Below are 87,670 nucleotides of genomic sequence, written 5' to 3'. Positions count from 1 at the left end.
TGCTTCGCGCCTGCAGGAGCCCGCAAAGAACCTCAGCGCGACGCTGAAGAACAACCAGAACTTCTACCTGGTCGACGATCCCAGCCGCATCGGTGATGTGATGGCGGGTCGTTACGGCGACGAGGCAATGGTTCTGCACATCAGCCGCGACCCGCAGAAATTCCGTCAACTACTGGGAATCAACTGATGGCCACCGAATTCGGCACCGCCACGAACCACCAGAACCTTGTCGAGCGCCTGGTCCAGTTCCTCACCGCGAGCCCGGACCTGGTCGCAGCTGGGCAGGCTTACGAGAAGGTTTTCGACAACAGCATCCCCGCGTCCGGCACTGCGATAGCCGTGCGCCAGGTGACACTGCGCGCCCCAGGACTGGGCGGCACCGACGCCATCTACATGGGGATTCAGAGTTACGGTGATACGGCGCTGGACTACTACAACCTGCGCCTGATGGGCGGCACGGCGTTCAATCCTGGAGCGATTCCGCCTGGCGGTGACTTCTGGACCGCGTTTGCCAACTACAGCCCGCGAGTTCAGGCGCTGCTGTGGAACCAGCCCATGCCGTACTGGTTCTTCGCCAACGGCAGACGCTTCTGGATGGTAGCCAAGGTCAGCACGATCTACGAGTCGGCCGGTGCTGGCTTCATCCTGCCACCGTGTCCGCCGTCGCAGTTCCCGTATCCGCTGGCTGTCGTGGGCTCCTACCGTGGCGACGTTGCAACCCGATGGTCAGATGTCAGCGACCGGCACCGGGGCATCAGCAGCCCGGTGGAGCGAAGCTGCTATGTCCGCGACCCGGCGGGCCGTTGGCTGGGCTTCACCGTCGCATCGAACAGCAACAACGAGTCCGACTACAACAATCGGACCCTGCTGCCGCTGGGCTGCGCCCGCTATGCGGGTAGTAGCGACACTGTGATCAACCAGCTCCGCGATTCTTTCAGCAAGTTCCCGCTGAAAGCTTTGCAGTTCGTCACCCGCGAAACCGAGGGACGCCGCTACCTGGGCGATTTCGACGGCGCCTTCTACGTGCCGACGCTCAACTCCGGCGCCGAAGACGTGATCGTCGAGGACGGTGTGGACCACGTCGTTTTCCAAACCGCTTGGCGTAGCGGTAACCCTTGGCTCTACGCGATCAGGAAGGACTGACATGGCCTATTTCACAGGAACAGCGAACAACCCGGCCGACTTGCTCGCCAAGCTGCGCGTCCACGCGGAGTCGCTCGGCTGGGTCACCGACCGCGCCTCGGCATCGGAATGGCTTTGTCACAACGCCGACGGCTACTGGTCATTCAACGCCGGTTCCAATCAATGGCAGCTCGCCGGCAATACGGGGTTCGACAACGCTTTGGCGTGGAACGCGCAGCCAGGCAATTCCGTACAGAACAATCCTTATTCGTCAAAAGGGCCGACCATCGCGCAGCTCAGCGGCGGGCCGCTCACTCGTTACCACCTGTTTGCTACCGCTGCGTATCTGCACTTACACGTCGAAATCGCGGCAGGTCAGTTCCGGCCGGTGATGATTGGCTCGCTCAACAAACGGGGCGTCGGCTATACGGGCGGTCAGTATGTCTGCGGCTCGTTCATCTATACCCCCGGTCAGGCACTGACAAACAACTGGTCGTCGCATCCGTTCGATGGCTACCACATTCAATACAGCAACAGCAGCTGCATGCTGCGGCTGGACGGCCTCGACGGCGGCCCGTCGCCGGAGTGGTTGCCGTTCGACTACACAACGAACGTCCCCCGGCGCGTCGTCGGCCCCGGTCGCGGAAACTACAGCAGTCAGTACCATCCCGACGTGGGGCTGATCGACGCCAGCGCAAACGAGCTGAACAGCTCGACCACCCCTGTGCCCTGCGCAATCTATGCGTTCGGCGCTCAGCAGCGCTCGCGGTACGTGGGCGAGGTGCCGGACTTCGGGCTGTGCAACATGGCTTTCCTCGCGCCTGGTGATCCGCTGGTCGTCGGCAGCGACACCTGGCGCGTGTACCCGCTGCTCCAGCGCGGAACCGCCAGCGATTTCGGCAACACCAGCGCATGGGTCGGCTACTGCTTCCGGGTGCTTGAGTAATGGCGACGTTTCCGGGGTTCCAGGTGCCGAAGCCTGTGGAGGGGATCGTTGCCGGCATCACGCCAAACATCTCCACTCTGGACATGAACCAGGACATCACCCTGGGCTCGGCCAGCGCCTCGACCTTGGCTGGCAGCTATGGGGCACACCAGCCGGTTGACGTCATTCACTCGGCGTACTCGGCAGTTCACCAGTCCGACCTGGCCGAGAACTTCTACAACCGCATCTGGCTGATCCCTGGCCGATTGGATCTGGGGAACGTCGTGAGCGTCCAGGAGCGCCCAGTCTCGGTCTGGAACGCCCACTTCACGCCCCGCACCCTGTCGCGGATCGATCGCGACGCCGCCGATGGCATCAGCCTGGCCGGCCAGCCGTCTCCGCCGTTGCCGTTCGCGGCGCTGCAGGAGCGCATCTGGACTGTTGCGGTGTCGACGGATGGACCGCCGGTAGTGGACGCTCGCATCGTCTGGCAACTGCAGGACGAGCAGCCGTTGATCCTGGTCATTACCGGAAACCGAATCACCGCTTGGTCGTTCGCCCCGGATTGGGCTGACGGTGTCCAAGAGTCGCTGGAGTGGTTGACCGAGCTGCTGACCAGCACGTCGGGACTCGAGCAACGGCGATCGCTGCGCCTGTCACCCCGGCGTTCATTCGAAGCCGAGTTCTACGCGGAGGGGCGCGAGCGAGTGCTCCTCGACCTCAGCCTTGCAGGCTGGGGTGGGCGAATCTGGGCGCTGCCGGTGTGGCCGGACATACAGCTGCTGGCAAGCGTCACCGCGGCCGGAGCACAAACGGTCGAGTGCGACACCCGCTGGCGGGATTTTCGTGCTGGGGGCCTTGCGCTGCTCCGCGGGGAGTCAGCGTTCGAGTACGAGGTGGTGGAGATCCAGGATCTGACCGCGTCGGCGATTCAACTGGCCCGCCCGGTTCAGCGTCGCTGGCCGGCCGGCTCCCGCTTGTACCCCATTCGCACCGCACAGCTGACGGAGCAACCGGCGCTGACCCGGCTGACCGACACCCTCTACAGCGCACAAGCGCGGTTCCTGGTGATGGACAGCAGCGATTGGCCGGAGGTCATGCCGACGACAACGTACCGGGGCTGGCCTGTCATCGAGCAGCGGCCCGAGGAGTCCGAAGACTTGTCCCTGTCGTACCAGCGCCTGCTCGATGTCCTGGACAACGAAACCGGCCTGCCGCAATTCGCCGACCAGGCGGGGGTCGGTTTCCCGGTGCATGGATTCCGCTGGCAGACCGAGGGCCGAGAGGAGCACGCGGCGTTGCGCAGCCTGCTGTACGCCCTGCGCGGCCGACAGAAAGCGATCTGGATTCCGACCCATGCCGCCGACCTGGTGCTGGTCGACGCAGTGGCTGCGACCAGCTCCGTCCTCGATGTCGAGCTGTGCGGCTTGGCGCGGTTCTTCAGGGCTGATGCTCCCGGCCGGCGCGATATCCGCATTGAGCTGTTCGGCGGGCAGGTCTTCTACCGGCGCATCCTCGACGTCAGCGAGCTGAACGTCGACGTCGAGCGTATGGCGATCGACAGCGCGCTCGGCACAGTTGTCCGGCCGAGCGACGTTGCGCGCATCTCCTTCATGACCCTCTGCCGGCAAGACAGCGACAGCGTGCAGATCACCCACGAAACCGACACCGACGGCATCAGCACAGCCAGCACGGTGTTCCGAGGAGTACGCGATGAGCTTCAGTGATCGCGAGCGGTCGCTCGCCGATGGCCAGGCGATCAGCTTGTACGACTTCCGCCTCGGCCCGATCCGTTGGACCTACACAACAGCGAATCGAGACATCGAGTTCAACAACATGACCTTTCGGGCGCGGCCTGTGAGCGACGATGGACGGCGCATGACCGGCCAGGTCAGCGCCGACATCATGACGGTTACTGGCCCGAGCGACTTAGAAGTCGCGCAGCTGTACCGGGGCGCTCGGCCATCGAAGGCTCCAACACTGACCGTCTGGGACATCCACTGGAACGAACCGCAGGGGCTTGTGGTGTGGATGGGCAGGATCGACGAGGTGAACTGGCCGGCCGACAGCCGGGTGCAGATCAAGTGCCGGCTGCTCGGCACCGAACCGCGTACATCGATCAGCCTCGCATGGGGACGTGAGTGCCCTTACACGGTGTTCGATCACAACTGCCGGGCAGACCGCGAGCAATACCGCGTGCCGTTCACGGTCGAGTTGCGTGATGGCAACAGCGTGACGGGGGCCGGCAACGCGATCGGCGGCTACCCCGATGCTTGGTTCCGCGGAGGCTACGTCGAGTGGGACAGCGGCCAGGGAGTGATCGAGCAGCGTGGCATCCAGCAACACACCGGCAACCGCCTGGTCCTGGTCGGTGGCACCTCGCTGTTGGCTCCTGGTACTCGGGCTGTCGCGTTCCCCGGATGTGATCAGCTCATCCAAACCTGCAACGACAAGTTCAACAACACGGCGAACTGCGGTGCAGTGCCATTCCTTCCGGGCAAGTCGCCGTTCGACGGCGATCCCTGGTGGTAGGAGTCATCCATGTGGGTGCAAATCGCGATTCTGGTCGCGTCGTATCTGATCAGCAGCGCTACTTCTGCGAAAGCGCCGAAACCGAAACCTGAGGCGCTGACTTCCGAAGATCTTCCGCAGACCGAGGACGGCACTGGCCACTACGTGATCTTCGGCGATGTGTGGATCGAGGACTGGATCGTCCTCGGGACCGGTCACGAGCGGATGCAGGCAGTCAAATCGAAGGGGTCGAAGAAGTGACGGATCTGATCATCACAACAGCGCATCTGCGCAGTGTACCGGGGCTGACCAGCCGGCCGGGTTACTGCGTATCCGGTGCGCGCGCTTGGTTCAATGCCCATGGCTTGGACTGGCACCGGTTCGTTGCCCAGGGAGTCGCGGCATCGGTGCTTGAGGCTACCGGTGACGAGCTGGCCCTGCGCCTGGTCAACCACGCACGTGCGGAGGCGAGCAATGGGCGGCCGTAGCAAAGCGCAAACTGTCGGCTTTCGCTACCTCATGGGCATTCTCATGGGTTTTGCCAGGGGGCCGCTGGATGAGCTGGTCGAGATCAAGGCAGGTGATCGCACTGCATGGAAAGGATCGGTCAAGAGCAACCAGACGATCCAGATCAATGCCGGCGAATTGTTCGGTGGAGACAAGGCCGAGGGCGGCATCGTCGGGCCGCTGGACGTCATGTTCGGCGCCCCGGAACAATCGGTGAATCCTCGACTGGCGGCGATGGTGGGCGGTCTGGTACCTGCGTTTCGCGGGGTCACCACTGCTTTCTTCGACGGTCAGCTCTGCGCGATGAACAAGTACCCGAAAGCCTGGATGAGCCGGTGGCGACGAGCACTCAACGGATGGGACGGTGGAACCTGGTATCCCGAGAAAGCAGTGATCAGCCTGACCGGCGACCAGGTGAAGGCGATGAACCCCGCTCACATCTTGTTCGAGTGCCAGACAAACCGGGACTGGGGCCGTGGCAAGGATCGCGGCCTGCTGGACCAGGCGTCATATCGCAAGGCCGCAGATACGTTGTTCGCCGAGGGCTTTGGCCTGTGCCTCAAGTTTCGCGTTGCAGACGAGTTGGACAACTTCGAGCAGACCGTCCTCGATCATATTGGCGCCACTCAGTTCCTTTCCCGTTCGACCGGACTCTGGACGCTGCGGCTGATCCGTGACGACTACGACGTCGCGACGCTGCCCGTATTCGATGATGACAGCGGGCTGCTCGGGATCGACGAAGACAGCATCACATCGCTCGACGGCACCGCGAACCAGTTCGTCGTCGTCTGGCATGACCCCATCACAAACACCGACCGGCGTGCCCGTGCGAAGAATGCCGGCGCGATCCGCGCGGCCGGTGGCGTGATAACGACGACGAAGGAGTATCCGGGCCTACCGACCGGCGAGTTGGCCGGCAGGGTGGCGGCGCGCGACTGCAACGTGTCGACGTCGGCTATCCGCAAGCTCCAGGTGCGGCTCGATCGGCGCGCATATGCGCTGAACCCTGGCGACGTGTTCTGCGTTCGCAGCCGGAAGCGCGGGATCGAACTGATCGTCCTGCGGGCCGGCAAGATCGACTATGGCACCCTCACGAAGGGCACCATCGTCATCACCGCGCTGGAAGACGTGTTCGGACTGCCGGCAGCCGGGACGTCCGCAGTACAGCCGCCGAACTGGACCCCGCCCGACCGCACCCCGCGGGTCATTGCGACCCGCCGGCTCATCGAGGCGCCGTACCGCGACCTCGCGGCGGCACTGAGCGATGCCGATCTCGCCCAACTGCAGCCCGAGACGGGTGTCCTCGCAGTGATGGGCATGCGGCCGTCCGGCCTGCAGATGAACTACGCGCTGCTCAGCCGCGTGGGATCTGCACCGTTCGAAGAGCGGACGTCCGGCGACTTCTGCCCGGTCGCGACGATCTCAGCAGATATCGGCCGGGGCCTGACCAGCGTCAGCGTCACGCTTGTCCAAGGGGTTGACCTTGACCTCGTCGAGGTGGGCTCGGCCGCGATGATCGATGACGAGATCTTCCGCGTCGACGCGATCAACGCCGCGGCCGGCACCGCGGTGCTCGCGCGGGGATGCGTCGATACGGTGCCAGCGCCGCATGAGGCCGGCGCGCTGATCTGGTTCTACGAGGATTGGGCGACCGAGGACACGCGTGAGTACGTGACCGGCGAGACGGTGCAAGTAAAGCTGCTGAGCCGTACCAGCTCGGCGACGCTCGCAGAGAACCTGGCACCGGTCGACTCACTGCGAATGAACCAGCGCCAGGCGCGACCCTATGCGCCAGGCCGCGTGCTTGTGTGCGGTGTTGCGTATCCGACGAAGACCTACGGTGTGCTGACCGTGTCGTGGGCGCACCGCAACCGGCTGCTGCAGTCCGACCAATTGGTGGACTCTTCTGCCAGCAGCATTTCGCTGGAAGCTGGCACGACCTACACGCTGAGCATCTATAGCGGTACCAGCTTGAAGAAGTCGTACACCGGCCTGACCGGCACGACCTGGACCTACCCGCTCGAGGACGACATGGCGCATGGGCTGCTGCCGGTGCTGCGCATCGTGCTGTTCAGCGTTCGCGACGGTCTGCAGAGCTGGCAGCAACACGACATCACAATCGAACGACACGGCCTTGGCTTCCGCCTCGGCGAGGAACTTGGAGGCGTAGCACAATGACTCTTTATATGGGACCGAATACCGGCTTGCTGATCAATGGCTTGCCGGGAGAAGGGCATTACAGCGATCTGATTCGGATGTGGCGATGGGATGACTTTCTGAGGCAGCCGGTCGTCAAGGGGCGCGTCGCCACGCTGCCGACCAGCGGCCAGGCCGAGGGTGACACTTACATTTTCACCGGGGACGGGGCGAACCAGAACCGCCTGGCCCGCTGGTGGGCGACTGGCGCGACCACGCCTATTTGGGAGTACATGCCGCCCAGGTTGGGCTGGCGGGTGCAGGTTGCGAACGAGACGACGCCGAGCGGCCAGGTCAAGACGTATGAGTATTCCGGCAGCGCCTGGACTGAGCTGGTAGGCGGGATGGCCGACGCGCCGAGCGACGGAAAGCGCTATGCCCGGCAGAGCAACGCATGGGCAGGCTTGGGGGCCGCTGCCGTCGCCGATATTCTCGGGACGGTCTCTCAGGCTGGCGGTGTGCCAACTGGTGCGATCTACGAGGGAGGCAGTAACGCGAACGGAAGTTACGTCAGGCTCGCAGATGGAACGCAAATTTGCTCCAGCAGCCTTTTAACGTTTACTGCGGAAGCGAGTTCTGTTGGTGCCAGGTGGACGTTCCCGGCCAACTTTGTGTCGCCGTCAATGATGTTTGGCTCAGTTGTCGCATCGGGGGCCGGAGCGGATTACGACCCTGGCATCGCTGCCAGGAACCAGGGGACTGTCTATTTCAATTCCTCAACCAACTATGCAAACCTGGGGTTTCTCTGCATCTCGTCTGCATCGTTCACCCCTGGCGCCCAAACTCGAAATAACCGTGCTATCGCCATTGGGAGGTGGTTCTGATGATCGTTACGTTGTCGCCGTATGTCGCGCTGCCCGGCAGCGATGAACGCTTGATGCTGAGCAGAGTTGGCGATGTACTCACCGTGAACGGCCAGCCGTTCGATTTCACACCGCTCCCGGAGGGCGGCGAGTTGCCGGCCGAGGCTATCGGGTCGGAATGGTTCGCTGGCCCCGTCGTTCGCCGTGAGGGGCGTCTAGAGTTCAGTCTGCGGTTCCCGCTGGCCGACGGCGCCAGCGCTACCGCTCGCTTCCCTGAACCGCTGCTGGTCAAGGCCGATGGCCCGGTGGAGTTGCCACAATGATCGACTGGAGCATGTTGAAGTCACCCGAAGACCAGCAGGTTGAGCAGCGGGAGGCCATCAGAGCGCTGCGCCGCCAGGCCTATTGCACCGAGTCCGACCCGCTGCGCCTGGAGGCTGAGTTTGACGCCATAGCCGCTGGCACCGAGCCGGATCTGGCGGCATGGGTCGCAGCCGTCCAGGCGATCAAGGAGCGCTATCCACTCCCATGAGTGCATCTTGTGAAATTCTTTTGCCGTAGACGAAACAACTGGCCCGCCTAATTTATTGCGCAGACGGACGTCAAATTTCGCGCGGCGCTACATCATCGACCTTAGCCATGGGTCAGCTCCTATCGTTAAGCTGGTCTCTGGTTAGCGGGTCGTAGGTGTTCCTGCACCTGCGGCTCGCGTCTTTTCTGCCCCCAAGAAAACAGATGGACTTGGCGACCCCTCCATCTTCCTCCTACTGGTTTTTTATCCAATTCCTGGGCGTCTGAGAGAGGCTGCGGAAAAGTCTGGGGGAGATGTCCGGCGTTTCCAGGGCATGTCATCCGCCGCTGTCACGGGTATCCGGCGGATAACCGCCAGGCGGTTATTCGCCCTACGGGGTCGAGCCTCAAGCGGGCAGCGCGGGGTCGTTTGTCTGCGCGTAGCGCGGTGGGGGGCTGGGCAACCGGCACGACCCTGCTGACCCTTCCTGACCACCCCGTCAACCCGTAAACTACGCGGTTCCCCTGCCCAGACAAGGACTGCCGTGAACAGCCCCGCCCTGCCCCTTTCCCGTGGCTTGCGCATCCGCGCCGAACTCAAGGAACTGCTGACCCTCGCCGCGCCGATCATGATCGCGCAACTGGCGACCACCGCCATGGGCTTCGTCGATGCGGTGATGGCCGGGCGCGCCAGTCCGCACGACCTGGCAGCGGTGGCGCTGGGCAACTCGATCTGGATCCCGATGTTCCTGCTGATGACCGGCACCCTGCTCGCCACCACGGCCAAGGTCGCCCAGCGCCATGGCGCCGGCGACCAGCCCGGCACCGGGCCGCTGGTGCGCCAGGCGCTGTGGCTGGCGCTGCTGATCGGACCGCTGTCGGGGGCGGTGCTGTGGTGGTTGTCGGAGCCGATCCTCGGCTTGATGAAAGTGCGCCCGGAACTGATCGGGCCGAGCCTGCTGTACCTCAAGGGCATCGCCCTGGGCTTCCCGGCGGCGGCGCTGTACCACGTACTGCGCTGCTACACCAACGGCCTGGGACGGACCCGGCCGAGCATGGTGCTGGGGATCGGCGGGCTGCTGCTGAACATCCCGATCAACTACGCGCTGATCTACGGCCACTTCGGCATGCCGAAGATGGGTGGCCCCGGCTGCGGCTGGGCCACCGGCTCGGTGATGTGGTTCATGTTCCTCGGCATGCTGTTCTGGGTGAACAAGGCCTCGATCTACCGCGCCAGCCAGTTGTTCTCGCGCTGGGAGTGGCCGGATCGCGCGACCATCGGCCCGCTGGTGGCGGTCGGCCTGCCGATCGGCATCGCGGTGTTCGCCGAGTCGAGCATCTTCTCGGTGATCGCCCTGCTGATCGGCGGGCTCGACGAGAACGTGGTGGCCGGCCACCAGATCGCCCTGAACTTCAGCGCGCTGGTGTTCATGATTCCCTATTCGCTGGGGATGGCGGTGACCGTGCGGGTCGGCCACAACCTCGGCGCCGGCCTGCCGCGCGACGCGCGCTTCGCCGCCGGCGTGGGGATGGCCGCGGCGCTGGGCTACGCCTGCGTCTCGGCGAGCCTGATGCTGTTGCTGCGCGAGCAGATCGCCGCGATGTATTCGCCGGACCCGGCGGTGATCGCCATCGCCGCCTCGCTGATCGTGTTCTCCGCGCTGTTCCAGTTCTCCGACGCCCTGCAGGTCACCGCCGCCGGGGCCCTGCGCGGCTACCAGGACACCCGGGTGACGATGATCATGACCCTGTTCGCCTACTGGGGCATCGGCCTGCCGGTGGGCTACAGCCTCGGCCTCACCGACTGGTTCCAGGAACCCACCGGACCGCGCGGCCTGTGGCAAGGCCTGGTGGTGGGCCTGACCGGCGCGGCGATCATGCTCTGCATCCGCCTGGCGCGCAGCGCGCGGCGCTTCATCCGCCAGCACGAGCGCCTGCAGCGGGAGGACGCGGCGGCCGCCTCAGTCCTTGGCCGGTAGCGCCGGGGCGGCGCCACGCGACTTGACGCTGAGGGTAGTGCCGACCGAGGCGAGGATGATCGCGCCGATGGCCAGCCATTGGGTCGGGCTCAGCCGCTCGCCGAGGAACAGCAGCCCGGAGAGCGCGCCGAAGGCCGGCTCGATGCTCATCAGGGTGCCGAAGGTGCGCGCCGGCAGGCGGGTCAGCGCGACCATTTCCAGGGTGTAGGGCAAGGCCGTGGAGAGCACCGCGACGCCCAGCGCCAACGGGATCAGCGCCGGGTCGAGGAGGTCGGCGCCGGCGTGGGCGACGCCGATCGGCACAACCAGGATCGCCGCCACCAGCACCCCCAGCGCGGCGCCCTGGGCGCCATGGTCGGCGCCGGCGCGCTGGCCGAAGAGGATGTACAGCGCCCAGCACACGCCGGCACCGAGGGCATAGGCGGCGCCGACCAGGTCGAGCGGCTCGGCGCTGTTGCCCAGCGGCAGCAACAGCCAGATGCCGAACACCGCCAGGCCGATCCAGAGGAAGTCCAGCAGGCGCCGCGAGGAGAGGATCGCCACCAGCAGCGGCCCGGTGAACTCCAGGGCCACCGCGATGCCCAGCGGCACGGTGCGCACCGAGAGATAGAACAGCAGGTTCATGCCGCCCAGGGCGATGCCGTAGACCACCACCGAGCGCAGCGATTGCAGGCTCAGGCGCTTGCGCCAGGGACGCAGGAGCAGCAGCAGGATCAGCGCGGCGAAGAACAGCCTTAGGGCCGTGGTGCCCTGGGCGCCGACCAGGGGGAACATGCTTTTCGCCAGGGAGGCGCCGCTCTGGATCGAGGCCATGGCGATCAATAGCAGGCCGACCGGCAACAGCGTTCCGGCGAGGCCGCGGGAGGTGGAGGTCATGGAAGAGGTCCGGCAGTGGGAAGCAGCCCGATGGACTGCGGGAAACGGGATGTGCACTATAATGCGCAAAACCGCGACAGTGAGCAATATATTGCCCAACCCTACCGAACGCCCCAGCGTCCTCGAACATGTCTCCGGCAACGTCCGCCGCCTGCGCCTGCAAGCCGGCCTCAGCCAGGAAGCGCTGGCCCGCGCGGCCAGTGTCAGCCGGCGGATGCTGGTGGGCATCGAGAGCGGCGACGTCAATGTCAGTCTGTCGACCCTCGACCGTATCGCCGCCGCCCTCGGCGTGCTGTTCCCCGACCTGGTCCAGGCACCGGCCACCGACCGCTCGCGGATCAATGCGGTGGCCTGGGTCGGCCACCACCCCGAGAGCCGCGCCACCCTCCTCGCCAGCGCACCGGCGCGGCGCGAGGTGGAACTCTGGGCCTGGTCGCTGGGACCGGGCGAGCGCTACGTATCGGAACCCGACGCCGCCGGCTGGCGGGAGATGGTTCTGGTCATCGAAGGTCGCCTGCGCCTGGAACTGGCCGACGGCGAACGGCGCATCGAGACCGGCGACTTCCATGCCTTCGCCAGCGACCAGCCGTACGCCTACGTCAACGACGGCGACGGCGACGAGGTGGTGCGTTTCACCCGCAACGTGGTGAGCTAGGCTCTAGCCTCGAGCCAGCCTTCCAGAGGAGACCGCGATGAGCGCACGCGTACGACCCTTCCTGATGTTCCAGGGGGGCCAGGCCGAGGCGGCCATGAACTTCTACCTGTCGCTGTTCGACGACGCCGAGATCCTCCAGATCCAGCGCTACGGCGCCGAGGGGCCGGGCCCGGAGGGCTCGGTGCTGAAGGCGCTGTTCCGCCTCGGCGACCAGAGCGTGCATTGCATCGACAGCCATGTGCGGCACGCCTTCGATTTCACCCCGGCGTTCTCCTTCTTCGTCGACTGCGAGAGCAACGCGCAGATCGAGCGCCTGGCCGAGGCCCTGAGCGACGGCGGCAAGGCCCTGATGCCGCTCGGCGACTACGGCTTCAGCCAGCGTTTCGCCTGGCTGGCCGACCGCTTCGGGGTGTCCTGGCAGCTCAATCTGGCCTGAGCCCGGCAGTTGCCGTCAGGCTTCCTGGAGGACTTCCTGGCACACATCGACCCACTGCGCATCCACCAGCTCGGCCATCCGTTGCGGGGCGATGCGGACCGCGCTGTGCACCGCCCCGGCGGCCGGAAGCACTTCGTCGAAGGCTTGCAGCGAGACGTCGCAGTACACCGCCAGCGGCGTCGCCAGGCCGAACGGGCAGACTCCGCCGACCGGGTGCCCGGTCAGCTCGACCACGTCCTCGGCGCCGAGCATCTTCGCCTTGCCGCCGAAGGCGGCCTTGATCTTGCGGTTGTCCAGCCGCGCGTCGCCGCGCGCCACTACCAGTACGGTGCGCTCGCCGACCCGCAGCGACAGGGTCTTGGCGATCCGCCCCGGCTCCACGCCATGGGCCTCGGCGGCCAGGGCGACGGTGGCGGTGCTGGTTTCCAGCTCGATGATGCGCAGGTCCGGGGCTTTCTCGGCGAAGAACCGCCGGACGGATTCGAGGCTCATGGGGTGGGCTCCTTGGCGAAAACCCACGAACTTATGCAAGCGCGCCGAGGCTGTCCAGCACCGCGCGCTCAGGCGAAGCGCACGCAGTAGATCGGCGGCAGGTTGGCGGAGAGCTGCTGCCAGTCCTCCCCGCCGTTCTCGCTGAGCCACAGGCCGCCGGTGGTCGAGCCCATGGCCAGGCGCTCGCCGCTGGGGTCGATGTCCAGGCCGTGGCGGTAGACCAGGTCGTAGGCCGGGCCATCGGGCAGGCCGCGCTCGAGGGTCTCGAAGCTGTGGCCACCGTCGCGGGTGCGGGTGACCACGAAACGGGCGTCCCTGGGAATGCGGCATTCGTCCTTGGTCGCCGGGACGAACCAGGCCGTGTCCGGCTGCCGCGGATGCACGGCGACGGCGAAGCCGAAGCTGGACGGCTCGGCGACCACGCCCTGCCAATGCAGGCCGCCGTCGCGGGAACGGAAGATGCCGTTGTGGTGCTGCACCCAGAGGAACTCCGGGCGCGCCTGGCACTGCACCAGGCGGTGCGGGTCCTGGATCGCCGCCTCCTCGCTCTGCTCCGGCGGCATGTAGTCGGCGCGCATGCCTCTGGTGGTGCAGGTCCAGCTGCGGCCGTCGTCGTGGCTCTGCCAGACGCCGCCGCAAGACACCGCGACGGTGAGGTGGCGACTGTCGCGTGGGTCGACGCAGATGGAATGGATGCCGGGATGGTCGTAGCCGCCGCCGAACCACTGGGCGCGTTCGGGTCGTTCCCAGAGTTCGCGGTTGAGGCGCCAGCTGGCGCCACGGTCGTCAGAGCGGAACAGGCCGCCGGGGATGGTCCCGGCCCACAGCGTGCCGGGCCGGTCGGCGCCGCCTGGCTCGAGGATCCACAACTGCTGTAGCGACCAGGGTGGCTCCGCCGCCTGGCCTTCCAGCGGTTCGGCCGCTGGCGGCTGCGGCGGATAGACCGGCACCGCGCATTCCTTCCAGTCCGTCGCGCCGGCGTCGCGACGCCACAGCTTGACGCCGAAATGGCCGAGATTCAGCGCCGCGTAGAGCGCGCCGTCGCGCGGGTCGGCGAGGAGCATGCTCAGCGGCTCGCCGAGGAAGTGGCTGGCCATCGGCAGCCACTGGCCCGCCGCGTTGCGCCGCAGCTCGAACAGGCCCTTGCGGGTGCCGACATAGAGTCGCTCGCTCACCGGATGTCCTCCTCTGTTGGTCAACCGCCGCTCAGCGCCTGCACCACGTAGATCTCGCTATCGTCTTGGAGCGGATCGCCCAATCCCCGGCGATCGCGGACCTGCACGCCATCGACGAACAGCGCCACATGCCGGCGCAGACTGCCCTGGTCGTCGAGCAGGTAGCCGCGCAAGCGCGGCTCGCGGACGAAGGCCGCCTGCAAGGCGGAGGCGACGGTGGCGGCGCCGACGTCCAGCGCGGGCATGGCGACGTGCCGCTGGATGGCCGGGGCGAAGACGATACGGGGCATGCCGAGGCTCGCGGAAATGGCTCTGCCGGAACAGTGTAGAAGCCCTGCAGGCCACGGCTGGCGCGGCCCGCCCAGCGGTCGGCACACTCCGCAGCGACGCTCGTCGGCCATCCCGGCCGCTCGGCGCGGGCCTCCTATACTGCCCCGGCCAGCGAAAAAACCGCCGTCGCCTGTCGATCCGCCGGCCTGCCGTTCGACCAGTTCGGGAGGCGGGCCAGAACGGGCCGTCATTGCGCAGAACAACAAGGAGAACGCAGATGAGATTCATGGTGATCGTCAAGGCCACCCAGGCTTCCGAAGCCGGCGAGATGCCCAGCGAGGAACTGCTCGCGGCGATGGGCCGCTATAACGAGGAACTGGTCAAGGCCGGGGTGATGCTCGCCGGCGAAGGGCTACAGCCCAGCGCCAAGGGCGCCCGGGTGCGTTTCTCCGGCAACGCGCGGACGGTGATCGACGGCCCCTTCGCCGAGACCCGCGAGCTGATCGCCGGTTTCTGGATGTTCCAGGTGGCCTCCCTGGAAGAGGCCATCGAGTGGGTCAAGCGATGCCCGAACCCATTCGACGGCGAATCCGAGATCGAGATCCGCCAGGTCTTCGAGGCCGAGGACTTCGGCGAGGAGTTCACCCCGGAACTGCGCGAGCGCGAGGAGCGCCTGCGCGCCGAGCTGGAAAAACGCAACTGAACCGCCCCGCACTCCGCCAAGAACGAGGAAAGCGCCATGCAAATCGTCCCCTACCTGATCTTCAACGGTAATTGCCGGGAGGCCTTCAGCTGCTACCACCAGCACCTGGGCGGCACCCTGGAGGCCATGCTGCCGTTCGGCGACAGCCCCGAGTGCGGCGACATCCCGGCCGACTGGAAGGACAAGATCATGCACGCACGGCTGGTGGTCGGCAGCTTCGCCCTGATGGCCTCGGACAATCACCCGGCCTATCCCTACGAAGGCATCAAGGGCTGTTCCATCAGCCTTAACGTCGACAGCAAGGCCGAGGCCGAGCGCCTGTTCAACGCCCTCGCCGAGGGCGGCTCGGTCCAGATGCCGCTGGGCCCGACCTTCTGGGCGGCGAGCTTCGGCATGTTCACCGACCGCTTCGGCGTGGCCTGGATGGTCAACTGCGAGCAGGACCGGTAGCGTCCGCTACGCGGGCCCGCCGCCAGGTGAATCAGCGGCGGGCCCGCGTTCCACTGTGCGCGAGTCGCGATCGATAGACGCACTGCTGCGATAATATAGGTTGCATTTTAAAACCAAAATTCCTAGCCTCCGCTTTAGTTTCATATTGAAACCTTACGGAGCGCTTCGCATGCCATCCTCGCCATCCTCCCTCCCCTCCGCGCTGGTGCTGCTGTTCGCCGTCGCCTGCGGTCTCAGCGTGGCCAACGTCTATTACGCCCAGCCGCTGCTGGACGTCCTCGGTGCCGAGTTCGCCATCGGCCAGGCCGGGGTCGGCCTGCTGTTCGGCGCGACCCAGGCCGGTTGCGCCCTGGCGCTGCTGCTGGTGGTGCCGCTGGGCGACCTGCTGGAGCGGCGCCGGCTGATGTTCGTCCAGCTCCTGCTGCTGGTGCTGTCGCTGCTGCTGGTGGGCTTCGCCGGCGATACCCTCGGCCTGGCGCTGGGGCTGCTCGGACTGGGCCTGCTCGGCACCGCCATGACCCAGGGACTGCTGGCCTACGCCGCGGCGCTGGCGGCGCCTGGCGAGCGCGGGCGGGTGGTCGGCGCGGCGCAGGGCGGCGTGGTGATCGGCCTGCTGCTGGCACGCAGCCTGGCCGGGCTGCTCGCCGACCTCGGCGGCTGGCGCAGCGTCTACCTGGTCTCGGCAGCGAGCATGGGCGGGCTCGGCCTGCTGCTCTGGCGGGTACTGCCGGCGGCGCCGAGCAACGAACTGGGGCTGACCTACCGGCAACTGCTCGGCTCGATGTTCGGCCTGCTGGCGAGCCAGCGCGTGCTGCAGGTGCGCGGCCTGCTCGGGCTGTTGATGTTCGCCGCCTTCGGGGTGTTCTGGAGCAGCCTGGTATTGCTGCTCGGCGCGCCGCCGCATTCGCTGTCGCACAGCGCCATCGGCGCCTTCGGCCTGGTCGGCGCGCTCGGCGCGCTGGGCGCGGCGCGGGCCGGCAGCCTGGCCGATCGCGGCCACGCCCAGGCGCTCAGCGGCGGCGCCCTGCTGCTGTTGCTGCTGTCCTGGCTGCCGCTCGCCCTCGGCGCGCATTCGCTGGCGGCGCTGATTCTCGGCGTGCTGCTGCTCGATCTCGCCGGCCAGGCGATCCATGTGCTCAACCAGAGCCTGGTCTTCGCCATCGACCCGCGCGCCCACAGCCGCCTGGTGGGTTGCTACATGCTGTTCTACGCCGCCGGCAGCGGCCTCGGCGCCAGCGCCGGCACCGCCATGTACGCCTGGGCCGGCTGGGACGCGGTGAGCCTGCTCGGCGCGGCGATCAGCCTGGCGGCCCTGGCGTTCTGGTGGTTCACCCGTGGCGTTGGCGGCGAAGCGCGTACGGCCTGCGCCAACGGCGCCTGAGCCGGCTTCAATCGAGTTCGCGCAGGCGCTGCTCGATGAAGCGCCGCTCCGGCTCCTGGCGCGCCAGGGCCAGCGCCGCGCGGTAGGCCTCGCGGGCCTCGCGGCGGCGACCGAGACGGCGGCAGAAGTCGGCACGCGCCGAGTGCGCCAGGTGGTAATCGGCCAGTTCACCTCGCGCCAGCAACGCATCGACCACGGCCAGCCCGACCTCGACGCCATCGCGCATGGCCAAGGCCACGGCGCGGTTGAGTTCGACCACCGGCGACGGCGCCAGGTACAGCAGCGCGTCGTAGAGGGCGACGATCCGTGCCCAGTCGGTGTCCTCGGCGCGCGGCGCCTGGGCATGCACCGCAACGATCGCCGCCTGCAGGGTGTAGGGCCCGACGCGGCGGCTGGCCAGGGCCCGCTCGACCAGGCCGAGCCCCTCGACGATCAGTCCACGATCCCACAGAGCGCGGTCCTGCTCGTCGAGCCGCACCAGTTCGCCGCTGGCCGAGATCCGCGCCTGGCGCCGCGAGTCGTGCAGCAACATCAGGGCGAGCAGGCCGAGGGCCTCGGGGTCGGGCAGCAGCTCGACCAGCAGGCGGCCGACGCGGATCGCCTCGCCGCTGAGATCGGCGCGGGTCAGGCTGGCGCCGGTGGAGGCCGAGTAGCCCTCGTTGAACACCAGGTAGATCACTTGCAGGACGTTGCCCAGCCGCTCGGGGAGTTCCTCCAGGGTCGGTACCTGGTAGGGAATCCGGGCCTCGCGGATCTTGTTCTTGGCCCGCACGATGCGTTGGGCGATGGCGCTGGGCGCGGCGAGGAAGGCGCGGGCGATCTCCTCGGTGCGCAGGTCGCAGACCTCGCGCAGGGTCAGCGCCACCTGTGCCTCGGGGGTCAGCGCCGGGTGGCAGCAGGTGAAGATCAGGCGTAGCCGGTCGTCTTCCACCGCATCGCCCTCCTCCGCCGGCGCCTCGGCCTGCTCTTCCAGTTGCTCGGCGAGCAGTCGCTGCGAGGCGTCGAAACGCGCTCGCCGGCGCAGGTTGTCGATGGCCTTGAAGCGCCCAGCGGAAACCAGCCAGGCGCGCGGGTTGCGCGGGATACCGTCGCGCGGCCACTGCTCGACGGCGGCGATGAAGGCGTCGTGCAAGGCCTCCTCGGCCAGCTCGAAATCGCCGAGCAGGCGGATAAGGGTCGCCAGCACGCGCCGCGACTCCTCGCGGTACAGCGCCTCGATGCGGCTGCGCAACGGCTCGCCGTGCTCCCTCAATGGCTGGCCTGCGCATGGCAGCAGGCGCTTTTCGGCGCCTCGTCGTAGCGGTCGTGGTGACGCAGCCAGTCCATGATCGCGTCCTCGTTGCGCCCCCTGGGCGTCAGGTCGAGGAAGTTGTAGGTGGTGAGCAGGATGTCGAGGCCGCGCGCATAGGCCGAATAGGTGTGGAACACCTCGCCCGCCGGATTGCGCAGGAACACGCTGGCACCCGGCATTTCCTCGCCGGCGTCGGGGGTCGGCTGGTAGTTGTAGTCGACGCTGCCGGCGGCCAGTTGCGCCTTGTCGAAGGACACCCCGAAGTCACGGTTGAAATCGCTGCCGTACGAGGAGTACCAGTCGAAACGCCAGCCCATGCGCCGGCGGAACGCCTGGAACTCTTCCAGGGGCGCGCGCGATACCGCCACCAGGCTGACGTCGTGGTGCGCCAGGTGCCGGTTGGCGCCGTCGATGTGGTCGGCGAGGAACGAACAGCCGACGCAGCCTTCGCTCCAGCCCGGCGCGAACATGAAGTGGTAGACGATTAGCTGGCTATTGCCGCCGAACAACTCGGCCAGCGAACGCTCACCGCGCTCGCCCTGGAAGCGGTAGTCCTTGTCCACCCTGACCCAGGGCAGTTCGCGTCGTTCGGCGGCGACCTGGTCGCGCAGGCGGGTGAGTTGCTTTTCCCGCGCCAGCAGGCGGCGACGGGCGTCCAGCCATTGTTCCCGGTTGCTCACCGGGTGGTCCTGCAAAGAAGGATTCATTGCCGATTCTCCACGGAAATTCTCGGTTTTCCAGCCTGCCCGGGGTCGTTCCGCCAGCGGCGCCGGCGCCCGGTCGCCAGGGCGAAGCCGGCCAGCGAAGCGCCGCCGGCGCACACCAGGGACAGGGATGCGATGCACAGGGGGCACATGCTTCACCTCCGGCGCCGGGCGCCCTCACTCCCATTCCTTGACCGGTCGCACCTCGACGCAGCCGAGCCGTCCCGGCGGAATCTTCGCGGCGATCTGCAGGGCCTGGTTGAGGTCACGCGCCTCGATCAGGTAGAAGCCGCCGAGTTGCTCCTTGGTCTCGGCGAACGGCCCGTCGGTCATCGCCAGCCGCCCGCCCTGGTGGCGCAGGGTGGTGGCGGTCTGCACCGACTGCAGGGCGTGCGAGGCGATGTAGTGGCCGGCCTTGCCCAACTGGTCGGAGTAGGTCATGCACTCGTCGACGATGGCGGCAAGCTCCTCGGCCGGCACGGCGGCCAGCTTCGCTTCGTCGAAATAGATCAGGCAGAGGTATTTCATGGCGGTGGGCTCCTGGTGCGGATCGACGATCCGTTCGTTCGGTAGTCGCCCGGCGAGGGCGCCTTTCGACAGTGGCGGGGAAAAAAGCCCGCGGCGCGGACGAACGGTCGGCGCTCGCCGTGGAACGCCGCCGACCGCAGCACAAGCCTAGACCCGCCCGACCACCGGGCGCGGGCCGTCGGTCAGGGCTGACGCGGTGCGTAGGGATTCAGGCGGGGATCGCGCAGCGGGCTTTCCCGGGTCGGCCCGGGATCGTCCTGGCGCAGGCGGAGACTGCCGTTGCCGATCTTCAAGCCGTCCTTGGTCGTCGCCTCCCCGTCGGCGCTGGCCGCGTCGCTACCCGGCAGGTCCGGCTCGGCGGCCTCCGGTTGCGGCTGTGGCGCGCTGCCCATGGGCAACGGCGCGACCGGCGGCGCGGCGGGCAACGCTGCCGGCAGCTCGTCCGGCAGGGGCGCGGCGAGGGTCGGTTGGCCCAGGCCGGCGAGCACCATGGCCAGGAGCAGGAAAAGCACACGCGACATGACAAAGCCTCGATAGGCCTCGGGACTTCCACCATAGCCGCGCAACGGCCCCGGCGAGCGAAGTACGGACCGGTGGCATCGCGCATTGGAAAAAGGGAATTCCTGGAATTGTTCGATAGGACCCTGGCCACCTCCGTCAGCTGTCAATCGACTTTTCGAACAACGCGCCCGCCCCTATTAGAACAGCGCAAAAAAACTCGATCAAAAGTACAGCCTGGGCATGAGGTCGCGGATATAACCTGAAATCGAATTGCGCCCCGGCGTAGTTGCTCCGGTAACACTTCGCAGACGCAGGAGTCGAACGCCACCGAAAAGAAGATAGCACTTGCCAGAGAAACTTCCGCAGGTCCCAACGAACATCCCGGCACGCACTCGCCTCGCCATCTTTCTTCCATTCAAAGACCCGCCCACATGTAAATGAGTGGAGTAGCCAATGACGCTATTGGATATCGAAAAGCTGCTGGACATGACTCACCACATGTCGGTGCACATTCCCATCGAACTGATCATTTCCTGGGAGCAGAGCGAAGAGGCCTGGAGTGTGAAAGACAACTGTCTCAACTTCGTCTATGTCAATCGTCGCTATACCGAACTGATCACCCCGCGGTTCGGCCAGAAGAACTCCCTGCTGTCCCCCTTCAGTGCCAGCATCGAAGAGCACGACAAGCTGGTCATCCAGACCGGCAAGCGCATCGAGGCCCTGGCGCTGCTCAGGCCGGACGACCATCCGGCGCCCTGCTGCCTGTACTTCGAGCGCATGCCGCTGTATGACCGGCGCGGCAACCGCACCGGGGTGATCGCCCATGCCAAGACCCTGACCTCGGTCGCCCCGCGCGGCTTCATCGCCACCGACGGCATCGGTACCTTCACCTTCACGCCCCCCTCGGAGTTGTTCACCTCGCGCGAATGGGACGTGATCTACCTGCTGCTTTCCGGTCTCTCGGAAAAAGAAATAGCCGAACAGATCAGCCGCTCCCTGAGTACCGTCAAGTTTCACAAGAGCAACATCTTCCAGAAGGTCGGTTGCAGTTGCATCGGCGCCTTCAAGGCACTCGCCCGGCAAAAGAAGTGGAACTTCTATATCCCGCCGACCTTCGCCAGCGCCAAGTACATCATCAATCACTAGTCGCGCCTCGCGAGAGCCTTCGGCGTGCCGGGCGACGCTTTTGCCGGCGAAACCGAGCGGTTCGAATGGACAAGGACAACAGCATGTCTCGAAACAATCCTTCGCGTCATTCAATACTCGTCACTTCCAACATAAACGCGGCCAATGATGCGAATCGTCTTTCCGAGCTTTGTCGACAACTGGAAATACGCGGCTATCGGCTCTTCCAGGCGCCAAGCCGCAAGGTCGCCCTGGATTTTCTCGGCAACGCCGCGCACCCCACCGGCATCCTCCTGCTCGTCGCGGAGCCGACAGGCGAGAACGAAGCCGCACAATTGGCGGCGCTCGATGAACTCCGCCAGGTCGCGCCGTCCATCCCGCTGTTCCTGTTGTTTCGTCAACTGCGCATCGAGCAGTTGTCCAGCCAGCTACTGGACGAGGTCCAGGGATGCTTCAACCTGGCCGCCGGCCCCGCACGCTTCATCGCCGAGCGCATCGACAGCGACCTGCGCGAATGGCGCGCCCCGGCAGGCCCCAGGCGGCTGCGCGACTATGCCCCGCCGGTCCCGCGCACGCCGGTGAGCGCCCGCTACAACGGCCGCGCACGCCTCGACCTGGCGCCGGCCAAGCAGTGGCGGATCGGCTCGGGGAGCACCGCGGAGCGCCTGGCGACACCGCTGAACGACCTCTCCACGGCCTACCGCAAGACGTCCGCAGGAGCCCCGGCGGCGCACGCCGGCGACATCGCCGAGGCCTTTCGCCGGGCGCTCTGGGAGGCCGCCGCGCGGCTCGCCAGGGAGGATGGCGATACGTGGTTCTTCGAGATACTGCGGGGCAACCCGGGGCCTGGCATCGAGGCCGGCCGGGAGACGCCGGCGAAGCGCTGGCACGGGCTCGCCGAGACACTCGACAGCAGTCCTCGGCTGGACCCGCTGCGCGTCGCCCTGAGCGCCCCCGGCCTCGATTCGCGCGGTCGCCCGGCCAGCTTCGGAGTACCCGCCGCGGTGGTCTGCCGCTACCTGCGCCGGCACGGCATCGCCCCGTTGCGCACCGGCGACTATCGCTTCCTGCTGCTGTTTCCCCAGGGCGCCAGGGCGGAACACGCGCAGCCGCTGGTGGACAGGCTGTGCGAATTCAAACGCCGGCACGACGACGATGCGCCGCTGAAGCAGGTGTTGCCGGAGTTGCTCGACAGCTCGCCGCTGTACCGCTACATCGGCCTGCGCGAACTCTGCGCGATGATCCACGAAGCCAGCCTGCGGCTGCACCTGACCGCCCTCGCCGACGCCGCCGCCAGGGCTGCCGGCCACGCCGCGCTGGCGCCGGCCACGGTCTATGGGCACCTGGTCAGGGACGAAACCGAAGCGGTGGCGATCGACAGGCTCGGCGGCCGTGTGGTCGCCAGCCTGGTCGGCGTCCATCCGGCGGCCACGCCGCTGCTGTTGCCCGGCGAACGGGTGGCCGAGGAATCACCGGCGCTGATCGACTACCTGCTGGCCTTGCAGGCCTTCGGCGAGCACTTTCCCGGTTTCGCTCCCGAGTTGCAGGGCATCGAGATCGATGAGCGCGGCCGCTACCGGGTCCGTTGCGTCAGGCCGGCAGCCCTCGCCCGCGGCTCCGGCCTGCGCCTGGCCACGCGCCGGCCGGACTGAGGCGCGCCGTTCAGCGCAGCGCCTTGCTCAACTGGCCACGGTGCTTGAGTTCCAGGCGCTGGACGAAGGCCTGGAGGATGCGCCGGTAGAGTTCGTCGCCGAGCTGGCCGTCCTCGACGCCGGCATCGATATTCGGGTTGTCGTTGACCTCGATGACCAGCACCTTGTCGCCGGCCTGCTTCAGGTCCACCCCGTAGAGGCCGTCGCCGATCCGCCCGGCGGCCTCCAGGGCCAGCTCCAGCACCGCCGGCGGCACCTGCTCCAGCGGCACGGCGCGGCACTCGCCGTTGACGTCCTGGCCGTCGGCCTTGTGGTTGTAGATCTGCCAGTGGCCGCGCGACATGAAGTACTGGCAGGCGTACAGCGGTTGGCGGTCGAGCACGCCGATGCGCCAGTCGTACTCGGTGTAGAAGAACTCCTGGGCCAGCAACAGGACCGAGCGCTCGAACAGCTCGCTCGCCGCCGCCAGCAGTTCGCTGTCGTCGTTGACCTTGACCACGCCACGGGAGAAGCAGCCATCGGGAATCTTCAGCACCAGCGGGAAGCCCAGGCGCCGGGCCACCCGCTGCCAGTCCTGCGGGCGTTCCTTGTAGAGGATCTCGGTGAGCGGCATGCCCAGTTGCCGGCAACCAAGCAGGTCGGCCAGGTAGACCTTGTTGGTGCAGCGCAGGATCGATGCCGGGTCGTCCATCACCACCAGGCCTTCGCGCTCGGCCTTCTCGGCGAAGCGATAGGTATGGTGGTCGACCCGGGTGGTCTCGCGGATCAGCAGGGCGTCGAACTCGGCCAGGCGCGCGTAGTCCTTGCGTCCGATCAGTTCGACGTCGATGCCGAGGCTGGCGCCGACCCGTACGAAGTTGGCCAGCGCCTGCGGGTTGGACGGCGGCAGCGCTTCGTCGGGATCGTGGAGGATCGCCATGTCGTAGCGCGCCACCCGCCGCGAACGCGGCATGCGCCAGGCGCGCCGGCTGAAACCGTCGAGAGCATCGGCGAAAACGTCCTCCTGGTCGCTGCGCAGGCGGTTCAGCACGCCAGGGCGCACGCCCTCGATATGCCAGCCCTGCTGGCGACGGAACTCCACCAGCAGGATCGGACAGGGAAAGGCTTCGAACAACTGGCGGGCGAGGTCGGCCAGTGGCTCGAACTCGGTATGGCCGAAATACAGGGTCAGGGTGAAGCCGTCGGTGGCGCCATAGGGCGTACGGCACAGCGCCTTGTCCAGGGCCTTGTCGAGGCCACCCAGGGCCAGCCCGTACACCGACTTGCGAGCCAGTTCGCTGATGCAGCGCAGCGACGGGATCACCCGGTGGCCACGGGCCTCGGCCAGCAGCGAACAGTAGTAGCCGAGGCCGAGGTACTTGTAGCCGCGGCACAGGTTGATCACCTGCACGCGGCGGCCGCCGTGGTCGCGCGCCGATTGCTCGAGGTATTCCTGGGCGGTGAGTACTTCCTCGCTGGGCAGGTAGGAGGCCCAGTCCTCGCGTCGCTCGACGACGATCATCAGGCGGCTGCCGAGGTCGGCGAGAGCCGGCGGTCGGGGTTGCTCGACGGGGGTCATGCGGAGCGACCCGTCGAGGGTGGCTAACGAGGCTGCTGACATGAGTGGCGGTATCCTCTGAATGACGGTACCTGCCGTTCTAGACCTGCCGGCGCCTCCTGTCGCGCCTCGTTACGCAAGCTTTACGAGCGCCGCCGCCAGACGCCGGCGCGGCAACCGGCCAGGGCCGCCGGGCACCGCGCCGCGAGTGCCGAGGAGCATTTTTACGCTGGCGTTGCGCGCTCGTCAGGCCAGGCTGTCGAGCACCCCGCCGTCGACCCGCAGGGCCGCGCCGGTGGTCGCCGAGGCCTGGGTCGAGCAGGTGTAGACCACCAGGTTGGCGACTTCCTCGGGCGTCGCCAGGCGCTGGATGATCGAACTGGAACGGTGCTGCCGGACAAAGGCGGTGCCGGCCTCTTCTATGCTCTGCCCGGCCTTCTGCGCATCCTCGCGGAGCATCTCGGCGACGCCTTCGGTGAGGGTCGGTCCGGGCAGCACCGCATTCACCGTCACCCCGGTGCCGGCCAGGCGCTTGGCCAGGCCGCGCGACACCGAGAGGTTGGCGGTCTTGCTGAAGCCGTAGTGGATCATGTCCGCCGGGATGTTCAACGCCGATTCCGAAGACAGGAACACCACTCGCCCCCAACCGCGCTCGACCATTCCCGGGACGTAGGCGCGGGCCAGGCGCACCCCGGACATCACGTTGACCTCGAAGAAGCGGCTCCACTCGGCGTCCTCGATGTCGAAGAAGTCCTTCAGCTCGAAGATGCCCAGGTTGTTGACCAGGATGTCCGCCTTCGGCTCGGCCGCAACGAAAGCCGCGCAGCCTTCCGCCGTGCCCAGGTCGCCGGCGACGCCGCGCACCCTGGCATCCGGCTGGCCGTTCCGGATCGCCGCGATCGCACGGTCCACCGCCGCCTGGCTGCGTCCGTTGACCACCACGGTGGCGCCGGCGGCGGCGAGGCCGCTGGCGATGGCGAAGCCGATGCCGGCGGTGGAACCGCTGACGATTGCCAGTTTGTCGCTCAGATCGATCTGCATGGGAGTCTCCTGTCGAGTGACGAACCGCTCAGGAACGCGGCTCGGGGAACAGACGACAGCCTAGACCAGCCAGCGTTCCGTGCCCGTTCCTGGCCTCAGAGACGCAGGCCGAGGTTGATCATCGCCGCCGAATTGCCGAGCAGCACCAGCTCGCTGCCCAGCGGGCCGAAGCGAACGCCCACCGAGGGGATGATCGCCGGCGCGACGCCGAAGCGGTTCAGCGGGATCTTGTCGCGGTATTCGCCGCGATAGCCCTGCAACAGGCCGCCGGTGAGCTTCAGGTAGACCGGGTAGCTGTCACTGTCGAAACGCTTGCCCAGGTAGGCGTAGTTGGAGCGCTGGCTGAACGAGTTGCGGAAGGTCGCACCGCCGGCCAGCACGCCATCGGCGCGGTTGTATTCGAGGCCGAGCAGGTCCTGGTGATTGTTGTGTTCAGGGTCCGGGTTGAAATGCCGGGTGTAGACGCTGGTCTGCAGGTACCAGAAGTCGCCGTCGTCGGCAGCCCAGGCAGGTGCGGCGAGCACGGCCAGCAGGCTGAGGATGAGATAGCGCATGTGGACTCCAGGCGGCCGTCGCCAGGGAAGGAAGGCAAGACGTGACGGCTTGCGCCTCGCAGCGTGAATTCTGCTGAACCCGGCCTGAATCGGGCCTGAACGAAGCCTGAACAATTTCTGAACGAACCGTCAGAAAACCCCGGAATGGCTCAAGAACGGACCTCGGCGAAACGTTCGGAAAACCGAACGCCATGCCCCGAAAATATTCGGAAGAGCGGACGAAAGGCCATTTCGGGGCATTTTCATCCAAATTTAATTTCTTTTACTTTCAAACGGTTAGGCTAAAAAAAACCGGATTTCATAAGCTGGCATGCATCCTGCCACTACACTGTTCGGCAAGCACGATACTCTCGTGGCTTCCCCCGCCGGGGAAAACCGCGAAACACCCTGTCCCGGAGAGGCCAGGCGCTCGCGGCTCAATAAAAATCAAAACAAGTCGAGGAAGAAATTCATGCGTATCGCTCCCAGTCTGCTGAGCACCGCCATCGTGGCCGCTCTGTTGTCCGCTCCGGTCGTCGCTGACGAGCTCACCGGCACGCTGAAGAAGATCAAGGAAACCGGCACCATCACCCTCGGTCACCGTGACGCTTCGATTCCCTTCTCCTACCTCGGCACCGAGCCGGGCAAGCCGATCGGCTACTCCCACGACCTGCAACTGAAAGTGGTCGAGGCGGTGAAGAAGGAACTCAACCTCCCCGAGCTGAAGGTCCGCTATAACCTGGTCACCTCGCAGACCCGCATCCCGCTGGTGCAGAACGGCACCGTGGACATCGAGTGCGGCTCCACCACCAACAACGAAGAGCGCCAGAAGCAGGTCGACTTCTCCGTCGGCATCTTCGAGGTCGGCACCCGCCTGCTGTCGAAGAAGACCGCCAACATCAAGGACTTCGACGACCTCAAGGGCAAGAACGTGGTGACCACCGCCGGCACCACCTCCGAGCGCCTGCTCAAGGCCATGAACGCGGACAAGAAGATGGGCATGAACATCATCTCCGCCAAGGACCACGGCGAGTCCTTCATGATGCTCGAATCCGGCCGCGCGGTGGCCTTCATGATGGACGACGCGCTGCTCTACGGCGAAATGGCCAAGGCCAAGAAGCCGGACGACTGGGTCGTCGGCGGCACCCCGCAGTCCTTCGAGATCTACGGCTGCATGGTGCGCAAGGGCGACGCGGCGTTCAAGAAAGTGGTCGACAAGGCCATCACCGATACCTACGCCTCCGGCGAGGTCAACAAGATCTACGACAAGTGGTTCACCCAGCCGATCCCGCCGAAGGGCCTGAACCTCAACTTCCCCATGAGCGAAGAGCTGAAGAAGCTGATCGCCAGCCCGACCGACAAGGCCGCCGAGCAGATGTAACGAGCGCCTGGCGTTCCTCCCGGAGCGCCAGCGCTTCGCGCGTCGCCCCCGCCTCGCAGCGGGGCCTCGGGGACGCGGGAGGGGCCTGCCCCTCCCCAGCCGTCTCCCCCGGAAGAGCAGCGCCGCCGGCCCGCACGGCCGCGCCGGCGCCTGCCTTCCCCGACAGTGTCTGCAACCGATTGAACCGAGGGGAAACCCCAACATGAATTACAACTGGGACTGGGGCGTGTTCTTCAAGTCCACCGGGATCGGCAGCGAAACCTACCTCGACTGGTACATCGCCGGTCTGGGCTGGACCATCGCCATCGCCCTGGTCGGCTGGATCATCGCCCTGGCGCTGGGCTCGCTGCTCGGCGTCATGCGCACCGTGCCGAACCGCCTGGTATCGGGGATCGCCACCGCCTACGTGGAAATCTTCCGCAACGTGCCGCTGCTGGTGCAGCTGTTCATCTGGTACTTCCTGGTACCCGACCTGCTGCCCGAGGGCCTGCAGACCTGGTTCAAGCAGGACCTCAACCCGACTACCTCGGCCTACCTCAGCGTGGTCGTCTGCCTCGGCCTGTTCACCGCCGCGCGGGTCTGCGAGCAGGTGCGCACCGGCATCCAGGCGCTGCCCTACGGGCAGACCTCGGCGGCCCGCGCGATGGGCTTCCGCCTGCCGCAGATCTACCGCCACGTGCTGCTGCCGCAGGCCTTCCGGATCATCATCCCGCCGCTGACCTCGGAGTTCCTCAACATCTTCAAGAACTCCTCGGTGGCGTCGCTGATCGGCCTGATGGAGCTGCTGGCGCAGACCAAGCAGACTGCCGAGTTCTCCGCCAACCTGTTCGAGGCCTTCACCCTGGCCACGCTGATCTACTTCACGCTGAACATGAGCCTGATGCTGATCATGCGCCTGGTGGAGAGAAAGGTCGCCGTACCGGGCCTGATCTCCGTAGGAGGTAAATGATGGACTTCAGTGGAATCGTTCCCGCCCTGCCGAGCCTCTGGGAAGGCATGCTGATGACCCTCAAGCTGATGGTCCTCGGCGTCCTCGGCGGCGTCGCGCTGGGTACCGTGCTGGCGCTGATGCGGCTGTCGCACAGCAAGTTGCTGTCGAACATCGCCGGCTTCTACGTCAACTACTTCCGCTCGATCCCGCTGCTGCTGGTGATCACCTGGTTCTACTTCGCGGTGCCCTTCATCCTGCGCTGGATCACCGGCGAGGACACCCCGGTGGGGGCGTTCACCTCCTGCCTGGTGGCCTTCATGATGTTCGAGGCGGCCTACTACTGCGAGATCGTCCGCGCCGGCATCCAGGCCATCCCGAAAGGCCAGATGGGCGCCGCCCAGGCACTGGGCATGACCTACGGGCAGACCATGCGCCTGGTGATCCTGCCGCAGGCGTTCCGCAAGATGACCCCGCTGCTGCTGCAACAGAGCATCATCCTGTTCCAGGACACCTCGCTGGTCTATACCGTCGGCCTGATGGACTTCCTCAATTCGGCCCGTTCGCGCGGCGACATCATCGGCCAGGCCAACGAGTTCCTGATTTTCGCCGGCCTGGTCTACTTCGTCGTAAGCTTCACCGCCTCGTTCGCCGTCAAACGTCTGCAGAAAAGGTTAACCGTATGATTTCCATCAAGAATGTCAGCAAGTGGTATGGCGACTTCCAGGTCCTGACCGACTGCTCCACCGAGGTTGCGAAAGGCGAAGTGGTGGTGGTCTGCGGGCCGTCGGGCTCGGGCAAGTCGACCCTGATCAAGTGCGTCAACGCACTGGAACCCTTCCAGAAGGGCGACATCGTCGTCGACGGCACCTCCATCGCCGATCCGAAGACCAACCTGCCCAAGCTGCGCTCGCGGGTCGGCATGGTGTTCCAGCATTTCGAGCTGTTTCCCCACCTGAGCATCACCGAGAACCTGACCATCGCGCAGATCAAGGTACTCGGCCGCAGCAAGGAAGAAGCCACCAAGAAGGGCCTGGCCCTGCTCGAGCGCGTCGGTCTCAAGGAGCACGCGCACAAGCACCCCGGCCAGCTCTCCGGCGGCCAGCAGCAGCGCGTGGCGATCGCCCGCGCGCTGGCGATGGACCCGGTGGTGATGCTGTTCGACGAGCCGACCTCGGCGCTCGACCCGGAAATGGTCAACGAAGTGCTCGACGTGATGGTCCAGCTGGCCCACGAAGGCATGACCATGATGTGCGTGACCCACGAGATGGGCTTCGCGCGCAAGGTCGCCAACCGGGTGATCTTCATGGACCGCGGGCAGATCGTGGAAGACTGCGAGAAGGAGGAGTTCTTCGGCGACGTCAGCGCCCGCTCCGAACGTGCCCAGCAGTTCCTCGCCAAGATCCTCCCGCACTGATGTACCCGCCCTCGCCGGCCCGCCCGGCGGGGGCCTGCTCCACCCTCGCCTGCGATAACAATAAATAGGGAAAGCCCATGCAACCTGTGCTCTTCAGAACCCTGTCCCTCGGCGTCGCCATTGCCGCCGCATCCTCCTCGGCCTTCGCCGCCACGCTCGACGGCGGCGCCGTCGCCGCGCCCGACGAGTACGGCGCCAAGGTCGCCGCGCAGATCCTCAAGGCCGGCGGCAACGCGGTGGACGCCGCGGTGGCCACCGCCTTCACCCTGGCGGTCACCTACCCCGAGGCCGGCAACATCGGCGGCGGCGGCTTCATGACCCTGTACATGGACGGCAAGCCGTACTTCCTCGACTACCGCGAGGTGGCGCCGAAGGCCGCGAGCAAGACCATGTACCTGGACGACAAGGGCGAGGTGATCGAGAACCTCAGCCTGGTCGGCGCCAAGGCCGCCGGCGTGCCGGGCACCGTGATGGGCCTCTGGGAAGCCCACAAGCGGTTCGGCAAGCTGCCCTGGAGCGAGCTGCTGACCCCGGCCATCGGCTACGCGCAAAAGGGCTTCAAGGTCGCCGACAAGCAGTTCCAGTACCGCCAGGACGCCGTCGCCCTGTTCAACGGCAAGACCAACTTCGGCGACTACTTCGGCCACATGAAGGCCGGCGAGGCGTTCCTCCAGCCGGACCTGGCGAAGACCCTGGAGCGTATCGCCGACAAGGGCCCGGACGAGTTCTACAAAGGCCATACCGCCGACCTGCTGGTGGCACAGATGCAGCAGGACAAGGGACTGATCACCCACCAGGACCTCGCCGACTACAAGGTCAGGTGGCGCGAACCGATGCGCGTCGACTGGCAGGGCAACACGCTCTATACCGCGCCGCTGCCAAGCTCCGGCGGGATCGCCCTGGCCCAGTTGCTGGGCATCAAGGAAAACCGTGCCGCCGACTTCAAGGGCGTCGAGCTGAACTCCGCGCGCTACATCCACCTGCTGGCGGAGATCGAGAAACGCGTGTTCGCCGACCGCGCCGACTACCTCGGCGACCCGGACTTCTCCAAGGTCCCGGTGGCGCGCCTGACCGATCCGGCATACCTGAAGCAGCGTGCCGCCGAGGTCAATCCGACGGCGATCTCGCCGACCGAGAAGGTCCGTCCCGGCCTGGAGCCGCACCAGACCACGCACTTCTCCATCGTCGACGCCGACGGCAACGCGGTGAGCAACACCTACACCCTCAACTGGGACTTCGGCAGCGGCGTGGTGGTCAAGGGCGCTGGCTTCCTGCTCAACGACGAGATGGACGACTTCAGCGCCAAACCGGGCGTGGCCAACGCCTTCGGCGTGGTCGGCAGCGACGCCAATGCCATCGAGCCGGGCAAGCGCATGCTCTCCTCGATGAGCCCGAGCATCGTCACCCGCGACGGCAAGGTCAGCCTGGTGGTCGGCACTCCCGGCGGCTCGCGGATCTTCACCTCGATCTTCCAGGTGCTGAACAATATCTACGACTTCCACCTGCCGCTGGAGAAGGCCGTGGCCGCGCAGCGCGTGCACCACCAGTTGCTGCCCAAGGACACGATCTACTACGACGCCTACGCGCCGCTCGCCGGCAAGGTCGCCGAGGAGCTGAAGGCGATGGGCTACACCCTGGAGGACCAGGGCTGGAACATGGGCGATATCCAGGCCATCCGCGTCGACGGCAAGGCCCTGGAGACCGCCTCCGATCCCCGTGGCCGCGGCGTCGGCCTGGTGGTGAAACCCTGACAGGACGGCGGGCGGCCGACGCCGCCCGCGCCTGATTGCGTGCAACGACGATAACCCTACCAACCTACCGACACGAGATATCGCCATGAAGCCATTGCTCCACGCGTTCGCCCCCGGTGTTATGGCCCTGATGCTCCTGCTGCCGCAGGCCGCCCAGGCCAAGGAAGTCGCACCGCAACAGAAACTGTCCAACGTGGTCATCCTGGCCACCGGCGGCACCATCGCCGGCGCCGGCGCCAGCGCCGCCAACAGCGCCACCTACACCGCCGCCAAGGTGCCGGTCGACCAGTTGCTGGCCAGCGTGCCGCAGCTCAAGGACATCGCCAACGTCCGCGGCGAACAGGTGTTCCAGATCGCCTCGGAAAGCTTCACCAACGAGAACCTGCTGGAACTGGGCAAGACCGTCGCCAAGCTGGCCGATAGCGACGACGTCGACGGCATCGTGATCACCCACGGTACCGACACCCTGGAAGAGACCGCCTACTTCCTGACCCTGGTCGAGCACACCGAGAAGCCTATCGTGGTGGTCGGCTCGATGCGCCCGGGCACCGCGATGTCCGCCGACGGCATGCTCAACCTGTACAACGCCGTGGCGGTGGCCGGCGACAAGTCGGCACGCGGCAAGGGCGTGCTGATCACCATGAACGACGAGATCCTCTCCGGCCGCGACGCGAGCAAGATGGTCAACATCAAGACCGAAGCGTTCAAGAGCCCGTGGGGCCCGCTGGGCATGGTGGTCGAGGGCAAGAGCTACTGGTTCCGCGCACCGGTGAAGCGGCACACGGTGAACTCCGAGTTCGACATCAAGCAGATCTCCGCGCTGGCTCCGGTGGAAATCGCCTACAGCTACGGCAACGTCAGCGACACCGCCTACAAGGCCCTGGCCCAGGCGGGCGCCAAGGCGATCATCCATGCCGGCACCGGCAACGGCTCGGTGCCCGCGCGCGTGGTGCCGACCCTGCAGGAACTGCGCAAGCAGGGCGTGCAGATCATCCGCTCCTCGCACGTCAATGCCGGCGGCTTCGTCCTGCGCAACGCCGAGCAGCCGGACGACAAGAACGACTGGATCGTCGCCCACGACCTGAACCCGCAGAAGGCGCGCATCCTGGCCGCGGTCGCGATGACCAAGACCCAGGACAGCAAGGAGCTGCAACGGATCTTCTGGGAATACTGAGTGAACCCTTCCGGCGCCGCCTGCCGGCCGTGCCGGAAAACCGCCCGCTCCGCCGCCCATCGTGGCGGCGGGCTGGCCTAGCCGCGACGACTGTGATGGAATCCCCCGACCCGCCCTGCAGCGTACCTCCGTCACTGACCGTGAAGCCCCGCCTCGTCCGCCAGTTGCTGCTCCCCATTCCCCTGCTCCTGCTGATGCTCGGCTTCGGCTACGGCGGCTACCGGATCAGCGAGAGCGCCGGCATCCGTGCCCTCGCCGAGAATGGCGAACGCCAGCTGGAGCTGCATGCACGGACGGTCGAGAGCGAGATCAGCAAGTACACCTACCTGCCCAGCCTGCTGGAGCTGGAGCGCAGCGTCAGTCACCTGCTCACCGACCCGACGCCATACCGGCGCAACCAGGTCAACGCCTACCTCGAAGGCCTCAACCGCCGCGCCGGCAGCCGCGCGGTGTACCTGCTGGACACCAACGGCCGGGTCCTGGCCACCAGCAACTGGAGCGACCCGGACAGCTACCTCGGCGAGGACCTGTCGTTCCGCGCCTACTGGCAGGACGCGATGAAGGGCAAGCCGGGCCGCTTCTACGGCATCGGCAGCACCCGCGGCGAGCCGGGCTACTACCTGGCCCACGGCCTGGTCCACGGCGGCCGGATCATCGGCGTGGCGGTGGTCAAGGTGAAGATGGACGCCCTCGAGGAACGCTGGGAGAAGGCGCGCCTGGAAGCCTTCGTCAGCGACGAGAACGGCATCATCATCCTCTCCAGCAACCCCGCCCTGCGCCTGAAGGCGGTGCGCTCCCTGAGCGCCGACGACAAGGAGCGCCTGGCGCGCAGCATGCAGTACTACTGGTGGGCGCTGAACGAGTGGCAACCGCTGCAGCGCGAGCCGCTGGCCGCCGGTGTGGAGAAGCTCAGCTTCCCCGCCGATGAGCAGCATCCGCGCGGCGAAGCGGTCACCTACCTGGCGCAGACCCGCGCGCTGAACGACACACCGTGGAACCTGACCCTGCTCAGCCCGCTGGAAGACCTGCGCCGCGACGCGGTGCGCAACGGCATGCTGGCCGCCATCGGTTTCGCCCTCCTGGCATTCCTGCTGATCGCCTGGAACGAGCGGCGCAAGGTACTCGCCACCCGCCTCGCCGCGCGCGAGGCGCTGCAACGGGCCAACGGCGAGCTGGAAGTGAAGATCGCCGAACGTACCGCCGACCTGCAGGCCAGCAACGCACGCCTGACCGCCGAGATCCACGAGCGCCAGCAGGCCGAGGACACCCTGCGCAAGGCCCAGGACGAACTGGTCCAGGCCGGCAAGCTGGCGGTGATCGGGCAGATGTCCACCAGCATCGCCCACGAACTCAACCAACCGCTGGCGGCGCTGCGTACGCTGTCCGGCAACACCGTGCGCTTCCTCCAGCGCGGCAAGCTGGAGACCGCCAGCACCAACCTCGCCACCATCAACGAACTGGTCGACCGCATGGGCCGCATCACCGCCAGCCTGCGTGCCTTCGCCCGGCGCAGCGACGACGCCGGCCAGGCCAGCCTGGCCAAGGCGGTGGACGCGGCGCTGCTGATCCTGCACGGGCGCCTGGAGCAGGACCCGCCGACCCTGCACCGGCATTTCGACGACGTGCGCCTGGGCATCGACCAGACCCGCCTGGAACAGATCCTGGTCAACCTGCTGGCCAACGCCCTCGACGCCATGAGCGGGCAGGCCGACCGCCAGCTCTGGCTGGAAGGCCGGCGCGAGGAGGAGCGCTACGTCCTGCGCGTGCGCGACAACGGCCCCGGTATCCCGCCGGCGGCGCGCGTCCACCTGTTCGAACCCTTCTTCACCACCAAGCCCGGCGAACATGGCCTGGGCCTCGGCCTGACCCTCTCGGCCAGCCTGGCCACCGCCGCCGGCGGCAGCCTCAGCGTGCAGCACCCCGAAAGCGGCGGAACCGCCTTCGAGCTGAGCCTGTCCCTGGTTCCCGATTCCCCGACTGCGAGTCCCGCCCGATGAACGAGCCGCTTTCCGTCCTGATCGTCGAAGACGATCCGCATGTCTTGCTCGGCTGCCAGCAGGCGCTGGAGCTGGAGGACATCCCCTGCATCGGCGTCGGCAGCGCCGAGGAGGCGCTGCAACGGGTCGACCGCGACTTCGCCGGCATCGTCGTCAGCGACATCCGCCTGCCCGGCATCGACGGCCTGACCCTGCTGGAGCGTCTCAAGGCCCTCGACCCGAGCCTGCCGGTGGTGCTGATCACCGGTCACGGCGACATCTCCATGGCGGTACAGGCGATGCACGCCGGCGCCTACGACTTCATGGAGAAGCCCTTCTCTCCGGAACGCCTGGTCGAGGTCGCCCGCCGCGCCCTGGAGCAGCGCGGGCTGGCCCGCGAGGTCAGCGCGCTGCGTCGCCAGTTGGCCGGCCGCCAGGACCTGGCGCAACGGATCATCGGCCGCTCGCCGGCGATCCAGGCGTTGCGCGAGCTGATCGCCAACGTCGGCGACACCTCGGCCAACGTGCTGATCCTCGGCGAGACCGGCACCGGCAAGGAGCTGGTGGCGCGTTGCCTCCACGACTATAGCCGGCGCCACCAGCATGCCTTCGTCGCGCTGAACTGCGGCGGCCTGCCGGAGAACCTGTTCGACAGCGAGATATTCGGCCACGAGGCGCACGCCTTCACCGGTGCCAACAAGCGGCGGATCGGCAAGATCGAGCATGCCAACGGCGGCACGCTGTTCCTCGACGAGATCGAGAGCATGCCGGTCAACCTGCAGATCAAGCTGCTGCGGGTGTTGCAGGAACACACCCTGGAACGCCTCGGCTCGAACCAGTCGATCCCGGTGGACTGCCGGGTGATCGCGGCGACCAAGGCAGACCTCGCCGCCATGGGCAAGAGCGGCCAGTTCCGCAGCGACCTCTACTACCGGCTCAACGTGGTGAGCCTGGAACTGCCGGCGCTGCGCGACCGCCGCGAGGACATCCTGCTGCTCTTCGAACACTTCCTCCAGCAGTCCTCGCTGCGCTTCGACCGCCCCGCGCCGGAACTCGACCGTGCCACCGTGGCCAGCCTGATGGCCCACGACTGGCCGGGCAATGTACGCGAACTGCGCAACGTCGCCGAACGCTTCGCCCTCGGCCTGCCGGTGTTCAACAAGGGCGGCCAGGCCGTACAGACCGGCGGCCCGCGCTTCGCCGAAGCGGTGGAGGCATTCGAGAAGGCCCTGCTCGGCGACGCCCTGGCCCGCCACCACGGCAACCTGACCCAGGCCAGCCAGGACCTGGGCATGGCCAAGACCACACTGTTCGACAAGGTGAAGAAGTACGGCCTGCAATAGGCCGGGGGCCCTCTTCGCCCTGCCCGCCTGGCGCAGGGCGCGATGCTTCATCCGACATTTCTCACCCGCCTGCGATTCCGCTCGGCGGATAACGCCGGGGGCGTTATCCGCCCTACCCGCCTGACGCAGCGCGTCATAGGCCATTCCTCCTCCCTCGGTGCGCCCGCGCTATCCGGGCATTCATGAATTGAACTCAAGTGTCATTTTCCCCGGCAGCGGTTTTTCGCACGAATCGTTCCGCCAATAATGCGCCCACCTTCTTCCAGTACGCCGCGCCGCGGCCGGCCTCACGAGCGAGATCGCCATCATGCTGTTCAGCCCCTATGCCCTTGGCCACCTGACCCTCCCCAATCGCATCGTCATGCCGCCGATGACCCGTTCCCGCGCCGCCAGTGGCGAAGTCGCCACCGCGCTGATGGCCGAGTACTACAGCCAGCGCGCCGGCGCCGGCCTGATCGTTTCCGAAGGCACCCAGATCAGCCGGCAGGGCCAGGGCTACGCCTGGACGCCGGGCATCCACAGCGCCGAGCAGGTCGCCGGCTGGCGCCAGGTCACCGACGCGGTGCACGCCGCCGGCGGGCGCATCTTCGCCCAGCTCTGGCACGTCGGCAGGGTCTCGCACACCTCGCTGCAACCGGGCAACGCCGCCCCGGTGTCCTCCTCGGCGCTGGTGGCCGAAGGCGTGAAGGTCTTCGTCGATCCCCAGGGCCGCGGAGCGCAGGCCGGCGGCGGCGAGATGGTCCAGCACTCGGCGCCGCGCGCACTGGCCGTGGAGGAAATCCGGGAGATCGTCGCCGACTATGCCCAGGCCGCACGCAACGCCCTCGACGCCGGCTTCGACGGGGTCGAACTGCACGGCGCCAACGGCTACCTGATCAACCAGTTCATTGACTCCCAGGCCAATGCGCGCAACGACCAATACGGCGGCTCGCTGGAGAACCGCCTGCGCTTCCTCCGCGAGGTCGCCGAGGCGGTCACCGCGGTGGTCGGCAGGGAGCGCATCGGCGTGCGCCTGGCGCCGCTAACCACCCTGCAGGGCGCGGTCGACGACACCCCGCAAGCCACCTACCTGGCCGCGGCGCGGCTACTGGACGAGATCGGCGTGGCCTACATCCACATCGCCGAGGCCGACTGGGAAGACGCCCCGGCCATGCCGGCGGCGTTCAAGGAAGCGTTGCGCATCGTCTACCGTGGCAGCCTGATCTACTCCGGCATGTACACCAAGGCGCGCGCCGAGGAAGCCCTGGCCAGGGGCTGGGCCGACCTGGTCGGCTTCGGCCGGCCGTTCATCGCCAACCCTGACCTGCCCTACCGCCTGGAGCACGACCTGGCGCTGGCCGACGGCGACCGCTCGACCTACTTCGGTGGCGGCGCCGCCGGCTACACCGACTACCCGAGCCTGCCGCAGGCGGCCGGTTGAACCCCCTAGCCGACCGGACCGCGAGCGCGCGGCCGGTTGGCGAAACATGCCGCCACAACCTCGCCTTTGGTCGACTAGAACCCACGGCTGGCGGGACCTAGACTCAATTCGCCAGATATTCATTATTAATAGGCCTGATTTCCTGGACAGGGGGGACCACCGATAGCATCGAGGAACATTTCGAGGAATCCGCCATGAGCAAGTCCCTGATCGTCTCCCTGGCCGCCAGCCTGGTCGTCCTGACCGGTTGCGCCAACCCGCCGCGCAGCGTCGAACGCCCCTACAGCGACGCCGAAATCAAGTCCTACGCCCTCGACAGCCTGGAACGCAGCGACCTCTCGCCGAAGCGCCTCGACCAGTACCGCAGCGTGCTCGGCACGCCGCACCGGCAGACCCTCTAGCGCCTTCAGACGGGGCGCCGCCAGACGCTCGCCAGCCAGGGCTGCTGCTCGCGCGGCAGGCCCGGCGGCCGGTAGTAGTGCTCCAGCTCGACGAAACCGGCTTCCTCCAGCAGGCGTTTCCAGGCCGGGTAATCGTGGTAGGCACCGTAGCGTTGGCCATTCCAGCCCTCGCGGTTGTCGCCGCGCGGGTTGGAGCTGAACAGCACGCCGCCCGGCCGCAGCGCTTCGAAGAGTTCGCCGAGCACCCGCGGCAAGGCGCTGCCGGGCACATGGAACAGGCTGGCGTTGGCGAAGATGCCGTCGAAGTGCCCGGCCGGCAGTCGCAGCGCCAGGAAATTCTGTTGCCATACCTCGCAACCGCTGTCGGCCCTGGCCATCTCGACGAAGCGCGGCGTGCCTTCGAGTCCCACCGGCTGGTGGCCGAGGCGGCGGAAGGTGGCCAGGTCGCGCCCGGGACCGCAGCCGAAATCGAGGATCCGGTACGGCGGCGACCCGTCGATATGGCGCAGCAGCGCCTCGACGTTCTGGCTCACGTCATGGCCGCGGGTGCCCTCGCGGAAGCCTTCGGCGTTGCGCTGGTAGTCGGCCAGGGTGGTGGCGGTGATCGCGTCGAAATCCTCGGTGCTCATGTCTGCTCGCAGTGGCGGGGTTCCGCCCAGTCTAGCGCCGGCACGGGTTTCGCCTAAGGTTTTGTAATAGTTTCCCGCTGTGGCGAGGGCCCGCGACACAGTAGGATCGACTTCCCTTTGACTCTCAATGGCCATCATGACCACCCTTTCGGAGCCCCCCAGTCGTCCTTCCGGACAACCCTCCCCGCTTCGCCTTCGCCACCTGCGTCCGCCCCTCGACGCCGAATCCCTCGCCTCGTCCCCCTCCGTCACCGCCGGCTGCCGCAGCCGCGCCGTGCAGCGTCGCGCCAGCGCGACGGCCAGCCGGACCGGGAGGTAAGCGCACATGGAATGGATAGCTGACCCGACTGCCTGGCTCGGCCTGGCGACCCTGATCGTGCTGGAGATCGTCCTCGGCATCGACAACCTGGTGTTCATCGCGATCCTCGCCGACAAGCTGCCGCCGCACCTGCGCGACCGCGCCCGGGTCCTCGGCCTGTCGCTGGCGCTGCTGATGCGCCTGGGCCTGCTGGCGAGCATCTCGTGGATGGTGACCCTCACCGAGCCGCTGTTCGAGGTATTCGGCAAGAGCTTCTCCGGCCGCGACCTGATCATGCTGTTCGGTGGCGTGTTCCTGCTGTTCAAGGCCACCATGGAGCTGCACGAACGCCTCGAAGGCCATGTCGCCCAGCACGCCGGCAACAAGACCTACGCGCTGTTCTGGCCGATCGTCGCGCAGATCGTGGTGCTCGACGCGGTGTTCTCGCTCGACGCGGTGATCACCGCGGTGGGCATGGTCGAGCACCTGGAAGTGATGATGATCGCGGTGATCGTCTCCATCGGCCTGATGATCGTCGCCAGCAAGCCGCTGACCCACTTCGTCAATCGTCACCCGACGGTGATCATGCTGTGCCTGGGCTTCCTGATGATGATCGGCTTCAGCCTGACCGCCGAGGGCCTGGGCTTCCATATCCCGAAAGGCTACCTGTACGCGGCCATCGGCTTCTCGATCCTCATCGAGGTGTTCAACCAGGTCGCCCGCAAGCGCCGCAAGAAGAGCCTGCAGGGCCACCGCCCGCTGCGCGCGCGTACCGCCCATGCGGTGCTGCGCCTGCTCGGCGGCCAGCGCCTGGAGGCCGACGAGGTCGGCGAGGAAGTCGCCGACCTGTTCGAGGAGGGCGACGACCAGGTGGTCTTCGACCGCCGCGAGCGGGTGATGATCAGCGGCGTGCTGCAATTGGCCGAGAAGCCCATCCGCAGCCTGATGACGGTACGCGCCGAGGTCGACTGCATCGACCTCGACAGCGGCCGCGAGGCGATCCGCGCGGCGCTGCTCGAATCGTCCTACTCGCGCCTGCCGCTGGTGCGCGACGGGCGCGTCGAGGAGCCGCTGGGCTACGTGCACAAGAAGGAACTGCTCAAGGAGCTGCTCGCCGGCGCCCAGCCGGACCTGGAAAGCCTGGCCCGCCAGCCGCTCAACCTGTTGCAGGACTGCTCGATCCTCAACGCCCTGGAGCAGATGCGCGAGGCCTCGACCCACGTGGCCTTCGTGGTCAACGAGTTCGGCGAGTTCATCGGCCTGCTGACCCTGACCGACATTCTCGAATCCATCGCCGGCGAGCTGCCCGACGCCAGTGAGATCGACGGTCCGGACGTGGTCGAGGAGAACGACGGCTATCTGGTCAGCGGTGCCATGAACCTCAGCCAGGTGCGTCGACGCGTGGGGTTCGACGCGCGCGCCACGGAGGACTACCAGACCCTCGCCGGGCTAGTGATGAGCCTGCTCGACCGCCTGCCGGTGATCGGCGACCGCCTGCAGTGGCAGGACTGGGAACTGCGGGTGGTGGAAGTGGAAGAACGCCGGGTGACCCGGGTCCTGCTGCGCAGGGGCTGAGCGAAGCGGCGGCCGCCGATCCGGCCGCCGTCCTCCCCGGCGCAGCGGCAGACCGCTACAGGCGGCGCTGCCAGACCTGCGCCTGCTCGTCCTTCACCACCTCGACGAAAGCTTCCGGCAACAGGGTGCGGAACGGGCCTTCGTCAGCCTCGGCCAGCTCGACCATCCGCGCGATCATTTCCTCCGGATCGTACTGCTCGAAGGGAAAGCGCACGCCGCTGTGGTCGGTGAAGTGGCGCTGCGGGTCGTACCAGCGTTTCCAGGTTTCCATCATGCGATCGTTGAAGCCGGTCTGGTACGGGCCGGGATTGATGGTGCCAACCTGGATGCCGAACGGCTTCAGTTCGGCATGCAGGGCCTCGGCGAAGGACTCCAGGGCATGCTTGGAGGCGCAGTAGGGGCCGGTATAGGGTCCGGTGATCAGGCCGGCGATGGACGACACGAAGAGCACCTTGCCGCCACGCTTCTGCTCGACCATGCGCCGGACGAAACCCTGGGTCAGTTCCAGGTTGGCGAACACGTTGGTCTCGAACAGCGCGCGCACCAGTTCCAGCGGGATCTCCGCGCTGGCCCCGGCCTCGGCGCTGCCGGCGTTGTTCAGCAGCACGTCGATATCCCATTCCCAGGCGCGTTCGCGATCGGCGGCGACGGTGATGTCGAGGGTTTCCACCCGCAGCGGAACGCCACGCCGCCCGGCCTCTTCGCGCAGGTCGGCGGCCTGCCCGGCGCCGCGCACGCCGGCGATCGTCCGATGGCCGCGGGCGGCCAGGCGCAACGCCACTTCCCGACCGAAGCCGCTGCCGGCCCCGGTCACCAGGATTCGCTTCTGTTTCATCTCGATTACCTCTGGATTGTTGCCATGGCCACGGCGGCCTCGGCGATGGATTGGTCCTGGGCCGCGCTGGCGCCGGAGACGCCGACGCCACCCAGGCAGGAACCGCCGGCATCGCCCAGCGGCATGCCGCCGGCGAAGCAGGCCAGCCCGCCGTTGCTCTGCTCGATGCTCCACAACGGCTGGCCCGGCCCGGCGAGTCGGCCCAGCTCGCCGCTGGGCAGGCGGAACAGCGCGGCGCTGCGCGCCTTGCGCTGGGCCAGGTCGATGGCACCGGGAACGCTGTCGTCCATCCGTACGAACGCCAGCAGGTTGGCATGGGCGTCGACCACCGCGACGCAGACCGCCAGGCGCTGCCGCTGCGCTTCGGCAATGGCCGCCGCGATGCAGCGTTGGGCATGTTGCAGAGACAGGTGGGTAGACATGGCCGGCGTCCTCATCGAGTGCTTGCGGGCCAGTCTAGAAAGGTCGAAGCTTTAACAGAACCGGCCTTCTCCTACGTAGACTTTCAAGTTTTTCTAACAATGAATCGACGCGATCCCCTCGCCGGCCTGCATGTCTTCAGGCAGGTCGCCGACACCGGCAGCTTCACCCGCGCCGCCGCCCTGCTCGGGGTGACGCCGGCAGCGGTGAGCCAGGCGATCAACCAACTGGAAGCCGAGCTGCGTCTCAAGCTGTTCCACCGCACCACCCGCGGGGTCAGCCTGAGCGAGGCCGGGCAGCGCTACCACGAACAGACCGAACAGCCCTACCGCGACCTGGTGCGCGCCCGCGAAGCGCTCGGCGAAAGCCTCGCGGAACCCTCCGGGCAGCTGCGCATCAGCGCCCTGCACCTGGCGAAGAACCTGGTGATCGCACCGATGCTCAACGAGTTCGTGCGACGCTACCCGAAGGTACAACTGGAGATCCGCTACGAGGACCAGTTGGTGGATATCGTCAGGGAACGACTGGATGCCGGCATCCGCCTGGCCGACGCCCTGCAGCCGGGCATGGTCGGGGTGCAACTGACAGCGCCGCTGGCGTGCCTGCTGGTGGCCACTCCGGCCTACCTCGCCGAGTACGGTACGCCGGCCAGCGTCGCCGACCTCGATGGGCATGCCGCCGTGCGCTTCCGTTTCCCGCGCAGCGGCCGCCTGCACAAGTGGCGCTTGCAGGAAGACGGGCGGGAACTGGAAGTGGACCTGCCGGCACGCTTCGTCAGCACCGACACCGAGGCGATCATCGAGGCGGCCCGCGCCGGCGCAGGGATCGCCCAGGCATTCATCCGCGAGCGGGTCGCCGCGGACCTCGCCGCCGGGCGCCTGGTGGAAGTGCTGCCTGGCAGTTGCCTGCCGCTGCCGCCGATGTGGCTGTATTACCTGAACCGCCGCCACGTACCGGCCAAGCTGCGCGCCTTCATCGAACTGCTACGCGAGTGGCGGCAGCCGGCCTGAACCTCAGCGGCCCTTGCCGGCCGGCCCCGGCCGGCTCAGCAGGAGGTCGTCCGGTCCGTCGATCTCGATGAAGCGACCGCTTTCCAGCGCCTCCTCCAGCGGCGTGCCGGCGAGCACGTCGGCCTTGCGCAGGGCGCTGGAGAAACGCAGGTCGGCGCTGGCCTCGACCTTCGCCAACGGCACTTGGTAGGTCTTGAACGCACCGTAGCGGAAGCCTTCGCTGGGCATCATCCCTTCCTGCCCCAGCAGGTAGGCGGACACTCCCAGTTCGCCGCTGTCGGCGTCGATCATCGCCACCACCTTCCAGAACTCCAGCGGCACCTGCACGCCCTGGTAGAGCGGATCGTCGTCGCGGAACACCGGGCCGGTGAACACCGAGATGCGGAAGCCCTCGCTCCTGGCGTTCTGCAGCACGTAGTCCTCCAGCGACAGCCAGCTGCGCTGGTTGAGCTGCGCCACCTGGGGCACCGCGTTGGTGTAGACGAAGGTGTCGTCCTCAGCCTGCCGGGCGACGGCATCGCTGTCGCCCCAGCCGGGATCCTCGCGACGCACCATGTGGCCCTTGTCGAACGAAGCCGGGCCGTAGAAGTCCTTGTGTCCGACCTGCGCGGCCGCCTCGATGCGCGGGTCGAAGCCCCAGGAATCCTTGCGCTTGAGCGAACGCTTGAGCGCGCCGTCGATATTCACCGCGGTGAGGATCGGCAAGCGCCGGCTGGCGCTCATCACCACCGAGAAATGCAGATAGTCCAGGCGCGTGCCCTTGCCCACCGGCAGCACCTGGTGGCTCTTGCCCGGCTTGGGCAAGGCCGCCTTCGGCCCGAGGAAGGCCTCGTCGAAACCCTTGCGCTCGGCCAGGTCGGTGACGCTGCGCTGCTTTTCCTGGAAGCGCGGCACGCCGCGCTTCAGCTCCGCCCCGGCCACCGGCACCCAGGCGCGACGCGCCAGCAGGCTGCGGATCACGCTGGCCTTCACCGCATAGTTGGTCTTGCGGAACTGGCCGCCGAAGTGCAGGCCGACCACCTCGCCGCCGTCGATCGAAAGCACCGCCGAGCCGGAATTGCCGCCCAGGGTCGAGCAGTCGTGGGTCAGGTACCAGGCGTCATGGGGCAATCCCACGACTTCGCCGGGAGCGAAGCGCTTGACGTCGTAGATGTTGCCGAAGATATCTTCCATCGCCCCGGCGTCGTTGCGGCTGTCGCGCGCCGGATAGCCGACCACCGCCACCGCCTGGCGCGGCTCGGCATCCTGGCGCGCGAGGACCAGCGGCGGCGGCAGCAGGTCGCCCTTCACTACCTGGAGGATCGCCATGTCCGGCGCCTCGGAGACGTCCGGGGCGATCCACAGGACCCGCGCGATCACATGCTCGTCGCTTTCCGGCTGGCGGTATTCCTCGCGGAAGTCCACGCGGGTGCGCACCTGCTTGCCGGCCTGGTTGAGACGGAAGCGGAACAGGCTGCCCTGGCGCTCGGCGAACAGGCTGGCGACATGCCGGTTGGTGACGATCAGGTCGTCCTCGATGCGCCAGCCGGTACCGCACCAGTCCATGCTGTCGTGGTCGATCAGTTCCAGCCGACCGACCGAGCGGATCGGCGTGGCCAGCGCGGCGCGATGCTTCTTCAGGCGCTGCTCCAGGCCGGCCAGCGGCGCTTCGTCGAAGATACCGTTCTTCACCAGCAGCACCGGCCGGCTCTTGAGCAGGACGATCGCCTCGCTGAAGCGCCGCGAGTCGAAGAACGAGGCGTCGGATTCCGGCGACACGCTCTTGCCCAGGTGGTCGGCGATCTGCTCGCGGCTGGCGTTGTACGCCGGCACGTTGCTCCACTCACCGCGGGCGGCGAGGTGGGCGAGTTCCTCGCGGGTGCCCTTTTCCTTCAGTACCGAGCAGACCCGCAGTTCTTCCGGCGTGGCCCGCCGGGGGTTGCGCTTGCGCATGGCCATGTCCCTCGCTGGGCGGATATCCCAGGCAGGAGTCTAGCCGAGGGACATGACAGGGCCATGTCCCGCTGGCGCACCGCCGCGCAGCTCAACCGGCGAACAGCCGGTAGGCCGGGTTGTGGGTTTCCTCCCAGTACGGATAGCCGATGGCTTGCAACGCCGCCTCCAGCTCGCCGCGCTCCTCGTCCGGCACCTGCAATCCGGCCAGCACCCGACCGTCGGCGGCGCCGTGGTTGCGGTAGTGGAACAGGCTGATGTTCCAGCGCGAGCCGAGCTTGTCGAGGAAGTTCAGCAAGGCCCCGGGGCGTTCGGGAAACTCGAAGCGGAACAGCCGCTCGCGGCGCACCTCGGTACCGTGGCCGCCGACCATGTGGCGGATGTGCAGCTTGGCCATCTCGTTGTCGGTCAGGTCGAGTACCGGGAAGCCCTGCTCGCGCAGGCCGGCGAGCAGGTCGGCGCGGCTGTCGATGAGCGGATGGGTCTGCACGCCGACGAACAGGTGGGCCTGGCGGTCGCTGTGGTAGCGGTAGTTGAACTCGGTGATCTGGCGCCGGCCCAGCGCCGCGCAGAAGGCCTTGAAGCTGCCCGGCCGCTCGGCCACGGTGACGGCGATGATCGCTTCGCGCTGTTCGCCCAGTTCGGCGCGCTCGGCAACGTGGCGCAGGCGGTCGAAGTTGATGTTGGCACCGGAGTCGATGGCCACCAGGGTCTGCCCCTCGGTGCGTTCGCGGGCCACGTACTTCTTGATCCCCGCTACGGCCAGGGCGCCGGCCGGCTCGGTGATCGAACGGGTGTCGTCGTAGATGTCCTTGATCGCCGCGCAGATTTCGTCGCTGCCGACGGTGATCACCTCGTCGACGTGGTCCTTGCAGACCTCGAAGTTGCAAGCGCCGATCTGCGCCACCGCCACCCCGTCGGCAAACAGCCCGACCTGGCCCAGCACCACCCGCTCGCCGGCGGCCAGCGCTGCCTGCAGGCAGTTGGAATCCTCCGGCTCGACGCCGATCACGCGGATATCCGGACGCAGGTGCTTGACGTAGGCGGCGATCCCGGCGATCAGGCTGCCGCCGCCGACCGGCACGAAGATCGCGTCGAGGCGGCCGCTGTGCTGGCGGAGGATCTCCATCGCCACCGTGCCCTGTCCGGCGATCACGTCCGGATCGTCGTAGGGCGGGACGAAGGTCATGCCTTCGCGCTCGGCCAGTTGCAGGGCATGGGCCAGCGCATCGGGGAAAGCGTCGCCGTGCAGCAACGCCTCGCCGCCGCGCGCCAGCACGCCCTTGACCTTGAGCTCGGGAGTGGTGCGCGGCATCACGATCACCGCCCGCACGCCCAGGCGCTGCGCCGCCAGGGCCAGGCCCTGGGCATGGTTGCCGGCGGAGGCGGTGATCACCCCGCGGGCCTTCTGCTCGTCGCTCAGGCGCGCGACACGAGTGTAGGCGCCGCGGATCTTGAAGGAGAACACCGGCTGCAGGTCCTCGCGCTTGAGCAGCACCCGGTTGCCCAGGCGCTGGGACAACTGCGGCGCGACCTGCAAGGGGGTTTCCACGGCGACGTCGTACACCGGCGCGGCCAGGATGCTTTCCACGTAGCCGGCCAGCAGGGGTTTGCTTGCGCTGAGGGTCGAGGTGCTCATCGGCTGGCCTCCGCGCTCGCCGCCACCGAGGCCAGCAGGTCGGTGCCGTAGGAGTTGTCCACCGCGCAGCGCCACTGGCCATCGGCCTCCTGGCGGAACACGTAGGTGGCCCGACGTTGCAGGCGTCCGGCCTTCGACTCGATCACCGCCTCGGCCATGACCAGCGCCGTATCTCCCGCCTCGATCACCCGCAGGTCGTGCTGGCGCACTCGCAGGCTGTGCTCGAAGTGCCGGGCGATGGCGTCGAACGCCTGGCGGATCTGCGCCTTGCCGCAGGCGTTGAGGCCCGGCTTGACCACCAGGGTGGCGTCGTCGCAGTAGAAATCCATCAGGGCATCGAACTGCCCGGCATTGATCAGGGCGTCGGCCCGGCCAACGAGGTTCTGGAGGGTCTGGTGCTGCATGCTGTTCTCCCGGTTCGGTGGTTTTGGCCCAGGAGACAGAACGAAGAACCCGCCTCGAGGGCGGGTTCGGAGTGGACGCTGGCTAACCCGCCATAGCTGGAATGGCGGTAATAATGCTGCGGCGGGTAAGCAGGGTCGCGAAGGTCATGGGTATCGAAACTACGGCGCAGGCCCGTTGGCTGTCAAGCGGTCCGGCCGCGCCGGCAGGAAAAAGCCCCTGCCGCGATGGCAGGGGCTTGCCGTTTTGGCCGAACACCGCCGGAGGTCAGCGGGTCAGCAGCACCTTCTGCGGCTGCGAGCCGCTCACGGTGACCAGCTTGGTGACGGTGCCGCCCTCGGTGATGGTCTTGCCATCGCTCTGGGCGCTCCAAGTCAGCTCGCTGGAAATGTAGTAGGTGCCGTTGGGGATGTGGTCGAAGTCGAAGCGACCGTTCTGGTCGGTGGTCGCCTCGCGCACGTAGGTGGCGCGTCGCGGGTCGAGCACCGGCGGTTGCACGTCGGGATCGCGCTTGGCGGCATCGAGGTTGCCGAACTTCGCGTAGTAGGCCTTCATGTAGCTGGTCGCAGGCTCCAGGGTGACCTTGGTGTTGGTCCCCTTCTGGATCGCACCCGACGCACTGGTCAGGTACAGGTCGCCGTTGATCACGCCCTCGCCCACCTGCTGGGTCGCCGCGTATTCATGCTCCGGGAAATCCGGCAGGTCGTTGGGGTTGGAGGCGCAGGCCGCCAGGGCCGCGGTCATGGCCAGGAGGCCGAGGTTCTTCTTGATCGAAAGCATGGGCAATTCCTTTTTTCAAGCGAAGGTAACGAGTCCGTTGTGCGGCACCGACCGCGTGCTCAGGAGCGACGCCCGAGCAGGAAGCCGGCGAGCAGGCCCACCGCGGTGGTGATGGCCACGGTCTGCCAGGGATTGGCGCCGATATAGCTTTCCGTCGCATCCACCGCGTGGCGGCTGCGTTCGGCCACGGCGCTACCGCCCTTGCCGAGGGCATCGTTGGCCTTCTCCAGCAGCGCGCCGATCCGCGCACGGGCGCTATCGGCCTTGTCGCCGGCGAAGGCGGCGCTGTCGGCGAGCATGCTGTTGGCTTCGGAGAGCAGTTCCTGCAGCTCGCTGTAGCTCTGGTGCTGGATCTGCTCGAGGTTGTCTTTCACTGCGTTCTTGCGTGCCATCGAAGAGGCTCCCTGAAAAATGACTTGCAAAGGAGTTGATAGGCGCCGCAGTGAAAAAGTTCAGAGGAAATCGCCGGGAAGAACCGACGCCCAGGCAGTGGGCGCCGGCTTCCGTGGCCTGCCTGCCGTCAGAACGCGTAGATCGCCGAAAGAATCGCCGTGCGACCGTCGCCGTACTCGATGGCCGAGGAGCGCGACTGGTTGCCGTACACCTGGCGCACCCGCTCGACGTAGGCCTTGTCGAACAGGTTGTCGAGGTTGAGTTGCAGTTTCAGGTCGCGCGTCGCCTGGTAGCCGAGCATCATGTTGTGCACCCAGTAGGCATCCAGCTTGCCGTTGTCCACCGAGGTGACGTTGCGCTGGCTGACGTAGCGTGCGCCATAGCCCAGGGTCACGCCCTCGGGCAGTTCGTAGGTGCTCCAGAGGCTCAACGAGCGCGGCGGGGTATTGCCCAGGGCCTGTCCCTCACGCTGCGGGTTGCTGGATTTCAGGGTTTCGCTGTCGAGGTAGGTGTAGGTGGCGAAGAGGTCCCAGTGCTCGTTCAGCTTGCCGCTGGCGCTCAGCTCCAGGCCACGCACGCGCTGTTCGCCGGCAAGCACGTAGCTGCCGTCGGCCAGGCGTTCGCGAGCGTCCTCCTTCTTCACCTGGAACAGCGCCGCGTCCAGCTCCAGGCGCCGTCCGAGGAACTCCCACTTGGTGCCCAGCTCGTAGGTGCTGTTCTTCTCCGGCGCCAGGCCTCCGGTCGCCTCGGTCACGCCCGAGCCGGTGGTGACCAGGTGTTCCGCCGAGGGGTTGAAGGAGGTGCCGTAGGAGAAGTACACCCGCCCGTTCTCCAGCGGCTTGAATACCAGCCCCGCCCGTGTGCTCAGCTTGCCGTCGGAACTGTCGGCGCGCACCGTCGGCTTGCCTGAGGGCGTGCTCCGCGAGGTGCCGTCGATCCAGTCGTAGCGCAGGCCCAGGCTGAGGTCCCAGCGCTCGTCCAGGGCGATGGTGTCGAAGGCGTACAGCGCCTTGACCTCCAGTTCGGTCCGGTTGCGCGCGCTGTCGCGCTTGTCGGTGGGGCCGTTCCAGTAGCCCGGCGGGTTGTGCAGGTCGAAGCCGTTGGCCGGGTAGAACTTGCCCAGGTTGTAGGAGTAGGTGGTGCGGTCGTAGGTCTCGCGGGACAGCTCGAAGCCGCCGATCAGCGTATGCGCCAGGCCGAAGGTGTCGAAGCGGCCGGTGAGGTTGGTCTGGTTGATCCACATCCGCGTCTTCGAATCGCGCCCATAGGCTTGCGGTCCCGCCGGCAGGTAGCGACCCGGCGGCAGGCCCTTCTGGTTGACGTGGGAGGCGGAGATCACCGTGTCCCGATGCAGGTGGGAATAGCGGATGAGGTTCTGCAACTGGAAGTCGTCGCTGAAATCGTGTTCGAGCTTGAGGGTGGCGACGTCGTTGTCGATCCGTTCCTCGTCCAGGTTGCGCCAGCCAAAATAATCGTGGCGGCTGACGCCGTCCAGCTTGCGCCCGTTCAGCGCCGGCACGCCATAGTCGGGAAGGTTGTCGTCGCGCTGGTGGAAGTAGCTCAGGGTCAGGCGGGTCGGGGTGTCCAGGCCGAAGGTCAGGGATGGCGCGATGCCCCAGCGCTGCTTGTCGATCTGTTCGCGCCCGGCGACGTCGTTGTGGTGGGCCATGAGGTTGAGGCGGAAGGCGGTCGATTCGCCAAGCCCTTCCAGCGGCTGGTTGGTGTCCAGGGTCAGGCGCCGGTAGCGGTCCGTGCCCAGTCCGGCGCCCAGGTGGGTGAAGGCTTCGGCCTTGGGCTGCTTGCTGACCATGTTGATGCTGCCGCCGCTGGTGCCGGCGCCGCCGAACACCGAGTTCGGTCCCTTGATCACTTCCACCGCCTCCAGGTTGAACAGGTCGCTGCGGCTGGTCTGGGCGCTGTCGCGCAGCCCGTCCACCTGCATGTTGGCGTTGGCGCTGAAGCCGCGGATGTTGATGCTGTCGCCGGAACCGCCGCCGCCCTCGCCGGCGTTGAAGGTGATGCCGGAGACGTTGGACAGCACCTGGCGCAGGCTCAGGGCGTTCTGCTCCTGGATCACCTTTTGCGGCACCACCGTGACGGTCTGCGGGGTATCCAGCAGCGGCACGGCGTACTTGGCCGAGGCCGAGCGTTCGACCCTGGACGACGCCTGCTCGCCGGTGACCGTGTCGGCTCCCAGTTCCAGGGGATCGTCCTTGCGCGCCGCGTCCTCGGCCAGGGCCGGCGAGGAGCAGGCGGCCATCAACAGCATCAGCGGCGCCAGCGGGCGTTTGGTGGGCAAGGGGGACGGCTCGTTGCGACGATCCATGAAGTACTCCATCTTGGTTATTGAGAATCATTGGCATTTGATTGATGGAGGGTTTTTTTCACAAGCCGGACAGCTCCGAAAAAGCTCCCGGAAAAATCTGATAACCAACGGCAGAGTCCCGGAACAGAGGGCTCGCCGCGCGGCCCTTCTGCCAGGCGGCGACCGCATCCCTGCCATCGCGCAGACAAAAAAAAGCCCCGCCAATCGACCGGCGGGGCTTTCCCTAAAGCGTGTCGCCTCAGAACAGCGAGGCGACCAGATGGGTGGCGGGCGCCACCTGGAAGTCGATGGACATCATCACGCTCAGCGCGGTGATGGCGACGATGGAGAAGGCGAACAGCTTGCGCGCCCAGACCCGGTCGTCGGCGGTCCAGTAGCCGGTCAGGGCGATGGCCAGCCACCACAGGCTCACCGCCACCGCCACCAGCAGATAGCCGTAGCCGGCGTAGCCGCCCAGGCACAAGGCGAGGGTCGCCGCCATGAAGGCGAGGATGTAGAGCACGATGTGGATCTTGGTCACCGCGATGCCGCGCGCCACCGGCAGCACCGGGATGCCAGCCGCCTCGTAGTCCTTCAGGCGGAAGATGGCGATGGCATAGGAGTGCGGCATCTGCCACAGGCAGAAGATCGCCAGCAGCGAGGCGGCGCCGGCGTCGAACTGGCCGCTCACCGCGCAGTAGCCGACCACCGGCGGCATCGCCCCGGAGAGGCTGCCGACCAGCGTGCCGTACTGCGAACGACGCTTGAACCACAGGCTGTACAGGCCGACGTAGACGAAGTAGCCGAAGCCGGCCAGCGCGGTGGTCAGCGGGTTGGTCCGCCACCACAGCAGGCCGAAGCCGGCGACCCCGAGGACCAGGCCGTGGGCCAGGGCAGCCTTCAGCGAGATCTGCCCGGTCACGGTGACTCGCCCGCGGGTCCGCTCCATGTGCCGGTCGATGTCGCGGTCGATGCAGTTGTTCAGCACGCACCCACTGGCGACCACCAGCGACAGGCCGATGACCGTGGCCAGCAACAGCATCGGCTCGACGCTGCCGCGGGCGGCGAGGAAGTATCCCCCCGCCACCGCGATCAGGTTGCCGAAGATGATTCCCGGCTTGGCCACCAGGAGATAGCGTTTCAGCTTCACGTCATGGCCCTCAGGGCATCGGCATCATCAGCATGTCGGCGCTGAAGATGATCCACAGCGAGAGACCGACCACCAGCAGGATGACGATCACCGTGAAGATGAACGCCATCACGTTCCAGCGCCCTTCCGACGACATGTTCATGTGCAGGAAGCAGATCAGGTGCACCACCACCTGCACCAGGCCGAGGACGACCATGGTGAGGATGGTCGCGTGGCGCGAGAAGCCGCCGTCCATGACCATGTAGAACGGGATCGCGGTGAGGATCACCGAGAGCACGAAGCCGATCGCGTAGGAACCCAGGCTGCCGTGGCCGGCGCCGTGGTTGTCGTGTGCAGCGCTGCTCATTACAGGGCCCCCATCAGGTAGACGACGGTGAAGACGCAGATCCAGACGATGTCGAGGAAGTGCCAGAACAGGCTCAGGCACATCATCCGGGTGTTGTTCTGCGCGGTGAGGCCGCGGGTCCAGATCTGCGCCATCAGCACCAGCATCCACAGCAGACCGGCGCTGACGTGCAGGCCGTGCATGCCGACCAGGGTGAAGAAGGACGACAGGAAGGCGCTTCGGCTCGGGCCGAAACCTTCGGCGATCAGGTGGTGGAACTCGTTGATCTCCATCCCGATGAACGCGGCGCCGAGCAGGAAGGTGACCCCGAGCCAGGCGATCGCCTGGCCCTTGGCGCCCTTGTGCGCAGAGAGCATGGCCAGGCCGTAGGTGCAGCTGGAAACCAGCAGGATGGCGGTTTCCACCAGCACGTAGGGCAGCTCGAAGATGTCCTTGCCGCTGGGGCCGCCGGCGGTGTGGTGAACCAGCACCGCGTAGGTGGCGAAGACGCTGGCGAACAGCACGCAGTCGGTCATCAGGTAGAGCCAGAAACCGAATACGGTGTTGCCGCCGCTATCGTGTGCATGATCGTGGTCGTGGCCCACTTCGTGGGCGTCGGCCAGATGCTTGTTCAATACTGCCGTCGACATGGTTCAGACCTGCTTGGCGAGTTGCTGGAAACGGGCGCTTTCGATCTTCTCGATCTCTTCGGGCTGGACGTAGTAGTCGACGTCCTGGTTGTAGCTGCGCACGATGAAGGAGCCGATCATGCCGACGAAGCCGACCGCCATGAGCCACCAGATATGCCAGATGGCGGCGAAGCCGAAGACGAAGGCGAACACGGCGATGGAGAAGCCCGCGGCGGTGTTCTTCGGCATGTGGATCGGCTGGTAGGCCGGCAGCTTGCGGTAGGCGGTACCGGCCTTCTTCATGTCGTGGAAGGCATCCACGTCCTGTACCTTCGGCAGCTCGGCGAAGTTGTAGAACGGCGGCGGCGAGGAAGTGGCCCATTCCAGGGTGCGGCCTTCCCACGGGTCGCCATTGACGTCGGCCAGTTGCTTGCGGTTGCGGACCGAGACGAACAGCTGGATCAGTTGGCAGGCGATGCCGCAGAAGATCAGCACGGCGCCGAAGAACGCGACCACCAGGTAGGGCTTCCACAGCGGGTTGTCGTAGTGGTTCAGGCGACGGGTCATGCCCATGAAGCCGAGGATGTAGAGCGGCATGAAGGCCATGTAGAAGCCCACCAGCCAGCACCAGAAGGAACGCTTGCCCCACTTCTCGTCGAGGGTGAAGCCGAACGCTTTCGGGAACCAGAAGGCGAAGCCGGCCAGGTAGCCGAATACCGCGCCGCCGATGATGGTGTTGTGGAAGTGGGCGATCAGGAACAGGCTGTTGTGCAGCAGGAAGTCCGCGCCCGGGATGGCCAGCAGGACGCCGGTCATGCCGCCGATGGTGAAGGTCACCATGAAGCCCAGGGTCCACAGGATCGGCGTGCTGAAGCGCAGGCGGCCCTTGTAGATGGTGAACAGCCAGTTGAACAGCTTCACCCCGGTGGGGATCGAGATCAGCATGGTGGCCACGCCGAAGAAGCCGTTGACGTCACCGCCCGAACCCATGGTGAAGAAGTGGTGCAGCCACACGGTGAAGCCGAGGAAGGTGATCGCGGCGCTGGCCCAGACCATCGACTTGTAGCCGAACATGCGCTTGCCGGCGAAGGTCGCGGTGACCTCGGAGAAGATACCGAAGGCCGGCAGGATCAGGATGTACACCTCGGGATGGCCCCAGGCCCAGAAGAGGTTGATGTACATCATGGCGTTGCCGCCGAGCTCGTTGGTGAAGAAGTGCATGTCCAGGTAGCGGTCGAGCGACAGCAGGCCCAGCGCAGCAGTGAGGATCGGGAACGAGGCGACGATCAGGATGTTGGCGAAGGTGCAGGTCCAGGTGAAGATCGGCATCTGCATCAGCTTCATGCCCGGGGCACGCATCTTGAACACGGTGACCAGGAAGTTGATTCCCGTGAGCAACGTGCCCATCCCGGATATCTGTAGCGCCCAGATGTAGTAGTCCACCCCTACCCCGGGGCTATAGGCCAGCTCCGACAGCGGCGGATAGGCCACCCAGCCGGTACGGGCGAATTCGCCCAGGCCCAGCGACACGTTGACCAGCATGGCGCTGACCACGAGCAGCCAGAAGCTCAGCGAGTTGAGGAAGGGGAACGCCACGTCGCGCGCGCCGATCTGCAGCGGCACGGCCAGGTTCATCAGGCCGGTCATGAACGGCATGGCCATGAAGATGATCATGATCACGCCATGCGCGGTGAAGATCTGGTCGTAGTGCTCCGGCGGCAGGTAGCCGTGGTTGGCGCCTTCGGCCAGGGCCAACTGGCCGCGCATCATGATCGCGTCGGCGAAGCCGCGGACCAGCATGACCAGGGCGACGACGATGTACATCACGCCGATCTTCTTGTGGTCGACCGAGGTCAGCCACTCGGTCCACAGGTAGGTCCACTTGCGGTAGTAGGTGATCGCACCGACCACGCCGAGGCCCAGCAGGGCGACGACGGCCAGTGTGACCATGACGATGGGCTCGTGGTAAGGCACGGCCGAGAGTGTCAGTTTCCCGAACATCTGCGCTTACTCCTGGGTACTCGGTTGCATGTGCATGTCCTTCATGTCTTTCATGCCCTGCATGGCTTGCATGTCCATGTCCTGCATGTCGTGACCGGTCATGGCGGCTTCGTGCTCAGCCCCGGCGTGCTCGCCGTGCGCGGCACCCTTGGCGTCGCCGTGGTGCTCGTACTTGGTGAGGATGTGGCCAAACAGTTCCGGGCTGACCGAAGAGAAGTAGGTCGGCGGAACGTTCTCGCTCGGCTTGACCAGTTCCGGATAGGTGCCGATCGACAGGCTGGCCGGTGCCGCCTTGACCTTGGCGACCCAGTCCTGGAAGCCCTGCTCGGAGGTGGCGATGGCCTTGAAGCGCATGCCGGAGAAACCGCCGCCGCTGTAGTTCGCGGAGATACCGTCGAATACGCCTTCTTCGTTGGCGATCAGGTGCAGCTTGGTCATCATCCCGGCCATCGAGTAGATCTGGCTGCCCAGCTGCGGGATGAAGAACGAGTTCATCACCGAATCCGAGGTGATCTGGAAATTCACCGGGGTGTCTTTCGGGAAGGCGATCTCGTTGACCGTGGCGATACCCTGCTCCGGGTAGATGAACAACCACTTCCAGTCCAGCGAAACGGCCTGGATGGTGACCGGCTTGACCTCGGAGTCCAGCGGACGGTACGGGTCGAGCTTGTGGGTGCTTTCCCAGGTGATCCAGCCGAGGATCGCGATGATCACGCAGGGCACCAGCCAGACCACCGCCTCGATGCGGTTGGAGTGGTGCCAGTCCGGCTTGTACTCGGCCTGGGTATTCGAGGCGCGGTACTTCCAGGCGAACGCCAGGGTCATCACGATCACCGGGATGACCACGATCAGCATCAGCAGGGTCGCGGTAATGATCAGGGTGCGCTCGTCCATGCCCACCTGCCCTTTCGGGTTGAACAGGGTCATGTCGCAGCCGCCGAGCAGCAGCGCGGGCGCCAGGGAAAGCCATTTCAATGCGGCAAACGGGTTTGCTTTGGTCATCTTCCGGCCTTAATCGATGGAAGGAGCGAGTGGTCGCTCATGGATGTCTCCTTGCAAGGCTTGTGGCGGAGACCGCTGGCTTCAGCCAGTTCCAGACATGCAGTCGCCGCCGGGGTACGGAACGGCCATTGCCCGGCCACGGGAGAAGGCAAGCGGATACCTTTCCCGATTCCGGTGGCGGACTCGTTCCACGCGCTGAGTCGTTCCTTGATGAACAGCGTTTTCGAAGCTGTGCCGGAAGAGGCCAAGGGCGGCCAAGGCACGTGCATGCCTGGGCGAGAAGGATTGCCCTTCCCGCCGGGTGATCAGGTCGCAGTTATCGGTCGGCTATTTGTTGTGCAACAGGCAAGGCAGGAACCCATTTATCGCGATGCGGAGCAGAGACTCGCGCGACGCTCGTTGGACCGAAACTGAGCGTCAGTTATTACAATTCATTTCAGCTGAGGAGCCTATGACACATCTTGCAATAGACTTTCTCAAACATAGATAAAGTAGGGCTTTTACCTGCCTGCGACAGGTTGTCGCAGGCCATACCCTAGCACAACAGTTGGAATACGCGAATATTCTTCGCTTCGAGCAGCATAACGCAAGGAAATCGCCCCCGCGCCAGCATCGTGACCCGAGAGTCAGCGTCTATCGGCCTGCAACTGTACCCCTGCCGTTCGTCCAGATGCGCCAACTGTATCCGCCGCCGGGCCGGCGCTAACGCGCAGGCGCCAGAGCAGCGCGGCGGCCAGCAGGGCGCTGGCTCCGGCCACCAGCATAGCCAGACGGAAGCCCTCGGCCAGCGCGGCCGGCAGCTCGGCGTCGAGCCCCGCCAGGGAACCAGGCAAGCGATGGGCCGTGATCGCCTGGGTGGCGAGCCGTTGCGCATCGGCAATCCCCAGCTCCTCCAGCCGATCGCCCAGGACGACGATCGCCCGCCCGCTCAGCAGCGCTCCCAGCAACGCGATGCCGACGGCCATGCCGGCCTGGCGCAGGGTATTCATGGTCGCCGAGGCCATCCCGGAACGCTCGCGGGCCACGCTCGCCATGACCGCCAGACCGGTGCCGGGAACGGCCAGGCCCATGCCCAGGCCGAGCGCCACCAGCAACAGGCCGACCCAGGGATACGCGGTTCCCGTACCGCAAGCGGCCAGCGCCAGCATGGCCAGGCCGATCACCAGGTAGCCCAGCACCAGCAGGCGTCGCAGCGGTACGTGCCGCTGCAACCGGCCGAACAGCATGGACAGTGCGCCCATGGCGAGGAACTGCGGCGCCAGGTAGAAGCCGGCCTGCTGCGCCGAGGCACCCTGCACCTGCTGGAAGAACAGGGAGAGGAAGAACAGGCTGGCGTAGCCGGAAAAACCGAGGACGAACGAGGCCAGGTTGCAGACGGCGAACCCGGCCTGGCGGAACAACCCCAGGGGCAGCAGCGGTCGGGCGGTCCGCCGCTCGACGAAGAGGAAGCCAAGCAGGCCGACCCCGGCCAGGAGCAGCGCCGGCCAGGCCGTGGGAGACAACCAGCCGCCCTCTCCCGCGGCGATCAGGGCGTAGGTCAACGCTCCCAGCCAGACCACGCTGAGCAACTGCCCCAGGGGATCGAAGGCGGCGTGCTCGGGGTGCGCGGTTTCCTCGATGCCCCACAGGCCCAGGGCGAGCGCCAGCAGGCCGAGCGGCAGGTTGATCAGGAAGATGCTCTGCCAGCCGGCGTGCTCCACCAGCAGGCCGCCGAGCAGCGGGCCGAGGATCAGCGACAGCGCGCTGAAGGAGGTCCAGCCGCCGATCACCTGGGCGCGCTGGCCGGGATCGTGGAAAGCCTGGGTAAGGATCGACAGCGCGCCGGGTATCAACAGCGCCCCGGCGATGCCCTGGACCGCGCGTCCGAACAGCAGCAGCGGCAGCGAGGTGGCCAGCGCGCAGAGCAGCGAACCGAAGCTGAACAGGCCGACCCCGAGCAGCCAGGTCAGCTTGCGACCGTAGCGGTCGCTCAGCGGTCCGGAAGACAGCATGAAGGCGCTCAGGCACAGCGCATAGGCGTCGACCACCCACTGCAGGCCGGCCAGGTCGGTATCCAGGGCGTACTGCAGCGTCGGCAGGGCGAGGTTGACGATGCTGATGTCGAGCGAGGCGATGAAGGTTCCCAGGTAAATGGCGGCGACCAGGGCGACACGACGCGAAGGGTTCATGGAGTACTCCGATGAGAGGGCGCTGGCCCAGGAATAATCCATTGACCGACGGTCAGTCAATAAATATCGCGAAACATTCTCATCTTCCTGTCATGCCTCGTCTTCCCCTCCACGCTCTTTTACACTGCGGCCAACCCAACCACCGGATCCGCGCTCCATGCCCGATCGCCACGCCGAACAGCCTGCCCGCCAACCGCGCACCAAGCCTGCGGAGGTTCGTCTCGAGGAACTGATGGCGGCGGCGCAGCAACTGTTCCTAGACAAGGGTGTGGACGCCACCACCATCAGCGACATCGTCGCTGCCGCGGGGGTCGCCAAGGGTACCTTCTATCACTACTTCCAAGCCAAGACCGACATCCTCCTGGCCCTGCGCGAGCGCTTCACCCAGGCTTTCCAGCAGCGCATCGCGAATGCCGTCGAGGCCTGTCCGGCGAACGACCATCCCGGCCGTCTGCGCGCCTGGACCGAGAGCGGCCTGGCGGGCTACCTGGAGGGCTACCGGCTGCACGATGTGGTCTACAGCGAGCACCATCACCACCAGCGCGGCAACCAGGAGCGCGACCGCGTGCTGGAGCAATTGGCGGAGCTACTGGAGAACGGCGCGGCGGCCGGCGCCTGGCCGCTGCGCAACCCACGGCTGAACGCCCTGCTGCTCTACTCCGGGCTGCATGGCGCCGCCGACGACGCCATCGCCGGCGGCCGCCTGGATACCCAGCCGCTGGCCGGCGAACTCGCCGATGCCTTCCTGCGCCTGCTCGGTGCCAGCGACTGAGGCAGGCTCAGCCGCAGAAGGTTTCCTGCAGGTGGCGCCAGTACAGCCGCCCTTCGTCGTCACGGTGCAGGACTACGGTGGACAGGCGCTCGCTGCGACCCGCCGCGTCGGACTGGATTTCCCGATAGGCCAGGGTCGCGCCATCCACGCCTGAAGCCAGCAGACTCTCGCCGTCGATCTCGATGCGCAGCCCAGGACGGGTGCCGCCCTTGCTGCGGAACAGCTCGCCCAGAGCAGTCTTGTCCAGGACCACGCCATGCGGCGTGACCATCGAGAAGTCCTCGGCGAAACGCGCCATCAACGCATCCAGCGCGTCAGCCCGTGAGTCGCCGGCCAGCCAGTCGCGGATCGCCACGTGGGCATGGTGGATTTCCCGGCGGTAGGCACAAGTCATGGTGTAGCTCCTTTCAGGTCTGGACCAGGGCGCGAACCCCGGCGGAATCGATACGCCTCACCCACGGCAGAGGCAATAGCGTGAAAGCGGCGGCGAACAGGAAGCAGTGGACGAAGGCCGCGGGGTCGGCCCGCGCCTGCAACAGGTTGAGCAACCCACCGAGCACGGCCATGCCCAGGCAGAACGCCAGTTGCCGATTGATGTTCCACAAGGCGCTGGCATGGCCCATGCGCGCCGCCGGGACGTCGAGCAAGGCCATGCCCTGTGCCGCGCTGCTACACAGGCTGCCGCCGAATCCCATGGTCGCGTAGGCCCCCGCCAGTTGCCAGAAGCCGCTCCCCTCCCCGCTTCGAGCCAGCCACAGCAGGCCGCCGGCCTGTATCGCCATGCCCGCCAGCAGCAAGGATTTCGGCCCCCAGCGATTGAAGCGTCGCCGGGTCAGGCCGATGGCCAGGCCGGCCGCCAGCGCCCAGGGCAGCATCAGCGCACCGGCACGGCTCGCGCTGAGGCCGAGGGGGCCTTGCAGATAGAGCATGGCGACCAGGTTGGCGCCCATGAAGGCTCCCGGCACGCAGAGATAGACCAGCATCGCCGTACGCAGCAATGGCGCCTCCAGCAAGCCAAGGTCGAGCAGCGCGTCGGTACGAGCGCGCCCGTCACGCCAGTAGCAGCAGCCCAGCACGCAGGCCAGCAGCGCCAGGAGCAGGCCACGCCCGCCGCCGCCGGGCGATCCCAGCCAGGCGAGCGCCACCAGCAGCGTGGCCAGCGCCGCCGAGCCGAGCAGCAGGCCGCGCAGGTCCAGGCGCTGCGCCGCATGCTTGTGCCTGGGCAGCCAGCGCATCGCCAGGGCCAGCACCAGCAGCGCCGGCGCCACGCTGGCGAAGAAGATCCCACGCCAGGACAGGCTGTCCACCAGCCAGCCGCCGAGGGCAGGCGCCACGGCGGGAACGATCAGCGCCACCAGCATCACCCGTGCGGTCAGGCCGGCCCGTGCCGACGCCGGGACATTCCGATAGGCCATGGCCTGGCCGAGGGGGATCAGCAACCCGCCGGCCAACCCCTGGCACAGGCGCCAGACGATCAACGTCGCCGCCGATCCAGCCAGGCCGCAACCCAGCGAAGCGCTGGCGAAACCGGCCAGTGCCAGCAGCATCAGTCGCCGTTCTCCCAGGCGCGAAGCGAGCCAGACGCTCAACGGAATCACCAGGGTCAAGCCGAGCAGGTAGGTGTTGCCGATCCACGCCAGGGTCGCCACCGAAGCGCCAAGGGAACGCCCGATGTCCGGGTAGGCGACGCTGGCGATGAAGATGTTCACCAGGTCCAGGGCGAACCCCAGAAGGTACAAAGTGGCCAGGCGGGACGGTTGATTCATGGGCGCTCCGGAGGTTTGCCGGGGAGCATAGCGAGGCGCTCGCGCTATCTGGAGAGGCTAATCGCGCATAGACTGTCAAATCGAATTTGACAATAGGGTCGCCTTCCATGGTCAGCCTCGACCGCTTCGAAACCTTTCGCGCCGTGGTCGACTGCGGTTCCCTCAGCGCCGCCGCCGACACCCTCGGCCAGACGCGTGCGGTAGTCAGCTTCAACCTCAAGCGGCTGGAGGCCGAGCTGGGCGTTTCTCTGCTCAGCCGCAGCACCCGGCGGATGGCCCTGACCGATGCTGGCGAACGCTTCTACCAGCGCTGCGTGAAGGTGCTCGACGAGGCGCGCCTGGCCATCGACGACGCCCGCGCCGAGCATGGCGAACTGCGTGGCAGCCTGCGCGTCACCACCACCCAGGAATACGGCCTGCGCCAACTGGTGCCGGCCCTGCAGGCATTCGCCCGGCTGCACCCGGCGTTGCAGGTACAATTGTCGACCTCATCGCTGCATGCCGACCTGATTGGCGAACGCTTCGACGTCGCCATCCGCCTGGGGCGCCTGGAGGACTCCACCCACCATGCGGTGCAACTGGCCAGCTTCGAGGTCCTGGCGGTGGCCAGCCCGGCCTGCCTGGCGGCGCTCGGCGAACCGCCGCCGACCGACCTGGAGAGTCTGGAGCGCCTGCAGAATCTCGGTCACAGCCGGCTGGCGGACTCCCTGCCCTGGCAAGTACGCGCCCCCGACGGCGCCCTGCGCAGCTACCGCGGACCGCGCCATCCCATGCTGCTGGCCGACAACGCCGCGGCCCTGCGCGCCTTTGCCCTCGACGGCCTGGGTATCGCCGTGCTGCCGGACTGGCTGGTGCAGGCCGACTTGCGCTGCGGCGCACTGCAACGCCTGCTGGCGGACCACGGGTTTCCGCTCCAGGGCGTGCATGCCGTTTATCCGCCGACCCGCCACCTGCCGTCGAAGGTCCGCGCGTTCATCGACTTCCTCAAGACTCGCCTGGGGCACCCGGACGCCGGTTAGAAAACCGAGGCCGCCGCGGTTGCCCGCGGCGGCCTCGGCACAGACGTGGCTCAGTTACCCTGCGGCATCTCGCCGCGCGCCAGGCGCGCATTGATGTCGCGGACCACCGCCGGCAGCTCGGCGATGGTCTCGATCAGGTAGTGCGGACGCGAACCTTCGAACATCTGTTCGATACGCGTCCGCTCGCGCTCCAGTTCGGCCGCCGGCAGCGCCTTGTACTGCTCGTAGGTGAGGCCCAGGGCATTGCCCGAGCAGGTCAGCGCCACCGTCCACATCCCGGCGCGGCGCCCTTCGAGGATACCCGGCCAGGTGTCGTCGACCTTCACGCAGGCCGCCACATCGTCGATCCCCAGGGCGATCACGTTGGCCAGCGCCTGGGCCGGCCATGGCCGGCCGTTGGGCACTTCGTCGGTGGCCACCACGTGGTCGGCGACGTAACCGTTGGTCTCGGCCAGGGCTACCACCTTCTCCATCACCACCGCCGGATAACCGGAACAGGAACCGATCTTCAGGCCCATCCCGCGGAGTTCGGCGATCGCCTGCAGGGCGCCGGGGATCAGCGCCGAATGTTCGGCGATCTTTTCGATCTGCAGCGGCATGAAGCGCTCGTAGATGGCGGTGACATCGTCGTCGCTGGGCAGGCGGCCGAAGACGGCGCGGTAGCGCTCGGCGATCGCCGGGATGTCGCAGAGGGTGCGGATGTGGTCCCACTTGCCCATTCCCATCGGACCGCGCGCTTCCTCCAGGCTGACCTGGACGCCGAATTCGGCGAAAGCCTCGACGAAGATCTGGGTCGGCGCGAAGGAGCCGAAATCGACCACGGTTCCCGCCCAGTCGAGGATGGCGGCCTGGAGGGTGGCTGGCTGGTTGTAATTCATTGTCGTGAACCCTTTTCTGCTCGTTGTCGTTCAGTTCAGATCTCGAGGACTTCCAGTTCGCGCAGCGCCTCGCCGATGGCGGCGACCGCCTGCCGCATCTCCGCGGCGTCGACGTGGCCGATGCAGCCGACGCGGAAGGTTTCCACCTGGGTCAACTTGCCCGGATAGAGGATGAAGCCCTTCTCCCGCACGCGTTGGTAGAAGTCGGCGAAGCGGTAGCGCGGATCGCGCGGCGCGTGGAAGGTAACGATGATCGGCGCCTGGATTTCCGCCGGCAGGAAGCTGCGGAAACCGAGCCGGGCCATCTCGCCGAGCAGCGTTTCGCAATTGCTCGCGTAGCGCCGCTGGCGCGCCGGCAGGCCGCCCTCCTCTTCGTACTGGCTGAGCGCTTCGTGCAGGGCGGCGACCACATGGGTCGGCGGGGTGAAGCGCCACTGCCCGGTCTTGCGCATATAGGCGTGCTGGTCCTGCAGGTCCATGGCCAGGGAGTGGCAGTTGCCGGCGCTGGCTTCCAGAGCGGCGCTGCGGGCGAAGACGAAGCCCATCCCGGGGACGCCCTCCAGGCACTTGCCGGAGGCGGCGATCAAGGCATCGAACGGAACTTTCCGGGCATCGATCCCGATCGCCCCGAAGGAGCTCATGGCATCGACGATCAGGCGCTTGCCGTGACGCTCGACGACCTTGGCGATGGCCTCGAGCGGATTGAGGATGCCGGTGCTGGTCTCGCAGTGGATCAGCGCCACATGGCTGATCGCCGGATCGGCGGCCAGCAGACGCTCGACGTCAGCGGCGGTGGTCGGCACGTTCTCTTCGGTCTCGAAGGTGCTGAAGGGCCGTTGCAGAACCTCGCAGATCTTCGCCAGGCGCTTGCCGTAGGCACCGTTGATCAACACCAGGACCTTGCCGTCGCGCGGCACCAGGGTGCCGATCGCCGCTTCCACGGCGAAGGTGCCGCTGCCCTGCAACGGTACGCAGGTGTGGCTGCCTTCGCCGCCTACGATCTTCAGCAGGCGCTGGCAGACGCTGGCGGTGAGTTCGTTGAAATCGCTGTCCCAGGAGCCCCAGTCGACCATCATCGCCCCACGGGTACGGTAGGAGGTGGTCAGCGGACCGGGGGTCAGCAGGATGGGTGCGCGTTCGGCAGTGCTCATGCTCATTTCCTCTGCGGGAATCGGCCAAAGAAACCGGATCGGGCTTCGCGGTCCGGGCGGTCGTTCCGCGCCGGCGTTCCAGGGAAGCCTGGAGACATAAGGTGAGCGCCGCGCTACTATCGTTCAAATTGTTTGTTCCGATGCCAGCCATAAGCCAGGCCGATACCATGAATCTCTTCCAGCTCCGCGCCTTCGACGCCGTCGCCCGCGAAGGCAGTTTCACCCGCGCCGCCGAGCGCCTGTGCATCAGCCAGCCGGCGGTGACCGGACACGTCAAGGCACTCGAGGAGCACTACCAGGTCACCCTTTTCCGGCGCACCGCCCGGCGCATCGAACTGACCGAGGAGGGCTCGCGCCTGGTGGCGATCACGCGCACCCTGTTCGCCCTGGAGGAAGAAGCCGAGGCCCTGCTCGACGCCAATCGACAATTGGTCTCCGGCCGCCTCGAAGTCGCCGCCGACGGCCCGCACCTGGTGATGCCGATGCTCGCCCGGCTGCGCGCGAGCTATCCGGGAATCACCGTCAACCTGCGTCTGGGCAACGCCCAGGAGACCCTCGCGGCGCTGCTCAGCGAACACGTCGACGTCGCCGTGCTGACCGAGGTCGAGGCGCGTCCCGGGCTGTTCCTGGAGGAGTTGGTGAATTCGCGCATCTGCGCCCTGTTGCCTCGCCAGCATCCCTGGTGCGAACGCAACGAAGGCGTACCGCTGGAAGAGCTCGACCAGCAGATCATGGTGCTGCGCGAACCCGGTTCGATCACCCGCCGCACCTTCGACCGCGCCTGTGCCGAGCAGGGCGTGCAGCCGCGGGTGCTGCTGGAGCTGGACAGCCGGGAAGCGGTGACCGAAGCGGTGGCCGCCGAACTGGGCGTCGGCGTGGTGTCTTCCCTGGAGGTCGGCAACGATCCGCGGGTTCGCGCGGTGCCGCTGGTCGGTCCCGAGCTGACCAACCGCCACCTGATCGGCTGCCTGGAGAAGCGCCGCGGCCTGCGGGTGATCAGGGCATTCCTGGAACTGGCGGCGGCCTGAGTCGCGCCTCAGCTCCAGTGACGCTCGCGGGTGCGGCGGTCTTCGCCGAAGCCGAACAGCGAGGCCAGCGAATACACGATCAGCTCGGCGATCCAGGCGACCAGCAAGGCGCAGCCCAGGCCCCAGGCGATCACCTCGGGCTTGAGCAGGACTTGGTAGCTGTAGCTGGCATAGGTTTCCATCAGCAACTCATGGTTCGGTGCGCGCAGCATGTGCCAGGCGCGGGCGTACCAGGGACCCTGCATGGCCTGCCACTCAGCGTCGAGCATGCGCGCGCGACGCATCAGGCGGTCGAGGTTCTCGCCGTCGCGCTGGAACACCGGATCGCTGTTGCTGCGGTAATGCCTGACCAGTTCCTCCAGGCTACCGTTGAAGAACTGCCCGGCGGTCTGCTGGAAGCCCTGGATGTTCTGCGCGGCCTCCAGGCGATGGGCGTCGACGCGCTTGGCGTAGTCGTCGATGAAACCGGGCACCTGCACCCCGAGCAGCAGGCCCAGGGTGAACAGCAGCAGTCTCAGGTAACTGCGGAACATGCGCTCTCCTCGTTCACGGCGGCGATTCAGACCCGCCCCTTGGCCAACACCTCGCCGCCCCACCAGAGGACCCACTCGCCGCTCTGCTGCAAGGTCCAGTTCTCGTTGTCGGTGAGCGGCTCGGTGGCGATCACCGTGACCACATCGTCCGGCGTGGTTTCCGCATGGAAGTCCACGGTCAGGTCGGCATCCTTCAACCGCGCCGGGCCGAATGGCGCACGGCGGGTAATGTAGGCGAGTTTGCTGGAGCAGAAGGTGAACAGCCAGTCGCCGTCGCTGATCAGGGCATTGAACACACCTTTCTTGCGATATTCGTCACAGGCCGAGATCAGCACCGGCAACAGCACCTCCACCGGCACCGGCTCGGGGAAAGCCCGGCGCACGCGGTTCAGCAGGTCGCAGAAGGCCGCCTCGCTGTCGGTCTCGCCGACCGGGCGGTAGAAACCGGGCTTGGGCTGGAAGTCGGCCAGTTGGCCATTGTGCGCGAAGGTCCAGTAGCGCCCACCGAGTTCGCGGATGAAGGGGTGGGTGTTGCTCAGCCCGACCTTGCCGACGTTGGCCTGGCGGATGTGCCCGATGACCGTCTCGCTCTTGATCGGGAAGCGCTGCACCAGCCGCGCCACCTCCGAATCGACGCTCGCCAGCGGGTCCTGGAACAGCCGCACGCCGCGTCCTTCGTAGAAGGCGATGCCCCAACCGTCGCGGTGCGGGCCGGTACCGCCGCCGCGCTGCATCAGTCCGGTGAAGCTGAAGACGATGTCCGTCGGGACGTTGGCGCTCATGCCCAATAGTTCACACATGGCTCAAACCTCCCTGAGCAAGGCTGTACGTAGTAGTTCTCGTTCCCGCTGCAGACGCGCCTGCAGGCTCGCGCGACCGACCGGCAGGAAACGGGTCAGGGCGCGCCAGAGCAGTCGCGGCAGGTCGCCGCGACGCCGGGGAATCAGGTGCAGATGCAGGTGCGCCACGTGCTGGTTGGCCGCCACGCCATCGTTGAGCAACAGGTTGATGCCTTCCACGCCGAAACCGGCCCGGCGCAATGCGCGACCGATACGCTCGGCGAGCGCCAGGAGGGCGTCGCGGGCGGCGGCGGAAAGATCGCTCAGGTGCGGGGCGTGCTCGCGGGCTACGATCAGCACGTGCGCCGGTCGCAGCGGAAAGATGTCCAGCAGGACGATGAAATGCTCGTCCTCGAAGAGTCTGTGCGCCGGCTCGCGGCCACCCGCTATGGCGCAGAACACGCAATCCATGGGAAATCCCGACATAGGCCTCGCCTCATGCTGAACGCCTGCCGGGCGTAGCGCAAGAATGGATTTCGTCGCGAAAGGCTACAGGCGCGGCTCGATGCGCATGCGCCGGTCGCCGTGCTCGTCGGTGCGGGTGTCGACGTCCGGCATCAACTCGGGCTGCAACATCTGCCGCAGGGTCGGCTCGTCCTCGGCGTCCTGCGACGGATGCCGACGATTCTTCCAGGCCCGCTCCAGCGGCCAGCGGATGGCGGCGATCAGCAGGTACAGGCCGAAACCGAGCAGCGCCACCAGGGCCAGGTCAGAGACCGCGCGCCAGGCGTTGTTGCCGACCTTGAACACGACATCCAGCGCGGTGATGGCGATGGCCGGGGCGTAGAGGTCGTTCTGCGGGTCCACCGGAGTCGGCGTGAACAGCAGGATGAAGACGATCAGCCGCAGGGGTTCGCGCAGCCAGCGCCACATCCAGCCGGTCATCAGCCAGAACACCAGCATCAGACCAAGTCCGGCGATGGCGTAGGCGCCCCAGGCGATCAGATAGTCTTGTTCATTCATGCGGCGTGCGTGGCGATAGCGGTGATGGGGGGCTTATGATAGCCGCTTTTGCATGCCGACGCGCCTACCCACCGATGGCGGGCGCCGCGCCGCCAGTTTTATTCAGATTTCCCGGCCTCGCGCATGGCCGGATCGACGAGGATTCCCGATGCCCCATCCGCAGCCCCCCATCGCCCGCCGCGACGCCGGAAGCGACCCCTACGCCTGGCTGGAGGAGCGCGACGCCCCGGAGGTGCTCGACTACCTGAAGGCCGAGAACGCCTACCTGGATAGCGAACTGGCCGACCAGGCCGGGTTGCGCGAGACCCTGTTCGAGGAGATCAGGGGACGCATCCGCGAGACCGACCTGTCGTTGCCCAGTCCGTGGGGTCCGTGGCTGTACTACCAGCGCACCACCGCCGGCGACGAATACCCGCGCCACTACCGCTGCCCACGTCCGGAGGACGGCAGCCTGGCGGTCGACGAAGGCGCCGAGCAACTGTTGCTCGATCCCAACCAGTTGGCCGACGGCGGCTTCCTCTCCCTCGGCGCCTTCAGCATCAGCCCCGACCAGAGCCTGCTGGCCTACAGCCTGGACACCAGCGGCGACGAGATCTACCGCCTGTTCGTCAAGGATCTCGCCAGCGGCGCGGTGCAGGCCCTGCCCTTCGAGGACTGCGACGGCAGCCTGACCTGGGCCAACGACAACCGCACGCTGTTCTTCGGTGAACTGGATGACACCCACCGCCCGCACAAGCTCTATCGCCACCGCCTGGGCGAGGCCGGCGCCGAGCTGGTGTTCGAGGAAGGCGACGGGCGCTTCTTCCTGCACTGCTACCGCTCCAGCTCGGAACGCCAGCTGATCCTCCTGCTCAACAGCAAGACCACCAGCGAGGCCTGGGTGCTCGACGCCGACCAGCCGCAGGGAACGTTCCGTTGCCTGGCGCCGCGCGAGGAAGGCCACGAGTACTACCCCGACCACGGTCGCCTCGACGGCCGGGGCCTGTGGCTGATCCGCAGCAACCAGGCGGGGATCAACTTCGCCCTCTACCAGGCCGAGGAGTCGCGGCCGACTCGCGAGCACTGGCAACTGCGCGTGGCCCACGACCCGCAGCGGACCCTGGAAGATGTCAGCCTGAACGCCGAGGCGGTGATCCTCGGCCTGCGCGACGGCGGCCTGCCGGTTATCGAGGTGCAACCGCAGGGCCTGCCGGCCTACCGCGTGCAGTTGCCGGACGCCGCCTACAGCCTCTACGTGCAGGACAGCCTGGAATTCGACAGCCCCTGCGTGCGACTGCGCTACGAGGCCCTGAACCGTCCGGCGCAGGTACGCCAGCTGAACCTCGCCGATGGCACGCAGACCGTCCTCAAGCAGACCCCGGTGGAAGGCCCATTCGACGCCGACGCCTACGCCAGCCGGCGCATCTGGGCCAGCAGCGGCGACGGCACGCAGGTGCCGGTCAGCCTGGTGGCGCGCAAGGAAGTCCTCGACGGCATCGCCGCCGGGCGCCCCGCGCCGCTCTATCTCTATGGCTACGGCGCCTACGGGCATAGCCTCGATCCCTGGTTCTCCCACGCCCGCCTGAGCCTGCTCGAACGCGGCTTCGTCTTCGCCATCGCCCATGTCCGTGGCGGCGGCGAACTGGGCGAAGCCTGGTACCGGGCCGGCAAGCTGGAACACAAGCAGAACAGCTTCGACGACTTCATCGCCTGCGCCGAGCACCTGCTCGCCGAGGGCTACTGCCGTCCCGAGGGTCTCGCCATCAGCGGCGGCAGCGCCGGCGGGCTGTTGATCGGAGCGGTGCTCAACCAGCGCCCGCAACTGTTCGGCGCGGCCATCGCCGAGGTGCCGTTCGTCGACGTGCTGAACAGCATGCTCAATCCGGACCTGCCGCTGACCGTCACCGAATACGATGAGTGGGGCAACCCGCAGGAGCCCGAGGTGCATGCGCGGATCGCCGCCTACGCGCCCTACGAGAACGTCAGGGCCCAGGACTACCCGCACCTGCTGGTGGTCGCCGGCTACAACGACAGCCGCGTGCAGTACTGGGAAGCCGCCAAGTGGGTGGCGAAACTGCGGGCGACCAGGACCGACGCCAACCTGCTGCTGCTCAAGACCGACCTCGGCGCCGGCCACGGCGGCATGAGCGGCCGCTACCAGGGGCTGAAGGACGTGGCGCTGGAATACGCCTTCCTGCTCAAGGTCCTCGGCCTGGTATGACCACCGCGGGGGCCGGCGACGCCGGCCTTCCGCCACGAAAAAGGAAACTTCGTGAAACGACGCTTCTGGCCCGCCATGGGCCTGCTCGCCGCGATCATGCTGGCCGTCTACCTGGCGAATCCGTTCGGCACCGCCAGTCTCGACCCGCGCGCGCGGCTCCTCGGCGTGGCGCTGTACAAGATCCCTTCGCGCTCGATGGAACCGACCTTGCAACAGGGCGACTTCATCCTCGCCAACGCCGCGCGCTACGCCTTCGCCGACCCGCAGGTCGGCGACCTGGTGGTGTTCCGCTTCCCGCCGCAGCGCAGCATCGCCTATGTGAAGCGCATCGCCGGAATACCCGGCGATCGCGTGCGGATCGATGGCGGCCGGCTCTACGTCAATGAGCGCCCGGTGACGGAGCCCTACCTGGCGCAACAGGCGCTGCGCCAGCCGGACTCCCTGCGCATGGCCGAGCGGACCGTCCCCGCCGGCCAATACTTCATGCTCGGCGACAACCGCGATAACTCCAACGACAGCCGCTACTGGGGCTACGTACCGCGCGCCGACCTGGTCGGCCGGGTGTTCGCCGTCTGGTATGCCGAGGACACCCGGCGCATCGGTTCGGTGCGCTGACGCCCCTCAGAAGAACTGGGTGACGCTGATCTTGGCGTTGCGTCCCTGGCTGTAGACCAGGTCGCCGCCCAGCGGCTGGCGATAGGAGCGGTTGAACAGGTTGTCCACGGTGAAGTCGATGCGGGTGTCCTTCAGGCCCAGCTTGGCCGGGACCCACTCGGCGAACAGCCGATGAGTGTCGTAGCTGTCGTTGGCCGCGTGATCCCAGTAGATATCGCCGGAACCGGTACCCATCCCGCCGCTGTAGCGATCGCTGGGCAGGCGGTCGGTCTTGCGCACGAACTCGCCCTGCCAGCCGAGCTTGGCATCCCATTCCGGAACCTTCAGGCCGAGCATGGCCACCCACTTCGGCGGCGGGATGTCGCGCGCCCACACGTTCGGTCCCCAGGGATTGCTGTAGGCCCCATCGTGCTTGCCGGTCATCCACGAGTAGGACAGGCTGCCGAACAGCCGCTGGCTGTCGTAGAAGCTCTCGATCTCGAAGCCCTTGATGGTCAGGCCCGGCAGGTTGCGGTAGTTGCTCAGCGGCAGCATGTCGCCGCAGCTACCGCCGATACTGCCGTTGTCGATCGACTGCTGGCGGCAGCCGACGCTGCGGGTGCGGAATATCTCGTCCTTGATGCGGTTCTGGAACAACGTGGTGCGGATCTGCAGGCTGTCGCCGGCGACCAGCAGGTCCGGCAGGTTGATCACGCTGCCGCCACGGATCGCATGGATGCGCTCGGCGTCCAGGTCGCGGCTGCTGCCACCGATGGTCGAACTGTTCTGCACTTCGTACTGCTCGTCGATCACCGGCGCTCGCCAGGTCTCGGTGTAGTCGGCGAAGAACGCCAGGTTCGGCGTCGCGGTCCAGAACACCGACAGCCGCGGCGACCAGCCGGAGTAGGTCTGGGCGCGATAGTCATGGCCGAGCTTGGGATTGTCGTAGATCGGCGCCAGGTTGGCCTGGCCGTCGTTGCGCACGCTGTCGAAGCGCATCGATGGGGTGACGGTCAGGCTGCCGTAGGTGATCGCGTCCTGGATGTAGAAGCTCTGCGTGTCCTGCTTGCCGGCCGGCATGAATGCCGGTTGCAGCCAGCCGTAGTTGTAGCGCGGGGTCTCGTAGGTCTTGCCCGGCATGTGCATGAGGATGTCGCGCTTGTGCTTGTGCAGCGCCGCGCCCAGGGTCAGCTCGTGCTGTAGCGCTCCGGTATCGAAACGGCTGGTGTTGCGCAGCTCCAGGACCTTGTCCTGGTACTCGGTACGCATCCGTTTGCCACCGGTGGCGAGCTGGTAGAAGGCCGTGTCCTCGCGACGGTCGAGTTGCTCGGTGCGGGCGTCGGAATAGCTCAGTTGCAGGTCGATCCAGGGGTTGTCCAGCGGATGGTAGTTGTACTTGCCGGTCCAGGTGGTGTCGGTGGTATCGCGGTGGGCCAGCAGGCGGGTCAGGCCCAGCTCGTAGCCGTAGCGGTCGATGGTCCACTGGCCCGGCGGGGTCGGGTAGCTGCTGGCGGAGAACGGCGTCCAGCGCGAGCTTTTCGAGCGCAGGTAGGTGAAACCCAGGTCGTGCTCCTCGGTGGGGTGCAGGTTGAGCTTGAACAGGCCGGTCTTCTCGTCCTGGGCGCTGTTGGGCAGGCGCTTGGGGTTGATCGGGTAGTCGGTGGGCGACAGCGGCAGGTTGTCGGCCAGCTTCATGTCGCGGCCGTCGCGACCGTTGAGATAGAGCAGGGCATCGACGCGGCGGTCTTCGCTGCGCCCGAACACAGCGCCGGAGTAGATCTTCTGCTGGTCGTTGGAGTGATAGCCGTACTTGAGCATGGCGCCGACGTCGCGGCCTTCGCGCAGCAGGTCCGGCGCGTCCTTGGTCTCCATGTGCACGGTGCCGCCGAAGCCGCCATTGCCGGTGAACACCGAGTGCGGTCCCTTCTCCACCTCGATGCGCTTGATCATTTCCGGTTCGATGAACACGGTGCCCTGCTGGTAGCGCTCGAAGCCGCTCTTCTGCGCGCCGTCCAGGGTATAGGGCACGTCCTCGGCGTCGCCCAGGCCCCAGATGTTGGTGGTCTGTCCGCCCGGCTTGGGCGAGCCGCCCATGGTCACTCCGGGCAGGGTCTGCAGCAGGCTGGGGATGTTGTCCGCCTGCTGGCGTTCGATATCCCGCCGGGTCAGGGTCGAACGGCCGACGTTGCTGGCGTCCACTTCGCGACCGTTGCCGACGATGGTCTGCGCGTCCAGTTGCAGCGCGTTGTCGCTGTAGGCGTCGACCTGGCGCCGGCGCACCACGTAGCCGCCGCCCGCCTCCACCAGCTCCAGCTCGGAACCGACCAGCAACCGCTCCAGCGCCTCGCGCACCCCGTAGCTGCCGCTCAGCGCCGGAGCGCGCAGGCCCCGCAGGAGCGACTCGTCGAACAGCACCTGGACCTGCGCCTGCTGCGCCAGGCGCGACAGCGAGGCGGCCAGCGGCTGCGCCGGCAGGTCGAAGCGTCGTTCGGCAGCGCTGGCGCCGGCGGCCCACAACGCGGCGCCGAGCACGGCGGCGGAACACAGCGGGCGCCAGGCGGCGCGGGTGAAAGGCAAGGTCATGCTGGAACTCTCCCCAAGTGACTGCTGGATGTCGCCGGCAGCGGCGACGGACAGCAGAGAAGACGCAGCAGGGAGAAAAACCCACATATGCGAATGAAAAATATTTTCATTAATGCTGACGACGCGCCTCAGCGCGCCAGGATCAGCACCTCGCCACCAGCCTGCGGCTGCACCCGCACCGGCAATAGCGCCGGCAGGGCGAGGAGAAAATCGTCGGGGCGGGCGATCCGCACCGTACCGGAGACCCGCTTGCCGGCAAGCCGGGGATCTCCCAGGCGGATCGGCGCGGCGCGATAGCGCGACAGTTCCTCCACCAGTTCGCCCAGCGGCTTGTCGCGGAACACCAGTTGCCCATCGCGCCAACTGGCGACCTGCTCCGGCGCCACATGGCCGAGTTCCAGGCGCTGCTCGGCGAGGTCCAGGCGCGCGCTGTCGCCAGCCAGCAGCACATGTTCGGCATCCTTCTCCAGGGACGGCTGCAACGCCACGCGCCCCTGTTTCACCGCCACGGCGAGGGCCTGCGCGTTGCGCCGGACGCTGAACTGGGTACCGAGTACGGTGACCCGGCTGTCGCCGCTGCCGACCCGGAAAGGCCGGGCCGGATCGTGGCTGACCACGAAGAACACCTCGCCTTTCTTCAACAGCACGTCGCGGGTGCGCTCGGCGTAACGCACCTGCACCTGGGTATCGACGTCGAGGAACAGCTTCGATCCGTCCGCCAGGACCACCTCGCGCTGCTCGCCAGGTGCCGTGCCGTAGGCGAGGTTCGGTCCGAGCGACTGGTCGCGCCAGAACAGGGTGGCGACGAGCAGCGCGCAGAACACGAAGAACGCCGCCGCCAGCGCCCGGGGCAGGCGCCAGGCCGGCACCGGCTCGGGAATATCGTCCAGCGCCGGGCGCGGCAGGCCGTCGAACTCGCGCCAGAGCCGCTCCATGCCCTCGAGCGCTTCGCGATGGCGCGGATCGGCGCGTAGCCAATCCTCCAGCTCGGCCCGGCAGGCAGCGCTGAAATGCCCGGAACGACGCCGGCTGAACCAGTAGGCGGCGCGGTGATCGATGTCCTCTTCGGTTTCGTCTGCGAACAGCGGTTCCAGTCGTTCCAGCGGCTTCATCCTTCGCCTCCCTGGCCAAGCCGCCGCTTGCAGTGCAGCAAGGCGCTGGCGATGTGCTTTTCCACCATGCTCAGGGAGATTCCCATGCGCTCGGCCACTTCGACCTGGGACAGGCCGTCGAACTTGTGCAGGACGAACGCTTCGCGCCGCCGCGGCGGCAGCTCGGCCAGCGCGGCCGCCAGGTGGCTGAGGCGCTGCTGCTGTTCGAAACGCTCCCCCGGCCCGGCCGCCTCGCCTTCCAGCGCGGCGGGTTCGTCGTTCGCCGCCGGCCGGTCGAGATCCTGGCCGCGGCTCTGCTGCCGGCGCCAATGGTCGCGCAACAGGTTGCGGGCGATCTGGAAAAGAAATGCGCGCGGCTGCTCGACCGATTGCCGGCCCGGCCATTTCAGCCACTGGGCGAAAGTATCCTGGGCGAGGTCGGCGGCGTCCGCCGAACTGCCCAGGTGCTTGCGCAGGAAGCGCAGCAACTCGCCATGGAACGCCTGATAGGCATGCGAGACGGAACCACGGAAGCGCTCATCCATCCGTGCATCCTCCGGCGGCGCCCCCCGCGCCGTTGACCCGCTGCAACACCTCGCCTCCCCGCTTCCGTCGGATACGGAAGTCCCTTGCAAACATGCGAATGATAATACATATCATTTCACAAGGTAAGGAAGTGCGACGGACGCGAGCTCAGCCGGCGCGGAAGATCAGGTAGTCCTCCCAGTCGTCCTCGGCCACCTGGGTCTCGCTGAGCATGCGCCCGGACTGGGAAATGCGTTCCTTGTGGACCCGCTCCGGGTCGCCGCAGACCAGGTGGTGCCAGAGCGGCAGGTCCTTGCCTTCGGCAACCAGGCGATAGCCGCAGGTCGGCGGCAACCACTGGAACTCGTCGGCCTGCGCCGGGGTGAGCTGGATACAGTCGGGGACGAAACGGATGCGCTCGGCGTAGTTGGTGCAGCGGCAGCTTTGCAGGTCGAGCAGCTTGCAGGCGATACGCGTGTAGTAGACGCTGCCGTCGTCCTCGTCCTCGAGCTTCTGCAGGCAGCACAGGCCGCAACCGTCGCACAGCGACTCCCACTCGTCCTGGTCGAGTTGGGCGAGGGTCTTGCGTTTCCAGAAGGGTTCGACTTTGGCGGCCATGGCATCGGGGGCTGGTGAAAAGGCGCGATAGTCTAGTCCCCCGCCCCCTCCAGGCCAAGCACCGGCCGGCACATGGCTACTTCAGGTAGGAACGCAGCGCGGTCACCACCAGTTCCAGGTCTTCGCGACGCTGCTCCGCGCTCGCCTGCTCGGCGCCGAGGTGTTCGCGGATGTGCCCCTCCAGCACTTCGTTCATCAGGCCGTTCACCGCACCGCGGATCGCCGCGATCTGTTGCAGCACCGCCGCGCATTCGCTGCCCTCTTCCAGCGCCTGCTCCAGCGCCCGGGTCTGCCCGGCGATGCGGCGCACCCGCGCCAGGAGCTTCTTCTTCCCATGGATGGTATGGGCCACCGCTCTCTCCTCAAGGTAATATACTGGGGTATAGTATATTTTCGACGTCTCGACAGGACAGTAGCAAATGCCCGGCACCCCGACTACCCAGCCCCTGCGCCATTCCCATCGGTTCGACCAGGGCAACCCGCTGGCCGAGCGCAACACGCGCTGGGCGGTATTGCTCACCGCCTGCATGATGGTCGCGGAAATCGCCGGCGGCTGGCTGTTCAACTCCATGGCCCTGCTCGCCGACGGCTGGCACATGAGCTCCCATGCCCTGGCCCTGGGTCTTGCGGTACTCGCCTACGGCGCCGCGCGGCGCTATGCCAACGACCCGCGCTTCAGCTTCGGTACCTGGAAGATCGAGGTGCTCGGCAGCTACACCAGCGCCCTGCTGCTTCTGCTGGTGGCCGGGCTGATGCTCTACCAATCGGTCGAACGCCTGCTCGACCCCAGCCCGATCCACTACCAGCAGGCGATGCTGGTCGCCGCGCTCGGCCTGCTGGTCAATCTCGCCTGCGCCTGGCTGCTGCGCGACGGCCATGCCCACCACGGGCACGGCCACTCGCACCACCACCACCACCACCACCACCACCACCACCACCACCACCACGACCATCATGCCCACCGGCACGATCTGAATCTGCGCGCCGCCTACCTGCACGTGCTGGCGGATGCCGCCACCTCGCTGCTGGCGATCGTCGCGCTGGCCGGCGGCCTGCTGTGGAACGCGGCCTGGCTGGACCCGCTGATGGGTATCGTCGGCGCGGTACTGGTCAGTGTCTGGGCATGCGGCCTGATCCGGCAGAGCAGCCGGGTATTGCTGGATGCGCAGATGGACGCGCCGGTGGCTGCGGAAATCCGCGCGGCGATCGCCAGCAGCCCGCTGCCGGCGGAACTGCTCGACCTGCACCTGTGGCAGGTCGGCCAGGGCAAGTACGCCTGCCTGCTGAGTCTGCTGACCACCGAGGAAGGCAGCGCCGACTATTTCAAGCGCCGCCTGGCCGAGCATGAGGAACTGGTGCACATCACCGTCGAGGTGAACCCGCTGCTCCCGCTCGCCGCCTGAGGGAACGCGGCTCAGTAGCCGCGAGCGAAGTCCACCTCGCCGCGCATGGCGGTACCCGCCCAGAAGCGCGCGAGGTTGTCGCGGAACAGTTCGACCATCGCCCCCGGCAGGGTCGGCGCGGCGGTGTGCCCGGTCAGCAAGAGGCGCGGGGTATGCCAGAACAGGTGGTTGGCCGGCAGCGGCTCTTCGCGGCAGACGTCGATCACCGCGCCGGCCAGTTGGTTGTTCTCCAGTGCCGCCACCAGGTCGGCGTCCACCACCGCGACACCACGCCCGGCATTGATAAACAGCGCCGAGGGCTTGAGCCGGGCGAACAGCGCACGGTCGTAGATGTCGTGGGTATCGGGGGTGTCGGGCAGCAGGTTGATCAGGTAGTCGGCCGTCTCCACCAGGCGACCGAGGTCGTCGAGCGACCCCATGCGGTTGAACGGCACCAGCGAACGCGGATTCTTCGCCACCCCGGTCAGGTCCATGCCGAAGCCGGACAGGGTATGCGCCACCGCCTGGCCGATCTCCCCGGTGCCCACGATCACCACCTGCCGGCCACGCAACCCGCCAGGCGTGCGGCTATCCCATTGCGAACCGACCTGGCTGGCCAGGCGACCGAGGAACTGGCGCTCGTGGGCGAGCATGTAGGTCAGCAGGTATTCGCTCATCACCTGGCCGAAGATGCCTACCGCGCGTGTCAGGCTGTAGTCCTTCGGCAGGTCGGCGGCCAGCAGCGGCGTGATGCCCGCCCAGGTCGACTGCACCCAGACCGGATGCACGCCCTGGCGCAGCATCTGCGCCACCAGGTCGGGCTGGCCGAGCCAGATCGAGCACTCGCTGGCGGCGTCGATGAGCTGCAGGGGATCGTCCCCCGCCACCACCTTCAGGCTGGGGTCGGCCGCCATCAGCAGCGCGGCATAGAGAGCGTGGTCACGTTCGAGAATCAGCAAGCGCATGGGTCACACTGCCAAGCCGGACAAGGGCTGGCGATCAGGCCGGAGAATATTGTTCTTTCATGCATCACGGCTCCTGGAGGGAAGCCCTCGAGAGCAGCAGGTTTGGCGCTGGTAGACCACGGTCGCTGCCAGGGGTTCCGCTATCGTGCGACATCTTGCGGACATCATGCACCGAAGGCGCAGCCTTGCACAGAGCGGGTTTCACGTCGTGAAAGTGGCGCCGGGAAGCCGGCGCCAGCGGGGTACGGCTCGCGTCAGAGCGGGTCGTTCATGCGCAGCAACTCTTCCGGGAGATGCTCGATGTACTCTTCTTCGCCCGGCGGCATCTGCAAGTGGAAGCCCTGCTTCTCGATGTTCTCCAGGACCTTGGCGACATCCTCGCGGGCCAGTTGGCGCTCGGGGGTGAGCAGCAGGTCGAAGACATGTTGCGGCGCGCCGAACGGCACCAGCAGGGCCTCGGGTACGCGGCTCAACGCCTCGCGCTTGTCGACGTAGAGGTACATCTCGTTCTTGCGCGGGCTCTTGTAGACGGAACAGATTCGTTTCATGCGCTCTCCAGGGCGTCCAGCAGGGCCTGGCCCATGCGTTCGCGGCGCCAGCCGCGGAGGGAATCGGGCAGTTCGTAGGGACCGTCGGGATAGCCGCTCTTGAGCAGTGCCTCGAGGATCTTCTTGCGCAGCATCAGCTCAGGCGCCATGCCCAGGGTCTCCGCTTCGCGCTGGCCGATGGCGCGCAGGCTCTTGAGCAGCGGGGTGACCTCCGGCGGCAGCGGCTCGGGCAGCGCCTCGGGCCATTCGCTCTGCGGCAGGCGCGAAGCCTGGGCGATCAGTTCGATGAGGAAGTCGCCGTCCTGGCGCACGGTGCGCGGATGCATGTCTTCGATCGCCGCCAGGTCGGTCTTGTTCTTCGGCAGCAGGCGCGCCAGCGGCCACAGGGTACGTTCGCGCAGCACGTGGTTGCGCGGCCGGTTGCGCAGGCGTGCCTGCTCCTCGCGCCAGGCGCAGAGTTCGCGGAGCACCGCCAGTTGCTGCGGACGCAGCCGCCAACCCAGCTTGACCTCGCGGTAGGCCTCGCGCGGATCACTCTCGCGGCAGAGGTTGGCGACCAGTTCGGCGCCGTCCTCCAGCAGCCAGGCGCGTTTCTCCTCGCTCAGCCGCGCATCCAGGGCCAGGTAGACCTGGGCGAGGTGCTGGACGTCGTCGGCGGCGTAGCGCATCTGCATCTCAGTGAGCGGCCGTTGCAACCAGTCGGAACGGGTCTCGTCCTTGGGCAGGTCGATATCCAGCACCTCCTTCACCAGCTTCGAGTAGCCCATCGAATGGGCCATGCCGAGATAGGCGGCGGCCAACTGCGTATCGAACAGCGGCACCGGCAGGCTGCCGGTGAGGCGCAGGAACACCTCGAGGTCTTCGCTGCAGGCATGCAGCACCTTCACCACCCGCTCGTCTTCGAGCAGCTCGGCGAAGGGGCTCCAGTCCTGGATCAGCAGCGGATCGATCAACCACTCCTGCCGGCCATCGCCCACCTGCACCAGACCGGCCGCGGGATAGAAGGTATCGACGCGCATGAACTCGGTATCGAGCGCGAGGTACGGCTGTGTGCGCCATTCCCGGCATTGCTGCGCCAGGCTGGCATCATCGCGGATCCACTGGATTTCGGGCGCGGTCACGAACATCTCCTTGGTCAAGTGCGGCGCATTATATAGAGCCTGGCGCCCTGCGAGCATTCCGCTCGGCACCGCGCTTGCCGATGAGCGTAGCGAATGTCCATACTCCGCCCTTTGTCCGACAATCCGAACAAGGGAACTGCATGAAGAAGCTCAGCGGAATAATCGTCCTCCTGCTGGCTGGCGCGGCTCTTTACCTGGCCCTGAAGACCAGCCCGATCGACCCGCTCGCCTGGGATGCTCCGGCCGCTCCGCAGATGACCGGGGTCCTCGAACCCAACGACACCCTGATGAAGGCCGAGCTGCTTGGCCAGGGCCAGTTGCACGGCCCCGAGGACACCGCCGTGGACAGCCAGGGCCGCGTCTATGCCGGTCTCGCCGACGGCCGCGTGGTACGCCTGGACGCCAGCGGCAAGGTCGAGACCTTCGTCGACACCGGCGGCCGCCCGCTGGGCATGGACTTCGATGCCGCCGGCAACCTGATCCTCGCCGACGCCTGGAAAGGCCTGCTGCGCATCGATCCGCAGGGCAAGGTGGAAACCCTCGCCACCGAGGCCGACGGTGTCCCCTTCGCCTTCACCGACGACCTCGACATCGCCAGCGACGGCCGCATCTACTTCAGCGACGCTTCCAGCAAGTTCCACCAGCCCGACTACATCCTCGACCTGCTCGAGGCCCGACCGCACGGCCGCCTGCTGCGCTACGACCCGTCCACCGGCAAGACCGAGGTGCTGCTCAAGGACCTGTACTTCGCCAATGGCGTGGCACTCTCGGCAAACGAGGACTTCGTACTGGTCAACGAGACCTACCGCTATCGCATCACCCGCTACTGGCTGAAAGGCGAGAAGGCTGGCCAGCACGAGGTGTTCATCGACAACCTGCCGGGCTTGCCGGACAACCTCCAGGGCGACCGCAAGGGTACCTTCTGGGTGGCCCTGCCGACCCCGCGCAAGGCCGACGCCGACTTCCTCCACCGGCATCCCTGGCTGAAGGCGCAGCTGGCCAAGCTGCCGCGCATGTTCCTGCCCAAGCCGACCGCCTACGGGCTGGTCATCGCCATCGACGAACAGGGCAGGATCGTCCGCAGCCTGCACGACACCAGCGGCCACCACCTGCGCATGATCACCTCGGCGAAGCCGGTGGGCGACCAGCTCTACTTCGGCAGCCTGGAAAACGACCGGATCGGCCGCCTGGCGATCCCCTGAAAAAGCCGAGCGTCTAGTCCTGAAGTAGGTTTACACCTTGCTCCATCTAGTTCTCCGGAAAATCGGCATGGGAGGTGTAAACCTTATTCAGGACGGGACAGCGGAAACGAAAAAGCCCCGCATCGCGGGGCTTTTCAATGCTTCGGATCAGGCCGCCGAATCGCTGTCGGCCTTGGCCCGGCGTGGCTTCTTCTTGCCGCCGAGGAGGTGCGAGAACACCGCGTGCAAGTCGCCGGAAGCGTTGTCGCTCTCCAGGTTGAGCTTGCTGTCGATGTGCTCCATGTGGTGCATCATCAGGGTCACCGCGCGCTCCTTGTCGCCCTTCTCGATGGCGTCGAGGATCTCGTTGTGCTCGTCGAACGAGCAGTGCGAGCGACCGCCGCTTTCGTACTGGGCGATGATCAGCGAGGTCTGCGACACCAGGCTGCGCTGGAAACTCACCAGAGGAGCGTTGCGCGCCATCTCGGCAAGCTTCAGGTGGAACTCGCCGGACAGGCGGATGCCGGCGCCCCGGTCGCCACGGGCGAAGCTGGATTGTTCCTGCACCACCATCTCGCGCAACTCGGCCAGGCGCTCGGCGGTGGCGTTGTCGGTGGCCAGTTCGGTGATGGCGCGCTCGACTGTGCGGCGGGCGAAAAGGATCTGCCGGGCCTCGTCGATGCTCGGGCTGGCGACCACCGCGCCCCGGTTCGGCCGTAACAGCACCACCTGCTCGTGGGCCAGGCGCGAGAGGGCGCGGCGAATGATGGTGCGGCTGACACCGAATATCTCGCCGAGCGCCTCCTCGCTCAGCTTGGTGCCGGGGGCCAGGCGTTGTTCGAGGATGGCGTCGAAGATGTGGGCGTAGACGATCTCGTCCTGGGTACCGCTGCGGGCAGCCTTGCCGGTGCGCGGCGGCTTCCTGATGTGTTGCAACTGATCGGTCATCGGTCTCGAACCTTGTGCGTCCGGCTTGTGGCCTGGGCTGATCCTCGCTCACGGGCGTGGGTGAGGCACGCCGGCGGCTGATAGCGAAATAGTGTACACAAGCAGCGGCATCCGACGCACCACCCCTTTCCGCCCCTCGTTCCGAGCGCGCGGCACCGCCCGGAAGGGGGCGTGACGGAAAGCTGATAAAAATGTGGCGAAACACCCTCAAACATTCTTTGACCTTTTTGTATACAAAGGCATAATCGCTCGCACGAGTTCTTGACCCAGAGGTCAGAAAATCGTGCCCTCACATCACCTTCGAGCCGCGTCAGGGACCTGGTAACCAACCGGCCCGCAGGACCTAACAACAAGAGCGATGAGGAGTACCTGCTGTGGAAAGCACCAAACAAGAAGAACAAGGGATCTACGCTGCGACACCGCCCGCCTCCGGCCTGCTCGAACGCCTGTTCAAGCTCCGCCAGCATGGTACGACGGTCAGGACCGAGCTGGCGGCCGGGCTGACCACCTTCATCACCATGGCCTACATCATCTTCGTCAATCCCAACATCATGGCCGACGCCGGCATCGACCACGGCGCGGCGTTCGTCGCCACGTGCCTGGCGGCCGCCCTCGGCTGCTTCCTGATGGGCCTGTACGCCAACTGGCCGGTGGGCCTGGCGCCGGGAATGGGACTGAACGCCTTCTTCACCTACACCGTGGTCGGCACCATGGGCTACAGCTGGCAGATCGCCCTGGGCGCGGTGTTCATCTCCGGGGTGATGTTCATGCTGCTGACCTTCTCCCGGGTCCGCGAATGGCTGCTCAACAGCATCCCCCGCAGCCTCAGGTTCGCCATGGGTGCGGGAGTCGGCCTGTTCCTCGGCCTGATCGGCCTGAAGACCGCCGGCATCGTGGTGGCCAGCCCGGCGACCCTGATCAAGCTCGGCCACCTCACCTCGCCCGGCCCGCTGCTGGCGGCACTGTGCTTCCTGATGATCGCCGTGCTCGAGTACCGCCGGGTGTTCGGCGGCATCCTCATCAGCATCCTCAGCGTCACCCTGGTCGGCTGGGCCCTCGGCCTGGTGCAGTACGGCGGGGTGTTCTCGGCGCCGCCGAGCCTGGCGCCGACCTTCCTGGCGATGGACATCGCCGGCGCGTTCAACGTCACCATGATCAGCGTGATCCTGGCCTTCCTCTTCGTGCACATGTTCGATACCGCCGGCACTCTCATGGGCGTCGCCCAGCGCGCGCACCTGGTGAAGGAGGACGGGCGCATCGAGAACCTGTCGAAAGCGATGAAGGCCGACAGCGCCTCCAGCGTGTTCGGCGGCATGCTCGGTGTCCCGCCGGTGACCAGTTACGTGGAGAGCGCCGCGGGCGTGGCCGCCGGCGGACGTACCGGGCTCACCGCGGTGGTGGTCGGCGTGCTGTTCGTCGCCGCGATGTTCTTCGCCCCGCTGGCCGGGATGATCCCCGCCTTCGCCACCGCCGGCGCGCTGATCTACGTGGCCATGCTGATGATGGGCGGAATGGCGCACATCGACTGGGACGAGCACACCGAGACCATCCCGGCGATCGTCACGGTGATCATGATGCCGCTGACCTTCTCGGTGGCCGACGGTATCGCCCTGGGCTTCATCACCTACGTCGCGATGAAGGTCCTCACCGGCAAGCACCGCGAAGTCTCGGCCAGCCTCTATGCCTTGTTCGTGATATTCGTCGCCAAGTTCATCTTCCTCTGACCCGCCCGGATGGCGGATGGCCGCACGCGGCTATCCGCCTCGAACCTGTCGTTGCCCCGCAGGGCTCGCGACGCGCAGCTTCATCCCCCGCCCATTCGTACCCTGCGCCGCATTTCCCTTCCTGCCCACGAGTGGCGGATAACCGGCAACCCTCGGCGCACTCCCCGCGAACGAAAAAAAGCCCGCTCGATGGCGGGCCAGGGAAAAGGACTCGGAGAGTCAGTGTTTCGTGGCACGCACCTAGCTGCCGCGATAGGTCGAATAGCTGTAGGGCGAGATCAGCAGCGGCACGTGGTAGTGATCGTCGGCGGAGGCGATGCCGAAACGCAGCACCACCTGGTCGAGGAAGGCCGGCTCCGGCAATTGCACGCCGCGGGCGCGATAGTAGTCGCCGGCGTTGAACACCAGTTGATAGACCCCGGGACGGAAGTCCTCGCCTTGCAGCACCGGCTGGTCGCAGCGGCCGTCGTGGTTGGTCAGGGTGGTGGCGATCAGTTCCAGTTGCTGGCCTTCTACCCGGTACAGCTCGATCTTGATGCCATGGCCGGGGCAGCCGTGTGCGGAATCCAGTACATGCGTGGTCAAACGTCCCATGGGTTGCGGGCGCCCGCTGGCGGACACCACTCCTCCTCTTGCCTTCGTTCGATGGGGATCGCTCCGGGACCTGCCCGGCGCCGCTCGCTTGCAGCCCGCCAGGGAGCCGCTTGCGAAGCAATATAAGTTATCTTTCGATGAATTGTATACAAAAAACACCGCCACAACCGAAAATGCGGCAGCCGCCCCGAAATCGGGCATTCCTTCCACAAGCCCCACCCCGCAGGGCCTCATTCTTCGCTAACTGACCAGTCGGGCAGGTTTTTTGCTGGATGAATGGCAGGGATCGGCAAACAGGATTGTATTTACAGACCGCAGGCAAACTTGTATACAATAAATCCATCACGGCATCCCCGGCCCGTCCGGCCCGCCGCCCCATCCACAATAAGGAACACTGCTGTGAGCGCTGACTACCCACGCGACCTGATCGGATACGGCAACAACCCTCCCCACCCTCACTGGCCCGGCGATGCGCGCATCGCCCTGTCCTTCGTGCTCAATTACGAAGAAGGTGGCGAGCGCTGCGTCCTGCATGGCGACAAGGAGTCCGAGGCGTTCCTTTCCGAAATGGTGGCTGCCCAGCCCTTGCAGGGCGTGCGCCACATGAGCATGGAATCGCTCTACGAATACGGCAGCCGCGCCGGGGTCTGGCGCCTGCTCAAGCTGTTCAAGCGACGCAACGTGCCGCTCACCGTGTTCGCCGTGGCCATGGCGGCGCAGCGCAACCCTGAGGTGATCAGGGCGATGGTCGCCGACGGCCACGAAATCTGCAGCCACGGCTACCGCTGGATCGACTACCAGTACATGGACGAGGCCCAGGAGCGCGAGCACATGCTCGAAGCCATCCGCATCCTCACCGAACTCACCGGCCAGCGCCCGGTGGGCTGGTACACCGGACGCACCGGCCCGAACACCCGGCGCCTGGTGATGGAGGAAGGCGGCTTCCTCTATGACTCCGACACCTACGACGACGACCTGCCCTACTGGGACCCGGCCAGCACCGCGGAGAAACCGCACCTGGTGATTCCCTATACCCTGGACACCAACGACATGCGCTTCACCCAGGTGCAGGGCTTCAACAATGGCGAGCAGTTCTTCCAGTACCTGAAGGACGCCTTCGACGTGCTCTACGAAGAAGGCGCGACGGCGCCGAAGATGCTCTCCATCGGCCTGCATTGTCGGTTGATCGGTCGCCCGGCGCGGATGGCCGCCCTGGAGCGCTTCATCCAGTACGCGCAGAGCCACGACAAGGTCTGGTTCGCCCGCCGCGAAGACATCGCCCGCCATTGGCACCGTGAGCATCCTTTCCAGGAGACCGAGGCATGAGCCGTTTCCAGACCCTGACCCCCGCCTCGCTGTCCCGCGAGGCCTTCGTCGAAGCCTTCGCCGACATCTACGAACACTCCCCCTGGGTCGCCGAGAAGGCCTATGACCTGGGTATCGACGACAGCCTCAACGATATCGAGGGCCTGCACCAGCGCATGGCCGACATTCTCCTGTCGGCAAGCCGCGAGGCCCAGCTGGCGCTGATCAACGCCCACCCGGACCTCGCCGGCAAGGCGGCGATCCGTGGCGAACTGACCGCCTCCAGCACCTCCGAGCAGGCCGGCGCCGGGATTCACGAATGCAGCGCCGAGGAGTTCGCCCGCTTCACCGAACTCAACGACGCCTACAAGGCCAGGTTCGGCTTCCCCTTCATCAAGGCGGTGAAGGGCAGCAACCGCCATCAGATCCTGGCGGCCTTCGAGGAACGCATCCAGCACTCCGCCGACGAGGAGTTCGCTACCGCGCTGGCCGAGATCAACAAGATCGCCCTGTTCCGCCTGCAGCAGCTCTGAGGCCTGCGGATACGAGCATGAACGCCGAACACTCGCCCTTCCGCCACTACCTCGACCTCGCCGACGCACGCCTGGGCAGCCAGGTGGTCGCCGTCAGCGACGAATGGTTCGCCCCGGCCAGCCGCATGCTGCAGGCCGGCGAACCGGTGTGGAAGGAAGGCGTATTCGACGACAGCGGCAAGTGGATGGACGGCTGGGAAACCCGCCGCAAGCGCTTCGAGGGCCATGACCAGGCGGTGATCCGCCTGGGTGTGCCGGGCGTGCTGAAGGGCGTCGACATCGACACCCGCTTCTTCACCGGCAACCATCCGCCGGCGGCTTCCCTGGATGGCTGCTTCTGCGCCGAAGGCGACCCGGACGACAGCACGTCCTGGAGCGAAGTGCTGGCGGCGGTGGGGCTGCAGGGCGATAGCCATCACTACCACCCGATAGACGACGAACGTCCCTGGACCCACCTGCGCCTGAACATCTACCCGGACGGCGGTATCGCCCGCCTGCGCCTCTATGGCGTGCCCTACCGCGACTGGAGCAACCAGCCGCCGGGAACGGCGCTCGACCTGGCCGCAGCGGTCAACGGCGGCCGGGCGCTGGCCTGCTCCGACCAGCATTTCGGACGCATGGGCAACCTGCTCAACCCCGGACGTGCCATCAACATGGGCGACGGCTGGGAAACCGGCCGCCGCCGCACGCCGGGCCACGACTGGGTGATCGTCGCCCTCGGCCATCCCGGCAGCATCGAGGCGGCGGTCGTCGATACCTTGCACTTCAAGGGCAACTATCCGGAAAGCTGCAGCATCCAGGCCGCCTTCGTGGAAGGCGGAAACGAGGCCCGGATCGAGGCGCAGAGCCTCTTCTGGCGCGAGCTGCTGCCAGCGCAGAAGCTGGAAATGCACCAGGAACACCGGTTCGAGCGGCACCTCAACGCCCTCGGCCCGATCACCCATGTACGCCTGAACATCTTTCCCGACGGCGGCGTCAGCCGCCTGCGCCTGTTCGGCAGGCCACAATTACCGTGAGACCCGGGCCCCGCGTGCGTCCGGAATACAACAAACAGAATCGACAGGATCAGTATGCGCACTCTCAAGATCGAGCCGTTGACCAAGGAAGCCTTCGCCCCGTTCGGTGACGTGATCGAAACCGCCGGCAGCGACTATTTCATGATCAACAACGGCTCCACCCGCCGTTATCACAAGCTGGCCACGGTCGAGACCGCGCAGCCGGAAGATAACGCGATCATCAGCATCTTCAGCGCCGAGAAGCTGGAAATGCCGTTGCGCATCCGCATGCTGGAACGCCATCCGCTGGGCAGCCAGGCCTTCATCCCGCTGCTCGGCAACCCCTTTCTGGTCGTGGTCGCGCCACTTGGCGATGTACCTGTACCGGGCCTCGTCCGCGCCTTCCTGACCAACGGAAGGCAGGGCGTCAATTACCACCGCGGCGTCTGGCACCATCCGGTGCTGACGATCGAAAAGCGGGATGACTTCCTGGTGGTCGATCGCAGCGGTTCCGGGAACAACTGCGACGAGCATTTCTTCACCGAGGACGAACAGCTCCTCCTCGACCCCCAATCAAACCAATAAGAGAGGTCCTGCCGCCGGTCCGCCGGCCAGGGCAAGAGGTACAAGACTGTGGAAGCACATCTCATCGAATGGCTGAACCTGCTGGTGCGCTGGATTCACATGATCGTCGGGATCGCGTGGATCGGCGCTTCGTTCTATTTCGTCTGGCTGGAGAACAACCTCAACCGCAGCAACCCGCGTGAAGGCCTGTCCGGAGACCTCTGGGCAATCCACGGTGGCGGCATCTACCACCTGGAGAAGTACAAGCTGGCTCCGCCGAAAATGCCGGAGAACCTGCACTGGTTCAAATGGGAGGCCTACTCCACCTGGATGTCCGGGGTGGTGTTGCTGACCATCGTGTTCTACCTGAACCCGACCCTCTACCTGATCGCCCCCGGCAGCGACCTGGCGCCGGCGGCGGCAATCGCCATCGGCATCGGTTCGCTGGTTTGCGGCTGGTTCGTCTACACCGTCCTCTGCGATTCGGCACTGGGCAAGACCCCTGCCCTGCTCGGCCTGGTCCTGTTCGTCCTGCTGGTCGCCGCCGCCTACGGCCTGACCCAGGTGTTCAGCGGCCGCGGCGCCTACCTGCACGTCGGCGCGATCATCGGCACCATCATGGTCGGCAACGTGTTCAGGGTGATCATGCCGGCCCAGCGCGCGCTGGTGAAAGCCATCGAAGAAAACCGCGAGCCCGATCCGGTGCTGCCGGCCAAGGGCCTGCTGCGCTCCCGGCACAACAACTACTTCACCCTGCCGGTGCTGTTCATCATGATCAGCAACCACTTCCCGAGCACCTACGGCAGCCAGTACAACTGGCTGATCCTGGCCGCCATCGCGGTGCTCGCGGTACTGGTACGCCACTACTTCAACACCCGCCACGAAAGCAACCGCTTCGCCTGGGCACTGCCCGCCGGCGCGCTGGGCATGATCGCCCTGGCCTTCGTCACCACGCCGAACTACCAGCAGGCTTCCGCACCGCTGGCCAGCACCCCGGCGGCGGCACCGGCACAACCGGCGACCGGCGGCGACGCACCAGCCGCGCCCGCCGCGACCCAGGCCTCCAATGCCGGGGCCGCGAGCGGAGCCGACTTCGACAAGGTCCATCACGTGATCCAGGAGCGCTGCACCGTCTGCCACTCGGCGAAACCGACCAGCCAGCTGTTCAGCACCGCGCCAGGCGGGATCATGCTCGACACCCCGCAGCAGATCCAGCAACTGGCACCGAAAATCCAGGCCCAGGCCGTGGCCTCGCAGATCATGCCGCTGGGCAACATCACGCAGATGACCCAGGAAGAACGCAACCTGATCGGCAGCTGGATCGCCAAGGGCGCACAGATCAACTGAGCCTTGGCCGAAAGGCTAAGAACCGCACCTCCGGTTCCCCGCAGCAGAACAACCCTGCTGGCCCTACCCCAAAAGCCCTCTCCATAGAGGGCTTTTGGCCATAACTGGCCATATCTTTCAGCCCCCAATCTCTCCGATAACTCACTTTCCTTCACCCTGGGCCGATGGAACGAAACCGTGCGGCGCTCCACCATTGAAAGCGACCAACCAACCATCGCTATCCGCAGGTACGTGTCGTCTCGTATTTGCCCAGCAAACTTCGCTCGGGTGATCTGTGTGGCCGGGGGACCTGTGCTGCGTCGTGTGATAGTGCGCGCCCCCATCTTCGGCTGCCTTGCCAATGAAGAACTGTGCAACTTTTTGGTTGATAACGTTGTGGATAGAACGCTAGGGAACAAATACCCAAAGGGTTCGGAGAGAATGCGCAACTTTTTGCAAGCGGTGCGCAAAAAGTTGCACAATTTTCAGTGTTCTTCCCATGAGAATCGCCAGAGAATTTTTGGTTTCCTCCAATAACGCCTTGATGGAAAAGAGTTTCAAGACCAGTGGCACAGTTCTTGTCTAGCACTGGTGCCCCCGGCATGTCGCCTGGGCACTTTCAACGACAAGGAACGTATCCATGGCAACCCCCGCCTATATGTCCATCACCGGCACCAAGCAGGGCCTGATCACCGCCGGCGCCTTCACCGAGGACTCGGTCGGCAACACCTACCAGG

The 87,670-nt window shown here is 66.5% G+C and carries 87 protein-coding genes and 2 pseudogenes; 45 read left to right on the top strand and 44 right to left on the bottom strand.

Translation table 11 applies throughout. From position 1 onward, the window contains the following. From JHD77_RS31275 to pmpM, 12 genes and pseudogenes are all read left to right on the top strand, one after another. A partial coding sequence (locus tag JHD77_RS31275; RefSeq protein WP_199506551.1) for a hypothetical protein occupies window positions 1–187 on the top strand: 187 nt, incomplete at its 5' end. Beyond that, entirely contained in the window at window positions 187–1,143 is a 957-nt protein-coding gene (locus JHD77_RS31270; protein WP_014604004.1) for a hypothetical protein, read from the top strand. The genes JHD77_RS31275 and JHD77_RS31270, both read left to right, overlap by 1 nt. Window position 1,144: 1 nt before the next feature. After that, window positions 1,145–2,068 (top strand): hypothetical protein, encoded by a 924-nt coding sequence (locus tag JHD77_RS31265; RefSeq protein ID WP_191519238.1) that lies wholly within the window; start codon window positions 1,145–1,147, stop codon window positions 2,066–2,068. Beyond that, the gene (locus tag JHD77_RS31260) at window positions 2,068–3,774 is read left to right on the top strand and encodes a hypothetical protein (RefSeq protein WP_041025753.1); all 1,707 of its coding nucleotides are present in this window, start codon (window positions 2,068–2,070) and stop codon (window positions 3,772–3,774) included. The genes JHD77_RS31265 and JHD77_RS31260 overlap by 1 nt, the downstream gene beginning before the upstream one ends. Beyond that, window positions 3,761–4,579 carry a phage BR0599 family protein gene (locus tag JHD77_RS31255; protein WP_010791806.1) on the top strand — a complete coding sequence of 273 codons (819 nt, stop codon included), beginning with the start codon at window positions 3,761–3,763 and terminating at the stop codon, window positions 4,577–4,579. The genes JHD77_RS31260 and JHD77_RS31255 overlap by 14 nt, the downstream gene beginning before the upstream one ends. A 9-nt stretch (window positions 4,580–4,588) precedes the next feature. Beyond that, window positions 4,589–4,819, top strand: a complete 231-nt coding sequence (locus JHD77_RS31250; RefSeq protein ID WP_003094285.1) for a hypothetical protein — start codon at window positions 4,589–4,591, stop codon at window positions 4,817–4,819. After that, window positions 4,816–5,046 carry a hypothetical protein gene (locus tag JHD77_RS31245; RefSeq protein ID WP_031674674.1) on the top strand — a complete coding sequence of 77 codons (231 nt, stop codon included), beginning with the start codon at window positions 4,816–4,818 and terminating at the stop codon, window positions 5,044–5,046. Before JHD77_RS31250 ends, JHD77_RS31245 begins: the two co-directional genes overlap by 4 nt. Next, window positions 5,033–7,243 carry a hypothetical protein gene (locus JHD77_RS31240; protein ID WP_014604008.1) on the top strand — a complete coding sequence of 737 codons (2,211 nt, stop codon included), beginning with the start codon at window positions 5,033–5,035 and terminating at the stop codon, window positions 7,241–7,243. Before JHD77_RS31245 ends, JHD77_RS31240 begins: the two co-directional genes overlap by 14 nt. Continuing rightward, a pseudogene (locus JHD77_RS32955) lies at window positions 7,240–7,680 on the top strand (hypothetical protein); the annotation flags it as partial. The gene JHD77_RS31240 and the pseudogene JHD77_RS32955, both read left to right, overlap by 4 nt. 404 nt (window positions 7,681–8,084) lie before the next feature. Beyond that, window positions 8,085–8,387, top strand: coding sequence for a hypothetical protein (locus JHD77_RS31230; protein WP_191519239.1), 303 nt, complete (start codon window positions 8,085–8,087; stop codon window positions 8,385–8,387). Continuing rightward, on the top strand, window positions 8,384–8,596 hold the full coding sequence (locus JHD77_RS31225; RefSeq protein WP_014604010.1) for a hypothetical protein: 213 nt from the start codon (window positions 8,384–8,386) through the stop codon (window positions 8,594–8,596). Before JHD77_RS31230 ends, JHD77_RS31225 begins: the two co-directional genes overlap by 4 nt. 523 nt (window positions 8,597–9,119) lie before the next feature. Then, window positions 9,120–10,553, top strand: coding sequence for a proton-coupled multidrug efflux MATE transporter PmpM (gene pmpM / locus JHD77_RS31220; RefSeq protein ID WP_003123004.1), 1,434 nt, complete (start codon window positions 9,120–9,122; stop codon window positions 10,551–10,553). Here pmpM and rhtA read toward each other — a convergent pair. Then, window positions 10,536–11,429, bottom strand: a complete 894-nt coding sequence (rhtA, locus tag JHD77_RS31215) for a threonine/homoserine exporter RhtA (RefSeq protein ID WP_003086919.1) — start codon at window positions 11,427–11,429, stop codon at window positions 10,536–10,538. The genes pmpM and rhtA overlap by 18 nt on opposite strands. Between rhtA and JHD77_RS31210 the strand changes: the two genes are divergently transcribed. Together JHD77_RS31210 and JHD77_RS31205 are read left to right on the top strand one after the other, a co-directional pair. Beyond that, window positions 11,428–12,084 (top strand): helix-turn-helix domain-containing protein, encoded by a 657-nt coding sequence (locus JHD77_RS31210; RefSeq protein WP_025270943.1) that lies wholly within the window; start codon window positions 11,428–11,430, stop codon window positions 12,082–12,084. The two genes, rhtA and JHD77_RS31210, sit on opposite strands and share 2 nt — an antisense overlap. A gap of 37 nt (window positions 12,085–12,121) precedes the next feature. Beyond that, the gene (locus JHD77_RS31205) at window positions 12,122–12,520 is read left to right on the top strand and encodes a VOC family protein (RefSeq protein ID WP_017148866.1); all 399 of its coding nucleotides are present in this window, start codon (window positions 12,122–12,124) and stop codon (window positions 12,518–12,520) included. A 15-nt stretch (window positions 12,521–12,535) separates the two neighbouring features. Here the strand turns inward: JHD77_RS31205 and JHD77_RS31200 are convergent, their stop codons facing one another. From JHD77_RS31200 to JHD77_RS31190, 3 genes are all read right to left on the bottom strand, one after another. After that, a complete protein-coding gene (locus JHD77_RS31200) occupies window positions 12,536–13,012 on the bottom strand; it encodes a YbaK/EbsC family protein (protein ID WP_003086914.1) in 477 nt (158 codons plus the stop codon). Between the two features lie 68 nt (window positions 13,013–13,080). Next, window positions 13,081–14,187 (bottom strand): WD40/YVTN/BNR-like repeat-containing protein, encoded by a 1,107-nt coding sequence (locus JHD77_RS31195; protein WP_003123007.1) that lies wholly within the window; start codon window positions 14,185–14,187, stop codon window positions 13,081–13,083. 20 nt (window positions 14,188–14,207) lie between these two features. Next, window positions 14,208–14,477: a MoaD/ThiS family protein gene (locus tag JHD77_RS31190; protein WP_023090681.1), complete on the bottom strand. Its 270-nt coding sequence runs from the start codon at window positions 14,475–14,477 to the stop codon at window positions 14,208–14,210. Between the two features lie 257 nt (window positions 14,478–14,734). Between JHD77_RS31190 and JHD77_RS31185 the strand changes: the two genes are divergently transcribed. From JHD77_RS31185 to JHD77_RS31175, 3 genes are all read left to right on the top strand, one after another. Further along, window positions 14,735–15,160 (top strand): YciI family protein, encoded by a 426-nt coding sequence (locus JHD77_RS31185; RefSeq protein WP_003086910.1) that lies wholly within the window; start codon window positions 14,735–14,737, stop codon window positions 15,158–15,160. A gap of 36 nt (window positions 15,161–15,196) precedes the next feature. Further along, window positions 15,197–15,610, top strand: a complete 414-nt coding sequence (locus JHD77_RS31180) for a VOC family protein (protein WP_003082839.1) — start codon at window positions 15,197–15,199, stop codon at window positions 15,608–15,610. 169 nt (window positions 15,611–15,779) lie between these two features. Then, complete coding sequence (locus JHD77_RS31175; protein ID WP_016253673.1) at window positions 15,780–16,991, top strand: MFS transporter; 1,212 nt, start codon at window positions 15,780–15,782, stop codon at window positions 16,989–16,991. A 7-nt stretch (window positions 16,992–16,998) separates the two neighbouring features. Here the strand turns inward: JHD77_RS31175 and JHD77_RS31170 are convergent, their stop codons facing one another. The 4 genes from JHD77_RS31170 to JHD77_RS31155 all read right to left on the bottom strand — a co-directional run bounded on the left by JHD77_RS31170 (window position 16,999) and on the right by JHD77_RS31155 (window position 20,035). Then, entirely contained in the window at window positions 16,999–18,222 is a 1,224-nt protein-coding gene (locus JHD77_RS31170; protein WP_003082803.1) for an RNA polymerase sigma factor, read from the bottom strand. Between the two features lie 17 nt (window positions 18,223–18,239). Further along, window positions 18,240–18,989 carry a DUF899 domain-containing protein gene (locus JHD77_RS31165; protein ID WP_003159886.1) on the bottom strand — a complete coding sequence of 250 codons (750 nt, stop codon included), beginning with the start codon at window positions 18,987–18,989 and terminating at the stop codon, window positions 18,240–18,242. 174 nt (window positions 18,990–19,163) lie between these two features. After that, window positions 19,164–19,514, bottom strand: a complete 351-nt coding sequence (locus JHD77_RS31160) for a YciI family protein (RefSeq protein ID WP_003082795.1) — start codon at window positions 19,512–19,514, stop codon at window positions 19,164–19,166. A gap of 182 nt (window positions 19,515–19,696) precedes the next feature. Then, complete coding sequence (locus JHD77_RS31155) at window positions 19,697–20,035, bottom strand: hypothetical protein (protein ID WP_003112384.1); 339 nt, start codon at window positions 20,033–20,035, stop codon at window positions 19,697–19,699. A gap of 433 nt (window positions 20,036–20,468) precedes the next feature. Here JHD77_RS31155 and JHD77_RS31150 point away from each other — a divergent pair, with 433 nt between their 5' ends. After that, window positions 20,469–21,161 (top strand): helix-turn-helix transcriptional regulator, encoded by a 693-nt coding sequence (locus JHD77_RS31150; protein ID WP_003082787.1) that lies wholly within the window; start codon window positions 20,469–20,471, stop codon window positions 21,159–21,161. A gap of 65 nt (window positions 21,162–21,226) precedes the next feature. Then, the gene (locus tag JHD77_RS31145; protein WP_031756153.1) at window positions 21,227–22,792 is read left to right on the top strand and encodes an aminotransferase class I/II-fold pyridoxal phosphate-dependent enzyme; all 1,566 of its coding nucleotides are present in this window, start codon (window positions 21,227–21,229) and stop codon (window positions 22,790–22,792) included. A gap of 10 nt (window positions 22,793–22,802) precedes the next feature. Here the strand turns inward: JHD77_RS31145 and JHD77_RS31140 are convergent, their stop codons facing one another. From JHD77_RS31140 to pagP, 3 genes are all read right to left on the bottom strand, one after another. After that, window positions 22,803–24,392, bottom strand: a complete 1,590-nt coding sequence (locus tag JHD77_RS31140) for a RimK family alpha-L-glutamate ligase (protein WP_016253675.1) — start codon at window positions 24,390–24,392, stop codon at window positions 22,803–22,805. Between the two features lie 183 nt (window positions 24,393–24,575). Then, window positions 24,576–25,370 carry an SDR family NAD(P)-dependent oxidoreductase gene (locus tag JHD77_RS31135; protein ID WP_003082773.1) on the bottom strand — a complete coding sequence of 265 codons (795 nt, stop codon included), beginning with the start codon at window positions 25,368–25,370 and terminating at the stop codon, window positions 24,576–24,578. A 95-nt stretch (window positions 25,371–25,465) separates the two neighbouring features. Then, the gene (gene pagP, locus JHD77_RS31130) at window positions 25,466–25,924 is read right to left on the bottom strand and encodes a palmitoyltransferase PagP (protein WP_003082771.1); all 459 of its coding nucleotides are present in this window, start codon (window positions 25,922–25,924) and stop codon (window positions 25,466–25,468) included. A gap of 451 nt (window positions 25,925–26,375) precedes the next feature. On the opposite strand from pagP, the gene JHD77_RS31125 reads away from it, so the two are divergent. The 10 genes from JHD77_RS31125 (at window position 26,376) to JHD77_RS31080 (ending at window position 37,694) form a co-directional block, all read left to right on the top strand. Beyond that, window positions 26,376–27,284, top strand: coding sequence for a glutamate/aspartate ABC transporter substrate-binding protein (locus JHD77_RS31125; protein WP_003082770.1), 909 nt, complete (start codon window positions 26,376–26,378; stop codon window positions 27,282–27,284). 202 nt (window positions 27,285–27,486) lie between these two features. Further along, window positions 27,487–28,233: an amino acid ABC transporter permease gene (locus JHD77_RS31120; RefSeq protein WP_003082767.1), complete on the top strand. Its 747-nt coding sequence runs from the start codon at window positions 27,487–27,489 to the stop codon at window positions 28,231–28,233. After that, window positions 28,230–28,898: an amino acid ABC transporter permease gene (locus tag JHD77_RS31115; protein ID WP_003082765.1), complete on the top strand. Its 669-nt coding sequence runs from the start codon at window positions 28,230–28,232 to the stop codon at window positions 28,896–28,898. Before JHD77_RS31120 ends, JHD77_RS31115 begins: the two co-directional genes overlap by 4 nt. After that, window positions 28,895–29,629: an amino acid ABC transporter ATP-binding protein gene (locus JHD77_RS31110; RefSeq protein ID WP_003082761.1), complete on the top strand. Its 735-nt coding sequence runs from the start codon at window positions 28,895–28,897 to the stop codon at window positions 29,627–29,629. Before JHD77_RS31115 ends, JHD77_RS31110 begins: the two co-directional genes overlap by 4 nt. A 77-nt stretch (window positions 29,630–29,706) precedes the next feature. Then, window positions 29,707–31,380 (top strand): gamma-glutamyltransferase, encoded by a 1,674-nt coding sequence (ggt, locus tag JHD77_RS31105; RefSeq protein WP_003086881.1) that lies wholly within the window; start codon window positions 29,707–29,709, stop codon window positions 31,378–31,380. A gap of 85 nt (window positions 31,381–31,465) precedes the next feature. Then, window positions 31,466–32,554 carry an asparaginase gene (locus tag JHD77_RS31100; protein WP_003104093.1) on the top strand — a complete coding sequence of 363 codons (1,089 nt, stop codon included), beginning with the start codon at window positions 31,466–31,468 and terminating at the stop codon, window positions 32,552–32,554. Between the two features lie 95 nt (window positions 32,555–32,649). Beyond that, entirely contained in the window at window positions 32,650–34,551 is a 1,902-nt protein-coding gene (locus JHD77_RS31095; RefSeq protein WP_003115580.1) for a sensor histidine kinase, read from the top strand. After that, entirely contained in the window at window positions 34,548–35,873 is a 1,326-nt protein-coding gene (locus tag JHD77_RS31090) for a sigma-54-dependent transcriptional regulator (RefSeq protein ID WP_003086877.1), read from the top strand. Before JHD77_RS31095 ends, JHD77_RS31090 begins: the two co-directional genes overlap by 4 nt. A 307-nt stretch (window positions 35,874–36,180) precedes the next feature. Then, window positions 36,181–37,293 carry an alkene reductase gene (locus JHD77_RS31085; RefSeq protein WP_003109249.1) on the top strand — a complete coding sequence of 371 codons (1,113 nt, stop codon included), beginning with the start codon at window positions 36,181–36,183 and terminating at the stop codon, window positions 37,291–37,293. Window positions 37,294–37,487: 194 nt separating this feature from the next. Further along, window positions 37,488–37,694, top strand: a complete 207-nt coding sequence (locus tag JHD77_RS31080; RefSeq protein WP_003082754.1) for a hypothetical protein — start codon at window positions 37,488–37,490, stop codon at window positions 37,692–37,694. Window positions 37,695–37,699: 5 nt separating this feature from the next. Here JHD77_RS31080 and JHD77_RS31075 read toward each other — a convergent pair whose 3' ends face one another. After that, entirely contained in the window at window positions 37,700–38,323 is a 624-nt protein-coding gene (locus JHD77_RS31075; protein ID WP_003449511.1) for a class I SAM-dependent DNA methyltransferase, read from the bottom strand. A gap of 325 nt (window positions 38,324–38,648) precedes the next feature. Here JHD77_RS31075 and JHD77_RS31070 point away from each other — a divergent pair, with 325 nt between their 5' ends. After that, a complete protein-coding gene (locus tag JHD77_RS31070; RefSeq protein ID WP_191519240.1) occupies window positions 38,649–40,196 on the top strand; it encodes a TerC family protein in 1,548 nt (515 codons plus the stop codon). Window positions 40,197–40,251: 55 nt separating this feature from the next. Here JHD77_RS31070 and JHD77_RS31065 read toward each other — a convergent pair whose 3' ends face one another. After that, window positions 40,252–41,031: an SDR family oxidoreductase gene (locus JHD77_RS31065; RefSeq protein WP_017148860.1), complete on the bottom strand. Its 780-nt coding sequence runs from the start codon at window positions 41,029–41,031 to the stop codon at window positions 40,252–40,254. 5 nt (window positions 41,032–41,036) lie between these two features. Continuing rightward, a complete protein-coding gene (locus JHD77_RS31060; protein ID WP_003082743.1) occupies window positions 41,037–41,468 on the bottom strand; it encodes a GlcG/HbpS family heme-binding protein in 432 nt (143 codons plus the stop codon). An 84-nt stretch (window positions 41,469–41,552) separates the two neighbouring features. Here JHD77_RS31060 and JHD77_RS31055 point away from each other — a divergent pair, with 84 nt between their 5' ends. Then, window positions 41,553–42,461, top strand: a complete 909-nt coding sequence (locus JHD77_RS31055; RefSeq protein WP_003123074.1) for a LysR family transcriptional regulator — start codon at window positions 41,553–41,555, stop codon at window positions 42,459–42,461. 3 nt (window positions 42,462–42,464) lie between these two features. On the opposite strand, the gene JHD77_RS31050 is transcribed toward JHD77_RS31055, so the two are convergent. The 12 genes from JHD77_RS31050 to JHD77_RS30995 all read right to left on the bottom strand — a co-directional run bounded on the left by JHD77_RS31050 (window position 42,465) and on the right by JHD77_RS30995 (window position 57,187). Next, entirely contained in the window at window positions 42,465–44,393 is a 1,929-nt protein-coding gene (locus JHD77_RS31050; protein WP_031756150.1) for a DNA/RNA non-specific endonuclease, read from the bottom strand. Between the two features lie 91 nt (window positions 44,394–44,484). Then, the gene (gene ilvA / locus JHD77_RS31045; protein WP_071557671.1) at window positions 44,485–46,032 is read right to left on the bottom strand and encodes a threonine ammonia-lyase, biosynthetic; all 1,548 of its coding nucleotides are present in this window, start codon (window positions 46,030–46,032) and stop codon (window positions 44,485–44,487) included. Continuing rightward, a complete protein-coding gene (locus tag JHD77_RS31040) occupies window positions 46,029–46,436 on the bottom strand; it encodes a YybH family protein (RefSeq protein ID WP_003082737.1) in 408 nt (135 codons plus the stop codon). The genes ilvA and JHD77_RS31040 overlap by 4 nt, the downstream gene beginning before the upstream one ends. Window positions 46,437–46,701: 265 nt before the next feature. Beyond that, window positions 46,702–47,214: a hypothetical protein gene (locus JHD77_RS31035; protein ID WP_003123080.1), complete on the bottom strand. Its 513-nt coding sequence runs from the start codon at window positions 47,212–47,214 to the stop codon at window positions 46,702–46,704. Window positions 47,215–47,273: 59 nt separating this feature from the next. Next, window positions 47,274–47,606, bottom strand: coding sequence for a DUF883 family protein (locus JHD77_RS31030; RefSeq protein ID WP_003082731.1), 333 nt, complete (start codon window positions 47,604–47,606; stop codon window positions 47,274–47,276). A 128-nt stretch (window positions 47,607–47,734) separates the two neighbouring features. Beyond that, entirely contained in the window at window positions 47,735–49,933 is a 2,199-nt protein-coding gene (locus JHD77_RS31025; RefSeq protein ID WP_003082728.1) for a TonB-dependent receptor, read from the bottom strand. A gap of 238 nt (window positions 49,934–50,171) precedes the next feature. Then, entirely contained in the window at window positions 50,172–51,062 is an 891-nt protein-coding gene (gene cyoE / locus JHD77_RS31020; protein WP_003082726.1) for a heme o synthase, read from the bottom strand. Window positions 51,063–51,072: 10 nt separating this feature from the next. Beyond that, window positions 51,073–51,408 (bottom strand): cytochrome o ubiquinol oxidase subunit IV, encoded by a 336-nt coding sequence (gene cyoD / locus JHD77_RS31015; RefSeq protein WP_003109258.1) that lies wholly within the window; start codon window positions 51,406–51,408, stop codon window positions 51,073–51,075. Continuing rightward, complete coding sequence (gene cyoC, locus JHD77_RS31010) at window positions 51,408–52,037, bottom strand: cytochrome o ubiquinol oxidase subunit III (protein ID WP_003086858.1); 630 nt, start codon at window positions 52,035–52,037, stop codon at window positions 51,408–51,410. Before cyoC ends, cyoD begins: the two co-directional genes overlap by 1 nt. 3 nt (window positions 52,038–52,040) lie before the next feature. Beyond that, window positions 52,041–54,017, bottom strand: coding sequence for a cytochrome o ubiquinol oxidase subunit I (gene cyoB, locus JHD77_RS31005; RefSeq protein ID WP_003082705.1), 1,977 nt, complete (start codon window positions 54,015–54,017; stop codon window positions 52,041–52,043). Between the two features lie 6 nt (window positions 54,018–54,023). Next, window positions 54,024–55,019, bottom strand: a complete 996-nt coding sequence (cyoA, locus tag JHD77_RS31000; RefSeq protein WP_003082702.1) for a ubiquinol oxidase subunit II — start codon at window positions 55,017–55,019, stop codon at window positions 54,024–54,026. Between the two features lie 626 nt (window positions 55,020–55,645). Beyond that, a complete protein-coding gene (locus JHD77_RS30995) occupies window positions 55,646–57,187 on the bottom strand; it encodes an MFS transporter (RefSeq protein WP_003082699.1) in 1,542 nt (513 codons plus the stop codon). 157 nt (window positions 57,188–57,344) lie between these two features. On the opposite strand from JHD77_RS30995, the gene JHD77_RS30990 reads away from it, so the two are divergent. Beyond that, the gene (locus JHD77_RS30990; protein WP_003082696.1) at window positions 57,345–57,959 is read left to right on the top strand and encodes a TetR/AcrR family transcriptional regulator; all 615 of its coding nucleotides are present in this window, start codon (window positions 57,345–57,347) and stop codon (window positions 57,957–57,959) included. 7 nt (window positions 57,960–57,966) lie between these two features. Here JHD77_RS30990 and JHD77_RS30985 read toward each other — a convergent pair whose 3' ends face one another. Then, on the bottom strand, window positions 57,967–58,353 hold the full coding sequence (locus JHD77_RS30985; protein ID WP_003082694.1) for a DUF4440 domain-containing protein: 387 nt from the start codon (window positions 58,351–58,353) through the stop codon (window positions 57,967–57,969). A 13-nt stretch (window positions 58,354–58,366) separates the two neighbouring features. Then, entirely contained in the window at window positions 58,367–59,725 is a 1,359-nt protein-coding gene (locus JHD77_RS30980) for an MDR family MFS transporter (RefSeq protein WP_003082692.1), read from the bottom strand. 107 nt (window positions 59,726–59,832) lie between these two features. Here JHD77_RS30980 and JHD77_RS30975 point away from each other — a divergent pair, with 107 nt between their 5' ends. Then, on the top strand, window positions 59,833–60,744 hold the full coding sequence (locus JHD77_RS30975) for a LysR family transcriptional regulator (RefSeq protein WP_003082689.1): 912 nt from the start codon (window positions 59,833–59,835) through the stop codon (window positions 60,742–60,744). A gap of 50 nt (window positions 60,745–60,794) precedes the next feature. On the opposite strand, the gene phnX is transcribed toward JHD77_RS30975, so the two are convergent. Further along, entirely contained in the window at window positions 60,795–61,622 is an 828-nt protein-coding gene (phnX, locus tag JHD77_RS30970) for a phosphonoacetaldehyde hydrolase (RefSeq protein WP_003100114.1), read from the bottom strand. Between the two features lie 35 nt (window positions 61,623–61,657). Beyond that, on the bottom strand, window positions 61,658–62,773 hold the full coding sequence (gene phnW, locus JHD77_RS30965) for a 2-aminoethylphosphonate--pyruvate transaminase (RefSeq protein ID WP_031756149.1): 1,116 nt from the start codon (window positions 62,771–62,773) through the stop codon (window positions 61,658–61,660). A gap of 167 nt (window positions 62,774–62,940) precedes the next feature. Between phnW and JHD77_RS30960 the strand changes: the two genes are divergently transcribed. Next, window positions 62,941–63,801, top strand: coding sequence for a LysR substrate-binding domain-containing protein (locus tag JHD77_RS30960; RefSeq protein ID WP_003082684.1), 861 nt, complete (start codon window positions 62,941–62,943; stop codon window positions 63,799–63,801). 8 nt (window positions 63,802–63,809) lie between these two features. Here the strand turns inward: JHD77_RS30960 and JHD77_RS30955 are convergent, their stop codons facing one another. From JHD77_RS30955 to JHD77_RS30940, 4 genes are all read right to left on the bottom strand, one after another. Continuing rightward, window positions 63,810–64,334, bottom strand: a complete 525-nt coding sequence (locus JHD77_RS30955; protein ID WP_003082681.1) for a DUF2937 family protein — start codon at window positions 64,332–64,334, stop codon at window positions 63,810–63,812. Between the two features lie 26 nt (window positions 64,335–64,360). Beyond that, the gene (locus JHD77_RS30950) at window positions 64,361–65,134 is read right to left on the bottom strand and encodes a class II glutamine amidotransferase (RefSeq protein WP_003082680.1); all 774 of its coding nucleotides are present in this window, start codon (window positions 65,132–65,134) and stop codon (window positions 64,361–64,363) included. A gap of 3 nt (window positions 65,135–65,137) precedes the next feature. Beyond that, entirely contained in the window at window positions 65,138–65,599 is a 462-nt protein-coding gene (locus tag JHD77_RS30945; RefSeq protein ID WP_003082677.1) for an HIT family protein, read from the bottom strand. 63 nt (window positions 65,600–65,662) lie between these two features. Continuing rightward, the gene (locus JHD77_RS30940; RefSeq protein ID WP_003082675.1) at window positions 65,663–66,136 is read right to left on the bottom strand and encodes a hypothetical protein; all 474 of its coding nucleotides are present in this window, start codon (window positions 66,134–66,136) and stop codon (window positions 65,663–65,665) included. A gap of 148 nt (window positions 66,137–66,284) precedes the next feature. Here JHD77_RS30940 and JHD77_RS30935 point away from each other — a divergent pair, with 148 nt between their 5' ends. Beyond that, the gene (locus JHD77_RS30935; protein WP_031756147.1) at window positions 66,285–68,336 is read left to right on the top strand and encodes a S9 family peptidase; all 2,052 of its coding nucleotides are present in this window, start codon (window positions 66,285–66,287) and stop codon (window positions 68,334–68,336) included. Window positions 68,337–68,411: 75 nt separating this feature from the next. Further along, complete coding sequence (gene lepB / locus JHD77_RS30930) at window positions 68,412–68,951, top strand: signal peptidase I (RefSeq protein ID WP_003082673.1); 540 nt, start codon at window positions 68,412–68,414, stop codon at window positions 68,949–68,951. Window positions 68,952–68,957: 6 nt separating this feature from the next. Here lepB and hxuC read toward each other — a convergent pair whose 3' ends face one another. The 5 genes from hxuC to JHD77_RS30905 all read right to left on the bottom strand — a co-directional run bounded on the left by hxuC (window position 68,958) and on the right by JHD77_RS30905 (window position 74,099). Next, window positions 68,958–71,513, bottom strand: coding sequence for a heme receptor HxuC (gene hxuC / locus JHD77_RS30925; RefSeq protein WP_031756145.1), 2,556 nt, complete (start codon window positions 71,511–71,513; stop codon window positions 68,958–68,960). Window positions 71,514–71,641: 128 nt separating this feature from the next. Beyond that, a complete protein-coding gene (locus tag JHD77_RS30920) occupies window positions 71,642–72,625 on the bottom strand; it encodes a FecR family protein (RefSeq protein ID WP_003082671.1) in 984 nt (327 codons plus the stop codon). Then, window positions 72,622–73,149, bottom strand: a complete 528-nt coding sequence (locus JHD77_RS30915) for an RNA polymerase sigma factor (protein WP_003082669.1) — start codon at window positions 73,147–73,149, stop codon at window positions 72,622–72,624. The genes JHD77_RS30920 and JHD77_RS30915 overlap by 4 nt, the downstream gene beginning before the upstream one ends. Before the next feature lie 148 nt (window positions 73,150–73,297). Next, window positions 73,298–73,747 carry a YcgN family cysteine cluster protein gene (locus JHD77_RS30910; protein WP_003082662.1) on the bottom strand — a complete coding sequence of 150 codons (450 nt, stop codon included), beginning with the start codon at window positions 73,745–73,747 and terminating at the stop codon, window positions 73,298–73,300. A gap of 76 nt (window positions 73,748–73,823) precedes the next feature. Next, a complete protein-coding gene (locus JHD77_RS30905; protein ID WP_003082658.1) occupies window positions 73,824–74,099 on the bottom strand; it encodes a metal/formaldehyde-sensitive transcriptional repressor in 276 nt (91 codons plus the stop codon). 67 nt (window positions 74,100–74,166) lie between these two features. Here JHD77_RS30905 and aitP point away from each other — a divergent pair, with 67 nt between their 5' ends. Beyond that, window positions 74,167–75,150 carry a CDF family iron/cobalt efflux transporter AitP gene (gene aitP / locus JHD77_RS30900; protein ID WP_023088961.1) on the top strand — a complete coding sequence of 328 codons (984 nt, stop codon included), beginning with the start codon at window positions 74,167–74,169 and terminating at the stop codon, window positions 75,148–75,150. Between the two features lie 11 nt (window positions 75,151–75,161). Here the strand turns inward: aitP and JHD77_RS30895 are convergent, their stop codons facing one another. The 3 genes from JHD77_RS30895 to rnd form a co-directional block, all read right to left on the bottom strand. Then, window positions 75,162–76,094, bottom strand: a complete 933-nt coding sequence (locus JHD77_RS30895; RefSeq protein ID WP_003116039.1) for a D-2-hydroxyacid dehydrogenase — start codon at window positions 76,092–76,094, stop codon at window positions 75,162–75,164. Between the two features lie 254 nt (window positions 76,095–76,348). Next, complete coding sequence (locus JHD77_RS30890) at window positions 76,349–76,642, bottom strand: YcgL domain-containing protein (protein ID WP_003082651.1); 294 nt, start codon at window positions 76,640–76,642, stop codon at window positions 76,349–76,351. Beyond that, window positions 76,639–77,763: a ribonuclease D gene (gene rnd, locus JHD77_RS30885; protein ID WP_003145300.1), complete on the bottom strand. Its 1,125-nt coding sequence runs from the start codon at window positions 77,761–77,763 to the stop codon at window positions 76,639–76,641. Before rnd ends, JHD77_RS30890 begins: the two co-directional genes overlap by 4 nt. Window positions 77,764–77,903: 140 nt before the next feature. Between rnd and JHD77_RS30880 the strand changes: the two genes are divergently transcribed. Further along, a complete protein-coding gene (locus tag JHD77_RS30880) occupies window positions 77,904–78,965 on the top strand; it encodes an SMP-30/gluconolactonase/LRE family protein (RefSeq protein WP_003082649.1) in 1,062 nt (353 codons plus the stop codon). Between the two features lie 147 nt (window positions 78,966–79,112). On the opposite strand, the gene JHD77_RS30875 is transcribed toward JHD77_RS30880, so the two are convergent. After that, the gene (locus JHD77_RS30875; RefSeq protein WP_003083340.1) at window positions 79,113–79,892 is read right to left on the bottom strand and encodes a GntR family transcriptional regulator; all 780 of its coding nucleotides are present in this window, start codon (window positions 79,890–79,892) and stop codon (window positions 79,113–79,115) included. 374 nt (window positions 79,893–80,266) lie between these two features. Between JHD77_RS30875 and JHD77_RS30870 the strand changes: the two genes are divergently transcribed. Further along, on the top strand, window positions 80,267–81,616 hold the full coding sequence (locus JHD77_RS30870) for an NCS2 family permease (protein WP_015648502.1): 1,350 nt from the start codon (window positions 80,267–80,269) through the stop codon (window positions 81,614–81,616). Between the two features lie 240 nt (window positions 81,617–81,856). Here JHD77_RS30870 and uraH read toward each other — a convergent pair whose 3' ends face one another. Then, window positions 81,857–82,237: a hydroxyisourate hydrolase gene (uraH, locus tag JHD77_RS30865; protein WP_003087207.1), complete on the bottom strand. Its 381-nt coding sequence runs from the start codon at window positions 82,235–82,237 to the stop codon at window positions 81,857–81,859. Between the two features lie 372 nt (window positions 82,238–82,609). Between uraH and puuE the strand changes: the two genes are divergently transcribed. The 6 genes and pseudogenes from puuE to JHD77_RS30835 all read left to right on the top strand — a co-directional run. Continuing rightward, window positions 82,610–83,536, top strand: a complete 927-nt coding sequence (gene puuE / locus JHD77_RS30860; protein ID WP_003083336.1) for an allantoinase PuuE — start codon at window positions 82,610–82,612, stop codon at window positions 83,534–83,536. Continuing rightward, window positions 83,533–84,048, top strand: coding sequence for a 2-oxo-4-hydroxy-4-carboxy-5-ureidoimidazoline decarboxylase (uraD, locus tag JHD77_RS30855; protein ID WP_003087205.1), 516 nt, complete (start codon window positions 83,533–83,535; stop codon window positions 84,046–84,048). Before puuE ends, uraD begins: the two co-directional genes overlap by 4 nt. A gap of 17 nt (window positions 84,049–84,065) precedes the next feature. Continuing rightward, window positions 84,066–85,064 (top strand): allantoicase, encoded by a 999-nt coding sequence (gene alc, locus JHD77_RS30850; RefSeq protein WP_003114681.1) that lies wholly within the window; start codon window positions 84,066–84,068, stop codon window positions 85,062–85,064. 54 nt (window positions 85,065–85,118) lie between these two features. Then, entirely contained in the window at window positions 85,119–85,628 is a 510-nt protein-coding gene (locus tag JHD77_RS30845) for an ureidoglycolate lyase (RefSeq protein ID WP_003083329.1), read from the top strand. Window positions 85,629–85,676: 48 nt separating this feature from the next. Beyond that, a complete protein-coding gene (locus JHD77_RS30840; protein WP_003122923.1) occupies window positions 85,677–86,954 on the top strand; it encodes a urate hydroxylase PuuD in 1,278 nt (425 codons plus the stop codon). A 619-nt stretch (window positions 86,955–87,573) separates the two neighbouring features. Then, a pseudogene (locus JHD77_RS30835) lies at window positions 87,574–87,670 on the top strand (Hcp family type VI secretion system effector); the annotation flags it as partial.

This window comes from Pseudomonas sp. P20 (assembly GCF_016463925.1).
Classification (GTDB): Bacteria; Pseudomonadota; Gammaproteobacteria; order Pseudomonadales; family Pseudomonadaceae; genus Pseudomonas; species Pseudomonas aeruginosa.
Note: the sequence above shows the minus strand (reverse complement) of the source record. Positions and strands in the feature narration are given on the sequence as shown.

Excerpts from the sequence above, each read along its gene's own strand:
- JHD77_RS31270 (WP_014604004.1), top strand. The coding sequence starts at position 187 with ATGGCCACCGAATTCGGCACCGCCACGAACCACCAGAACCTTGTCGAG.
- JHD77_RS31265 (WP_191519238.1), top strand. The coding sequence starts at position 1,145 with ATGGCCTATTTCACAGGAACAGCGAACAACCCGGCCGACTTGCTCGCC.
- JHD77_RS31260 (WP_041025753.1), top strand. The coding sequence starts at position 2,068 with ATGGCGACGTTTCCGGGGTTCCAGGTGCCGAAGCCTGTGGAGGGGATC.
- JHD77_RS31255 (WP_010791806.1), top strand. The coding sequence starts at position 3,761 with ATGAGCTTCAGTGATCGCGAGCGGTCGCTCGCCGATGGCCAGGCGATC.
- JHD77_RS31250 (WP_003094285.1), top strand. The coding sequence starts at position 4,589 with ATGTGGGTGCAAATCGCGATTCTGGTCGCGTCGTATCTGATCAGCAGC.
- JHD77_RS31240 (WP_014604008.1), top strand. The coding sequence starts at position 5,033 with ATGGGCGGCCGTAGCAAAGCGCAAACTGTCGGCTTTCGCTACCTCATG.
- JHD77_RS31230 (WP_191519239.1), top strand. The coding sequence starts at position 8,085 with ATGATCGTTACGTTGTCGCCGTATGTCGCGCTGCCCGGCAGCGATGAA.
- JHD77_RS31225 (WP_014604010.1), top strand. The coding sequence starts at position 8,384 with ATGATCGACTGGAGCATGTTGAAGTCACCCGAAGACCAGCAGGTTGAG.
- JHD77_RS31210 (WP_025270943.1), top strand. The coding sequence starts at position 11,428 with ATGGAAGAGGTCCGGCAGTGGGAAGCAGCCCGATGGACTGCGGGAAAC.
- rhtA (WP_003086919.1), bottom strand. The coding sequence starts at position 11,429 with ATGACCTCCACCTCCCGCGGCCTCGCCGGAACGCTGTTGCCGGTCGGC.
- JHD77_RS31205 (WP_017148866.1), top strand. The coding sequence starts at position 12,122 with ATGAGCGCACGCGTACGACCCTTCCTGATGTTCCAGGGGGGCCAGGCC.
- JHD77_RS31200 (WP_003086914.1), bottom strand. The coding sequence starts at position 13,012 with ATGAGCCTCGAATCCGTCCGGCGGTTCTTCGCCGAGAAAGCCCCGGAC.
- JHD77_RS31190 (WP_023090681.1), bottom strand. The coding sequence starts at position 14,477 with ATGCCCCGTATCGTCTTCGCCCCGGCCATCCAGCGGCACGTCGCCATG.
- JHD77_RS31185 (WP_003086910.1), top strand. The coding sequence starts at position 14,735 with ATGAGATTCATGGTGATCGTCAAGGCCACCCAGGCTTCCGAAGCCGGC.
- JHD77_RS31180 (WP_003082839.1), top strand. The coding sequence starts at position 15,197 with ATGCAAATCGTCCCCTACCTGATCTTCAACGGTAATTGCCGGGAGGCC.
- JHD77_RS31175 (WP_016253673.1), top strand. The coding sequence starts at position 15,780 with ATGCCATCCTCGCCATCCTCCCTCCCCTCCGCGCTGGTGCTGCTGTTC.
- JHD77_RS31165 (WP_003159886.1), bottom strand. The coding sequence starts at position 18,989 with ATGAATCCTTCTTTGCAGGACCACCCGGTGAGCAACCGGGAACAATGG.
- JHD77_RS31160 (WP_003082795.1), bottom strand. The coding sequence starts at position 19,514 with ATGAAATACCTCTGCCTGATCTATTTCGACGAAGCGAAGCTGGCCGCC.
- JHD77_RS31155 (WP_003112384.1), bottom strand. The coding sequence starts at position 20,035 with ATGTCGCGTGTGCTTTTCCTGCTCCTGGCCATGGTGCTCGCCGGCCTG.
- JHD77_RS31150 (WP_003082787.1), top strand. The coding sequence starts at position 20,469 with ATGACGCTATTGGATATCGAAAAGCTGCTGGACATGACTCACCACATG.
- JHD77_RS31145 (WP_031756153.1), top strand. The coding sequence starts at position 21,227 with ATGGACAAGGACAACAGCATGTCTCGAAACAATCCTTCGCGTCATTCA.
- JHD77_RS31140 (WP_016253675.1), bottom strand. The coding sequence starts at position 24,392 with ATGTCAGCAGCCTCGTTAGCCACCCTCGACGGGTCGCTCCGCATGACC.
- JHD77_RS31135 (WP_003082773.1), bottom strand. The coding sequence starts at position 25,370 with ATGCAGATCGATCTGAGCGACAAACTGGCAATCGTCAGCGGTTCCACC.
- pagP (WP_003082771.1), bottom strand. The coding sequence starts at position 25,924 with ATGCGCTATCTCATCCTCAGCCTGCTGGCCGTGCTCGCCGCACCTGCC.
- JHD77_RS31125 (WP_003082770.1), top strand. The coding sequence starts at position 26,376 with ATGCGTATCGCTCCCAGTCTGCTGAGCACCGCCATCGTGGCCGCTCTG.
- JHD77_RS31120 (WP_003082767.1), top strand. The coding sequence starts at position 27,487 with ATGAATTACAACTGGGACTGGGGCGTGTTCTTCAAGTCCACCGGGATC.
- JHD77_RS31115 (WP_003082765.1), top strand. The coding sequence starts at position 28,230 with ATGATGGACTTCAGTGGAATCGTTCCCGCCCTGCCGAGCCTCTGGGAA.
- JHD77_RS31110 (WP_003082761.1), top strand. The coding sequence starts at position 28,895 with ATGATTTCCATCAAGAATGTCAGCAAGTGGTATGGCGACTTCCAGGTC.
- ggt (WP_003086881.1), top strand. The coding sequence starts at position 29,707 with ATGCAACCTGTGCTCTTCAGAACCCTGTCCCTCGGCGTCGCCATTGCC.
- JHD77_RS31100 (WP_003104093.1), top strand. The coding sequence starts at position 31,466 with ATGAAGCCATTGCTCCACGCGTTCGCCCCCGGTGTTATGGCCCTGATG.
- JHD77_RS31095 (WP_003115580.1), top strand. The coding sequence starts at position 32,650 with ATGGAATCCCCCGACCCGCCCTGCAGCGTACCTCCGTCACTGACCGTG.
- JHD77_RS31090 (WP_003086877.1), top strand. The coding sequence starts at position 34,548 with ATGAACGAGCCGCTTTCCGTCCTGATCGTCGAAGACGATCCGCATGTC.
- JHD77_RS31085 (WP_003109249.1), top strand. The coding sequence starts at position 36,181 with ATGCTGTTCAGCCCCTATGCCCTTGGCCACCTGACCCTCCCCAATCGC.
- JHD77_RS31080 (WP_003082754.1), top strand. The coding sequence starts at position 37,488 with ATGAGCAAGTCCCTGATCGTCTCCCTGGCCGCCAGCCTGGTCGTCCTG.
- JHD77_RS31075 (WP_003449511.1), bottom strand. The coding sequence starts at position 38,323 with ATGAGCACCGAGGATTTCGACGCGATCACCGCCACCACCCTGGCCGAC.
- JHD77_RS31070 (WP_191519240.1), top strand. The coding sequence starts at position 38,649 with ATGGAATGGATAGCTGACCCGACTGCCTGGCTCGGCCTGGCGACCCTG.
- JHD77_RS31065 (WP_017148860.1), bottom strand. The coding sequence starts at position 41,031 with ATGAAACAGAAGCGAATCCTGGTGACCGGGGCCGGCAGCGGCTTCGGT.
- JHD77_RS31060 (WP_003082743.1), bottom strand. The coding sequence starts at position 41,468 with ATGAGGACGCCGGCCATGTCTACCCACCTGTCTCTGCAACATGCCCAA.
- JHD77_RS31055 (WP_003123074.1), top strand. The coding sequence starts at position 41,553 with ATGAATCGACGCGATCCCCTCGCCGGCCTGCATGTCTTCAGGCAGGTC.
- JHD77_RS31050 (WP_031756150.1), bottom strand. The coding sequence starts at position 44,393 with ATGCGCAAGCGCAACCCCCGGCGGGCCACGCCGGAAGAACTGCGGGTC.
- ilvA (WP_071557671.1), bottom strand. The coding sequence starts at position 46,032 with ATGAGCACCTCGACCCTCAGCGCAAGCAAACCCCTGCTGGCCGGCTAC.
- JHD77_RS31040 (WP_003082737.1), bottom strand. The coding sequence starts at position 46,436 with ATGCAGCACCAGACCCTCCAGAACCTCGTTGGCCGGGCCGACGCCCTG.
- JHD77_RS31035 (WP_003123080.1), bottom strand. The coding sequence starts at position 47,214 with ATGCTTTCGATCAAGAAGAACCTCGGCCTCCTGGCCATGACCGCGGCC.
- JHD77_RS31030 (WP_003082731.1), bottom strand. The coding sequence starts at position 47,606 with ATGGCACGCAAGAACGCAGTGAAAGACAACCTCGAGCAGATCCAGCAC.
- JHD77_RS31025 (WP_003082728.1), bottom strand. The coding sequence starts at position 49,933 with ATGGATCGTCGCAACGAGCCGTCCCCCTTGCCCACCAAACGCCCGCTG.
- cyoD (WP_003109258.1), bottom strand. The coding sequence starts at position 51,408 with ATGAGCAGCGCTGCACACGACAACCACGGCGCCGGCCACGGCAGCCTG.
- cyoC (WP_003086858.1), bottom strand. The coding sequence starts at position 52,037 with ATGTCGACGGCAGTATTGAACAAGCATCTGGCCGACGCCCACGAAGTG.
- cyoB (WP_003082705.1), bottom strand. The coding sequence starts at position 54,017 with ATGTTCGGGAAACTGACACTCTCGGCCGTGCCTTACCACGAGCCCATC.
- cyoA (WP_003082702.1), bottom strand. The coding sequence starts at position 55,019 with ATGACCAAAGCAAACCCGTTTGCCGCATTGAAATGGCTTTCCCTGGCG.
- JHD77_RS30995 (WP_003082699.1), bottom strand. The coding sequence starts at position 57,187 with ATGAACCCTTCGCGTCGTGTCGCCCTGGTCGCCGCCATTTACCTGGGA.
- JHD77_RS30990 (WP_003082696.1), top strand. The coding sequence starts at position 57,345 with ATGCCCGATCGCCACGCCGAACAGCCTGCCCGCCAACCGCGCACCAAG.
- JHD77_RS30985 (WP_003082694.1), bottom strand. The coding sequence starts at position 58,353 with ATGACTTGTGCCTACCGCCGGGAAATCCACCATGCCCACGTGGCGATC.
- JHD77_RS30980 (WP_003082692.1), bottom strand. The coding sequence starts at position 59,725 with ATGAATCAACCGTCCCGCCTGGCCACTTTGTACCTTCTGGGGTTCGCC.
- JHD77_RS30975 (WP_003082689.1), top strand. The coding sequence starts at position 59,833 with ATGGTCAGCCTCGACCGCTTCGAAACCTTTCGCGCCGTGGTCGACTGC.
- phnX (WP_003100114.1), bottom strand. The coding sequence starts at position 61,622 with ATGAATTACAACCAGCCAGCCACCCTCCAGGCCGCCATCCTCGACTGG.
- phnW (WP_031756149.1), bottom strand. The coding sequence starts at position 62,773 with ATGAGCACTGCCGAACGCGCACCCATCCTGCTGACCCCCGGTCCGCTG.
- JHD77_RS30960 (WP_003082684.1), top strand. The coding sequence starts at position 62,941 with ATGAATCTCTTCCAGCTCCGCGCCTTCGACGCCGTCGCCCGCGAAGGC.
- JHD77_RS30955 (WP_003082681.1), bottom strand. The coding sequence starts at position 64,334 with ATGTTCCGCAGTTACCTGAGACTGCTGCTGTTCACCCTGGGCCTGCTG.
- JHD77_RS30950 (WP_003082680.1), bottom strand. The coding sequence starts at position 65,134 with ATGTGTGAACTATTGGGCATGAGCGCCAACGTCCCGACGGACATCGTC.
- JHD77_RS30945 (WP_003082677.1), bottom strand. The coding sequence starts at position 65,599 with ATGTCGGGATTTCCCATGGATTGCGTGTTCTGCGCCATAGCGGGTGGC.
- JHD77_RS30940 (WP_003082675.1), bottom strand. The coding sequence starts at position 66,136 with ATGAATGAACAAGACTATCTGATCGCCTGGGGCGCCTACGCCATCGCC.
- JHD77_RS30935 (WP_031756147.1), top strand. The coding sequence starts at position 66,285 with ATGCCCCATCCGCAGCCCCCCATCGCCCGCCGCGACGCCGGAAGCGAC.
- lepB (WP_003082673.1), top strand. The coding sequence starts at position 68,412 with ATGGGCCTGCTCGCCGCGATCATGCTGGCCGTCTACCTGGCGAATCCG.
- hxuC (WP_031756145.1), bottom strand. The coding sequence starts at position 71,513 with ATGACCTTGCCTTTCACCCGCGCCGCCTGGCGCCCGCTGTGTTCCGCC.
- JHD77_RS30920 (WP_003082671.1), bottom strand. The coding sequence starts at position 72,625 with ATGAAGCCGCTGGAACGACTGGAACCGCTGTTCGCAGACGAAACCGAA.
- JHD77_RS30915 (WP_003082669.1), bottom strand. The coding sequence starts at position 73,149 with ATGGATGAGCGCTTCCGTGGTTCCGTCTCGCATGCCTATCAGGCGTTC.
- JHD77_RS30910 (WP_003082662.1), bottom strand. The coding sequence starts at position 73,747 with ATGGCCGCCAAAGTCGAACCCTTCTGGAAACGCAAGACCCTCGCCCAA.
- aitP (WP_023088961.1), top strand. The coding sequence starts at position 74,167 with ATGCCCGGCACCCCGACTACCCAGCCCCTGCGCCATTCCCATCGGTTC.
- JHD77_RS30895 (WP_003116039.1), bottom strand. The coding sequence starts at position 76,094 with ATGCGCTTGCTGATTCTCGAACGTGACCACGCTCTCTATGCCGCGCTG.
- JHD77_RS30890 (WP_003082651.1), bottom strand. The coding sequence starts at position 76,642 with ATGAAACGAATCTGTTCCGTCTACAAGAGCCCGCGCAAGAACGAGATG.
- JHD77_RS30880 (WP_003082649.1), top strand. The coding sequence starts at position 77,904 with ATGAAGAAGCTCAGCGGAATAATCGTCCTCCTGCTGGCTGGCGCGGCT.
- JHD77_RS30875 (WP_003083340.1), bottom strand. The coding sequence starts at position 79,892 with ATGACCGATCAGTTGCAACACATCAGGAAGCCGCCGCGCACCGGCAAG.
- uraD (WP_003087205.1), top strand. The coding sequence starts at position 83,533 with ATGAGCCGTTTCCAGACCCTGACCCCCGCCTCGCTGTCCCGCGAGGCC.
- alc (WP_003114681.1), top strand. The coding sequence starts at position 84,066 with ATGAACGCCGAACACTCGCCCTTCCGCCACTACCTCGACCTCGCCGAC.
- JHD77_RS30845 (WP_003083329.1), top strand. The coding sequence starts at position 85,119 with ATGCGCACTCTCAAGATCGAGCCGTTGACCAAGGAAGCCTTCGCCCCG.